The 105422-nt window shown below is 61.5% G+C and carries 100 protein-coding genes, 1 tRNA gene, 1 other RNA gene and 1 pseudogene; 43 read left to right on the top strand and 60 right to left on the bottom strand.

Features of this window, described 5'->3' with window-relative positions; genetic code table 11:
- A partial coding sequence (locus tag ACYQ3M_RS09390) for a type I restriction-modification system subunit M (protein WP_460035821.1) occupies positions 1-1488 on the bottom strand: 1488 nt, incomplete at its 3' end.
- A gap of 75 nt (positions 1489-1563) precedes the next feature.
- On the opposite strand from ACYQ3M_RS09390, the gene ACYQ3M_RS09385 reads away from it, so the two are divergent.
- Positions 1564-2214, top strand: coding sequence for a dienelactone hydrolase family protein (locus tag ACYQ3M_RS09385; protein WP_460035820.1), 651 nt, complete (start codon positions 1564-1566; stop codon positions 2212-2214).
- On the opposite strand, the gene lon is transcribed toward ACYQ3M_RS09385, so the two are convergent.
- From lon to rplM, 17 genes are all read right to left on the bottom strand, one after another.
- The gene (lon, locus tag ACYQ3M_RS09380; RefSeq protein WP_460035819.1) at positions 2190-4592 is read right to left on the bottom strand and encodes an endopeptidase La; all 2403 of its coding nucleotides are present in this window, start codon (positions 4590-4592) and stop codon (positions 2190-2192) included. The two genes, ACYQ3M_RS09385 and lon, sit on opposite strands and share 25 nt — an antisense overlap.
- Before the next feature lie 18 nt (positions 4593-4610).
- Positions 4611-5018: an Hsp20/alpha crystallin family protein gene (locus tag ACYQ3M_RS09375; RefSeq protein ID WP_460035818.1), complete on the bottom strand. Its 408-nt coding sequence runs from the start codon at positions 5016-5018 to the stop codon at positions 4611-4613.
- 11 nt (positions 5019-5029) lie between these two features.
- Positions 5030-6010 carry an alpha/beta hydrolase gene (locus ACYQ3M_RS09370; protein WP_460035817.1) on the bottom strand — a complete coding sequence of 327 codons (981 nt, stop codon included), beginning with the start codon at positions 6008-6010 and terminating at the stop codon, positions 5030-5032.
- A complete protein-coding gene (locus ACYQ3M_RS09365) occupies positions 5986-6582 on the bottom strand; it encodes an IMPACT family protein (RefSeq protein WP_460035816.1) in 597 nt (198 codons plus the stop codon). The genes ACYQ3M_RS09370 and ACYQ3M_RS09365 overlap by 25 nt, the downstream gene beginning before the upstream one ends.
- Positions 6579-7913 carry a nicotinate phosphoribosyltransferase gene (locus ACYQ3M_RS09360; protein WP_460035815.1) on the bottom strand — a complete coding sequence of 445 codons (1335 nt, stop codon included), beginning with the start codon at positions 7911-7913 and terminating at the stop codon, positions 6579-6581. The genes ACYQ3M_RS09365 and ACYQ3M_RS09360 overlap by 4 nt, the downstream gene beginning before the upstream one ends.
- On the bottom strand, positions 7910-8488 hold the full coding sequence (locus tag ACYQ3M_RS09355; RefSeq protein ID WP_460035814.1) for a nicotinamidase: 579 nt from the start codon (positions 8486-8488) through the stop codon (positions 7910-7912). Before ACYQ3M_RS09355 ends, ACYQ3M_RS09360 begins: the two co-directional genes overlap by 4 nt.
- A complete protein-coding gene (gene ccmI / locus ACYQ3M_RS09350; protein ID WP_460035813.1) occupies positions 8485-9660 on the bottom strand; it encodes a c-type cytochrome biogenesis protein CcmI in 1176 nt (391 codons plus the stop codon). Before ccmI ends, ACYQ3M_RS09355 begins: the two co-directional genes overlap by 4 nt.
- Positions 9657-10100: a cytochrome c-type biogenesis protein gene (locus ACYQ3M_RS09345; protein ID WP_460035812.1), complete on the bottom strand. Its 444-nt coding sequence runs from the start codon at positions 10098-10100 to the stop codon at positions 9657-9659. The genes ccmI and ACYQ3M_RS09345 overlap by 4 nt, the downstream gene beginning before the upstream one ends.
- On the bottom strand, positions 10097-10627 hold the full coding sequence (locus ACYQ3M_RS09340) for a DsbE family thiol:disulfide interchange protein (protein ID WP_460035811.1): 531 nt from the start codon (positions 10625-10627) through the stop codon (positions 10097-10099). Before ACYQ3M_RS09340 ends, ACYQ3M_RS09345 begins: the two co-directional genes overlap by 4 nt.
- Positions 10627-12600, bottom strand: a complete 1974-nt coding sequence (locus ACYQ3M_RS09335; RefSeq protein ID WP_460035810.1) for a heme lyase CcmF/NrfE family subunit — start codon at positions 12598-12600, stop codon at positions 10627-10629. Before ACYQ3M_RS09335 ends, ACYQ3M_RS09340 begins: the two co-directional genes overlap by 1 nt.
- Positions 12597-13061, bottom strand: coding sequence for a cytochrome c maturation protein CcmE (ccmE, locus tag ACYQ3M_RS09330; protein WP_460035809.1), 465 nt, complete (start codon positions 13059-13061; stop codon positions 12597-12599). Before ccmE ends, ACYQ3M_RS09335 begins: the two co-directional genes overlap by 4 nt.
- Positions 13058-13225, bottom strand: a complete 168-nt coding sequence (gene ccmD / locus ACYQ3M_RS09325) for a heme exporter protein CcmD (RefSeq protein ID WP_460035808.1) — start codon at positions 13223-13225, stop codon at positions 13058-13060. The genes ccmE and ccmD overlap by 4 nt, the downstream gene beginning before the upstream one ends.
- Positions 13222-13998, bottom strand: a complete 777-nt coding sequence (locus ACYQ3M_RS09320) for a heme ABC transporter permease (protein WP_460035807.1) — start codon at positions 13996-13998, stop codon at positions 13222-13224. Before ACYQ3M_RS09320 ends, ccmD begins: the two co-directional genes overlap by 4 nt.
- Positions 13999-14047: 49 nt before the next feature.
- Positions 14048-14728, bottom strand: a complete 681-nt coding sequence (ccmB, locus tag ACYQ3M_RS09315) for a heme exporter protein CcmB (protein ID WP_460035806.1) — start codon at positions 14726-14728, stop codon at positions 14048-14050.
- A 40-nt stretch (positions 14729-14768) separates the two neighbouring features.
- A tRNA-Gln gene (locus ACYQ3M_RS09310) sits at positions 14769-14842 on the bottom strand.
- Between the two features lie 11 nt (positions 14843-14853).
- Complete coding sequence (rpsI, locus tag ACYQ3M_RS09305) at positions 14854-15249, bottom strand: 30S ribosomal protein S9 (protein WP_460035805.1); 396 nt, start codon at positions 15247-15249, stop codon at positions 14854-14856.
- A gap of 9 nt (positions 15250-15258) precedes the next feature.
- A complete protein-coding gene (rplM, locus tag ACYQ3M_RS09300; RefSeq protein ID WP_460035804.1) occupies positions 15259-15687 on the bottom strand; it encodes a 50S ribosomal protein L13 in 429 nt (142 codons plus the stop codon).
- An 82-nt stretch (positions 15688-15769) separates the two neighbouring features.
- On the opposite strand from rplM, the gene ACYQ3M_RS09295 reads away from it, so the two are divergent.
- The gene (locus tag ACYQ3M_RS09295) at positions 15770-17128 is read left to right on the top strand and encodes a KamA family radical SAM protein (protein ID WP_460035803.1); all 1359 of its coding nucleotides are present in this window, start codon (positions 15770-15772) and stop codon (positions 17126-17128) included.
- A gap of 133 nt (positions 17129-17261) precedes the next feature.
- On the opposite strand, the gene ACYQ3M_RS09290 is transcribed toward ACYQ3M_RS09295, so the two are convergent.
- From ACYQ3M_RS09290 to ACYQ3M_RS09265, 6 genes are read right to left on the bottom strand one after another with little or no spacing between them, the layout of a single operon-like run.
- Positions 17262-17681 (bottom strand): acyl-CoA thioesterase, encoded by a 420-nt coding sequence (locus tag ACYQ3M_RS09290; protein WP_460035802.1) that lies wholly within the window; start codon positions 17679-17681, stop codon positions 17262-17264.
- A gap of 3 nt (positions 17682-17684) precedes the next feature.
- Positions 17685-23324, bottom strand: a complete 5640-nt coding sequence (locus tag ACYQ3M_RS09285; protein WP_460035801.1) for a type I polyketide synthase — start codon at positions 23322-23324, stop codon at positions 17685-17687.
- Positions 23321-24259, bottom strand: coding sequence for an enediyne biosynthesis protein UnbU (locus ACYQ3M_RS09280; RefSeq protein WP_460035800.1), 939 nt, complete (start codon positions 24257-24259; stop codon positions 23321-23323). The genes ACYQ3M_RS09285 and ACYQ3M_RS09280 overlap by 4 nt, the downstream gene beginning before the upstream one ends.
- A complete protein-coding gene (locus ACYQ3M_RS09275) occupies positions 24246-26198 on the bottom strand; it encodes a CRTAC1 family protein (protein ID WP_460035799.1) in 1953 nt (650 codons plus the stop codon). The genes ACYQ3M_RS09280 and ACYQ3M_RS09275 overlap by 14 nt, the downstream gene beginning before the upstream one ends.
- On the bottom strand, positions 26185-27129 hold the full coding sequence (locus ACYQ3M_RS09270; protein ID WP_460035798.1) for a DUF1702 family protein: 945 nt from the start codon (positions 27127-27129) through the stop codon (positions 26185-26187). Before ACYQ3M_RS09270 ends, ACYQ3M_RS09275 begins: the two co-directional genes overlap by 14 nt.
- 55 nt (positions 27130-27184) lie before the next feature.
- The gene (locus tag ACYQ3M_RS09265) at positions 27185-27883 is read right to left on the bottom strand and encodes a PEP-CTERM sorting domain-containing protein (protein ID WP_460035797.1); all 699 of its coding nucleotides are present in this window, start codon (positions 27881-27883) and stop codon (positions 27185-27187) included.
- A 374-nt stretch (positions 27884-28257) separates the two neighbouring features.
- Here ACYQ3M_RS09265 and ACYQ3M_RS09260 point away from each other — a divergent pair, with 374 nt between their 5' ends.
- Entirely contained in the window at positions 28258-28752 is a 495-nt protein-coding gene (locus ACYQ3M_RS09260; protein ID WP_460035796.1) for a helix-turn-helix domain-containing protein, read from the top strand.
- 23 nt (positions 28753-28775) lie between these two features.
- On the opposite strand, the gene ACYQ3M_RS09255 is transcribed toward ACYQ3M_RS09260, so the two are convergent.
- The gene (locus ACYQ3M_RS09255) at positions 28776-29612 is read right to left on the bottom strand and encodes a formate dehydrogenase accessory sulfurtransferase FdhD (protein WP_460035795.1); all 837 of its coding nucleotides are present in this window, start codon (positions 29610-29612) and stop codon (positions 28776-28778) included.
- The gene (mobA, locus tag ACYQ3M_RS09250) at positions 29609-30220 is read right to left on the bottom strand and encodes a molybdenum cofactor guanylyltransferase MobA (RefSeq protein WP_460035794.1); all 612 of its coding nucleotides are present in this window, start codon (positions 30218-30220) and stop codon (positions 29609-29611) included. Before mobA ends, ACYQ3M_RS09255 begins: the two co-directional genes overlap by 4 nt.
- A gap of 127 nt (positions 30221-30347) precedes the next feature.
- Here mobA and ACYQ3M_RS09245 point away from each other — a divergent pair, with 127 nt between their 5' ends.
- The 4 genes from ACYQ3M_RS09245 to ACYQ3M_RS09230 all read left to right on the top strand — a co-directional run bounded on the left by ACYQ3M_RS09245 (position 30348) and on the right by ACYQ3M_RS09230 (position 33938).
- Positions 30348-30446 carry a 30S ribosomal protein THX gene (locus ACYQ3M_RS09245; RefSeq protein WP_460035793.1) on the top strand — a complete coding sequence of 33 codons (99 nt, stop codon included), beginning with the start codon at positions 30348-30350 and terminating at the stop codon, positions 30444-30446.
- Positions 30447-30462: 16 nt separating this feature from the next.
- Positions 30463-31296 carry a pyrroline-5-carboxylate reductase gene (gene proC / locus ACYQ3M_RS09240; protein WP_460035792.1) on the top strand — a complete coding sequence of 278 codons (834 nt, stop codon included), beginning with the start codon at positions 30463-30465 and terminating at the stop codon, positions 31294-31296.
- Entirely contained in the window at positions 31293-31871 is a 579-nt protein-coding gene (locus ACYQ3M_RS09235; protein WP_460035791.1) for a YggT family protein, read from the top strand. Before proC ends, ACYQ3M_RS09235 begins: the two co-directional genes overlap by 4 nt.
- Before the next feature lie 108 nt (positions 31872-31979).
- Complete coding sequence (locus ACYQ3M_RS09230) at positions 31980-33938, top strand: dynamin family protein (RefSeq protein ID WP_460035790.1); 1959 nt, start codon at positions 31980-31982, stop codon at positions 33936-33938.
- On the opposite strand, the gene trmB is transcribed toward ACYQ3M_RS09230, so the two are convergent.
- Positions 33899-34609, bottom strand: a complete 711-nt coding sequence (gene trmB, locus ACYQ3M_RS09225) for a tRNA (guanosine(46)-N7)-methyltransferase TrmB (RefSeq protein WP_460035789.1) — start codon at positions 34607-34609, stop codon at positions 33899-33901. The two genes, ACYQ3M_RS09230 and trmB, sit on opposite strands and share 40 nt — an antisense overlap.
- 77 nt (positions 34610-34686) lie before the next feature.
- Here trmB and rpmE point away from each other — a divergent pair, with 77 nt between their 5' ends.
- Positions 34687-34899, top strand: coding sequence for a 50S ribosomal protein L31 (rpmE, locus tag ACYQ3M_RS09220; RefSeq protein WP_460035788.1), 213 nt, complete (start codon positions 34687-34689; stop codon positions 34897-34899).
- Here the strand turns inward: rpmE and ACYQ3M_RS09215 are convergent.
- Positions 34896-35492 (bottom strand): hypothetical protein, encoded by a 597-nt coding sequence (locus ACYQ3M_RS09215; RefSeq protein ID WP_460035787.1) that lies wholly within the window; start codon positions 35490-35492, stop codon positions 34896-34898. The genes rpmE and ACYQ3M_RS09215 overlap by 4 nt on opposite strands.
- Positions 35493-35499: 7 nt before the next feature.
- On the bottom strand, positions 35500-37821 hold the full coding sequence (locus ACYQ3M_RS09210; RefSeq protein WP_460035786.1) for a penicillin-binding protein 1A: 2322 nt from the start codon (positions 37819-37821) through the stop codon (positions 35500-35502).
- 177 nt (positions 37822-37998) lie between these two features.
- On the opposite strand from ACYQ3M_RS09210, the gene ACYQ3M_RS09205 reads away from it, so the two are divergent.
- The 13 genes from ACYQ3M_RS09205 (at position 37999) to ACYQ3M_RS09145 (ending at position 52436) form a co-directional block, all read left to right on the top strand.
- Positions 37999-39057 (top strand): pilus assembly protein PilM, encoded by a 1059-nt coding sequence (locus tag ACYQ3M_RS09205; RefSeq protein ID WP_460035785.1) that lies wholly within the window; start codon positions 37999-38001, stop codon positions 39055-39057.
- A gap of 1 nt (position 39058) precedes the next feature.
- On the top strand, positions 39059-39619 hold the full coding sequence (locus ACYQ3M_RS09200) for a PilN domain-containing protein (protein WP_460035784.1): 561 nt from the start codon (positions 39059-39061) through the stop codon (positions 39617-39619).
- Complete coding sequence (locus ACYQ3M_RS09195; protein ID WP_460035783.1) at positions 39616-40218, top strand: type IV pilus inner membrane component PilO; 603 nt, start codon at positions 39616-39618, stop codon at positions 40216-40218. The genes ACYQ3M_RS09200 and ACYQ3M_RS09195 overlap by 4 nt, the downstream gene beginning before the upstream one ends.
- A gap of 11 nt (positions 40219-40229) precedes the next feature.
- Positions 40230-40739: a pilus assembly protein PilP gene (locus tag ACYQ3M_RS09190; protein ID WP_460035782.1), complete on the top strand. Its 510-nt coding sequence runs from the start codon at positions 40230-40232 to the stop codon at positions 40737-40739.
- 93 nt (positions 40740-40832) lie between these two features.
- Positions 40833-42932 carry a type IV pilus secretin PilQ gene (locus tag ACYQ3M_RS09185; RefSeq protein ID WP_460035781.1) on the top strand — a complete coding sequence of 700 codons (2100 nt, stop codon included), beginning with the start codon at positions 40833-40835 and terminating at the stop codon, positions 42930-42932.
- Positions 42933-42976: 44 nt separating this feature from the next.
- Positions 42977-45271 (top strand): PPC domain-containing protein, encoded by a 2295-nt coding sequence (locus ACYQ3M_RS09180; RefSeq protein WP_460035780.1) that lies wholly within the window; start codon positions 42977-42979, stop codon positions 45269-45271.
- A gap of 63 nt (positions 45272-45334) precedes the next feature.
- The gene (gene aroK / locus ACYQ3M_RS09175) at positions 45335-45859 is read left to right on the top strand and encodes a shikimate kinase AroK (protein ID WP_460035779.1); all 525 of its coding nucleotides are present in this window, start codon (positions 45335-45337) and stop codon (positions 45857-45859) included.
- Positions 45840-46925 (top strand): 3-dehydroquinate synthase, encoded by a 1086-nt coding sequence (aroB, locus tag ACYQ3M_RS09170; RefSeq protein WP_460035778.1) that lies wholly within the window; start codon positions 45840-45842, stop codon positions 46923-46925. Before aroK ends, aroB begins: the two co-directional genes overlap by 20 nt.
- The gene (locus tag ACYQ3M_RS09165) at positions 46900-48411 is read left to right on the top strand and encodes an SPOR domain-containing protein (protein WP_460035777.1); all 1512 of its coding nucleotides are present in this window, start codon (positions 46900-46902) and stop codon (positions 48409-48411) included. The genes aroB and ACYQ3M_RS09165 overlap by 26 nt, the downstream gene beginning before the upstream one ends.
- A 10-nt stretch (positions 48412-48421) precedes the next feature.
- On the top strand, positions 48422-49471 hold the full coding sequence (gene hemE, locus ACYQ3M_RS09160; RefSeq protein WP_460035776.1) for a uroporphyrinogen decarboxylase: 1050 nt from the start codon (positions 48422-48424) through the stop codon (positions 49469-49471).
- A gap of 90 nt (positions 49472-49561) precedes the next feature.
- Positions 49562-50071, top strand: coding sequence for a septal ring lytic transglycosylase RlpA family protein (locus ACYQ3M_RS09155; RefSeq protein WP_460035775.1), 510 nt, complete (start codon positions 49562-49564; stop codon positions 50069-50071).
- Positions 50068-51243: a CapA family protein gene (locus ACYQ3M_RS09150; RefSeq protein WP_460035774.1), complete on the top strand. Its 1176-nt coding sequence runs from the start codon at positions 50068-50070 to the stop codon at positions 51241-51243. The genes ACYQ3M_RS09155 and ACYQ3M_RS09150 overlap by 4 nt, the downstream gene beginning before the upstream one ends.
- Before the next feature lie 20 nt (positions 51244-51263).
- Entirely contained in the window at positions 51264-52436 is a 1173-nt protein-coding gene (locus tag ACYQ3M_RS09145) for a glycoside hydrolase family 57 (protein WP_460035773.1), read from the top strand.
- Positions 52437-52485: 49 nt separating this feature from the next.
- Here the strand turns inward: ACYQ3M_RS09145 and ACYQ3M_RS09140 are convergent, their stop codons facing one another.
- Positions 52486-52896, bottom strand: coding sequence for a hypothetical protein (locus ACYQ3M_RS09140; protein WP_460035772.1), 411 nt, complete (start codon positions 52894-52896; stop codon positions 52486-52488).
- 107 nt (positions 52897-53003) lie between these two features.
- Between ACYQ3M_RS09140 and ACYQ3M_RS09135 the strand changes: the two genes are divergently transcribed.
- A complete protein-coding gene (locus tag ACYQ3M_RS09135; RefSeq protein WP_460035771.1) occupies positions 53004-53858 on the top strand; it encodes a ThiF family adenylyltransferase in 855 nt (284 codons plus the stop codon).
- Positions 53859-53907: 49 nt separating this feature from the next.
- On the opposite strand, the gene ACYQ3M_RS09130 is transcribed toward ACYQ3M_RS09135, so the two are convergent.
- The 7 genes from ACYQ3M_RS09130 to ACYQ3M_RS09100 form a co-directional block, all read right to left on the bottom strand.
- The gene (locus ACYQ3M_RS09130; protein ID WP_460035770.1) at positions 53908-54912 is read right to left on the bottom strand and encodes a PEP-CTERM sorting domain-containing protein; all 1005 of its coding nucleotides are present in this window, start codon (positions 54910-54912) and stop codon (positions 53908-53910) included.
- 80 nt (positions 54913-54992) lie between these two features.
- A complete protein-coding gene (locus ACYQ3M_RS09125) occupies positions 54993-55550 on the bottom strand; it encodes a hypothetical protein (RefSeq protein ID WP_460035769.1) in 558 nt (185 codons plus the stop codon).
- A complete protein-coding gene (locus tag ACYQ3M_RS09120; protein WP_460035768.1) occupies positions 55551-56093 on the bottom strand; it encodes a coiled-coil domain-containing protein in 543 nt (180 codons plus the stop codon).
- A 139-nt stretch (positions 56094-56232) separates the two neighbouring features.
- Positions 56233-57885, bottom strand: a complete 1653-nt coding sequence (locus ACYQ3M_RS09115; RefSeq protein ID WP_460035767.1) for a hypothetical protein — start codon at positions 57883-57885, stop codon at positions 56233-56235.
- 56 nt (positions 57886-57941) lie between these two features.
- Positions 57942-58279, bottom strand: an RNA gene (gene rnpB / locus ACYQ3M_RS09110) — RNase P RNA component class A.
- A gap of 22 nt (positions 58280-58301) precedes the next feature.
- Complete coding sequence (rsmI, locus tag ACYQ3M_RS09105) at positions 58302-59171, bottom strand: 16S rRNA (cytidine(1402)-2'-O)-methyltransferase (RefSeq protein WP_460035766.1); 870 nt, start codon at positions 59169-59171, stop codon at positions 58302-58304.
- 7 nt (positions 59172-59178) lie between these two features.
- On the bottom strand, positions 59179-59319 hold the full coding sequence (locus ACYQ3M_RS09100; RefSeq protein ID WP_460035765.1) for a hypothetical protein: 141 nt from the start codon (positions 59317-59319) through the stop codon (positions 59179-59181).
- Between the two features lie 277 nt (positions 59320-59596).
- On the opposite strand from ACYQ3M_RS09100, the gene pgi reads away from it, so the two are divergent.
- Both pgi and ACYQ3M_RS09090 read left to right on the top strand, forming a co-directional pair.
- Entirely contained in the window at positions 59597-61240 is a 1644-nt protein-coding gene (gene pgi / locus ACYQ3M_RS09095; RefSeq protein WP_460035764.1) for a glucose-6-phosphate isomerase, read from the top strand.
- Positions 61241-61359: 119 nt separating this feature from the next.
- On the top strand, positions 61360-63180 hold the full coding sequence (locus tag ACYQ3M_RS09090; protein ID WP_460035763.1) for a multicopper oxidase family protein: 1821 nt from the start codon (positions 61360-61362) through the stop codon (positions 63178-63180).
- Here ACYQ3M_RS09090 and cfa read toward each other — a convergent pair.
- The 5 genes from cfa to ACYQ3M_RS09065 all read right to left on the bottom strand — a co-directional run bounded on the left by cfa (position 63177) and on the right by ACYQ3M_RS09065 (position 70318).
- Positions 63177-64325, bottom strand: a complete 1149-nt coding sequence (gene cfa, locus ACYQ3M_RS09085) for a cyclopropane fatty acyl phospholipid synthase (protein WP_460035762.1) — start codon at positions 64323-64325, stop codon at positions 63177-63179. The genes ACYQ3M_RS09090 and cfa overlap by 4 nt on opposite strands.
- A gap of 60 nt (positions 64326-64385) precedes the next feature.
- Positions 64386-68270, bottom strand: a complete 3885-nt coding sequence (purL, locus tag ACYQ3M_RS09080) for a phosphoribosylformylglycinamidine synthase (RefSeq protein ID WP_460035761.1) — start codon at positions 68268-68270, stop codon at positions 64386-64388.
- On the bottom strand, positions 68267-68830 hold the full coding sequence (gene bamC, locus ACYQ3M_RS09075) for an NlpB/DapX family lipoprotein (RefSeq protein WP_460035760.1): 564 nt from the start codon (positions 68828-68830) through the stop codon (positions 68267-68269). The genes purL and bamC overlap by 4 nt, the downstream gene beginning before the upstream one ends.
- 7 nt (positions 68831-68837) lie before the next feature.
- Positions 68838-69713, bottom strand: coding sequence for a 4-hydroxy-tetrahydrodipicolinate synthase (dapA, locus tag ACYQ3M_RS09070; protein WP_460035759.1), 876 nt, complete (start codon positions 69711-69713; stop codon positions 68838-68840).
- Between the two features lie 80 nt (positions 69714-69793).
- Positions 69794-70318: a DUF1269 domain-containing protein gene (locus ACYQ3M_RS09065; RefSeq protein ID WP_460035758.1), complete on the bottom strand. Its 525-nt coding sequence runs from the start codon at positions 70316-70318 to the stop codon at positions 69794-69796.
- A gap of 181 nt (positions 70319-70499) precedes the next feature.
- Between ACYQ3M_RS09065 and ACYQ3M_RS09060 the strand changes: the two genes are divergently transcribed.
- The 4 genes from ACYQ3M_RS09060 to purH are packed head-to-tail and all read left to right on the top strand — an operon-like array spanning position 70500 to position 73564.
- Positions 70500-70925 (top strand): OsmC family protein, encoded by a 426-nt coding sequence (locus ACYQ3M_RS09060; RefSeq protein WP_460035757.1) that lies wholly within the window; start codon positions 70500-70502, stop codon positions 70923-70925.
- A 29-nt stretch (positions 70926-70954) separates the two neighbouring features.
- Positions 70955-71731 (top strand): adenosylmethionine decarboxylase, encoded by a 777-nt coding sequence (speD, locus tag ACYQ3M_RS09055; RefSeq protein ID WP_460035756.1) that lies wholly within the window; start codon positions 70955-70957, stop codon positions 71729-71731.
- 32 nt (positions 71732-71763) lie between these two features.
- Positions 71764-72009, top strand: a complete 246-nt coding sequence (gene fis, locus ACYQ3M_RS09050; RefSeq protein ID WP_460035755.1) for a DNA-binding transcriptional regulator Fis — start codon at positions 71764-71766, stop codon at positions 72007-72009.
- Between the two features lies 1 nt (position 72010).
- Positions 72011-73564 carry a bifunctional phosphoribosylaminoimidazolecarboxamide formyltransferase/IMP cyclohydrolase gene (purH, locus tag ACYQ3M_RS09045; RefSeq protein WP_460035754.1) on the top strand — a complete coding sequence of 518 codons (1554 nt, stop codon included), beginning with the start codon at positions 72011-72013 and terminating at the stop codon, positions 73562-73564.
- Here purH and ACYQ3M_RS09040 read toward each other — a convergent pair whose 3' ends face one another.
- From ACYQ3M_RS09040 to ACYQ3M_RS09025, 4 genes are read right to left on the bottom strand one after another with little or no spacing between them, the layout of a single operon-like run.
- Positions 73565-73912 (bottom strand): HIT domain-containing protein, encoded by a 348-nt coding sequence (locus ACYQ3M_RS09040; protein ID WP_460035753.1) that lies wholly within the window; start codon positions 73910-73912, stop codon positions 73565-73567.
- 11 nt (positions 73913-73923) lie between these two features.
- Positions 73924-74916, bottom strand: a complete 993-nt coding sequence (msrA, locus tag ACYQ3M_RS09035) for a peptide-methionine (S)-S-oxide reductase MsrA (protein ID WP_460035752.1) — start codon at positions 74914-74916, stop codon at positions 73924-73926.
- 43 nt (positions 74917-74959) lie between these two features.
- Positions 74960-75802 (bottom strand): RNase adapter RapZ, encoded by an 843-nt coding sequence (gene rapZ, locus ACYQ3M_RS09030; RefSeq protein WP_460035751.1) that lies wholly within the window; start codon positions 75800-75802, stop codon positions 74960-74962.
- Complete coding sequence (locus ACYQ3M_RS09025; RefSeq protein ID WP_460035750.1) at positions 75802-77232, bottom strand: RNA polymerase factor sigma-54; 1431 nt, start codon at positions 77230-77232, stop codon at positions 75802-75804. The genes rapZ and ACYQ3M_RS09025 overlap by 1 nt, the downstream gene beginning before the upstream one ends.
- Positions 77233-77403: 171 nt before the next feature.
- On the opposite strand from ACYQ3M_RS09025, the gene ACYQ3M_RS09020 reads away from it, so the two are divergent.
- The 9 genes from ACYQ3M_RS09020 to ACYQ3M_RS08980 all read left to right on the top strand — a co-directional run bounded on the left by ACYQ3M_RS09020 (position 77404) and on the right by ACYQ3M_RS08980 (position 83454).
- On the top strand, positions 77404-77757 hold the full coding sequence (locus ACYQ3M_RS09020; RefSeq protein ID WP_460035749.1) for a hypothetical protein: 354 nt from the start codon (positions 77404-77406) through the stop codon (positions 77755-77757).
- 99 nt (positions 77758-77856) lie between these two features.
- Positions 77857-78249, top strand: a complete 393-nt coding sequence (gcvH, locus tag ACYQ3M_RS09015) for a glycine cleavage system protein GcvH (RefSeq protein WP_460035748.1) — start codon at positions 77857-77859, stop codon at positions 78247-78249.
- A 9-nt stretch (positions 78250-78258) separates the two neighbouring features.
- The gene (locus tag ACYQ3M_RS09010) at positions 78259-78981 is read left to right on the top strand and encodes an SOS response-associated peptidase (protein WP_460035747.1); all 723 of its coding nucleotides are present in this window, start codon (positions 78259-78261) and stop codon (positions 78979-78981) included.
- 39 nt (positions 78982-79020) lie between these two features.
- On the top strand, positions 79021-79341 hold the full coding sequence (locus tag ACYQ3M_RS09005) for a hypothetical protein (RefSeq protein WP_460035746.1): 321 nt from the start codon (positions 79021-79023) through the stop codon (positions 79339-79341).
- Between the two features lie 12 nt (positions 79342-79353).
- On the top strand, positions 79354-79860 hold the full coding sequence (locus ACYQ3M_RS09000) for a BCAM0308 family protein (protein WP_460035745.1): 507 nt from the start codon (positions 79354-79356) through the stop codon (positions 79858-79860).
- 24 nt (positions 79861-79884) lie between these two features.
- Positions 79885-80997 carry a PQQ-dependent sugar dehydrogenase gene (locus tag ACYQ3M_RS08995; protein ID WP_460035744.1) on the top strand — a complete coding sequence of 371 codons (1113 nt, stop codon included), beginning with the start codon at positions 79885-79887 and terminating at the stop codon, positions 80995-80997.
- A gap of 5 nt (positions 80998-81002) precedes the next feature.
- Positions 81003-82094: a calcium/sodium antiporter gene (locus ACYQ3M_RS08990; RefSeq protein WP_460035822.1), complete on the top strand. Its 1092-nt coding sequence runs from the start codon at positions 81003-81005 to the stop codon at positions 82092-82094.
- A complete protein-coding gene (corA, locus tag ACYQ3M_RS08985) occupies positions 82091-83143 on the top strand; it encodes a magnesium/cobalt transporter CorA (protein ID WP_460035743.1) in 1053 nt (350 codons plus the stop codon). Before ACYQ3M_RS08990 ends, corA begins: the two co-directional genes overlap by 4 nt.
- Complete coding sequence (locus ACYQ3M_RS08980; protein ID WP_460035742.1) at positions 83140-83454, top strand: hypothetical protein; 315 nt, start codon at positions 83140-83142, stop codon at positions 83452-83454. Before corA ends, ACYQ3M_RS08980 begins: the two co-directional genes overlap by 4 nt.
- Positions 83455-83521: 67 nt before the next feature.
- Here the strand turns inward: ACYQ3M_RS08980 and ACYQ3M_RS08975 are convergent, their stop codons facing one another.
- Genes ACYQ3M_RS08975 through ACYQ3M_RS08965 form a run of 3 tightly spaced genes read right to left on the bottom strand, consistent with a single transcriptional unit; the run spans position 83522 to position 86515 of the window.
- The gene (locus ACYQ3M_RS08975; RefSeq protein ID WP_460035741.1) at positions 83522-84991 is read right to left on the bottom strand and encodes a RimK family ATP-grasp domain-containing protein; all 1470 of its coding nucleotides are present in this window, start codon (positions 84989-84991) and stop codon (positions 83522-83524) included.
- Between the two features lie 7 nt (positions 84992-84998).
- Positions 84999-86162: a ribosomal protein S18-alanine N-acetyltransferase gene (gene rimI, locus ACYQ3M_RS08970; RefSeq protein WP_460035740.1), complete on the bottom strand. Its 1164-nt coding sequence runs from the start codon at positions 86160-86162 to the stop codon at positions 84999-85001.
- A gap of 5 nt (positions 86163-86167) precedes the next feature.
- Positions 86168-86515, bottom strand: coding sequence for a hypothetical protein (locus ACYQ3M_RS08965; protein ID WP_460035739.1), 348 nt, complete (start codon positions 86513-86515; stop codon positions 86168-86170).
- A gap of 156 nt (positions 86516-86671) precedes the next feature.
- Between ACYQ3M_RS08965 and ACYQ3M_RS08960 the strand changes: the two genes are divergently transcribed.
- The 3 genes from ACYQ3M_RS08960 to ACYQ3M_RS08950 all read left to right on the top strand — a co-directional run bounded on the left by ACYQ3M_RS08960 (position 86672) and on the right by ACYQ3M_RS08950 (position 90192).
- Positions 86672-88045 (top strand): TrkH family potassium uptake protein, encoded by a 1374-nt coding sequence (locus tag ACYQ3M_RS08960; protein WP_460035738.1) that lies wholly within the window; start codon positions 86672-86674, stop codon positions 88043-88045.
- On the top strand, positions 88042-88689 hold the full coding sequence (locus tag ACYQ3M_RS08955) for a potassium channel family protein (protein ID WP_460035737.1): 648 nt from the start codon (positions 88042-88044) through the stop codon (positions 88687-88689). The genes ACYQ3M_RS08960 and ACYQ3M_RS08955 overlap by 4 nt, the downstream gene beginning before the upstream one ends.
- A 141-nt stretch (positions 88690-88830) precedes the next feature.
- Entirely contained in the window at positions 88831-90192 is a 1362-nt protein-coding gene (locus tag ACYQ3M_RS08950; protein ID WP_460035736.1) for an MFS transporter, read from the top strand.
- Here ACYQ3M_RS08950 and nirK read toward each other — a convergent pair.
- Complete coding sequence (gene nirK, locus ACYQ3M_RS08945; RefSeq protein WP_460035735.1) at positions 90189-91319, bottom strand: copper-containing nitrite reductase; 1131 nt, start codon at positions 91317-91319, stop codon at positions 90189-90191. The two genes, ACYQ3M_RS08950 and nirK, sit on opposite strands and share 4 nt — an antisense overlap.
- Positions 91320-91359: 40 nt before the next feature.
- Positions 91360-92133: a ZIP family metal transporter gene (locus ACYQ3M_RS08940; protein WP_460035734.1), complete on the bottom strand. Its 774-nt coding sequence runs from the start codon at positions 92131-92133 to the stop codon at positions 91360-91362.
- Between the two features lie 103 nt (positions 92134-92236).
- Here ACYQ3M_RS08940 and ACYQ3M_RS08935 point away from each other — a divergent pair, with 103 nt between their 5' ends.
- Positions 92237-93211 carry an LOG family protein gene (locus ACYQ3M_RS08935; RefSeq protein ID WP_460035733.1) on the top strand — a complete coding sequence of 325 codons (975 nt, stop codon included), beginning with the start codon at positions 92237-92239 and terminating at the stop codon, positions 93209-93211.
- On the top strand, positions 93202-94131 hold the full coding sequence (locus ACYQ3M_RS08930; protein WP_460035732.1) for a 1-phosphofructokinase family hexose kinase: 930 nt from the start codon (positions 93202-93204) through the stop codon (positions 94129-94131). The genes ACYQ3M_RS08935 and ACYQ3M_RS08930 overlap by 10 nt, the downstream gene beginning before the upstream one ends.
- Here the strand turns inward: ACYQ3M_RS08930 and ACYQ3M_RS08925 are convergent.
- Both ACYQ3M_RS08925 and ACYQ3M_RS08920 read right to left on the bottom strand, forming a co-directional pair.
- The gene (locus tag ACYQ3M_RS08925) at positions 94113-95270 is read right to left on the bottom strand and encodes an MFS transporter (protein ID WP_460035731.1); all 1158 of its coding nucleotides are present in this window, start codon (positions 95268-95270) and stop codon (positions 94113-94115) included. The two genes, ACYQ3M_RS08930 and ACYQ3M_RS08925, sit on opposite strands and share 19 nt — an antisense overlap.
- A complete protein-coding gene (locus ACYQ3M_RS08920; protein WP_460035730.1) occupies positions 95270-96691 on the bottom strand; it encodes an amino acid permease in 1422 nt (473 codons plus the stop codon). The genes ACYQ3M_RS08925 and ACYQ3M_RS08920 overlap by 1 nt, the downstream gene beginning before the upstream one ends.
- 106 nt (positions 96692-96797) lie before the next feature.
- On the opposite strand from ACYQ3M_RS08920, the gene ppsA reads away from it, so the two are divergent.
- Positions 96798-99236 carry a phosphoenolpyruvate synthase gene (gene ppsA / locus ACYQ3M_RS08915; RefSeq protein ID WP_460035729.1) on the top strand — a complete coding sequence of 813 codons (2439 nt, stop codon included), beginning with the start codon at positions 96798-96800 and terminating at the stop codon, positions 99234-99236.
- Here ppsA and ACYQ3M_RS08910 read toward each other — a convergent pair.
- The 7 genes and pseudogenes from ACYQ3M_RS08910 to ACYQ3M_RS08880 form a co-directional block, all read right to left on the bottom strand.
- Positions 99183-99869, bottom strand: a complete 687-nt coding sequence (locus ACYQ3M_RS08910; RefSeq protein ID WP_460035728.1) for a hypothetical protein — start codon at positions 99867-99869, stop codon at positions 99183-99185. The two genes, ppsA and ACYQ3M_RS08910, sit on opposite strands and share 54 nt — an antisense overlap.
- Positions 99870-99981: 112 nt before the next feature.
- A complete protein-coding gene (locus ACYQ3M_RS08905) occupies positions 99982-100518 on the bottom strand; it encodes a DUF3782 domain-containing protein (protein ID WP_460035727.1) in 537 nt (178 codons plus the stop codon).
- A 228-nt stretch (positions 100519-100746) separates the two neighbouring features.
- On the bottom strand, positions 100747-102282 hold the full coding sequence (locus tag ACYQ3M_RS08900) for a class I SAM-dependent methyltransferase (RefSeq protein ID WP_460035726.1): 1536 nt from the start codon (positions 102280-102282) through the stop codon (positions 100747-100749).
- Between the two features lie 69 nt (positions 102283-102351).
- The gene (locus ACYQ3M_RS08895; RefSeq protein WP_460035725.1) at positions 102352-102519 is read right to left on the bottom strand and encodes a hypothetical protein; all 168 of its coding nucleotides are present in this window, start codon (positions 102517-102519) and stop codon (positions 102352-102354) included.
- Positions 102520-102776: 257 nt separating this feature from the next.
- Positions 102777-103216: pseudogene (locus ACYQ3M_RS08890) on the bottom strand (IS5 family transposase); the annotation flags it as partial.
- A 33-nt stretch (positions 103217-103249) separates the two neighbouring features.
- Complete coding sequence (locus ACYQ3M_RS08885; protein WP_460035724.1) at positions 103250-103441, bottom strand: hypothetical protein; 192 nt, start codon at positions 103439-103441, stop codon at positions 103250-103252.
- Positions 103442-103591: 150 nt separating this feature from the next.
- On the bottom strand, positions 103592-105422 hold a 1831-nt coding region (locus ACYQ3M_RS08880), incomplete at its 5' end, for a beta strand repeat-containing protein (protein ID WP_460035723.1).

Genomic DNA, 105422 nt, shown 5'->3' with positions numbered 1-105422 from the left:
AAGCGGCAGTGTCTCCTCCTTCTGGTTGGCGCTAGGGGGGGGGGGGGGAGAGGGGTTGGGGTGGTGGGGGGTTTCCTCTGTGGGGGGGGGGGGGGGGGGGAGGGGCGCAGCCCCTTGGGGGAACATGGCGCCCCGTCCCCCTACAGCACCCCACGTGTGATAAACGCCGGCGATCGTCTCGATATGCTCCTCGGTCAGGTAGTTCTTGGGCCGCCCTTTGGCGAAGAGCGTGCTGGCGTTGATGAGCAGCATCTCCCCTGCATGGCGCTTGCGGCGGTTGATCACCAGGATCACCCCCGGCGCGGGGGTGTTGTAGAAGAGGTTCTCCGGCAGCAGGATCACCGCCTCGATGAGATCGGCTTCCACGAAGGCCTTGCGGATGTCGCGCTCGCGGTTGGAGCCTTGATTGCCGCTGCCGCGGCTGACCGCGCCGGTATCCAGCACCACCGCCATGCGGCCACCCTCCTTCAGGGAAGCCAGCATGTGCTGCAGCCAGCCCCAATCGGCGGAAGAAGAGGGCGGCGCGCCGTGACGGAAGCGCTCGAAGGGATCGTTCTCGTACAAGTCGGCCGCGAACTTCTGATTCCACATCGGGTTGGCGGTCACCAGGTCGAAGGTCTGCAGCCGCCCGCTTGCGTCGCGGAAGGCCGGCTGGCGCATGGTATCGCCGATGCGGATATCCGCCTCCAGGTCGTGGATGACGGCGTTCATGCGCGCCATGGCAAAGGTGGAGGGGTTGATCTCCTGGCCGTAGAGGTGCAGCGGGGCGTATTGGGCCGGCAAACGCAGATGGCCGTTCTCCCGCACGCCGTACTTTTCCAGCAGCCGCAGATGGCACTTGATCAGCAACCCGCCCGAACCGCAGGCCGGGTCATAGACCGTCATGCCCGGCTCCGGCTCCAGCAGGCGCGCCATGAGCACGCCGACCTCGCGCGGGGTGTAGAACTCGCCGGCGCTCTGCCCCTGTCCCTCGGCGAATTTGCGCAGCAGGTACTCATAGGCACGGCCGAGGATATCCGGCTCCACATCGTTCAGGCCGAGACGATGCCGCGAGAGCACCCCGATCAGCTCCGCCAGGTGTTTGTCCGAGATGATGCGCTGGCCGGCGGCGGTGGCGTTGAAATCCACCATGTCAATCACGCCGGAAAGGCGCGGATTTTCGCGGGCGACGGCGCGCACCGCGTCGGTCAGGAATTGACCCAGGTCCGCCCGCTGGCGACGGATGGATTCCCAGCGCGCCTCCTCTGGGATATAGAAACGCACCAGCGAGACCGGCCCCCGCGCCCGTTCCTGCTCCAGCAGGGTGTGCACCGTCTCCTCGCTGCCGAACTGGGCGGCCCGGCGCGCCAGTTCATCCTCGAACACATCCGAAAGGCGCTTGAGAAAGACCAGCGGCAGGATGTAATCCTTGAATTTGGGGGCGTCCAGCGGGCCGCGGATCACGCACGCCGCGTCCCACAGCCAGGTTTCGAGGGTTTGGATGTCCATACGACTTTGACTGGGTTGGGTTATGGGTTAAGATCAAACGGTTCGTAAATTGTAAAGCGGCAGGCGAAGTCGAAGGTGCAAGAAGTAATAGTACAGACGCCCACCGTTGGGTTGCCGGGAGAGCTTACTTTCTCTGACGGCGCTAAAGGCTTAGTTTTATTTGCCCACGGCTCAGGCAGCAGCCGCTTCAGCCCGCGCAACCAGTTCGTGGCCAAGGCGCTTAACGCGCGCGGGCTGGCGACGCTGCTGTTCGATCTTTTGACTAAGGAGGAAAGCGCAATCGATGAGCAGACGGCCGAGTATCGCTTCGACATCGAGCTTTTGGCGGAACGCCTGATCGCGGCGGTGGACTGGGTGAATCGTCAGAGCCAGCTCAAAGCCCTGCCGATCGGGTTGTTCGGCGCCAGCACCGGGGCGGCAGCGGCCCTGATCGCCGCGGCGCGCCGGCCGGACTTGGTCAAAGCGGTGGTCTCGCGCGGCGGGCGGCCGGATCTGGCCGGCGAGGCGCTGGCGCACGTTCACGCACCGACCCTGCTCATCGTCGGCGGAGCCGATCCGGTGGTGCTCGAGCTCAACCGCGAGGCCGCCCGCAGGCTCAAAGCGCCGTGGCGCCTTGAAATCGTCGAAGGCGCAAGCCACCTGTTCGAGGAGCCAGGAAAGCTGGAACAGGTGGCGCAGTTGGCAGGCGATTGGTTCTGCCGCTACTTAGCGATCCCTTCCGCTTGAGCTTCTTCAGGCGAAGGCGTGGCTGCAGCCTTGAGCGCCTCTTCGATCGCTTGATCGACGTTTTCTAGCCACACAAAGCGCAGCTTCTCCCGCGCTTCCTGCGGGATTTCCTCCCACTCCTTTTGATTTCTGGCAGGAAGCATGACGGTGTGGATCCCAGCTTGCAGCGCCGCCAGGACTTTCTCTTTGATCCCGCCGACCGGAAGAACCAAGCCGCGCAGGGAAATCTCGCCGGTCATGGCCACGTCCGGACGCACCGGCTGGTCGGTGAGCAGCGACACCAGCGCGACGAAGATCGCCACTCCCGCGCTCGGGCCGTCTTTGGGGGTGGCGCCGGCTGGGACGTGGACGTGGATATCCGATTCGGCGAAGAGCTTTGGGTCTATCCCTAATTTGTCGCACCTGGCCTTGACCAAGGTCAGGGCGGCTTGAGCGCTTTCTTTCATCACGTCCCCTAAGTGGCCGGTCAGGATCAGCTTGCCGCTGCCCGGGGTGCGGGTGGCTTCGATGAACAGGATGTCGCCGCCCACCGGCGTCCAGGCAAGGCCTGTGGCCACGCCGGGGAGGCTGGTGCGCATCGCGCCTTCGCTCTCAAAGCGCGGAGGACCTAAGATTTTGCGCACGTCCTCCACGTCCAGGGAGAGTTTCTCCGCCTGGCCTTCGGCGATCTGCACTGCCGCCCAGCGGAACACCGCCCCGATCTCGCGCTCCAAGTTGCGCACCCCCGCCTCGCGGGTGTACCGGCGGACGATGGTAAGTAAAGCGGCGTCGGAGATCCGGCACTGGTCTTCGCTCAAACCGCACGCTTTAAGCTGGCGCTCGACCAGATAACGGCGCGCGATCTGGAGCTTTTCGGTTTCGGTGTAGCCGGGGATGTCGATGATCTCCATCCGGTCGCGCAAGGGGCCGGGGATGGTATCCAAGACGTTGGCGGTGCCGATGAACATCACTTTGCTCAGGTCGAACGCCACCCCCAGGTAGTTGTCGACGAAATGGGCGTTTTGCTCCGGGTCTAAGACTTCGAGCAAGGCGGCGGCCGGATCGCCGTGAAACGCTCCCACTCCGAGCTTGTCGATCTCGTCCAGCATCATTACGCAGTTTTTGGCGCCGGCCTTGCGAATCGCCTGGATGATCTTGCCGGGCATGGCGCCGATGTAAGTGCGCCGGTGCCCGCGGATCTCGGCTTCGTCGTGCAGGCCGCCTAAGGCCACGCGCACGAACTTGCGCCCAGTGGCTTTGGCGATGGATTGACCTAAGGAGGTCTTGCCCACCCCGGGCGGGCCGACGAAACACAGAATCGGCCCTTTGCCGGTGGGATTGAGCTTGCGCACCGCGAGGTACTCTAAAATCCGGCGTTTGACCTTGTCCAGATCGTAGTGGTCTTCGTCCAAGATCTTGCGCGCCTCGGCGATGTCCAGCTTTTCTTCGGTCTCCTTGGCCCAGGGAAGTTCCACCAGCCATTCCAGATAGGTGCGCAGCATGCTGTATTCGGCCTGGGATTCAGGCATCCGCTCCAGGCGCTTGAGCTCTTTCAGGGCATGCTGCTTGACCTCTTCGCTCATGCCGGCTCCGTCTATGGCTTTGCGCAGCTCCTCGATTTCCTCGATGCGCTCCTCGCCCTCGCCCAGCTCTTTTTGGATCGTCTTGAGCTGCTCGCGCAGCAAAAACTCGCGCTGGCGCTCGTCCATGCTCTTTTTGGTCCGTTCGCTGATCTCCTTGGACAGGCGCAGTACTTCGAGCCGGTGGATGAGATAGTCGATAAGCCGGTCGAGGCGCGCGTTCACCTCGATGGTTTCTAGGAGTTTTTGTTTTTCCTCCGGCGGGATGTCGATAAAGGCCGCGATCATGTCCGCAAGCGTCGCCGGCGAGGAGATCTGCTGCACCGCGTTGACCAGCTCCGAAGGCGCCTGCGGCATCAGCTCCAACAGTTCGCCGATGAGTTTTTTCAGTTCCAACACCCGGGCTTCGGTCTCGGCGCTTACCGTTTCTTGCTCCGGGATCGGCTCGATGCGCGCGACTAGGAAAGGGTAGCCTTCGAGGTATTGAGCGACGCGGAAGCGCTGTTCTCCTTGGCACACGATGTGGTGGGTGCCGTCTGGTCCGGTCACGTAGCGCAAGATGGTGGCGGTGGTGCCAACGGTGTAAAGATCGCTGGGCATCGGGTGGTCTATGCTCGGGTCCTTTTGTAGGATCAACCCCACCGGTTGCTCGGCTTTAAGGGCCTGCTGGGCGGCGGCGATGGAGCGGTCCCGGCCGATGCTCAAGGGAATGATCACGCCCGGAAACAGGACGACGTTGCGGACCGGGATGATCGGGATGGCGTTTTGCGGCAATTCCACGAGATTCGGGTCGGTGGTTTGATTTTGGGTTTCAGTCATAGCGTTAGCAACTTTGGTTTAGGTTCGTTTGCGCAAGCGCAGCTCCAGGCAGCCGCACCGGTGTCTGGATTCGAGCAACTCGTACCGCCCGGGCGGTAGATGGATGCGGCGCTCGAAGCGGCCGTAAGGGATTTCCAGACGGTGGATCTGGGTCGTGCCGGGCGTCAGCGGCGGCGGCCGGTCGCCTGCGATTCGGAGCATTCCGCCCTCGAGCGTGACTTCCACGTGCTCCGGAGCGACCCCTGGGACCACGGCGGTGATCTTAAGGCCTTCGAGGCCTTCGACGATGTCTATGGGAGGCTCCCACACCGGCAGGCGGCTGCGCGAGCGTTGGATGGCAAACAACAGCCGGCTCATGCGCTCAGCGCGCTCGAGCATTTCGAGGGCCTGAAGCCACATCCTTTCGAGCGGATCGGGGTAGTGCATGGGTCTTTCTCTTAGTTTAATTGCGTATCCTGCCGACTGGCCTCGGCGCGGCGGTCGGCGCCGGACGGCAGAGGCAGGTTAGGATCGGTAATCCAAGTCAAAATATCGCGCCAGTACTGCTTTGCATGCAAGTCCCGCAGCAACAGATGATAACCCTGTTCGTACCAGACCGGCTTCACTGCGGCGGAATCGGCAAGCCGTAAGAAACGGCGGGTGGGATCGGGCGGTATGACCTGATCCTTGGCGCCGTATAAATACAAGGTCGGAAGATGCAGCTTGGGCGCTGCCTCCATCGCCTGATCCATCAGGTCGGCCAGTCCGGCGAGGGCATCGATCCGGGTTGCCTTGATGACCAGAGGGTCGCGACTCAAGGCGCGCAGCATTTCCAGGTTGTCCGACGCCAGGATGCCCAGCCCGTCGCCGCTCAGCTTGACCCAGGGCACCAGGCGGCTCGCCAGCCACAGGAGACTGCGCTGATACCAAGGCATCAGCTGCCGCGCCCACACCGCCGGCGCGGCCAGAATCAAACCGTCGGCGTACAGGGCAAGGCCTTGAGTGGCGGCAACGATGGCCACCGCCCCGCCCATGCTCTCGCCCAGAACGTACAACGGGGTTTGAGGATAACGCCGATAGATCTGTTCGGCAAGCTCGATGAGATCGCCAACGTAGGCCGTCGTTCCCGCCCACCTGCCGCGTTCTGAGTCGGCGCCGAATCCCCGCTGATCGTAGGCATATACCGCGATCCCTTGGGCCTTAAAGTATCTGGCCGGCTGCTCGATAAAGCGGCTGTAGTCGTTGAAACCGTGCACGGCCAGAATCACCGCGCGCGGCTTGTGCTCAGGCAGCCAGGCGCGCAAGGGCAGGCGGTGGCCATCGGAGGCGATGAAAGCCTCCCCGGCGATTTCGGGCGCGCGCTCGGGTAAGGCCGAGCGGGTGCTGCTGCAGGCGACCAAGAGGAAAAGCGCCGCTAAGGACCAAGGGACAAATCGCATCGGTAAGCTTTGAGCAATTGTTTTGCCGCCTCGACCTTGGCCTCGGGGAGGCGCACGGTGGCTTTCACGCGCGGCCCGTATTCGACGGTCACCAGGCTTGCCTCTAAGGCGGTTAGGCGTTGGTTTAAAAGGTGAAAGCCGGCGTAATCGACGTTTACCTCCAAAGTTTGATAAACGATATGCGGCTTGAGTTTGGCGCTTTCAAGCACTTGCTGCGCCGCCTGCCCGTAAGCGCGGGCCAGTCCTCCGGCGCCGAGCTTGATGCCGCCGAAATAGCGCACCACCGCAAGGCAAGCGTTGATCACCTGCTTGCCCTGCAGGTGCTTGAGAATCGGTCGGCCGGCGGTGCCGGAGGGTTCGCCGGCGTCGTATCCGCGCTCGCGCAAGCCTTCCGGGGTGAGGATGCGGAAGGCGTAGGTGATGTGAGTCGCCTGCGGATGCTCGCCTGCCAGCCGCTCAAGCAAAGCGGACAAGGCGCTTAAGTCCGGACAAGGGCTTAAGCTCGCGACAAAGCGCGAGCGTTTGATTAAATATTCGCTTGTTACCCGATCCTCGACAGTAAACTGGCTCACGCTAACCCGAATCTGCGGTCGGTTTCGGCGGTCAAGCGGGTAAGCGCGGGGGAGATTTCTACCGGGTAAGGGGCGGCCGTTTCTAAAGTTTTGAGCGCTTCCGGGAGCGCCTTGAGCTGGGCGGCGCAGCGCGCGCGGATCGCCGCCAGCGGCTCGGGTTGGGAAATGCGCCTGCCCGCCCGCATGACCGGAAGGAGCTGAGGCTCGCCATTCAAAAGGTCGTCGGAGGTGGTCAGAACATCCTTTAGAAAGGTGCCGTCCGGGTTCAGAGAGCGATACACCTGCTTGCGTCCCGGCCAAGTCTGTTTGCCGGCAGAGATCTTGCGCCGGGGGATGCCGGCGTATTCCTGGAGCTTGTAGGCGCTGTTGAGGTAAGGGGCGTCGCTGGAGGTGGTGAGCTTGGTGCCCACGCCGAAACCGTCGATAGGGGCGCGGCGATCCAGGAGGCGCTGTAAGGAATATTCATCCAGGTCGCCGCTGGCGAAGAGGCCGATCCCCGTAAGTCCCGCCGCATTCAGCTTTTCGCGCACGTAGCGGGCCTGCTCTTCCAGGTCCCCGCTGTCGAGGCGCACCGCCTTGATCTGGATGCCTTCTTTGGCAAGCTGCCGGCTCAAGGCGATGACTTTGTCCACCGCTTTTAGGGTGTCGTAGGTATCGATCAACAAAACCACGTTGTGAGGCTGGGATCGGGCAAATTGCAAAAACGCGCTCGCTTCGTCGTCGTGGGCCATGATGTAGGAGTGGGCCATGGTGCCGAAGATCGGGATCCCAAAGCGCATCCCGGCCAAAACGTTGGAGGTGCCGGCAAAGCCGGCCAGGTAGGCGGCCCGGGCGGCGAGCAAACCGGCCTCAAAACCGTGCGCGCGGCGCAAGCCGAAATCCACCAGGAGTTTGCCAGGAGCGGCGAGTACGCAGCGCGCCGCCTTGGAGGCGATCAAGGTTTGAAATTGCAGCAGGTTGATCAGCCGGGTCTCCACCAGCTGCGCCTGGGGCAAGGGGGCGGTGACGCGCAGGATCGGTTCGTTGGGGAAAAACACCGTGCCCTCTGGCATCGCGTCCACATCCCCGGTGAATCGAAATTCCCGTAAGGTATGGAGAAATTCCTTGCGGAAAAAACCGCTGCTTTCTAGAAAAGCGATTTCGGCGTCGCTAAAGTGCAAGCTTTCCAAATAGTCGAGCGCCTGCTCGAGTCCGGCGGCGATTAAAAAATTGCGCCTTTCAGGCAGCTTGCGCACAAACAGTTCAAACACCGCCGTCTCTTCCATCCGCTCGTACCAGTACGCCTGGAGCATGGTGAGTTGATACAGGTCGGTGAGGAGGGCGGAGTTCATGCCAAGTCCGACAGGGTGATGAAATGCGCCCCTTGGCGCCGCATCTCGTCTAAGGCGCGTTGTTCGTCGCCAGGGTGGGCGTTGACGGCGCGTATTGCATCGATCAGTAAAAAGACCGCAAAGCCTGATTTTAAGGCGTCCTTGACGGTATTGAGCACGCAGTAGTCGGTCGCCAGCCCTCCGACGAACAGGCGCTTTATGCCTTGCTGCTTGAGAAGGTCTTTAAGATCGGTGCCGTCAAAACCAGAATAGGCTTCGCGCTCGGGCTCGGTCGCTTTGGAGACGATCTGTACGCCTTCCGGCAGCTTGAGTTCCGGCGCAAACTCCGCTCCCCAAGTGCCGGCGATGCAGTGCGGCGGCCACGGTCCACCCTGGGGGCGGAACGAGCAGTGGTTGGGCGGATGCCAGTCGCGGGTGGCAAAGACGGGCAACGCCTTGGCGGCAAAGCGCTCGATGTAAGCGTTGAGGACTGGGACGACCTGGTCTCCGCCGGGAACGGCCAAAGCGCCGCCCGGCAGAAAATCGTTTTGCACGTCGACGAGGATCAAGGCATCGGTTGCATGCAGCTCGATCATGAACGCACCCGGTCGATAACGACGGTAGGAAGCGTATCTTTACCGATCGAAATCGCCTCTGTCCACCCCTCCAAATCCCCAGGCGCCCCTTGGGCGTTGCCGGATTTAGCCACCCGCGCTCCCAGGACGATGCGTTTGAACTTGGACAGCTTAAGCTGCGGCAACATCGCCATGGTGTCGTCCAGAGTGACCGTCAAGGGGAGGTCTTTGACCTGTTTGCGAACGATGGCCAAAGGCATGGGCGGACCCTCGGCGGCGCGGGCGAAAATGTACACCGGATCCTCGGGGCGGGCTTGGGAGGCCAAATTGGGCGAAAGCTGGACTTTGACCTGGATGTGCGCTGCGGTCTGAACGGGAGGCTCGATCGTAAGCCCCGCTTTGGCCAGCCAGGCGCGCAGTTGGTTTGCCGCCTCGCTGTCCGGAGGGAGCTGCGCGAGCAGCGTTTGCCAGGCTTTAAGCGCCTGGGCGCGGTCGCCGCGGTGGAGCGCCGCCAGGCCGGACAGCCACAAGGCGTAAGGGTGATCGGGAGCGGCTTTGAGGATCTCTTGCAGCAGCGCGGTCGGTTTGCCGCGGAAGTCCCCGCCTTGCAGTTGCGCCAGCAGCTCGGCGTAGCGGGCTTTCAGATCCAGGTCATCGGGGGCTAGGGCGAGCGCTTGTTCGTAGGCGGCTTTGGCCTGTTCGGGTTGGTTTAGCGCCTGATAGCTGCGCGCCAACAGCAGCCAGCCATCCAGGTCGTTGGGATGGTCCTGCAGGCGGGCTTTGAGTCGCTCCACCCCCGCCTCCAGAGAATCGGGAAGCGCTTTGGGTTGGGCGCCGAGCAAGTCGGGGCGCCCGAGGCCAAAGTACAGCGCCAGAGCGATCAGAGGGAGCACCCCCAGAGCGGCGACGACCGCACTCAGGCCTTTAAAACCTGCATTGTAGTCCGCCGAGTTGGGGGAGGGGAGGTCGAGCAGCTCCCGCTCGAGCTCGACGATTAGCGCATCAAACTGGGTCGGGGAAATTTTGCCTTCTTTAAGTTCGCGCTCCCATTCCAACCGGCGCCTTCGGTGAACGTCCAGGTTGGCGAGAAGCTGCGCCTTTTCATCGACCTGGAGAGGGCGGCGCAGGCTCCAGCCGAACAAAGCGTAAATCAAGAGCATAAGGCCTGCGGCGAGCAGCCAAAAGAGCGTCATGGCTCGTCTTGCCAGAGAGAGTTTAAGCGGCGGCGCTCCTCCTCGCTCAAGGGGGCAGGCGAGGCGAGGCGGCGGCGGGTAAAGCGCCAAAAGGCGACCCCTCCTAAAGCCAAACCGGCAAATGGGCCAAACCACAAAAAAAACGTCGCCGGCTTGAGCGGCGGGCGATAGAGGACGAAGTCGCCGTAGCGGTCGACCAGAAAGTCAATGATCTCGCGGTCGCTCTTGCCGGCCAGCAGCAGGTTATAAACCTCGCCGCGCAGGTCTTCCGCCAGGTCGGCGTTGGAATCGGCCAGAGATTGGTTCTGGCAGACCAGGCAGCGCAGCTCCTCGATCAGGCGTAGATACCGCGCTTCCAGTTCAGGGTTGGGAAACTGGCGCACTTCGATCCCAAACGCCTGGAAGGCCAAGAGTAAGGCCAAAAGCGAAACGAGTCTCACGGTTGTTTCTCCAAGTAACGCACCAGGGGGGCGAGTTTCTGCTCCCAATCTTCGGGTGTGAGGACGCCGATGTGTTTGTAGCGGATGACGCCGTGCTTGTCGATCACAAAAGTCTCCGGCACCCCGTACACCCCCCAGTCGATCGCCACCTTGCCGTCGGCGTCGAAAGCGTTGTCCTGGTAAGGATTGCCTGCTTGTTCCAGAACCGCCAAAGCCGCGTTCCGGTCGTCTTTGTAATTGAGCCCTACGATGGCGACTTCGCCGCGGCGCGCCAGCTCCAAAAGCCACGGGTGTTCCTGACGGCAGGCTACGCACCAAGAAGCCCAGACGTTGAACAAGGTGACTCGGCCCTGGAAAATCCGGTCGGAGAGGGTCTGGCTCGGATCGTCCAGCCGCGGCAGCTCAAAGCTTGGAGCCGGCTTGCCGATCAAGGGCGAGGGCACCTCGCGCGGATTGAGGGTAAGCCCAATACCCAAGAGGATGAGCAGCGCGCTCAAGAGAGCGAAAGGCAAGAGGTACTTGAGCATCATCCCACCGATGCGGGAACGGAGTCGGAAGCCAGTACTTCTTGGCGGTGCGCGGCGATCCGGTAGCGGCGGTCGGCGGCGGCTAAAAAGCCGCCCAGAGCGATCAACAGCCCGCCGAGCCAAATCCAGCGGATCGCGGGTTTGACGTACAAGCGCACGCTCCAGGCATCGCCTTCCAGCGCCTCCCCCAGCGCCACGTACAGATCGCGGCGCAGGCCCCAGTCTATGGCGGCTTCGGTCATGACGTTGCGCTGGATCCGATAGAACCTTTTTTCCGGGGTGAGCACCGCGACTTGCTTGCCTTGCCGCTGCACCTCAAACACTCCCTGCTCGGCTTGGTAATTGGGGCCGGGAACCTCGCGCAGGCCCTTGAAGATAAAGGTGTAGCCGGCAAGCTGCACGGATTCGCCAGGTTTAAGGCGCACGGTCTTCTCGACGCTGTAATGATTGGAGAGCACCACCCCGATCAAGAAAACCCCAAGCCCCAGATGAGCCAAGGTCATGCCGTAAAACCCGCGCGGTTGCTTGAAGCCGGAAAATCCGCGGCGCTTGCGCACTCTCTCCCCCAGCGGCAAAAGGGAGGTGGTCAGGAGCCAAAAGGCCCCGCTCAGACCGGCTAGGGTCTTAAGATGCTTAAGGTCAAAAAAGATCAGGCCTAGCAAAACCGCAGCGAGGGGGCTGGTTAAGAGAAGCCAGCGCACCTGGCGCCACAGACGCGGGAATTCTCCGCATCGCCAAGCGACTAGCGGGCCGATTCCGGCGAGGACGAAGATCGGTGCGACCAGCGGGGTAAAGACGCGGCTAAAGTAAGGGGGGCCTACCGAGATCTTGCCCAAGCCCAAGGCGTCGAGCACCAAGGGATACAGGGTGCCGAGCAGGACGGAGGCGCAGGCGACTGCCAACAAGACGTTGTTGAGCAGCAGCAGGGATTCTTTGGAAAAGAGGTGGAAATGAGCGTGATCTTTTACCTTGGGGGCGCGCAGAGCGTACAGGAGCAGCGAGGCGCCGATCACCAGCCCCAAGAACCCCAGGATGAACAGGCCGCGTTCGGGATCGTTGGCAAAAGCGTGGACCGAAACCAACACCCCGGAACGGACCAGGAAAGTGCCGAGCAGGCTCAAGGAAAAACCAAAGATCGCCAGCAGCACCGTCCAAGCCTTGAAGGCGCCGCGTTTTTCCGTCACCGCCAACGAGTGGATCAGCGCGGTGGCGATCAACCAGGGCATGAACGAGGCGTTCTCCACCGGGTCCCAGAACCACCAACCGCCCCAGCCCAGTTCGTAATAGGCCCACCAGGATCCTAAGGTGATACCTACGGTCAGAAACGCCCAGGCGACCAGCGTCCAAGGGCGCGACCAGCGCGCCCACGCTGCGTCTAGCGAACCAGAAAGCAGCGCGGCGATGCCTAAGCTAAACGGGACGGCCATGCCCACGTAACCCATGTACAGCATCGGCGGATGGAGCGCGAGGCCCACGTCTTGCAGCAAGGGATTGAGGTCCTGCCCGTCTACAGGCGCCGGGACGAGTCGTTGAAAAGGATTGGAAGTGAACAGGATAAACAGCAAGATCCCCAGGCTAATCAGGCCGAGCACCCCGAGTACCCGGGCCAAAAAGGGCTCGGCGAGGCCGCGGTTGAGGAAACTCACCGCCGCCGTCCACAGCCCCAGGATCAGCGCCCAAAGCAGCATCGACCCTTCGTGCGCGCTCCAGACCGCGCTGATCCGGTAAAACAGCGGCAGGGCCGAATTGGAGTGTTCGGCGACGTAGAGCAAGGAAAAGTCGTTGCCTACGAACCCTCCCACCAAACTGCCAAAAGCCACCGCCAGCAGCAGGCACTGGGCGCGCGCGGCAGGGCGCCCCACGGCCATCCACAGCGGCCATCCTAACGATGCCCCGGCCAAGGGGAAGAATCCTTGCACCGCGGCCATCAGTAGGGCCAGGATCAAAGCCAATTGACCGATTTCTGCCGTCATCGGCTTGCCTTTAGGAAATCGTCCACCGGCGGCAGCTGGCCGTTTGCTTTGAGCGCTTCGGCGACCTCCGGCGGCATGTAGTTTTCGTCGTGCTTGGCGAGCACTTGCTCGGCTCGGAATATTCCATCGGGGGCCAATTGGCCGATGGCGATGATTCCCTGGCCTTCCCGGAATAGGTCGGGCAAGATGCCCTCGTAGAACACCGTCACTTTGGCGGCACCGTCGGTAAGAACAAAGCGCACCGCCAAACTGTTAGGGTCGCGCTGGACGCTGCCCTTTTCCACCAGCCCACCGACGCGGAAGGTGTATCCGTCCGGGATCTCGCCCGCCTGGATTTGGGAAGGGGTGTAAAAATACAAGAGGTTCTTTTGAAACGCGGTTAAGGCGAGAAAGGCGGCGGCGCTCACGCCAACCACGATAGCGCCGACGAGCATCATGCGCCGTCTACGAGGAGTCATCAAAGCAAGTCCTCCTGCCGATAAAGCCGCTTCAGATTGCGCAGAATTTGCCGCCGCTTGCGCTGCGCGGCGATCAGGTTCCAAATCAACACCAGTGCGACCAGGCCGTAGGCGCTCCACACGTACGCGCCGTAGCCGCCCATGGCGAAGAATTCCGACCCGCTCATGAGGCTGCCTCCTTGCGGTTTGAAACCAAAGAGCCCTGCAAGTTCCCGAGCACCTCCTGCACCCAGCGGCTGCGCCGCTCGCGCCAGATAAGCTCGGCCCGGGCGCGCATCAAGAGGACGGTGAAAAAGTACAGCTGAAACGCCAAAGCCATCAGCAACAGCGGCCACAGCATGCTGGGGTGGATGGCGGGTTGGCCGAGGCGGGTGACGGTCGGGCCCTGGTGCAGAGTGTTCCACCATTCCACCGAATAGTGGATGATGGGAATGTTGACGCTGCCGACGATGGCTAAAATCGCCCCGGCGCGGGACGCGGTGCGCGGGTCTTCGATGGCGCCGGTCAAGGCGATGTAGCCTAGGTACAAAAACAATAAGATCAGCTCGGAAGTGAGGCGCGCGTCCCAGACCCAATACGTCCCCCACATGGGTTTGCCCCAGATCGCGCCGGTGGCTAAGGCCACAAAGGTAAACCAGGCCCCAAGGGGAGCCGAGCTCGTGGCTAAAACCTCGGCCAGCTTGACGTTCCAGATTAGCCCAATTCCCCCGGCGACGGCCAGGAACACGTAGATGAACAATGACATCCACGCGGCCGGGACGTGAACGTAGATGATCCTATAGGCTTCTCCCTGCTGGTAATCGGGCGGGGCGACCCACAGCCCCAAGTACAAACCGGCGAGCAGCAACGCCAAAGTCGCACCGCCCAGCCAGGGAATCCAGGCGCCGGTGATGCGGTAGAAGTGTTTAGGCGAAGCCAGTTGGTGCAGGAACGTCCACATAGGCTTTAAGTTGAATTTGAGCAAGCCATAATAGCAAAAATGACTTCGATTAGCCCAGACTAATGCGCACCGCTGCAGCCAGGGTAGGAGGAACCAAAGTCAGACCTAAGACCAAAAGCGCGGCAAGAAAATACAGTTGGCCGGCGATCGGCATCCCCGCGACCGCCGCCACCACCGCTTGGGTGGCGAAAATCAGAACCGGGATATACAAAGGCAGCACCAAGAGGGTAAGCAGGATTCCGCCGCGCCTTAAGCCTACGGTCAAGGCCGTGCCGATGGCGCCGATCAAGCTAAGAAGCGGGGTTCCCAGAGCCAGGGTCGCGAGCAGTGCCCAAAGACCTCGAGCCGGTAGGTTGAGCAGCACGCCGACCACCGGCGCCAAGAGCAGCAGCGGCAAGCCACTGACCAACCAATGGGCTAGGACCTTGGCAGAAATGAGCAAAGGGAGCGGGTGGGGGCTTAGCAAGAGCTGCTCTAAGGTGCCGTCGTGAAAGTCGCTGCGAAACAGGTTTTCTAACGACAGCAGCGCGGCGAGCAGCGCGGCGATCCATACCGCCCCAGGCGCGATGGTGCGCAGGATTTCCGGTTGCGGGCCAATGCCTAAGGGGTACAAGCTGACGATCAAAAGGAAAAACAGCATAGGATTGGCCAACTCCGCGCGATGGCGGAAGGCCAAGGTGAGGTCGCGGTGCAGAACCGCCCAGAAAGCCAGCAACCCCGATCTTAACATGCTAAGAAAAAGCCGCCCTGCGCGGCGGCTTCTTGCCAGATGGCTGGGGGACGAGGATTCGAACCTCGGTTAACGGAGTCAGAGTCCGCTGTCCTGCCGCTAGACGATCCCCCAGGAGCCGAAAATCAGCGTTTGGAGTACTGCGGCCGCTTGCGCGCCTTGTGCAGACCGACCTTTTTGCGTTCCACTTCCCGGGCGTCGCGGGTGAGGTAGCCGGCCTGGCGCAGCGCTGGGCGAAGGCTCTCGTCGTAATCGACCAAAGCTCTGGCCAAGCCGTGGCGAATGGCGCCCGCCTGGCCGGTAGGGCCGCCTCCCTTGACTGTGACCATGACGTCCACTTTGTCGGCCATGGCAACGCATTCGAGCGGTTGGCGCACGAGCATAGAGTCGGTCTTGCGCCCGAAATACTCGTCTAAGGGCCTCTGATTGACCAAAATCCGACCGGAACCCGGTTTGATAAAAACCCTCGCGACCGCGCTTTTGCGCCGCCCGGTGCCGTAATTGTATTGCAACTGTGCCATAGTGAGTACTTAGAGCTCCAAAACTTTGGGTTGTTGGGCTTGGTGGTTGTGCTGTGGCCCCGCGTATACTTTGAGTTTGCGCAGCATGGCGCGTCCTAGCGGATTCTTCGGCAGCATTCCCCGCACCGCAGTCTGGATGATCCGCTCTGGATGCTGAGCGCGTTGCTTGGCCAGAGTGATGGCTTTGAGCCCACCAGGGTAGCCGCTGTGACGGTAGTATACTTTCTGCTGTTCTTTGCGACCGGTCACTTTGACCTTTTCCGCGTTGATGACGACGATGTAATCGCCGGTATCCACGTGCGGAGTGTATTCCGGTTTGTGTTTGCCCCTAAGGCGCTTGGCGATCTCGCTGGCGAGGCGCCCTAACGTTTTGCCGGTGGCGTCGACAACGTACCAGTCGCGTTTGACTTCGTTGGGCTTGGCGCTAAAGGTCTTCATTGCCTTCCTTTTTCTAGGAGTTCTAGGCTAACTAAAATACGAAATCTTAGAAGGTTCAACAAATCAATGCAAGAAGAAATTCATGCCCCTTTCCCGAAAGGATCCCCATTTTAAAGTTTACACTTTCGGCGATCTGGTGCGAGGCACTATCCCTGGCTTGGCAAAGCTCTCTAAAGAGACGCGCTTTGCCATGCAGGCAGTGGCTCGGGTGTTGCCGTTTCGGGTAAACGCTTACGTGGTCGAAGAACTAATCGATTGGGACAGCGTCCCGGAAGACCCCATCTTTCAGCTCACTTTCCCGCAACCCGGGATGTTGGCGCTTAAAGATTTTGCCGCCCTCGCCGAGCTTTTGGCGAGCGGCGCCTCCGAGGCGGAAATTGTAGCCAAAGTGCAGGCGATTCGGCAGGATCTCAATCCGCATCCGGCAGGGCAGCTTGAGCTCAATGTTGCGCGCGACGCTCGGGGCGATCCCATCCCTAGCTTGCAGCACAAGTACCGGCGCACGGTCTTGTTTTTCCCCAGTCAAGGGCAGACCTGCCACAGTTACTGCAGCTTCTGTTTTCGCTGGCCTCAATTCGTCGGGGATCGTAAGCTGCGCATCGCCAGCCGCGAGGCGGAAGGCTTTTATCATTATCTTCGTGACCACCCTGAGGTTACCGACGTGCTGATCACCGGTGGGGACCCGCTGGTGATGCAAGCCGAGCAGCTGGCCAAGTATTTGCTGCCGCTTTTGGCGCCGCAGTTCGAGCACGTGCAAAGCCTCCGCATCGGTACTAAATCCTTGAGCTTTTGGCCTTACCGTTATTTAAGCGATAAAGACGCCGACGATCTGCTCAGGATTTTTGAAAAGCTGGTCCAGGGAGGAAAGCACCTTGCGCTGATGGCCCATTACAACCATCCCCGGGAACTGGAGACCGAACCGGCCAGGCGCGCGATCGCCCGCGTGCGCGCGACAGGGGCGGTGATCCGCGCTCAGGGGCCTTTGCTCGCCCACGTCAACGACGATCCTAAGGTATGGGCGACGATGTGGCAGACGCAGGTCAAGCTGGGCATCGTCCCCTATTATTTGTTCGTGGGCCGCGATACCGGCGCCTGGCGTTATTTTCAGGTGCCCTTGGCGCGCTGCTGGGAGGTTTATCGCGCGGCCGTGCAGGAAATTTCCGGCCTGGGCCGAACGGTGCGCGGTCCGGTCATGAGCGTGGCCGCCGGCAAGGTGGAAATCCAAGGCGTGACCGCGATCGGCGGCGAGAAAGTATTCGTCTTGCGCTTTCTGCAGGCGCGCGATCCTGCCCTCGAACTTAAGCCGTTTTTCGCCCGCTTTGACCCCCAAGCCGTCTGGCTGGACCAGCTGCGTCCGGCTTTGGGCGAGGAGCGGTTTTTCTTCGAAGTCTTTAGCGAGCCTGAAAGAATACGGGTGGGTCGCGGTGAAAAGCGCGCGTAGAAGTCTATCGTCGCGGTGAGGCAGGCCTTGATGAGGTGGAAATCTTCGGTCCGGCAGACGAAGCCGGCGCTTGGCAGGCGCTGGGCGTCAGGACGCCGCTTTTTGAGGTCTATGCCGGGGTGCTCGCTCTTTCTTAGCGATAAGCCGCCAGCGCGTGCCTGAGCGATTCGGGCAGGGGAGTGGGGATCAGGCGTTCTCCTTCGCGTCGCATGCAGGCGATTTCTTGCTCGCCGCGCGCCACCACTTCTTCGCCTTTTGGACCTAGGCGCAGATAGTCAAAGCGCATAAGGAGGCGGTTTTGGGTCATCTTGTCGGCAGTCATGCGGATCAGCACCTCGTCGAAGGCAAAGAGTTCCGCGTAATATTCACACGCGACCCGGACGGTGGCTAAGACTAAGTCTTTTCGCAAATCTTCTAGGATTTGCGGGACATGCTCTTTAAGGAACAGCTCGCGCACCCGCCCTTGCCAGCGCAAAGGGTTAAGGTAATACACGTTGCCGACCAGGTTGGTTTCTTCAAAGCCGACGATGTGGCGGTATTCGTAGGCGCGCATAGCTTAAAAAGCCTTAAGGCTCAAGATCGAAAGCGCCATTTTAGCCCCTTCCACTTCCCCGCACCAACTGGCGATGGCGCCGGCTCCAGCGCTAAGAACCGCCCAGCGCTCGGCAGCGGCTTTGCAGAGTATCGGTGTGTCCCAGGCCAGCCCCAGCTTTTTCAGGCACTCTTGCGCAGTCCAGACGCGCGTGGCCGCCGAATCGAAGTCCTCTTCGAGCTGGCGCGCGATCAGCTCCGCCAGCGCATAGCGTTCCCCCAACAACTCGCGCCACGGGCGTGGTGCGATGCGTTCCAGATCGCACGCCACCGGATTGGCGCTTGTAACCGTCAGAGTCCAGCCTCCGCAGTGGGCTACAGAAATCGCTTCGGCGCTCAAGGTCACCGGCTTGCCGTCCGGGCGGCGGAAGACCTGACGTAAACTGGGCGAGTCTTCGCCTAAGGTCATAAGGTGAACGCTGGCGCCGATTCGGTCGCGGACTTGGCGCTGCACGTGCGGAACGAGCAATCCCCTGGGCCAATGGGTTTGCGCGCTGGCCTGCATCCGGCGCAGCTGCAGACCCTCAAAGCGCTCGCGCAAGACGCCGTTTGCACCGTAAACCTCCAGGTCGTAGCAAAACACCTCGCCTTCCTGCGCGCGTTCTTGGGCCCGGACGATCCAAGGGCCGGGAGCGCGTAAGTCGCCTGGCCGCCAGCGCGTCAGCCCAACGGGCAAGAGCAAAGCGTCGGGGATGCAGGCTTGTACGGCGTGGACGGCGGCATCGCGCGAACCCGGGTCGCCCAAGCGCAGTTCTTGCGGCAGATACGGAGAAAACCAAGCGCTCTCGGCTTGGGTGAGCTCGGCCTGGCAGCCAAAAGCCGCCAGCTGGTAATAGCCGGCGAGGCGCTTGAACCGCCCGCGCTGAAATAGGAGGCGGCCGTAAAGGTCGCGGTCGGGGTCGAGCGCCAGCTTGCAGGGTCGCCTGTCCGGCGGCGCCCTCTCTTCCAAGGGAGCCAAATCAAACCGGCAGAGAGCACGGAAGTGATCGCACTGGAAAGCGGTCTGGCTGCTGCGCAACGCGACTTCGACCGTGCCGGGGTGGCGGACCAAGGCGGCGATGCGCAGCGTGATCCCCTCTTCGCCGACGGCAATGGGCCGCAAAAATTTGACCTCCTCAAAGCTTGGAACCTTGGTTTCACCCGTCACTGCCTGGGCTGCCTGGGCCATTGCTTCCAATCCCATCACCGCCGGCAGCAACCGTTCGCCCTGCAGGACGTGATCGTCCAGATAAGGGTCCTGGGTTGGAGAGAGCTCCGCCTCGGCCACCAATTCGATTCCCGGATAGAACAGGCGCGGGTTCTCCAGGAACCTAAGAAAAGGCAGCCCGGTTTCCGGCACGATGGGAAGCGCCGGCTTGCTCCCTAGGCGGCCGCTGACCACGACCCGGACCGGGGTAGTGGCTTTGAGCAAGCGGCGCAGCCACGAGATCCCCGCCTCCGGCGAAATCGGGCTGATGCCTTGGCCGAGCAGCGCGTCCACCCTTCCCAGGCGCTCGCCCATCCCAACCCCGGACCAGATCGACCATTCCACGGCTAGGCAGCGGCAGTGCGGATGGTCGCGGTGAAAATCTTCAAGCCTCCGGCTCAAAGCCGCGTTGGCCAAAGCGTAATGAGCCTCGCCGTGGAAGCCGATGCGGCCGATGATAGAGCTGAAAGCGATCAGGAGGCGGAGCCGCTGCTCATCGACCGCAGCCAAGAGATGGGCAAGCCCGGCGAGCTTGGGCGCAATCGCCTCGGTGAGCGCGGCTTGGTCCAGACGGCGCACCGGGCACGGCCGATTGACCCCCGCCCCGTGCAAGATCGCCGTCACCGGACCGAGTTCGGCGGTGCCTGCGACGAGCGCGCGGCGCACTGCGGCCGCGTCGGTCACATCGGCCGCGTGGTAGCGAAAGACGACGCCCAACGCCGCAAAGCGTTTTAGATTGGCCGCCAACGCCGGGTCTTTCTCAGGTCGGGAGCGCCCCAAGAGCAAGAGCTTGGCTCCGCTTTCCTGGGCCAGCGCCAGGCCGCACTCGGCGGCAATCCCCTTACCGCCCCCGCTGATCAAAAGCACGTCTTGGGGACCGAGCGGGAGCGGCCCGTCTTCGGCCAGGGCGAGTAGGCGCAACGCCGGTTCCCAGCGTTGTCCTTGGGCATCGTAATAGACCTCGCGATAACCTTCGGCCGCTTGCGTTTCGGCTACTACCCAATCGCCCGCGGCTGGCGTGGGCGGCACGTCCACCACGCACACGGTCAGCGTTTGGGCTTCTAAATATAGGCTGCGGGCAAAAGAGGCGGCGATTCCGCGGTGTTGGACTAAAACGAACCGTCCTTGCTCTAGCTTGAGCGCGGCGTGGGCGGCGGCAAGCAACAGGCCGAAGTCTTCGGCTTCCGGGGAAAGGCAGACCAAGACCCCCTGGCCGCCTAAGGCCTGCAAGCGTTTGGCCAGAAGGGGAGCGAGCGGGTGCCCCGCGGGCGCAAACACCTGCCAGTTGGGAGGGGAAAGCTTGCGCTTTGCTGGCTTGGGCAACGGTCTGGTAAGGTACTCTCCGGCCAAGGCGTGCACCCAAGCGTCCACGCCCAAAGGTACGGCCTCGCTTAAGCGGCCGACCGCGCGTGTGCGCGATTCCTCCAAAGCTTGGGCGGCCTGGGCTAAGGTTGCCCCGGCGTATTCGGTAGGCGCCAGCGGCGGCGCAAGGCCCAAACGCTTGGCCGCTTCGGCGATGATCTGGCTGATGGTGATGGAATTTAGGTGCAGATCGCGCAACAAGTGGTGGTGATCTTGAATTGCGGTAGCCGGAAGTTCGGCTCGTTGGGCCACCAACTCGCGGAGCAAAGGCAGGGCGGCGGTTTGAGGCTCTACAGGATTCTCCAAGACGGGTGCAGCGGCGTGGTTTTCCGCCGCGACGGCCTGGTTGGCAAAGCGGGGCGCACGCTCGCAAGGGTTAGATAAAAACCGAAGCTCCCGGTCGGGATCAAAGGGGCGATAAAAGCGGTCGGCGAACAAGCGCTTGAGCTCAATTCTGGCGCCTAGCGCGTAAGCTGCCCCAAGGGCGCACAGCAAACCGCGCAGGGAGTTGCCGGCACAATCCAAAGCGATCATCGGCACAGACGCTGTTGCCCGCACCAGCCCACTCAATACTTGCCCCGGCCCTACCTCGAGCCAGAGGTCGGCCTCAGGCAACGCCAAGGTCAGGGCCTGGCGGAACCGGACCGGAGAAGTCAGTTGCCTGCGCAGCAGCGCCCTCAAATCTTCCTCCGGCTTTAGCCAAGTGCCGGTGACGGTGGACAGGACGCGGCGGCTTACAGGGTAAAAGCGTTTCCGGTTAAGGTGCGGGGTGAGGCGTTCGGCTGCAGGCGCCATCAGTGGGGAGTGAAACGCGTGGGAGACTGCAAGCCTTATCGCGGCAATCTTAAGGGTCTGAGCTTTGGCGACGATCTGCGTGACGGCTTGGGTGGGGCCGGAAATCACGGTCTGTTGAGGAGAATTGTAGCCGGCGATTACGACGGCCGTTTGGCCGGCCAAGAGGGTTTGCACCTGCTCGGCAGGAGCCGCCAGGCTCGCCATCGCCCCCGATCCGGGAGCCGCCGCCATCGCCTGGGCGCGGGCTTGGACGAGCTCCAGTAGGCTCTCCTCCCCCATCGCCCCGGCCCAGTGGAGGGCGATGAGCTCTCCTAGGCTGTGGCCTATGACCAGATCCGCCTCCAGCTTGAAAGACTTTAGCACTTTGATCCCGGCCAGTTCAGCAAGCGCGATGGCTGGCTGGGCGAGGGCGGTTGAGATGGGTTCTGCAGGACAACTGTCGTTCGTCTTGGGATACAGGCTTCTAATTTCGGCGAAGCGCTCCTGCCAGATCCCCCCGCTAAAACGCACCGGCGAGGCTTGGCCGGGAAACAGGAAGGCGATGCGCGGCGAGGTCGCCCTAGCGCTTAAGAAGACCCCGGCTTGAGCATCCAAGCGCTCGCGGGTTCCAGCGTCCAGCCAAGCTTGCAAGCTGGCTAGGCGTTCTTCCAGCTCTGTGGGGGTGGCGGCGACTAAGGCGGCCCGCCACGGTTTCCCCGCGATGCCTTGGGCCAAGCAAGCGGCCAGGTCGGTCAGTTCGGCGTAAGACAGTCTGGCCACCAAGCCGCGCAGGCGCTGGACTTGCGCGCTCAGGTCAGACGGGTCTCGGGCTTCCAGCACAAACAGCTCCGCGTCTTGGGCGCTTGCCAGATGGAAAGGAGCCAGCCGATGAGGATTGCAGTTTTGAGGGTGACCTTCGCCTTCCAGCGTCACGTGCACGTTGATTCCGCCGAAGCCAAACGCGCTCACCCCGGCGCGCCGCGGCCTGTTTTCAGGCCAGGGTCGGGCTTGCTCCGGCGCGTAGAGCGGGCCTTGGGTCAAAAGCGCATGGGGGGTTTCCACGCCGGTGGCAGGCGGCAGGATTTGCTGGTAAACGGCTAGCGTCGCTTTGATCAGGCCGGCGATTCCAGCGGCGGCCTTGGTGTGGCCAATGTTGGCCTTGATCGAGCCGAGCGCGATCTTCCACTTCGCCCTGGCCAGCATCTGGCTTAAGGTGGCAAGCTCGACCTCATCGCCCACCTGGGTGCCGGTGCCGTGCCCCTCGATCAAACTCACGCTGGTGATCGGGTAGCCGGCGCGCCGGTAGGCGCGTTCCAAAGCCAGGCGTTGGCCTAGACTCTCCGGCCGGGTGATGCCCCCGCCGCCGTCGGAAGAAATACCTAAGCCGCAGATCGAGGCGTAAATCCTAAGCCCCAAGGCGCGGGCGTCTTGTTCGCGCAAGAGGACCGCAAAACCGCAGCCTTCTCCGGGCAGAAAGCCGTTGGACGCGCGGTCGTAGACGCGCATTTTGTCTTTGGCCAAAGCGCCGGCCTTGGCAAAGCCGACCAGTTCGAAGGGGTCCAAGCTCAGATCCACCCCTCCGACCAGAGCCGCATCCAGTTCCCCAGATTCCAAGGCCAGGCACGCCTGCGCCACGGCCAGCAAGGAGGAGCTGCATGCCCCGTCCACGGTGTAACCGCCGCCGTGCAGGCCGAAGTGGTTGCAGATCCTCCCGGCGATGGTGTTGGACAGGCTGCCGGCCAAGGTCTCCTCCCCCACCGGTTCAAAGGCGGCCTTGTAGCGCTCCTCCAGCGCTTTAAGAAACCGCTGCCGTTGGGGCACGCTCCAGCCTTCGGCGACCAGGCGCTCCTCTACTACCCGCCGCACGTACGGCCAGCGCAGGCGCAATACTTGGGCGCGCGAAAATTCGCCGGTCAAGGTATTGCCGACCAGTACGCCGGCAGTGTCCTTGGGCAAGCCTTCGCCTTCGGGAAAACCCGCATCGGCCAAAGCTTGGCCGGCCACTTCCAGCGCCAGCCAGTGGCTAAGGTCAACGCTGCGGAAGGTGGAACCGGAGATGCGGAAGCGGACCCGGTCGAACGCATAGCCTTCGAGGACCGCCGCCTCTTGGGCGTAGATGGCGTCGGGTACGGCCGGATCGGGCGCAAAGTAATCGTCTAGGTTCAGGCGTTCGGGCGGCAGGCGGCGGAAAGCGCGCCTTTTGGCCAGGACGTTTTCCCACAGTTGAACGGGATTTTTGGCGTCCGGATAAATGCAGGCCAGGCCGACGATCGCGATTCTCATTTGGCTCCTACCTCCGCCGCTTTCAAGTTCGTCCAACGCTGATAGTAAAAGCGCACGTACAGCCCCGCCCCGCGCAGCGCACAGACCAAAAACAAGGCGATGAACAGCCCAAACACCACGTGCAGCGCTTGCAGCAGGCCATACACGGCCGCCACCGCTAAGCCAAACCAGACCTGGCGATAGGGGTTAAGAGGCGTGGTGGCCGGATCCGGGATCATGTACAAGGTAAACAGGATGAACGCCGCGCTGGTCATGGGGACGAGCGGCACTTGCCACGGGATGTCGAAAAGCGCGCAGCGTATCGCGGCTTGCAGCAAAAATCCTCCCAGCCACGCCAGGCACAGCGGGAGCCTGCCGGTGCATAAGGCGTGCAGGAAAATCCCGCTGGCCAAGATTGCTCCGGGGATCGCCCAGTCCCAGACGCCACTGACGTTTTCGGTGAAGTGGTAAGGCGGAGCCAGGCCGATCCAAGGAAACAGGAGCAGAGTCGTAGTGATGCCGAAGTTGGAGGGGTTGAAAACGTGTTGGCTGGCCCCGTGGATGGGCGCGCGGAACAACACTTTGGAAGCAATGGAAAGCGAAGCCGCAAAAGCGATAGGCCACAGCCGCTCGTTGGGGTAAAGCAGCATCGCCACCGCCAGCCCCGGGATCCAGGCCGGCAGCAGGAAATTGACCAAGGGCCAAAATCCCCCGCGGTAGCGTGGAGGGCGCTGCTTGCTCCAGGCATCGACCCATTCCAAAAGCCACTGGGCAAAGCAGGCGCTGACCACGCCCACCACCGGCTGGGCAAAGGATTGCTCGAATCCCAGCACGGTGTGGCCCAGGAAGGTCCAGGCGGTGATCAGCAAGGCAAAATACCCTAGGGCAAACAGCCTAAAATAGGGGTTGCCGTCGGGGTAAAAATAGCGGCTGGTGACCGTCTCAAAGGCTTTCATCGGCTTTCTCCAAAGCGCCAAGCTGGATCGTGTACCAGCCCGGGGTGAGGTTGAGCGTCTTTTGGTGCGGCTGGCCGTCCGGTCCACGCCAACTCAGCTCGACGTTTACTGCCTGGCGGTGGGATCCCAGGCCGAAGTGCAGATCGGGGCTGCGCTTTCCCGAATGGCCGTTGCCGCCGTCGACCTGGGCGATGAGGGTGCGCCCTTGAGACAAAAACACGCGCGCCTGGGCGCCTATCGCCGGACAGTCGATGACGTCTGGGCCGGGGTGGCCAGGGCGAACGCGGACCGCGTCGGAAGCCCCGCCTAGGCGCAAGTGCAAGCCTAAGAACGCCCCGCAGCGCGGGCAGTCGTTGCGGTAGAAGAGCGAGGGCTCCCACTGGTTGGCCACGACAAAATCCAAGTCGCCGTCCCCGTCCACGTCGGCGGTGGCGATGCCGCGGCTGACCATGGGCTGAAACCCCAGTTCTCGGGCGAGGTCGTAGTAGCGGCCGTCGCCGGCGCGCGCGAAGAAGGCGTTGGCTTCGTGGCCGCTTAGGTCGGTACCGGGTTGGAACCTGGGCCAGTGGCGCGGGTCGCTGAGCATCTGGTCGTTGCCGGTGCCGAGCGATTGCAGCTCCGGCCAGCGGTTGACCTCGCCTTTGATGAACCCGGTCGCCTGCACCGCTTCCAACACGCCGTCGTTGTCAAAGTCCGCCAGCCGCGCTTCCCATCCCCAGCCGCTGCGCGACAGCCCCAACCGTTCGCTGCCCTGAATGTAAGGCGCCAGACCGCGGCGTAAGGCTGCGCTGGAACCGGCGCTGAGCCAGACCAGATGGCTTTCCTGCAGCGCGAACGGGCTGGTGATGTTGCTGACGTAAATGTCGAGCGCGCCGTCGCCGTTTAAATCGCCGAAATCGGCCCCCATCCCTTTGAAGGAGTCCTCGCCCAGCACAAAGGACTTCGGGGTGGTGAAAGCACGCCGGCCCTTGACTTCGGCGAAGGCGAGCTCCCCAGGGCGGGAGCGGTTGTGGAACAGGCGGTCGGGGCCGAAGTCGTGGCTGAAGTAGAGTTCCGGCAACAGGTCGCCGTCCAGGTCGGCGGCCCCGACCGCCAAGGTCCAGCCCCGTTCGCCCGCGCCGGCGATGCCTGTCACTTCCCGGAACCGCACCGCAGGCTGCTCGCCGGAGCTGGCTTGGGTCCAGAGCAGGAAGTGTTTGCGCCCGCCGTTGGCAGACCGCGCCATGGTGTCGTGCATCCGCTCGATCCCGCTCCCTTGAGCGTCGAGGATGCGGGCACCGTCGGGAAAATAATTGCCGACGACCAAATCGAGGTGGCCGTCGCCGTCGAGATCGGCCAGGGTGGCGGCGTTGGTAAACCAGCGCTCGCTCCCGGGGGCGATCGCTTGGGGCGCGTAGCTTGCCGGGCGCAAGGTAGTTTCAAAAGGAGCGCGGCGCAAGAAGGCGATGGGAGTGCGCCCCCAGTAATAGACCAACAGATCGGCGTGGCCGTCCTCGTTGAGATCGCCACTTAAACATCCCATCGGCGCCATGGTCGAATCCACCGCCAAAGGCTGAGGGTCCAAGGCAAACGGCTGGTAGCGCTCGCCGGTGCCGGGGACGGGCGCGATCATGACCTGGTCGATGCGCGGATCGACTAGGCACAGGTCGTTGGGTAACCCGTCGCCATCGAGGTCGGCCAGCGCCACCGCGGCCCCGACCGAGGAGATCCAGGCCGAGATCCGCTCCAGGCTGGGATGCACCTGGCGCACCATCTTTGGGTGATAACCTGGAAGCTCCGGCAAAGGCAAGGGGGTAAAGTGAAAGCGCGCCGCCAGCTCCTGGCGCGCGCTCGGGGAAAGTTCCGGCAAGCGCATAAAAGCATACAGAAATGCCACCAGCGCCAAGGCGACCAGTTGAGTGGCGTGGCGGCGCAAAAAACCCGTTTCAAACCAAGTCATATTTATACTCCGGTTCGGCAAACCTGGCCTGGATGAGTCTGCGCCAGCGCTCGTAGGCCAAAGGTTCAGAAGGAGAAATCATAGCCAGCGCCTGGTCGGTGAGCGCAGCCGCCGCTTGAGCCGAAAGATCGCCCAACACCCGACAGGCAAGTTCGGTATGCGCGGCTAGGTTGCCCGCACGCTGCCTGGCTTTGGCGGCAAACGCCGCGCCTTGGGCGAGCTGCGGCAGGTAGCGGCCCGCGCGTTCGCGCAGCAGGTTAAGCGCGGCCTCATCGGCGCCGCCGGCGTAGGCGCACGCCAAGCCCACCCCGCTCCACAGATCGTAACGGCGCGGTTCGGCAAAGGCGGCAATCGCGGCGGCGATGCGCTCGGGGTCGGCGCCTTGCACGAACCACAAGCTTCTCCCCAAACCCTGGTCGAAGGCGCAGCGCGCATAACCCCAAAGCTTTGGGGGTTCCTGCCGGTCGATAAACCGCCGCCCGTGGAAATACCCTTGGTGGAAGCCGTAGCCGTCGATCGCCAGCCACCCCAGCAACGGGTCGAGCCTGACCAGCCGGCGCTCGATGGCGACCGGCAACCTGGCGAAAGCCCAGCCCAAACCTACGTGCATCATATAGCGGTGGGGATCCCCAGGGCCTTGGAGAAAGGCCGACCAACGCCGCTGCCAAGGGGTAAAAAAATCCGACAGGGCCAATCCCATCGCTGCTCCCTCGTAGGCAAAGCCCACGAGTTCGGCCTCGGTCTGCGCCAAGCGTTCGGCCAGCCGCAACGGTTCGTCCACGAGCAGGGCCGCGTGGTAGCCGTGTAAAAACGCCGCACCGATCTGCTCGATGCGTTCGCGCGCTCTCGGGTCTTGGACCTGGAACCCACGCCGATCGACGCGCACCTCTTCCAAATCGATCCGAAACCAAGCGTGTTTAAGCCTGCCCATCGCGTGTAAAAAATTCTGACAGACGGGGCGCAAGCGCGCTTGCGCCCCTTAAGGCTTACGCCCTCCTCCAGCGCCAGCCAAGCAGCCCAAGCCCTAGGCCGAATAAAGCCAAGCTGGCCGGTTCGGGCACTTGCCCGGGCAGAACCCCATGCCTTGCCAGAGCGGCTGTTTCTGGAGTTAATACTTTTTGGCCTCCCAGCGGACTTAGATTATTGGGGTCTACCCCAGGATAAAACGCTCCTGCCGGATAGGTGGAAGTGTGCGGGTCATCCAATCTTGCGTTATGCGACCATACGCCCGACGCCGAAAAATGATCGCTGAACGTTTGCGTTCCCAAAACATCAGCCGGATTGTTGGGGTCGCCTCCAGGGGTGGTAAGGATCAATTCGGCAAAAACGTCAAAAAACGAGTTGAATGTACCCCCGTTTGCATACTCGTGGTTAACGGTCATCTTGCCCGTTGAGGCTGACAAGCTGGGGGTAGGGAGCCCGGGAATCGTCCGGCAGGTCTCGCCGGCATCGCAGACGCCGTCGTCATTTCCGCCTGGGGCTCCTATATCCTCCGTCGGCTTGTTGATGACTACGTGTAAATCGGCTGCGGAAGGACCGCCTATAGGCGTAAAATCCACCACGGAAGTGCTCATCAGATGAAGCGCCACCAGTTCGATGTCGACAGCATTTAGATCGCCAAAGTCGTTGTTAGGGTCTAAATCACCGTCGTTTAGGCCATTTTTGCGTAAAACGATGGTATCCACGTCGTGGCTTATCCGGCCTGGAGGCAAGGGAATAGCGAGAGGTACGCCCCGTAAGGATATTTGGCCAAACCCTAAGTCTACAAAAGTAGCTCCTGGGTCGGTATGAAAAAGGTCAAATCCAGGAAAAATGGGACTGGCGAACACTTGGCCTGCCCCCAACAAGACTAAAGCCAGCGCCCACTTTAAAGATCGATTCAATCGCTTTGCAAACATCACTTTTCCTCCCAAAAAGGTCTTCGATACAAACTGCCCTGGACTGCATTCGCAGTCGTTTTTTATCAAGCAATCGAGGTGCCAATTTCTTAAGCGACATAAGAAAAGCCCTATGCGCTGGCGTCTCTGACCGCGTATGATTTTGATTTGGAGGGAGGGCGATGCGCAGGCTGGAAATTCCCGACCCGAAAGCGCTGGTTTCGGCTTTGTTGGAGGCGAGTCGGGCTTCCAGGGAAAGCTTACTGGTCCATAAGCTGCACTGCTTGTTTCTGCTCGCGCTGGGCTTTTCCTGCCGGAAGGTGGCGGCCTGGTTCGACAAAGACCCCAAGACCTTACAGCGCTGGGCGCACCGGTATATAGGCGGGGGAGAAGAAAAGCTGCAATCTTGCAGGAAAGGGCGCCGGCCCGGTTTGGATCAAGCGCAGCTGGCCAAATTGGCCGGTGAGCTGGGTGGCTCGCCCAAGGCCTTCGGGTACCCGGCGGAGCGCTGGAGCGGGCGTCTCTTAGCCGACCACCTCGAACGGCGCTATAAGATCTCCTTTAGCCGGCGCCAGTGCCAGCGCCTGCTCCAGCGCCTTACCCGAGGATGCGGCAAAATTGTGGCGCGGGCAGGAAGTGAGGAAGCTGCGGACGGGGAAGACGGCGGCGGTTTGTAAAAAATTCTGACACGCAAATGCTTTTAGAGCGTGGGCGGCGGGGCGTCGTAGATCAGGTTTTCCCGGCCGTTGTAGACCAGAAAATGCCTACCGGTGGCCCGCGCGATCAGGGTGATCCCGGCCTGGCGGGCCAGATCTAGACCCATCTGGGTGATTCCAGAACGCGACAGCAGCACCGGAATCTCCATCTGCGCGGCCTTGATCACCATCTCCGAGGTCAGCCGGCCGGTGGTGTAAAAAATTTTGTCGCGCCCGGCGATGGCGTTGAGCCACATGTGGCCGGCGATGGCGTCGACGGCGTTGTGGCGGCCCACGTCCTCGCAGAAGAACAAGATTTCCCCCGCGCCGCTGCACAAAGCGCAGCCGTGGACCGCGCCGGCGCGCTTGTAGACCTCGTTGTACTGGCGTAGGTTTTCTAACAGCTTGTACAAGGTGGACTGGCGCACCGTGACCTTGGGCACGCGGATTTGCTCGAGCTTTTGTTTGAGCTGCCCAAACACCGTGCCCTGGCCGCAGCCGGTGGTGACCGTGCGCTGCGCCAGCTTTTCCCGCAGGTGCTCGGTGCGCCGCGCGCAGGTGGTGACCGCGGCGGCCTCTACTTCCCAATCCACCTGAATGGATTCGATGTCTTCCAGGCGCTCCACCAACCCCTGGTTGCGCAGGTACCCCAAGACCAAAAGTTCCGGATGGCTGCCCAAGGTCATGAGGGTGACGATTTCGTATTTGTCCAGATACACGGTCAAGGCCCGCTCGGCGGCGATTTCCTTAAGGCAAGGCTGGCCTTGCTCGTCGTAGGCGGTGACCGACGCGGTAACCGCAAGACCTTCATTGCTCATCTTGATTTTAGGCGCGACGTTCATGGCGGCTGCAGCAGGGTGCGTTCCAAAGCCGCAAGTTCTTCAGGGGTATTGATGTTGGCGAACTGCCAAGGGCAGTCGCTGCAGTCGACGGCGATCCACGAATGGCGCCTCGCCCAGCGGTCGATCTTGCGCTCCCCGGAGGCAAGATAAGCGGCCAGGTCCTCGGCCAGCTCGGTGCGCAGGGCGAGGACCACCGGATGCAGGCGCTGGCCGTCGTGGGCGAGGGCGAGCTTGGCGTCGGTCTTAAGCAGCGCCTGCAAAAGCTTTTTTAGGGTAGCCGGCTGCAGGCGCGGGCTGTCGCAGGGGACGGCGAGCAAATAAGGGGTATGGGCAGTTTGCAAGGCGGTGAGGAGGCCGGCCAAGGGCCCGGCAAATCCCGGTACTTGATCGGTGATCACCGGCAGGCCAAATGCCCTATAACTTGCCAGCGAGCGGTTGGCGTTGAGGAGCAGCCGCCCGCACAAGGGCTTGAGGAGTTCGATGGCGTAGGCGACCAGCGGGCGCCCCGCGCAAAGCAAAAGCCCTTTGTCCTGGCCGTGCATACGCCGCGCCTGGCCTCCGGCCAGAATCAGGCCGGTCACCTCAGCGGGGGAAGGCAAGGTGAGCATACGGTTTGGGGCAAAGATTTTATTTTTAGACCCGTCCGGGCCGAATGGGTGCGCGAGGGACCGCGCTTTTTTTGTGGCCCACATTAAATTAGAATACCAAAGGCTTGAGTAGAACGCAGGAGGATCGATGGGAAAAGGAGACTTGCGTACCCGGCGGGGCAAGATCGCCCGCGGCACCTATGGCAAGTGCCGGCCTCGGAAGAAAAAGCCAAAAGCCAAGCGCTAAATTCTGGCCCGAGAAAATGGACAGGGAACAGCGGCGGATTGGGTTTGTCGGTGCCGGCAATATGGCCGGCAGCCTGATCGGTGGGCTTCTCGCCGATGGCTTTCCCGCCGATGCCATCTGGGCGGCGGACATCGACCGCGACAAGCTTGAATCTTTGGCCCAACGCACGGGTATCCACGCGGCGGGTACCGCTCAGGAAGTGGCCGCCTGCTGCGACCTGGTGGTTTTGGCGGTCAAGCCGCAAGCGATTCGCGAGGTCGCTACAGAAATCGCCGCGCCGGTGCAAGCGCGCAAACCCTTGATCGTCTCGATTGCCGCCGGAATCCGGGAGCGGGATTTGGAGCGCTGGTTGGGCGGGGAGGTAGCCATCGTGCGCGCCATGCCCAACACCCCGGCGCTGGTCCAGGCCGGCGCCACCGGGTTGCACGCCAACGTTTACGTCAGCCCGGAGCAGAGAAATCGCGCCGAGTCCTTGCTGCGCGCGGTAGGGCTTACGGTATGGGTCGAAGAGGAGGCGCTGTTGGACGCGGTGACGGCGGTCTCGGGCAGCGGACCGGCCTATTTTTTCCTGCTGATGGAGGCCCTGGAAAAAGCGGGCATGAACTTGGGGTTAGCGCCGGCTACCGCGAGGCTTTTGGTCGCGCAGACCGCGCTGGGGGCGGCCAAGCTGGCTTTGGAGGCGGAAGTGGGCCCACAAGAGCTGCGCCGGCGGGTGATTTCCCCCGGCGGGACCACCGAACGGGCCTTGGCGGTTTTGCAAGCGGGGGAGTTTGAGGCCTTGATCAAAAGAGCGGTGGATGCAGCTTGGGCGCGTTCGGTGGAATTGTCTGCCCAGTTGGGGGAAGAATGAGCGGGTATCTGACCAACCCTTTGGTGTTTGTCGTCAACACTGCCTTTGAGCTGTACATTTTGGCGGTGCTGCTGCGGTTTCTGCTGCCGCTCGTCCGAGCCGAATTCCACAATCCGATCTGCCAGTTCATCGTCAAGATCACCCATCCGCCCTTGCGCTTGCTGCGCCGTTTTATCCCGGCCATCGGCCGGGTGGATACGTCCGCCTTGGTGTTGCTGCTGGCGCTCAAGATGCTCGGCGATTACGTGGTTTTCTTGCTCCAGGGCGGGGGCGCGGTGGCGGTGGGGGCGCTCCTTGGGTCGGCGTTGGTCGACTTGGTCGACCTGGCTTTCAACGTGTTCATTTACGCCGTCCTTCTGCAGGCGATTCTGAGTTGGATCCGTCCCGACCCTTACCATCCTTTGTATGCCTTATTGACCGATTTGGTCGATCCTCTGTTGCGCCCTTGTCGGCGCTTGATCCCGCCGCTCGGCGGCTTGGATCTTTCCCCCTTGGTCGCGCTGATCGCGCTCCAAGTCTTGAAAATGCTGATCGTTCCGCCCTTGCAGCAGCTGGCATTGCTGCTCGCGTTTTGAACCAGGCTGTAGCTAACTCGTTTTTCCGGCTTTTTGAACTACACTTCAGGTAAGTCGGCCTGAGGCGCCGACGGCAACCTAAAGTCGTTCTTGCCGGAGATGAGTACGATGCACCTTCAGCAACAGCTTAAAGCCTTCGGGCAATGGAAAAGCCGGCTAATCGAGGCGATCGAGCAATACCATGCCTGGCTCAAAAAATACGAGCTCAGTACCGCTGAGGTGGCGGAGGCGCTTTTGGGCATGCGCCGAAATCTAGAAGCGGAGCGGATCACGCTCGCGTTCGTGGCCGAATTTTCCCGCGGCAAGACCGAGTTGATCAACGCTTTATTTTTCTCCGAGACCGGCCTTAGGCTGTTGCCTTCGACTCCTGGGCGCACCACGATGTGTCCTACCGAGATTTTTTATGACCCCGAAGGCGGCAGCTACATTCGCCTGCTGGCGATCGAGACCCGCCTGGATCAGGCGACGTTGAGCGAATTCAAAGATCGGCCCGAATCTTGGCTGCAAATCGAGTTGAATCCCGCCTCGCCGATTCAGATGCAGGAGGTGTTTCAGGAGTTGGTCGCGGTCAAGCGGGTCAGCCTAGAAGAGGCCAAACGCTTAGGGCTCTATCACGAGGACGCAAAGGCCGGCTTCGACATCCCGCCGGAGAGCGTGGAAATCCCGTGCTGGCGCCATGCCTTGATCAGCTTCCCCCACCCCCTCCTCAAGGAGGGTCTGGTAATTCTGGACACCCCTGGGCTCAACGCCTTAGGTTCGGAGCCGGAGCTGACCCTGAGCATGTTGCCTAGCGCGCAGGCGATTTTGTTCGTCCTAGCGGCCGATACCGGAGTCACCAAGAGCGACATGGAGATGTGGCTGCATCACGTACGGGGCTCAGAGGGTAAAAACCAGCGTCACCTAGCCGTAGTGATGAACAAAATCGATACGCTCTGGGACGACATCCAGAGCGAGACCAGCATCGAACGCTCGATCCAGGCGCAGGTGAAAGAGATCGCTAGGATTTTGGGAATTCAGGAAGGGTTGGTTTTCCCGGTGTCGGCCAAGCAAGGACTGCTTGCCAAGGTCAAGGGCGACGCCAAGCTTTTGGAGAAAAGCCGCTTGGAACGGCTTGAGGATTATCTGGCCCAGGATGTCTTAGACGGCCGGCGTGAGTTCATGCGCCAGGCAGTGATCGCCGGGATTGGCCAGCGCGTAGCGGAATCGCTGACCGGGGTGGTCGCGGAGATTGCGCAGCTGCAGGGCAGATTGGACGAACTGCGCAGCTTAGATATCAATAACGAAGGTATGACTCGGCGGCTGCTGGAGGAGACGCGCCAGCAGCAGAGCTTGTACTTGAGGAGCGTAGATGGCTTCCAGGCCAGTCGTCCAGTGTTTGCCGCGCAGGTCAAGAGGATGCTGCAGGTGCTCGCGCCCACGCGCGTGGATCAGATCATCAAAAACCATACCCGAGCTATGGAAGCAAGCTTTACCACGTATGGGATGAAACAGGCCATGAAGGCGGTGTTCGACGATCTGGCCGTGGTCTTGCACGAAGGCGTCCAGGCGGTGGAAGAGACGCAGGCGCTGGTCAACGCGATCTATCGCAAGTTTGCCGAAGTGCCAGGCTATGGGGAGCTCAAACCGCCTTCTTTTTCCATCCGCGATTACCAGGTGGCGCTCGAAGACCTGTTCAACGAAGGCGAGGCGTTTCGGACCAGCCTGTCTTCCACTTTGCTGGAACAGCATCTGGTCATCCAGAAACTGTATGCCACGGTTCTCTCCAAGGCGCGCAAGTTGCTCCATCAAGTTCACCGCGAGACCGCCGGCTGGAGCGCGCTCGCCTTGTCGCCTTTGGTGCAGTGGATCAAGGGGTATAAGAAGCTGATCGAGCAGCGCTTGGGCGTGCTGCGCAAAGTCAACGAATCCAAAGAGTCGTTGGAGGCGGAGATCCAAAAACTGGAACAAGCCTTGGCGCCGCTGCTCGTCCAGCAGCGGGAGCTTAAGGCGATCGCAGCGCTGATCGAAGGCAAGGAAGCCAACGCCGCCTACAACGCAGAGGCGCCTTTGCTTGAATCTTTGCGATAGGCCAAGTCTTGAATCGGATGGCCCAAGCGCCGGCCGCGTTGTTCGTATTTGGTCAAAGGTCGGGGAGGGATTAAAGCCTGGGGATCGATGGCTTGCAGCGCCGGATACTGGCTCAAGATGCACTGGATGTGGTGGGCGTAGTCGGGCCAATCGGTCGCCACGTGGAGGATTCCCCCAGGTTGCAGCCTGCTTGCCAGAAGCGCCACGAACGGCGGTTGGATGAGCCGGCGCTTGTGATGGCGCTTCTTGGGCCACGGGTCGGGGAAGAAAATGTTGATCCGCTGACACGTTTCTGCCGCCAGGTCGCTTAAGAAATCGACCGCATCGGCGCAGCTAACCCGCACGTTTTCTAGCCCAAGTTGGGCCAGCCGCAGCAATAAGTGCCCAACGCCTGGGCGGTGGACTTCAACGCCTAGGTAGTTGAACTCGGGGAATCGGCTGGCCATCTCCACCAGGCTCTCTCCGTTGCCAAAGCCGATCTCCAAGATCAGCGGCGCCGGTCTAGGAAAGAATGCGCCCGGGTCGAGGGGGCGGTCAGTGGGGAGGCCATAACGCGGCCACAAGGTTTGCAACGCGCGCTCCTGCGCGGAGGTAAGCCGTCCCTCGCGGCGAACGAAGCTGCGGATCCGGCGGACGGGTAAAGTCGAATTGAATCTGGGCGGCTCGGTCATGGGTTTGGAGGCGCGTTGCGAGTTGTAAAAAATCAAAGGGTTTTTTATTATAGAAAAATTCAACTTGCGAGGCGCTCATGAAATCCGGAATTCATCCTGAATACCAACCCGTCACGATCACCTGTAGCTGCGGCAACGTCATTCAAACCCGTTCCACCCTTGGCCGCGACATCCACGTTGAAGTCTGCTCGGTGTGTCATCCTTTCTACACCGGAAAGCAAAAGATCGTCGATACCGCAGGCCGGGTGGACAAGTTCCGGCGCAAGTACGGAGGAGGGAATCCGGCTTAACGGCTTGCGCCGGGTTCCGCTTCGAGCAAGCGGCGCAAGGCCTTGATCGAGGCGCGGCACACTCCGCGCTTGGGGGTCGTGCGCAAGGCTTTGGGAGGATACAGCAAGGTTTCGGTCAAAAAGCCTTTAAAGTAAAAGCTTAAGACCGGAATCTTTGCCTCGTGGTTTCCCAGCTCGGCCGCGGTAACGTGCGGCTCTTCACGGTAAGGCAGCTTGGCCTCTATGAGCTTCCAGATCACCGCCTCGGGGGTGTCCGGAAACAGATGCAAAATAATGGGGCTGTACTCGCCGGCGGTGCCGTCGAGCACCCCGCCCACCAGGCGGGGGGAGAATTCGGCCAGAAATTCCATCGCTTCTAAGGCGATTTGACGCAAGCTGCGGATAAAGTCGGGCTGCTGCTGAAAGCGGAAAATCCTGTGGTATTCGTGCAAAGCCGCCTCGATGGCCTGATCGTCGGGCATTTCTTCCCAGCCTAGCCGCAAGCGTTGGGCGGCTTTGCGCTTGGCGGCGGAATAGTCGCGCACGCCTTCTTCTAAGATGATCCGCGCGCTCAGTTGGGCGATGCGGATGCGGTTGCGGTTGTGCGGTTCCATGGCGGCTTTAAAACAGCGAGTTCAAGATCGAATCCTGGGAGTTGCCCGGCTCGGGTGAGTTCGTCGCCGGCGCGTAAGCAGGCAAGTTGTCTTTGAGAAAAAATTCTACGATACCCTCCGGGCCGGTGCGCCGGCCGGTGGCCGGGTCGATGAACGCCGTCACCACTCCTTCCGGCATGGGAAAGGGATGCTCGGCTTGTCCGTCCAAAGCGGTTTGCATGTACTCGATCCACATCGGGAGCGCGGCCTTGGCGCCGGTCTCATCGGAACCAAGCGGCTCGGAAGAGTCAAAGCCCACCCAGCTGACGGTGACCCAAGGGGAAGCGTAGCCGTTGAACCAAGCGTCGCGCTGGTCGTTGGTGGTTCCAGTTTTGCCGGCCAAATCGGTGCGTTTGAGCTGCATCGCCTTGGCCGCCGTGCCTTGGCGCACGACGTCCTGCAACAGGGTATGCATCAGATAATGGATCTCCGGCGTCAGCACCCGAGGCGCAGCCTCAAGACAGTCCCTGCACGCTAGACGCGGACGAGTTTGGGCTACGACTTGCCCGTGATTGAGTTCGATACGGTCGATCAAAAAAGGTTCAACCCGAAATCCGCCGTTGGCGAATACCGCGTACATTTTTGCCATATCGAGCGGGGAGGCCGACCCACTGCCTAGGGCAAGGCTTGGCGTTCTAGGCAGTTGCTCGGGTTGAAAGCCAAACCGCAAAGCGGTTTGGATGACCCGTTCCAAGCCAATGGCTTGGAATAGGCGAATGGTCGCCAGATTGCGCGAATCGCGTAAAGCCACGCGCAAGCGGGTAGGGCCGTGGAATTTGCGGTGGTAGTTCTGCGGCCGCCATTCGGTTTTGCCGATGCGCAGCACCAAAGGCGCGTCGTTGATCACGCTGGCGGGAGTAAAACCGGCTTCCAGGGCCGCCGTGTAGATCACCGGTTTAAAACCCGATCCCGGCTGGCGCTGGGACTGGACGGCGCGGTTGAATTTGCTCAAGTCAAAATCGTAGCCCCCCACCAGCGCGAGGATGGCGCCGGTGCGGCTGTCTAGGGAGACCAAGGCGCCTTGAACCTTGGGAATCTGCGCCAGCCGCCAGCGGCCTTCGCGATCCCGGCGGACGCGGATCAGATCTCCTGGTTTGAGCACGTCGGCAATCGCGCGCGGATAAGGCCCGAGGCGATTGCCGCCCCATGCCGGCCGCGCCCAACGAATTCCCTCCCAATCCAAAGCGACGATCTGGCCGGAGAGCAGTTGCACGCTTGCTCGTTGGGTTTGGTTGTCTATAGCCTGAACCAGACCGGGCAAAGTCGCGCCGGCCGGCTTAAGTTGCGCCAGAGCTTGACGCTTTTCGACTTCGCTAAGGCGCGCTCCGAGATGGCCTTCTACCCCCCGGTAACCGTGCCGCTCGTCATAAGCGTGGAGCGCGTTTTGCACCGCCGCCTCGGCCGCTGCCTGCAGCCGGCTGTCGAGTGTGGTCGTGACGCGATACCCGCGGGTATAGAGGTCCTCGCCGTAGCGTTCGTAGAGCAAGGTACGCACCCATTCGACCGCATAAGGCGCCTGCGGTTTGGGTTGATCTACAGAAACGGCGACCGGGCTCAAAAGCGCTTTTTGGTATTGCTCCTCGCCGATAAAGCCCAGTTCCAGCATGCGTTTTAAAACGTAGTCCCGGCGGGCTTTGGCGCGCTCGGGGTCGGCAGCGGGATTGAAACGCGAAGGGGCCTTGGGGATCCCTGCAAGCATCGCGCTTTCGGCAAGATTCAATTCAGCTAAGGATTTACCGTAATAAATCTGCGCGGCGGCAGCGACCCCGTAGGCGTGTTGACCAAGGTAAATCTTGTTCAGATAGAGCTCGAGGATTTCTTCTTTGCTCAGTGCCTTTTCGATTTTGCGCGCCAATAAAATCTCCTTGAGCTTGCGCAGATAGGTTTTCTCCGGACTCAAAAAGAAATTGCGCGCCACCTGCATGGTGATGGTGCTGCCTCCCTGACGCTTACGACCGGTGCGCAGAAGTTCCCAAGCCGCGCGCAGCAACCCTTGCAGGTCGACCCCCGAATGCTCATAAAAACGCGCGTCCTCGGCGGCTAAAAAGGCTTGAATGAGGGGTTTTGGAATCTCCTCGATCTTGACCGGGATGCGCTTTTTTTCCCCAAACCGGGCAAGCAATTTGCCGTCGCGGCTGTAGATCTCTAGCGGAGTTTGGTATTCCACAGCTTTGAGGCGGCTGGGGTCGGGAAGCTGGGGGGCGAGGTGGAAATAGGCGGCGGCCAAGCCAGCGAGCAGTAAACCTGCCGTTGCCGTAAGCCAGGCCAAGCCCTTGCAGAGTGCACGCATGGAGTTAAATCCGAAAAGTCTTGAAGGGTGCGGTTTTTTTAACCGGTCACAATTTGGTCGCCTGGCACCCAGTCGATTTTTGATTTTTAACTATACTACAAACTGTGACCGGCACCTGAAGCGTTCTGAAATCGCGGAAGATTCAAAAGTTTTGTTGCCGAAGGAAACATAACGGCTATGTTGTTCAAACGCAAACGCCCCCCTTTGCTTGGCATCGACATCAGTTCCGCCGCGGTCAAATTGCTCGAACTGAGCAAGCAAGGAGCTCGCCTCCGGGTCGAGAGCTTTGCCGTTGAGCCTCTGCCGGCGGACGCGGTGGTGGATAAAAACATCGCTAGCGTGGAAGCGGTCGGCAAGGTGATCAAATCGGTGGTCAAGAAATCCGGCACCCGCTTAAAACACGCGGCGGTGGCGGTGGCCGGGTCGGCGGTGATCACCAAAGTCATCACCATGCCGGCTTCCTTGTCTGAGCGCGAGCTCGAAGACCAAATTGCATTAGAGGCCGATCAATATATTCCCTACCCATTAGAAGAGATCAATCTCGACTTTGAAGTTTTGGGCCCAAACGCCAAAAATCCCGAACTCAACGACGTGCTTTTGGCGGCATCGCGGCGCGAAAACGTAGACAACCGGGTGGCGGCGTTGGAGTTGGCCGGACTTAAGGCGGCGGTCGTGGACGTGGAAGTGTATGCGCTAGAGAACGCGTTTGCTTTGCTCAAGCGACAGTTGCCACCGCTGCCGGCGGATCGCGCGGTCGCCGTCGCTGACGTGGGGGCGATGATGACCACGTTCAACGTCCTTCATCAAGGCCGGATCATCTACACCCGCGAGCAAGGATTTGGCGGCAAGCAATTGACCGAAGAGATTCAGCGCCGGTACGGCCTGTCCTACGAAGAAGCCGGCTTGGCGAAAAAGCAGGGGGGCTTGCCGGACAGTTATACGAGCGAGGTGCTGGAGCCGTTCAAGCACGCCATGGTGCAACAGATCGGGCGGTCGCTGCAGTTTTTCCTGTCTTCCAATTCCCACCGCGAGGTCGGGGCTTTGGTGCTGGCCGGAGGCTGCGCCTCGATCGGCGGGATGGACAAGCTGGTGGAACAGAAATTGGGTCTGCCGACGTCGGTCGCCAACCCGTTCGTAGAAATGACCTTAGCCCCGCGGGTGAACGCGCAGGCGCTCAGGTTGGAGGCTCCGGCCATGATGATCGCCTGCGGTTTAGCGATGAGGAGTTTTGACTGATATGGCGCGCATCAATTTACTGCCCTGGCGCGAGGAGCTGCGCCGGCTTGAACAGCGGGATTTCCTTGCAGCCTTGAGTTTAGGCCTTTGCTTGACGGCGTTGGGGATGGTGGCGGTGCACTGGGCGATCGCCGACCGCATCGAGTATCAACAGCAACGCAACCGCTATCTTTCCGAGCAGATCGCTATTTTGGACCGCAAGATCAAAGAGATTCAGGACCTGGAGAAACAGCGCGAAATGCTGGTCTCCCGCATGGAAATCATCCAGCAGCTTCAGATCAGCCGCCCGGAGATCGTGCATTTGTTCGACGCGCTCGCTCGGACGCTGCCGGAAGGGGTGCATCTGACTAAATTTATCCAGGTCGGGGACAACCTGGAAGTGCATGGGATCGCCCAATCCAACGCCCGGGTTTCAGCCTACATGCGCAATCTCGAGGACTCGCCGTGGCTGGAAGACCCCAGGCTGCAGATCATCGAGTCCAAAAGCGCCGCTAAGGAGCGCCAAGGGGTTTTTGCCTTGAAGTTCAAACAGGAACACGCCAAATCCGGGGATAAGTCATGAATCTTGCCGAAATCAATTGGGACCTCGAGGAGGTCGGCTCCTGGCCGACGCCGGTCAAGATCGCCGTGATCGTCGTGCTTTGTTTGGCCGTCGGCGGAGTGTGGTTTTACCTCGACACCCAGGACCAGTTGGCCGAACTAGAACAGGTCCGCGCCCAAGAGCAAGGGCTTAAGGACGCTTTCGCCGCCAAGCAGAAAAAAGCCGCCAATCTGGAAGAGTACAAACAACTCCTCAAGGAGATGGAAAGGGTCTTTGGCGACATGCTGCGTCAGTTGCCGAACAAGGCCGAAGTTCCCGAACTGCTCGTGGACGTATCGCAAACCGGGCTGGCGGCCGGTCTTGAGTTCGAGCTGTTCCAGCCGCAGGAGGAGATCAAAAAAGAGTTCTACGCCGAGCTGCCGATCAAGGTCCGGGTAACCGGCAAGTACGATCAGTTGGGAACCTTCGTCAGCGGTCTGGCCGCCCTGCCCCGGATTGTGACGGTGCACGATGTGGCCATAGAGCCCAAGGACGGCAAGTTAGTCATGAGCGCGGTGCTCAAGACCTATCGCTACTTAGACGAGGAAGAAATCGCCGAAGCTAAACCTCCAAAGCGGTGATCGAGATGAGAATGCGCGTATTTATCTGCTTGGGATGCGCGTTGCTGGTTGGCTGTAGCGAGCGGGATTTGTCCGATCTGGAAGCGTACGTGGCGGAGGTAAAGGGAAGGCCCAAAGGCGCGATCGAGCCGATGCCGGAGATCAAGCCGGCGGAAACGTTTGTGTTTGATCCGGAAGGATTGCGCGATCCGTTCGTTCCTGAAAAACCCACCCCGCCGCCCCAGGTGGCGGTGGCCGGCAGCGGCATCCGGCCGGATCCGACCCGCCCGAAAGAGGAGCTCGAAGCCTATGCCTTGGATAGCCTGAGGATGATGGGCACGATCAAGAAGGACGGCGTCCTGTGGGGGCTCGTGCAAACGTCCGAAGGCACGATCTACCGGGTCAAGCCGGGAAATTATATGGGCCAGAACCACGGCCGCATTACCCAGATCGCCGACGACCGGATCGAGTTGGTGGAAATCGTGCCCGACGCCCCTGGCACCTGGCGAGAGCGACAGGCGAGCCTAGCCTTGGCGCAGTAGAAATTGGTTAGCGTGGGAGAGGGAAAAGTCATGGGTTATCGAAAGTTCGCAAATGCGGGAGGAAAAGTTGTTCTAGCCTGGTGGGTTGGCTGGTTGTGGCTTGTATCCTGTCAGGTGGCGGCAGTCGAGCTGCAAGACATTCAGTTTGCCACCCTCGCGGGAGACAACGTGCAGCTAAGGTTTGTGCTCGACGGTCCGGCCGAAACCCCAAAGGTATTTCATACCGACAACCCCGCCCGCCTGGTGCTCGACTTTGCGGGCGTGAAAAGCGCTTTGGGGAAGAAGACCGTTCCGGTCAACACCGGCGTGCTGACCGAGGTCAACGTCGTCGAGGGAGACGGCCGCACCCGCTTGGTGGCCAACCTGGTGTCTTTGGTGCCGTATGAACTCAGCGCCGAAGGCAACGAAGTCCGCTTGCTGCTCAAGAACGCCGGAGCGGTGGCTACCACGGCGCAATTTGCCCCGCCTTCGGGCCTTCCCACGCAGAGGATAGAAAAAATCGACTTTCGCCGCGGACCCCAAGGGGAAGGGCGGGTGCTGGTGTATCTGAAGGATCCCAATGCCCTGGTGAACTTGCGTCAGGAGGGCGGAAAGGTGGTGGCCGAGTTTTTGGATACCGAGCTGCCCAAGCAGCTGGCCAAGCAGCTGGACGTGCTCGATTTTGCCACCCCAGTCAAGACCATCGAAGCCTTCTCCGACGGCCGCAAGACCCGCCTGGTCATGACCCCGGCCACCGCCGATTTCGACTATTCCTCGTATCAGACCGACAAGCTCTTGACGATCGAGTTTAGGCCTTTGACCCGCGCCGAAAAGGAAGAGCTCGAGAAGAAAAAGTTCCCTTACGTCGGCGAGCGCCTCTCGCTCAACTTCCAGGACATCCCGGTGCGTTCGGTGCTGCAGATCCTGGCCGATTTCACCGGCCTCAACATCATCGCCGCCGACTCGGTCCAGGGCAACGTGACTTTACGCCTCAACAACGTGCCCTGGGACCAGGCTTTGGACTTGGTGCTCAAAGCCAAGGGATTGGGGCAGCGCCGGGAAGGGGAGGTGATCTGGGTGGCGCCTTTGGATGAAATCATCGCCCTGGAAAAGAAGGAACTCGAGCACGTCTCGTTCCGCGAGGAAAAAGAGCCGCTAAAGACCGAGATCATCCAGCTCAACTACGCCAAGGCGGCCGATATCTTGAAAGTGCTCAAAGGGATGCAGCAGCAGGCCCAGCAACCGCAGGCGCCTCAGGCATCGAATGCGCCGCAGTTTGCCCCCCAGTACGCGACCACCTTCGAGGAGCCCAGAATTGGCGAAGAAGCGGTCGCCGGCGGCAGCATTCTGTCTCCGCGCGGGGAGGTCAACGCGGACGAGCGCACCAACATCTTGATCGTCAAGGATACCCCCTATCACCTGGAAGCGATCCGCAAGCTGGTAAGCACTCTGGACCGCCCGGTCCGGCAGGTGCTGATCGAGTCGCGGGTGGTGATCGCCAACGACGACTTCAGCCGCGACCTGGGGGTGAGGCTCAACGCCGCGCGCAACACCGGCAGCCCCGGCAAGACCCAGACCCTGCTCGGGGGGATTTTGGGCAACAACAACGGCATCGTCGATTTACCGGCAGCGATCGGCCCGGGGGCCGGAGGGGGCTTGGGGATCGCAGTGTTCAAGCTCAACCAGTTTTTGATGCAGTTGGAACTGTCGGCCCTGCAAGACGAAAACCGCGGCGATGTGATCTCCATGCCCAAGGTGGTGACCCAAGACCAGACCACCGCCCGGATCGAGCAAGGCGAAGAGATCCCCTACCAAGTTGTAGGGACTGCCGGTGGGGGATTGGCCGTCCCGCAAACCCAATTCAAGAGAGCGATGTTGAAGCTCGAGGTCACGCCCCACATCACCCCCGACGACAACGTCATCATGGACATCCTGGTGACTAAGGATTCGCGTGGAACCCAAACCGTGAACGGCCAACCGCCGATCGACAAGCGTGAGATCGAAACCACCGTCCAGGTGGCCAGCGGCGAGACGGTGGTTTTGGGCGGCATCTACGAGACCACGCGCAACAAGACCGCCAACAAGGTGCCGTTCTTCGGCGATCTGCCGGGCTTTGGCTTTCTGTTCCGGCGCGACCGGAATATCGACAACAAGCGCGAACTGCTCATCTTCATCACGCCGCGGATCCTGAAGGAAGCCATGGCGATGCAGTAAGGGGGAACAGAATGGCGAGTAAGTCAAGCGATAGGAAAAAGGTCATGAAGCTAAAAGCGATCACGATAGCGGTGGGATTGGCGTTGGGGGTGAGTAATTTCGTCCACGCCGACCTGCTGGACCAATTGCGCACTCAGACCGGCGGTGTCTTCAGCGGCGGAACCGGCGGGGGCGGAACCGGCGGGGGCGGAACCGGCGGGGGTGGAACCGGCGGGGCGGTCACGCCGCTTTCCGAGGTCGAGCCCAACGACACGCCGCAGACTGCAACCCCGCTGATTCCCGGCCAACCCCAAAGCGGGGCGTTTCAGGCAAGCGGCGACCAGGACTGGTACCGGTTCCGCGTCACTCAGGCCGGCACTGCGGCCACGCTCGAACTCCCACCGCAGCGCCGCGGCTTGCAGCTGAGCTTACAAAGCGCCAGCGGCCAGGTGCTCGCGCGCTTTCAAAGCAGCGATAAAGACACCCGTAAATTCGCGTTGGCGTTGCCGCAACTTGGCGATGTCTTCCTGGTGGCCGAATCGCTGGGAGCCTCAAGCTATGTTTTTACCCTTTCTGGAGACGGCATCGGCCCGCCGCTCACCGGTCCCGGCGGCCTGCCGGAGGGGGCGCTGATTGAGGTCGAACCCAACGACCGCCCCGAGACAGCCACGGCTTTAAAACCCGGCACCTTTCACGGCGGGCAAGTGGCTTCCAATGATCCCGATTTCTTCCGCCTCCAGGCGACGGCGGCAGGCTCTGTCGAGGTGTTTCTGCCTGGCTCGGGCGGGGAGTTTAGCTTGACGATCCTGGATGCTTTTGGCCGAATCCTGGCCAGTCAGAAAAGCGCTGGGTTCGATCAGACCTTCACCGTGGTGGTGAGCGCGCCGGGGGATTATTTCGTGCAATTGTCCTCGCCGGCGGCCGCGCCCGTCCCTTATCTGTTCAAGCTGAGCGGCGATACGCTCCAATTGCCGCTGGATCGCCGCAACGAGTTTCTGCGCCAGGCCCAGCGCGAGGTCGAACCCAACGACAGCTTGGTCGCGGCCAATCCCATCGTGCCCGGCCAGCCGGTGGCCGGGCAACTGCGCGTCAAGGAAGACGAAGATTGGTTTGCCTTGCGCACGGTCCAGGCCAACACGGTGATCAACGTAGAGATGCCCAAAGGACCGGCCAAGTGGAAGATTTCGCTCTTCGATGCCGCCGGCAACCTGCTCGATCAAAGAGAAAGCCTGACCGACGGCGACCTGGTGTTCTCGGCCACCATCGAGCGCGTGGGCAAGTTTTATCTGGCCATCGCCGGGGTCGACGACACCCGCGCCGATTACGTCTTCAACGTCACCGGCTCTGGCCTGCAGAACCCGAGCGACCGCAACCCCAACGCCAACTTCCACAACGTCGAACTCGAACCCAACGACGCCGTCAAAGACGCCAACCCCTTGACCTCGGCGGTGCGCCTCGTTGGCCAGTTGCGCAACGGCTCGGACGTCGATCTGTTCAAGATCGACAGCCCCGGCAACGAGATCCTCTCCGTCGAGCTGTGTCCGGGCAGCGCCGCCTGCGCCGCGCAGATTTCCCAAAATTCCGGGCCGTGGGTGGTGTACGTGTTCAACGCTAAGCTGACCCAAAGCCTGCTCGATCAGACGGTGCCGTTGACCGTTTGCGTGGGGGATGAGCCGGTCACTTCGTCGGTAAAACATCTGTATTTGTCCTTGAATAAGGGATTATTGGATTCAGCGCTGATGGGCGTGATCGACCCGGCTTTCGGCGCCAGCCGCAAACTCGAGATCGGGCTCAAAGAGCCGGGGACCTACTACTTGGCGGTCTCGGCATCGCTGAAGCGGCAGCAAGACGGTAGCGTGGTGCAGACTGCAAAGAATGTGGCGTGCGGGAAGATCCCCGATCCTAACGATCCTACCAAGTTGATAGACAGGAAGATTACAGAAGAAAAAATTGTGGTTGAACCCTTCAGCGACGACCAATACGATCTTCAAGTCGTCCAGACCGGCCTGACCCCCGCCCTGGCCGGAAGCAGCGCGCAGAGCCAGCTTCTGGCCGAGGACCGGGTGCAGGTGCCGGTGGTGGAAATCAACGGCGTCGAATACGGCGCCGAGCTCAGGCTGATCCGCGAAGGCGGCAAGCCGTTTTTAGAGCTGATCCGCATCGAGCCGCTCGGCACCGCGGTGGCGGGGAACGATGTCGACTCCCTGCGGCGCCAGGCCTTGCGGGCGACGCTTACAGGCGACATCGTCCACGTTCCCTTGGCCTTCTACAACGGCCATTATTACGCCGGCACGCTGCGCCTGCTTGAAGACCAGGGCCGCTTGCTGCTTGAGGTGCTTTCGGCCACCGAGCTGGATTGAGCGTTTGCGAAACGGCGCTTTCAAGGCCAGGCATAGACCTGGCCTTTTTGTTATCCTGTTACGATGAAACGCGGGGGCAATATTTTTTTGATCGGCCCGATGGGGTCGGGCAAGACCACCATCGGCCGCCTGTTGGCCAAAGCCATGGGCCTTAAGTTCTACGACAGCGATCGGGAGATCGAGCGCCGCACTGGGGTAAGCATCCCCCTGATCTTCGAGTACGAGGGAGAAGAAGGGTTTCGGCGGCGCGAGCACGAGGCGCTTGTCGATCTGGTCAGGCGCTTTAACATCGTGCTGGCCACCGGCGGCGGGGCAGTGCTCCGCGAGGACAATCGCGAGCTGTTGCGCCGGCACGGGTTTGTCGTATATTTAAAATGCCCGGTGGACAAGCAATGGGAACGCACGGCGAAAGACGATCAACGGCCGCTGCTCAAGACCCCCGATCCCAAAAAGCGCTTGGCCGAACTGATGATCGTGCGGGCGCCGCTGTACGAGGCGATCGCCGATCTTATCGTCGATACGGGGTCCTGTTCCAGCCGGCAGGCGGCCAAAAAAATCCAGCAAGCTTATGCAGACCTTGATCGTTGAGCTGGCCGAACGCAGTTATCCGATTTATATCGGCGCGGGATTGCTCGCGCGGCCCGAGCTGTTCAATCGCCATTTGGCCGGCCAGCAAGTCTTGGTCGTGACCAACACAGTGGTCGGGCCGTGGTATCTAGAAAAAGTCATGGACGCGATCGAGGCGCCGAGCAAAGCCGAGCTTGTGCTTCCGGATGGAGAAAGCTACAAGACTTTGGCCACGGTCGAGCGGATTTTCGATCGCCTTTTGGAAAAGCGCTTTAGCCGCAACGCCACGCTGGTCGCTTTGGGCGGCGGGGTGATCGGCGATCTGGTCGGTTTTGCCGCCGCCTGCTATCAACGCGGGATCGCTTTCATCCAGGTGCCGACCACGCTGCTCGCCCAGGTCGATTCCTCGGTCGGCGGCAAGACCGGAGTGAACCACCCGCTGGGCAAGAACATGATCGGGGCGTTTTATCAGCCCCGATGCGTGATCGCCGACACCCAGGCGCTCGATACCTTGCCGGATCGAGAACTGCGCGCCGGCCTCGCCGAGGTGATCAAATACGGTCTGATTGCTGATGCGGCCTTTTTTGCCTGGTTGGAAGAAAATATGGCTAAGCTCTTAAACCGCGACGCGCAGGCTCTGGCGTACGCCATCGAGCGTTCCTGCCGGATCAAGGCGGAAGTCGTGGGGGCCGACGAGCGCGAATCCGGTCTTCGGGCGATCTTGAACTTCGGCCATACTTTTGGCCACGCCATTGAGGCCGCCACCGGTTACGGGCGCTATCTGCACGGCGAGGCGGTGGCGATCGGAATGTGCCTGGCGGCGGAGTTGTCGCGGCGGCTGGGACTCATCGGCTTGGCGCAGGTCGAGCGCATCGTGGCTCTGATCGAGCGTGCGGGGCTGCCGATCTTGCCGCCTGCCTTGGACAGCGAGCAGTGGTTGGCGTGGATGGCCGTGGACAAGAAGAACCTCGACGGCAAGCTGCGCCTGATCCTGTTAGAAACGCTCGGACGGGCCGCCTTGCCGCAGCCGGTCCCAGGAGAAATTCTCAAAGCGACCTTAGATGAGTACCGCAGAACTTTTTGTTGACGTGGATAGTGCAAAGGCTTCCCACGCCGCGGGGGGATACGATTTTCTCTCCCCCGAGCGCCAGCAAAAATACGACTTGCTCGTGCATCTTCTGGGCAATCTGGAGCAGCCGGTGTTTTTGTCCGGACCGGAAGGAATCGGCAAATCCGCGTTTCTTGCCCGGTTGCGCGACCATCCTCCGCCGAAGTGGCGGGTTTTTTCGCTTACCGCCTCCCCGCAGACGACCTTAGAGCAGGTGCAAAAAGCGCTCGCTGAAGCTTTGGCGGCCAAGGGCCAACGCGAGGTCGTGGTGCTGGCGTTGGACGACGCCGGTCGCCTGGCTCCGGGCGTGCTCGATGCGATCTGCCGCTTTGCCGTCCAAACCGCCGATTTAGGTCTGCTCGCCGCCTTGCGCCCCGATGAGCTGCATCTTAAGGCGGTCAGCGATCCGTGGGCGGTGGGCGAGGCGCAGGTGATCGAATTGCCCCCTTTGAGCGAGCAGCAGTGCGCCGATTACTTCGAACGCTTGTGGCTGCAGCGCGGTCGGAGCGGGGAGCCCGACCCGGAGCTGGTGCAGGAAATCTATAGGCGCACCCACGGAGTGCCAGGCTGGATTCAGCACGAGGTGGTGGAATTGTTCGGCAGACCGCCGCTGCGCTGGCATTTGGCCTTGGCCAAACCGGTTTATCTGGCGCTCGGGGTAGTAGGGATCGCCGTTGTTGCGGTGACCTATTGGCAGTCGAGGCAGCACGCGAGCGAGTCGGTCTTGCCGCTTTCTCCCGCGCCAAGCGCCGATCCGATGGCGGCGTCTGCCCCGCCGGGGGTTGCTGCCCCCCCATCCCCTTTGGCGCCGAAGCCGCCTGAGAAAGCTCAAGGTGAAATCACCGAGCCGGTGGCGGTGGTCGTTCAGGCGCCTGCAGCTGAGGTCGCGGCGGGCGAGGAAGCCCAAAAGGAAGCAAAAGATGAATCTGCGCCACAGAGCGAATTGCCGCCGCCCAATCCGGCGTTGCCGGTAGAGAAAGCTCCATCCGTTTCTTCCAAGCCGCAGGCGACGGAGGTCCGAAAGCCGGCGGCGGAAGCGGTCAAAGCGAAGGAGGGGCGGCCGGTGGTGGAGAAATCGCCGCCTGCGCCTCCGAAATCACCGCCGGCGGCGGAAGCTCAAAAGCCGGTAGGCGAACCTCCTAAAACCCAAGACGCGGCGTCGGAAGTCGCCAAAACCGCCGGAATCCAGCCGCGGGAGTGGGTGCTCAAGCAGCCCTCTTCCCGTTTTGCGCTGCAGATCGGCTTTTTCCGCGACCCCAAAGCGTTGGCCGAATTTGCCCGGCGCCACCCCAAACTCCGCCCGCTGGCTTATTATCCCAAGGGCAACGGGTATGTCCTGTTGTACGGAGCGTTTTCCAGTATAGACGAGGTGCAGCAGGCCACCCGCAAGCTGCCGCCGGAGATCGGCCAAGCCTCGATCTGGCGGTTTAAATCGATTCAAGGCGCAGCCCGTACCAATCCATGAGGGAGCTTTTGTGACGATTTTGCTCGACGCTTTGCTTCGCCGCCCCGTGCCGCGTACTCCCGTCTGGTTCATGCGCCAGGCGGGCCGCTATCTTCCCGAATACCGCAGAGTGCGTGCCCAAGCCGGGAGTTTTATGAATCTTTGCACCCACCCAGAACTGGCTTGCGAGGTCACTTTGCAGCCCCTGCGCCGATTTCGTTTGGACGCGGCGATCTTGTTCTCCGATATTCTCACCATCCCGGCGGCGATGGGGTTGGGCCTGGGCTTTACCGAAGGCGAGGGGCCAAAGTTTGAGCGGCCGATCCGCAGCGAACAAGACATCGCCCGCCTGCCGCAGATCGACCCGGAGGTCGAGCTCGGCTACGTCCTGGAGGCCGTGCGGCTGATCCGAAAGGAGCTTGACCGCAAAGTGCCGCTGATCGGCTTTGCCGGGAGCCCTTGGACGCTCGCGACGTACATGGTGGAAGGCGGCAGCAGCCGCGATTTCAAGCGCGTCAAAACCTTGCTCTACGACCGCCCCGAACTGATGCGCTGCCTGCTGGCCAAGCTGGCGGTGGCCGTGGCCGATTATCTGAACGCGCAGATCGCCGCCGGCGTAGATGTAGTGATGCTGTTTGACACCTGGGGCGGAGTGCTGGCCAGCCAGGACTATTTTGAGTTTGCCTTAGCTTCGGCGCGGCAGGTGCGCGAGCGGCTCACTTTAAATCCCGGCGGCAAGGCGATCCCGGCCATCTTGTTCACCAAAGGCGGGGGATTGTGGCTGGAGGCGATGGCGGAGGCCGGGTTTGACGCCTTGGGGCTGGACTGGACCTGTGACCTTGGAGAAGCTAGGCGGCGCGTCGGGGATAAAGTGGCGCTGCAGGGCAATCTCGATCCCATCGTCTTGTACGCGAGCCCTAAGACGATCCGAGCTAGGGTGGCGCAGATTTTGGATCGTTTCGGCCCGGGTACCGGCCACGTCTTCAACCTCGGGCACGGAATCTTGGCAGACACCGATCCTGGCCACGTGGAAGCGATGGTCGAGGCGGTGCACGAACTGAGCCCAGCCTATCACCGCTAGTTTCTTGCAAGTCCTTTTAAACCCAAGGGTTGACAAAACCCGCTAGGTGATTATGGTTAGGCTGGAGCCACCGCAGCAAGGGAGGTATCCATGAAAGGCAATGTTGATCAACTTTTTAGAAGGCCGACAGGCTGGGGCTTGAAATCGGGACTGGGGGTCGCCATTTTGCTGCTGAGCGGCTGTACCACTCTGGATCACGGCAGGATCGCGAAAAAACCGGTACTTTACGGCGATCCTGGCCATCGCCCTTTAGCGGCCTACAACCGCCCCTACCGCGTCGGCGGCCGCACCTATTATCCTCTCAAGAGCGCGCGCGGCTACCGCGAGCGCGGGCTCGCTTCCTGGTACGGCTGGGAATCCGGCGACCGTACTGCGATGGGCACGCGCTTCAACCCTAGGGCCTTGACCGCCGCCCATCGCACGCTGCCTTTACCGACCAAGGTGAAGGTCACCAACCTTAAAAACAAGCGTTCCGTGATCGTTACCGTCAACGACCGCGGACCCTTTGTCAAAGGTCGCCTGATCGACCTTTCCTATGGCGCGGCCAAGGCTTTGCGGTTGAACGGCGTGGCTCCGGTCGTGGTCGAAGCGCTCAATTGAATCGGCGCCAGTTTTTGGCGGCCGTGACCGGACTCGCTTTGGCAGGAATACGCAAGGATCAGGCCGCCGCGCCTTTGACTCTGTTTTTGTGCGGCGACGTGATGACCGGGCGCGGGATCGACCAGATCCTGCCCCATCCCAGCCGGCCGCAGCTGTTTGAACCCTACATGCGCTCCGCGCTTGGCTACGTCGAGCTGGCCGAACAGGTCTCAGGCCCTATTCCCAAACCGGTAGATTACGCCTATGTTTGGGGCGAGGCGCTTGCGGAGCTGGCGAAGATCCGGCCGGATCTGCGCATCGTTAACCTAGAAACCGCGGTCACCACCTCGGACGAGGCCTGGCCGGGCAAGGGCATCCACTACCGCATGCATCCTGAAAACGTCCAGGTGCTTAAGGCGTTTGGCATCGACTGCGGCGTGCTCGCCAACAACCACGTGCTCGACTGGGGAAGATTAGGGCTGCTTGAAACCCTAGCCACCTTACACCGCGTCGGTATCGCCACCGCCGGCGCCGGCCGCGATGCCGAGGAAGCGGGGGCGCCGGCTATCCTGGAGACGGGCAAGGCCAGGGTGCTGGTGTTCGCTTATGGCACCAAAGACAGCGGCGTGCCCTCGGAATGGGCGGCAGGGCCTGGACGCGCGGGGGTGAACGTGCTGGAGGATCTGTCCGCAGCCGACCTGGCGGGCGTTTCCCAAAGGGTGCGCGCCTACAAACGTCCGGGAGACGTGGCGGTGGTCTCCCTGCACTGGGGAGGCAACTTTGGCTTTGCGATTCCAAACGCCCAGCGCCGGTTCGCCCATGGGTTGATCGATGAGGCCGAAGTGGACCTGGTGCACGGCCATTCCTCCCATCACGTCAAAGGCATCGAGGTCTACCGCGGCAAACTGATCCTCTACGGCTGCGGGGACTTTTTGAACGATTACGAGGGCATAGGCGGCTACGAGGAATACCGCAGCGACCTGGGCCTGATGTATTTTCCCACCCTCGAGGTCAAAAGCGGCAGGCTGCTTAGCCTACGCATGGTTCCGACGCAAGTGCGTAAGTTTCAGATTCACCGCGCCCCCGAGGAAGGGGTAAGATGGCTGGTTGAGACTTTGAACCGCGAGGGGGAGCGCCTTGGCACCGCAGTGAAACTTGAGCCGGACGGCAGCCTGGCTTTAGTTTGGGCGTAATTTGCGCAAAGGAGAGAACTATGGGACCGATCTTGCACGCCTTAGGGCTACACATGCACCAGCCGCCGGGGAACTTAAAGCTTTTGCTCGACAGCAACCCCTGGGAGGCCGAGCAGATCATCCGCTGCTACGAGCGCGCGGTGCGCTATGCTTGGCAATACCGCGACGTGGCGCGCCTGCACGTGGGGTTTTCCGGCGTCCTGCTCGAGCAGTTTCAAGACCCGGAAATCATCGCCCGCTGCTCGAAGTTTGTGGACCTCCCCAAGATGCTGGAACGCTACGCCCAGGCCGACACGATCGAGTTGATCGGGATGGGCTATTACCACCCCATTTTCCCCTTGATCCCGCAGACCGATTGGGAAGACCAGCTTCTGGCCGGGCGCCGGATTGTGGAACAGGTTTTCGGGCGCGCCCCCAGAGGCTTCTGGCCGCCGGAGATGGCGTTCTGCATGGAGATGATCCCGGCTCTGGTCAAGGCCGGCTACGAATACGTGGTGGTGGACGGCGTCCACGTTCAACCCCAAAGCGGGGCAGTCGATATTTACCAGCCTTACCGGGCGAGCTACGGCGGGGCGACCATCACTGTCGTCCCGCGCGACCGCGACCTCTCCAACGCTCAGGAGTCGGGGTTGGATCCCAACTGGTTCTTCAACGAGGTAACCCACAAGCTCAGCCACTCGCCGCACCCTAACGCCCCGCGCCTGGTAACCACCTGGTCGGACGGCGAAAACGGCGGCTGGTTCCGGCAGATGCACGAGGAATCGGGGTTTTTCGGCCGTTTCTTCGCCCCCTACATGGAGACGGTGCGCGCCGGCCGCTCCCCCATTCGCCCCGTGACTATCGGTGAGTACCTGCGCGAGCATCCGCCGATCGAGACGGCCGCCGTGCGCACCGGCGCTTGGAACGTGGGGGCGACCTCCGGGATGGACTTCTCGCAGTGGGCGGGGACGGACAGCCAAAAGCGGGCGGTGGAGAAAATCTGCCAGACGAGCGCCCGCTACTGGCGGCTCAAGGCGCAGGAAAATCGGCTGTCCGCGCGCGGCAAGGAGGCGCTGGCCAAAGCCAGAAAGCTGATCCTGGAAGGGGAGACCAGTTGTTTTCTGTTCTGGGGCGAGGCGTGGGTGCCGGAACTTTACAAGCGCACCGAGCCGGCAGCCAGGTACCTGGACGAAGCCGAGGCGGAGCTTCGCTGAGCTGATTTTTGCAGCTGGGTGGCAAGTCGGGTTGGATGGGCCGTGGCGATCAAAGCAGCTTGACCAGCGCCGCGACCACGCCCACCGCGACCACCAGCAAACTGCCGAGCTTGATCACCATCCGGTACTCTAAGTCTTTAAGATCGCGCCTGAGCTCGGCGATGTCGTGTTTGAGCTCGGCGCGCACTTCCTCGATGCGTCGGTGCGTCTCGGCGATATCGCGCTTGAGCTCAGCGCGCACTTCCTCGATGCGCCGGTGCACCTCGGCGAGGTCGCGCTTGAGTTCAGCGCGGGTGTCTTCGATTTGGCGCTCAAGATTTAAGATGTCCTGCTTGCTGGCCAGGTGCGCCTCAAACAGCTCGGCCTCGGCCTCGGCCAAAGCTTCCGCCTGCTGCTCGCTGAAGCCGGCTTCCTTCAGCCGCTTGGCGAACTTTAAGGTGTCAAACGCGACCGCGCTCATGACTTGACCCAAATCCAATCTTCTTTTTTTTAATTTTACCCTAACTTCATCTATCAGTCGGCCGGATTGGGCTATACTGCAAACGATGGTTGGATTATTGCGCAAACATGACGGCTTTCGACTATACCACCGCTTTTTCGCGCAACTTGGGGTTTTTGAGCGCCGAGGAACAAGCGCGCCTTAGAAAGGCCCGCGCGGCGATCGCAGGTCTCGGCGGCACCGGCGGCGCCCAGGCCCAGGCGTTGGCGCGTTTAGGGATAGGCCGCTTCACCCTCGCCGACCCGGATACCTTTGAACTTGCCAACTTCAACCGCCAGGCCGGGGCCTTCATGCACACGATCGGGCGCAACAAAGCCGAGGTCACCGCCGAGATCATTCAGGCGATCAACCCCGAGGCCGAGATCCGCCGCTTGGACGAGGGCATTGGTGTTAAAAATATTGACAGCTTTCTCGACGGAGCGGACGTGGTCATCGACTCGCTCGATTTTTACTGTTTCGAGGAGCGCTTCCTGCTCTATTCCAAAGCACGTGAGAGAGGGCTTTGGGTGCTGACCGCCCCGCCTTTGGGATTTGGGTTTACCATGCTGTGCTTTGATCCCAAGGGAATGAGTTTTGAGGAGTATTTTGATTTTCATCCCGGCCTGAGCGAGTGCGAGCGCCTGATCGCCTGGATCGCCGGGCTTTGTCCTAAGCTTTATCCTCTGCGCTATCTGAACCGCGAGCAAATCAGCCTGGCAGGAGGCCGGCTGCCTTCGGTGGGGGCGGCGCCGTTTCTGATCGCCGGAGCGATCGCCGCCGAGGTCGCCAACCTCTTGACCGGCAAATTCCCCCCGCTTGCGGTCCCTGCCGTCTATCAGTTCGACCCTAGGCTGAGGAAATTTTCTTTGCGGACTTACCCCTGGGGGATGAAAAGCCCCTTGCAGAGGCTGCGCCGAAGAATGCTTGCCAAGCGGCTTTTCTAAAAAAACAGCCCCCACAACGGGGGCTGTCTTAAAGCCAAATAACTTTCGCTCAGGCCAAACGCCGCCGCAGCCCAAGGCCTAAGAGGCCGGCGCCAAACAGGGCCAAGGTGGCCGGCTCGGGGACGTATTTTTGCATATTGATCGTGGTGGAGTGCGCAAAAGCCCCGTTGTCATTGAGGCCTTGCCCACCCGTTACGTTGGAGTTGCCCGTGAGGTTTACACACCCATCGGCTCCCCCTGTGCACAATAGGCTTGGCCTGCCGGTTAAAATGTTATGTAAAATCACTGGTTCAACTGCGTTATAAATGGTGCTTAAGCCGAAGGCAACGCTAACGATGGGGAGGTTATTGTTCAGCCCCAAAGCAGTTTTGATGTTTCTAGCACCAGATACAAGGATAGTGGCGGTCCAAAACTCGTCCGGATCGCCCAAGAAGCCGTCTACCTGTAGGAGAGTCCCCTTGCTTGCTTCGTCGATGCAGTCTGCCAGCGAGGAGCAGTTGGTGGCGCCAGCCAGCTTGCTTCTATCCAAAATGAGATCCCGATCCTCGCCGGTATCGTTTCCGTCTCCTACCACGTCGCTAGGATCGCCGTTGTTGATGAACAAGGCTGCGATCGCTCCTTCCCCTGCATTCCCTTGGGGCACGGTAGGATCCGGACCGTCCCCCAACGCCAGGATGGCGTTCAGCCCGCCGCTGTAAGGCACAAAGTTCCAACTGTTTGAAGCAGGATCGCTGTTTAGCTGAATCGCAGCGATTCCAGTGACTTCCTTGCCGGAAGGAATCCCGTTCTGCGCCGGCCCAATAGGATTGCCAAGTGGATCAACAGGGGTTTTGGTAAACGTGTTGAATGTGAAAACGGAGATGAGGACGTCGTTTTGTTGGATATCGCAAGCGGTACCAGAGCAAGTATTTGGATTAATCAGACCGGTACCGGGACGATACAAGAAGTCTATGTCATCGTCTTGGAAGGACCATAATTGCAGGCTGTTGGCGGGCCCGGCCACCGTAAGCCCCATGCTCAGTCCCAAAGCGGCTGTTAGTTTTTTGAGATTCATAGCTGTTACCTCTGTTTAGGGGTTTTATACCGTGCGAAAAATCTTCGCAATTTTAATTTAGCAGTATTCATGCCAATAATTTAATCTCTTGATTCATAAGGAGAGTTTTGCCTTTTGCAGCGCACCGCAAAAAGCGAGGGGCGATTTTGTAAAAAACTCTGACACCCGTTTTCCCCCGACCCCAGATCGAGCAATTCGCTAGCGCCCACGCTTTGGGCGAAGCGGCAGACGATAGGGGCGATATGGCGATAGGGCTGCCAGAGCCGGTGGATGGCGTTGAGGCAGTCCATGAAGCCTTCGCGGATCGGCCCGGGAAGCCAGGGTTGGTCGCAGAACTCAAAGGCCTGCACGCGCGGCAGGAACGAAGTTGCCGGTGTAAAATTTTCTGACACGTTAACGTCCTCCCTAAACGCGCCCCCAGGCGGCGAGTACCGCCCCGAGGCCGGTTGCATCCGGGCCAAAAGCCGGCTAAGCGCTTTTCCAGCGGCGCAAAGCCTCAAGTCCATTCGCAAAGCTCGATCGCCACCGGCGGCCTGCCTTGAGATAACTTCCGCCGGCCCTTCGGCTCGATGCGCTTTGATAAATTCGGTGGTCTTCTGGCGCCGGCATGAAATTCCCGCTGTAAAAATTGCTGACATTCAAAGCAGCTTGACCAGCGCCGCGACCACGCCCACCGCGACCACCAGCATCGCGCCCAGCTTGATCACCATGCGGTATTCCAGATCCTGAAGATCGTGCTTGAGCTCGGCGCGCACTTCCTCGATGCGCCGGTGCACCTCGGCGATGTCGTGTTTAAGTTCAGTCCGCACGGCTTCGATCTCGCGCTTGAGCTCGGCGCGGACTTCCTCGATCTCACGCTTGAGCTCGGCGCGGACTTCCTCAATCTCACGCTTGAGCTCGGCGCGGATCTCTTCGATCCGGCGCTGGGTCTCGGCGATATCGTGTTTGAGCTCGGCCTGGACTTCCTCGATGCGCCGGTGCACCTCGGCGAGGTCGCGCTTGAGTTCAGCGCGGGTGTCCTCGATTTGGCGCTCAAGATTTAAGATGTCCTGCTTGCTGGCCAGGTGCGCCTCAAACAGCTCGGCCTCGGCCTCGGCTAAAGCTTCCGCCTGCTGCTCGCTGAAGCCGGCCTCTTTCAACCGTTTGGCGAACTTTAAGGTGTCAAACGCGACCGCGCTCATGGGTTTGCTGAACCTCCCGTTGGGCTGGATTGGATGCTGCCCTCGGTGTAAAAAATTCTGACATTTTGTGCTTTGACTTTATCCGTCCCGGCGCCGCAGATTGTAGTCCGAAGCTTCGGCGATCGGCAATGCGCAAGCCTTAGCCGCCGATGTTTTCCAACGCGAACAGCTCGTAAGCGGGGGTTGCGTCGAGGCGCTGCTTTAGGTTGTAGGTTTGCTTGTTTACCCGACTGCGATAGATTTCCACCCATTGGCCGCTCCGCCAACGGCAGGCCGGGGCGAGCAGGCAAGCGGGGCGGTCGATGGCGGGCTGGGCCGGAAGGAGCAGCCCCCATTCCCGCCGAGGGGGCGCTAAGTCCATAGGCAGGCTGACCACGACCAAGCTGGCGGCAAAACTTAACAGTTCCACCCCGACGGCGATTTCTCCCTGGGGTTCCTGGCGCAACCATCGGATCGCGCCGACTTCGATTTCTCCCTGGGTGTGGTTGATCCCCAGGATTTCGCCTATCTTAAGCTGGGTGCAAGCGCGATCCAGCCAGATCAAGCAGTAGCCTTGGGCGCAAACGTCGGCGAACCGGCCTGGGAAACGGATTTTGCCGTGGCCTGGGATGGGGTTTAAAGACCGCGTCCAAAGGGCCTGGGCGTCGCTTTGGGCGGATTCTGCAAGTTGCTGGAAAGCGCTCGCCTCCGAGCGCAGGTCATTGCGTTGGGCCGGCTCGCTTTCCAGCGGCAAGAGCTTGAAATCGGCTGAAAATTCAGCATCGGCTGCGGCGGGCGGCGACTTGGGCAGCAAGGTGATTAGTTCCTGATTGGCCTGTCCCTCTTTAAGCAGCGCCGCGATCAATTCCGCAAGCCCTACGAGCAAAAGGCACTCTCTTTGCTCAGGCATCCTACGCCACTTGCGCTGTCTCGGGGCGCCCAGAACGTGCGCAAGGCGCAGCGCCAGTTTTTGCTCTCGGGGCGCTTGCCCATCGTTGGGGGTAGAGACCGACTCCAGCAGCCGCTGGACGACCGGGTGCGGATAGAGAAAGCGCAAGCCGGGGCGGGATCGGTTCTCCGACGGCAGGAGCTTGAGCGCGCGCGGCGGGGCAGAAGCTTCGCAGTCGAAGAAAAAACGCGCTTTTTGGTCGGGTACGGCGGGCCGGCGGTGGATTTCCGCATATCCGGCAAAGCGCGCCAAAAGTTGGTCGATGCGCTGCAACTCCCGCGGTCTAAAACGTCCCGGGCCGCAGCTTGCAAACAGCAGAACCCGCAGCAGTTGGGCGCGAAAGGGCGAGATCTCTCCGGAACCGGGCGCAGGCGGCAGGAGGGCGTGGGTTTCCAACAGCCGATAAACCCGATAAACCGTCTTCCAAAAGCCTTCCCCAGGCGGGTGGTAGACTTGGGCGCGGTGGCGCGCCAGGCGCGCGAGCCAGTCCAGCGCGTGTGCGAGGGTGAGCGAAGGTTTAAGTTTGGACGCCGGCGCGTCGAGGAACCCCGGCGCGAGGACCGCTTGAAGGTAGTTGATGGTCATTTGCCGGCTCAGCTCCAAAAGCTTATGGGCGGTCTTTCGATCCGGGTCGGACAAAGGCAGGGCGGAGTCGAGCAGGCGGCTTTCCAGCGCCTCGCTGAGCTGGATTGCCAAGGGTTGATGGAGTTTGAGCAGCCGCTCGCGTTGCGGCAGGGGAAGTTGCGCCTTGCCAAGCGCCTGCAGTCGGGCGATGAGTTGGGTGGCGGTCGGGTCGAGGTCGAGCTTGGCGAGTCCATTCAGCCAGGCTTGAACGCGCTCGGGATCGGTCAGATGGGCAGACACGCTGAAATTCTCTTGGAAAAAGTCGTTCTTCCCGCCTTAGTTTAGCCTAAAGGGGAAGCGAGAGCCGGCCTGTAAGCCGGGTTCTGTCGAGGGCAATCATTCCTCTAAGCGATCCACCCGGGAGCGCCGTGCGGGCCACACGCGGGAAAACTCCCAGCTCCCTGCTTGATCTTGCTCCAGGTGGGGTTTGCCGTGCCGCGGACTGTTGCCAGCCGCGCGGTGCGCTCTTACCGCACCGTTTCACCCTTGCCTGTGCCAAAAAGGCCATCGGCGGTCTGTTCTCTGTGGCACTTTCCATCGCCTCGCGGCGTCCAGGCGTTACCTGGCACCCTGCCCTGTGGAGCCCGGACTTTCCTCCCCTGCGCAAGGCAGGAGCGATTGCCCGGCCGACTCTCTATTAATATTAAACCAGAAACCTAAGGCAAAGTTTCAGGTTTGTGCGCTTTGTCTTGCCAGGCCAAGGCGGCGCGATAAAGCGCCTTGCGCGGCGCGCCAGTGATCTTTTCGGCCAGGGAGACGGCGGTGCGCAAAGGGCATTCTTGAAGCAATAGCCTAAGAACGCGAAGCGGGTCTGCGGTCAATTCCTCGCGGGAAGGCGAAGGCGCGCCCTCCAGCACCAGCACGAACTCGCCCTTTTGCCATTCCGGTTGCTGCTGGAAAAGCGCCGGGGCTTCGGCGACGGTGGTGGAGATCAGCCGCTCGTTGAGCTTGGTGAGCTCCTTGGCGATCACCAGCCGGCGCTCGGGCGGGAAGACTAAGGCCAGATCGGCGAGAAACGCCTCCAGGCGATGGCTGGACTCGTAGAACACGAGGGTGCGGGGTTCATCGCGCAGCGGTTCTAAATAGGCGCGGCGGGCGCTGGAAGCGCGAGGTGGAAAACCCTCGAACGCAAACCGGTCGGTGGGAAGCCCCGCCACCGACAGGGCGGCGACGGCGGCGCAGGGGCCGGGGATAGGAATCACCGGGATGCCGGCGCGCTGCGCTGCGACCACCAGCGGGAAGCCCGGGTCGTGGATGAGCGGGGTGCCGGCGTCGGAGACCAGGGCGATGCTCGATCCGCTTTGGAGCTTCTCGATCAGCGCTAAGGTCTTGGCCTGCTCGTTATGAGCGTGCAGCGAGCAGGTGGGCTTGGAAATCCCGTAATGGGCGAGCAGGCGCCGCACGCGGCGAGTATCTTCGGCCGCGATCAAATCCACCTCGCGCAAGGTTTGCAACGCCCGCAAAGTGATGTCGCCCAAGTTGCCGATCGGCGTGGCGACGACGTACAAGCTGCCCGGAGCCGGCATCTGGCATCTATGGGGTGGTCACCGTTCCCCGGCTCCCCAGCCGCTGGGTCAGCTTACGGTAACTTACATAACACCATTGGCGCATTACCAGCCAGTAGATTCCCAACAGGAGTTTGCCTATCGTCCAATAACCTGAGAGAGATTTCATCGAACCGCCTCGTTTGTCTTAAGATGCCTGGGATAAAGCTTGCAGGTTTTGCGCCAAGATAAAATTTTCTTTGTATTTCAATAAGATAAATTTCAAAGCCCGCTTGCGTGTAAGAAAATTTGACAAAATCGATAGCAAATTGTCCCCGATCGCTCTGCAAACCGTCAATCGAATCGGCGTTCATGACCCAAGCGATGAAACGCCTGCCCCCGTTTTCCTTAAAGACGGCGTTGGTTTACCATGGTTGCGGTTTTATTTTCGATGGGGGTTAAAGCCGATGACGACGCCGACTGCTCTGCCTGCCTGGAAGTCCCTGGCCGAACATCGCCGGGAAATCGAGGGCCAACACCTGCGCGACTGGTTCGCCCGCGATCCGGATCGCTTTCAGCGTTTTTCCCTAAGCCTAGGAGAAATTCTATTTGACTTCTCCAAGAACCTAATTACCGACAAGACGCTGGGGTTGCTCGTGCAACTGGCCGAGCAGTGTGGCTTGGCGGCGCGTATCGAGGCGATGTTTGGCGGCGACAAAATCAACCGCACCGAGGACCGCGCAGTGCTGCACGTGGCGCTGCGCAACCGCTCTAGCCGGCCCATCCTCGTGGACGGCCGCGATGTGATGCCCAAGGTGCGGCAAGTATTGGACAAGATGCGCCGCTTCACCGAGCAGGTGCGCAGCGGCCAGTGGCGCGGTTTCAGCGGCAAGCCGATCACCGACGTGGTCAATCTCGGCATCGGCGGTTCCGACCTGGGGCCTAGGATGGCCACTTGCGCTTTGACCCCTTATCACAAGCAGGATCTCAAAGTCCACTTCGTCGCCAACGTGGACGAATCGGATCTGTTGGAAGTTCTCAAGGGCCTGAATCAGGAAACCACCTTGTTCCTGGTGGTCTCCAAGACTTTTACCACCCAGGAGACCATGACCAACGCCCATTCGGCCCGGCAGTGGCTGCTCACCGGGGCGGGGAGCGAAGACGCCATCGCCAAGCACTTCGTGGCTATTTCCACCAACCGCCCCGCGGTCCAGGCCTTCGGCATCGATCCGGAAAACATGTTCGAGTTTTGGGATTGGGTCGGCGGGCGGTATTCCTTGTGGTCGGCGGTGGGTTTGTCGATCGCTTTGGCCGTCGGGATGGACCGCTTCGAGGAACTCTTGCAAGGGGCGTTTGAGGTCGACGAGCATTTTCGCACCGCGCCTTTCTCGCGCAATATCCCCGTGCTCATGGGGCTGTTGGGCATTTGGTATATCAATTTTTGGGGCGCGAGATCCCATGCGGTTTTACCTTACGACCACTATTTGCGCTATTTGCCCGAGCACCTGCAACAGCTGGAGATGGAAAGCAACGGCAAGAGCGTAAATCTCCAGGGCAAGCCCGTCGATTATTCGACCGCGCCGGTGATTTGGGGGCAGCCCGGGACCAACGGCCAGCACTCCTTTTTCCAATTGCTCCACCAGGGCACCCAGCTCATCCCGTGCGATTTTCTGGTCGCCGCCGAAAGCCATCATGAACTGGGCGAGCATCACGCGATCCTGCTCGCCAACTGCCTGGCCCAGGCCGAGGCCTTGATGCAAGGCAAGAGCTTGGATGAGGCGCGAGCCGAGCTTGCTTCCTTAGATCTGCCGGCGGACGAGCTCGAGCTTTTGGCCGCCGCCAAGACGTTCCCGGGCAACCGTCCATCGACCCTGTTTTTGTTCCGCAAGCTGACGCCCAAGACCTTGGGGCACTTGATCGCCCTGTACGAGCACAAGGTCTTCGTCCAAGGCGCGATCTGGAACATCAATTCCTTCGATCAAATGGGGGTAGAATTGGGCAAGCAGCTGGCCAAGGCGATCCTGCCTGAGCTGGAGGGGGGCAAGATCGGCGCCCACGACGCTTCCACCCGCGCCTTGATCGAGACCTGTAGGCGCTGGCGGGGTAAATAATTTTGCCTGGCGCAAGGTCTAAGCTAAAAAAGCTTGCGTTACCGAACGCTTGGCTGGTAGAGTGCATTAGCATATCCTAATTGTCAGGTTGAATCCGAAGGTTGAAGAGGAGATCGAGCATGAGCGACAAGATCGATTGGAAGCGGCGGCGGCTTTTGCAAGCGCTTGGCGTGGGCGCCGCCTTCGCGGCGGCCCCGGCTTTTCCCATCGTGCTCAAAAAAGAAGCCTTCGAAAAAGCGGGTCCTCCGTGCGGAAAATTTTCCCCCGACGTAGAGCTCGAGCTCGTGGCCAAGGTCGATCAGGTGCCCATTCTGCCTGGGGCGCCGACTCGGGTTTGGCGCTATGAAGCCAAGGTTCTCAAAGGCTACCCTCAAGCGGTGATCCCGCTCAAGGAGAATTATTTAGGCCCTATCCTCAAGTTCCGCACGGGGCAAAAGGTCCGAATTCGTTTTTATAACCGGTTGCCGCAAAACCACATCGTACACTGGCACGGCGTGCATACGCCTTCGGAGATGGACGCCCATCCCATCTACGAAGTCGGCCCGGGAGAAAGTTATCTTTACGAATTCGAAGTCAAAAACCGCGCCAGCACGAACTGGTTTCACCCCCACTCCCATCACGCCACCGCCGCGCAAGCTTACGCAGGTTTGGCCGGGCTGTTCATCGTCGAGGACGAAGAGGAGCTGGCTTTGCCTCTGCCGCGCGGCGACTACGACTTGCCGCTCATCATTCAGGACCGGACCTTTACTGCCGACAACCAGCTTTGGTACGACAACCGCGGGCCGATCGGCATCATCGGCTTTCTGGGCGAGCGCATCCTGGTCAACGGCAGGCCGGATTTCGCCATGGAGGTGGAAAACCGCGCTTATCGCTTCCGTCTCCTCAACGGTTCCAATTCTAGGGTTTATAAGCTCGCCTGGAGCGACGGCGAACCCATCACCGTGATCGGCACCGACGGCGGTCTTTTGGAGAGGCCCGTGACCCGGCCGTATCTTGTGATCTCGCCGGGCGAGCGCTATGAAATCTGGCGCGATTTCCAGAACGCCAAAGGCCGCGAGGTGATTCTGGAAAGCCTGGAATATTCCGGGGTCATGCCCGCCATGTACGAGCAGCACATGCGGATGATGGCCGGGCACGGTCGTGGGATGGGTGGCATGATGCGAGGGATGGGCGGGATGATGCAAGAAATGGGGGCGATGGCGATGTTCATGCGCCATATCCCCGCCGGCAGCCGCTTTGCGATCGCGCGCTTTGCGGTCACCCGCACCGCGCCGAGCAACCTGGAACTCCCGGACCGGCTGCGGAGCGTGCCGCGCTACCGGATCGAGGATACGGCCAATCCCGATCGCCCCAGGCCGGTCGCGATCGGCATGCGCGGGCGCCGCTTCACCTTGAACGGCAGGAGCTTCGAGCTGACCGAAGCTTTGCCGATCGAAACCATCCCCTTGGGGACCTTCCAGTTAATCGAGATTTTCCACTTCCACGGCGAAGGCATGGCCCACGGGCAAGCCGGGACGATGGAGCCCGGCGCAGCAGAAGGTCCTCACGCGATGGCGGAGGGAGGGCAGATGGATCACCGCGGCATGGGGCGGATGGAAATGGATCACGGCCAGATGGGGGGAATGGGCATGGGCGGCATGGACGCGATGCAAATGGCGCAGATGCTCGACATGGCCCACCCCATGCACTTTCACGGCGAGTACTTCCAGATCGTCGAGCGCGTTGCGCCTACCGGGCATGGGGTCCACAGCGGCGCCGGGTACGAAACGGTTAAAGAAGGCTTGGTCAACGAAGGCTATCAAGACACCGTGTTGGTGATGCCGGGCGAGCGCGTGCGCTTGATCATGCCGTTTCGCGACTACAAGGGGCTGTTCGTCTATCACTGCCACAACCTGGAGCACGAAGACGGCGACATGATGCGCAACTTCAAGGTGGTCTAGCGCGGCGCGTCGTAGCGCCGCGGGCGCCCGCGGGGGCTTAAGACGATCTGCCAAAGCTGCAGGTGCCTGGCGCGGAAGGCGCCGGCAAAGCTCAAGAGATAAAAACGCCACATGCGGAAGAAGCGCTCGTCGTATTTGGCCTGCAAACGCGGCCAGGCGCGCTCGAAATTGGCGTGCCAGGCAAGCAAGGTGCGCTCGTAGTCGGGGCCGAAGTTCTGCAGGTCCTCGACGATGCAGCGTCCCTCGATGGCGCGTCCGATCTGGGCGAGCGAAGGAAGCATGGAGTTGGGGAAGATATAGCGCGTCACCCACGGGTTGCCGTGGTCGGAAGACACGTTGGCGCCGATGGTGTGGAGCACGAACAGCCCTTCCTCGGGCAAGCACCTGCGGACCACGTCGAAATAAGCCGCGTAGTTCTTGACCCCGACGTGTTCGAACATGCCGATGGAAAAGCCGCAGTCGAACTTGCCTTGGATGGCGCGGTAGTCTTTAAGCTCAATGGTGACCGGCAAGCCCTGGCACAGCGTTTGTGCGTAGGCGGCCTGCTGCTTGGAGACGGTCACCCCGTACACCTCCACGCCGTAGCGCTCGGCCAGAAACTTGGCCGCCCCTCCCCAGCCGCAGCCTATGTCCAAAACCCGCATTCCGGGTTTGAGCCCGAGCTTGTGGCAGACCAGGTCGAGCTTGGCTTCCTGGGCGGCGTCCAGATCGTCGGCCGCCTTCCAGTAGGCGCAGCTGTAGATCAGGCGGCGGTCCAACATCGCCTGATAGAGGTCTAGGCTTAAGTCGTAATGGCGCTCGCCGACCTGAAACGCGCGCCGGGGATGTTGCAAGTTGAGCAGCTTGGCTTTGAGCGCGGTCCACGCGTCTTGCCAAGAGCGCACTCTCCCTAACAGGCCACGGCGCAGGATGCGGCAGACCAACTCGTCCAACTGCCGGCAATCCCACCAGCCGTCCATATAGGCTTCGCCGAAGCCCAGCGAGGTCTCGGCCAGTACCCGCTGGAAGAAGCGCTCGTCGTGCACCTGGATGTCCCAAGGCCGGCTCCCGCCGATCCGAATATCGGCCTCGGCCAGCAGCGATTCGACTTGCCGCCGGTATCCGGTGCGTGAGCCAAACCGCGGTAACAGCGCACCGCTCGCCATGACAGCCACCCCTCTCGCGTTGTTTTATGTTTACAACGAAAGGCGGCGGCGGGTCAAGAATCAACCGACCCAGCGGCGCGCGTTGCGAAACAGCCTCAGCCAGGGGCTGTCCTCGCCCCAATCTTCAGGATGCCAGGAGTACTGCACGGTGCGGAAACAGCGCTCGGGATGCGGCATCAGGATGGTGAAGCGGCCGTCGGTTGTGGTCAAGCCGCAGATCCCGAGCGGCGAGCCGTTGGGGTTGTAAGGGTAACGCTCGGTGGGGCGGCCGTAATGGTCTACGTAGCGAATGCACGCCAGACCGCTAGCCACGAGTGGCTGCGGATCGCCGGAGAATTCCGCCCGGCCTTCGCCGTGGGCGACTGCCACCGGTAGGATGGAACCAGCCATGCCGGCCAGCAGTACCGAAGGGGAGGGGAGGACTTCCGTCTGCACCAGGCGCGCTTCGAATTGGTCGGACAGGTTGCGGACAAACTGCGGCCAGTGCTCGGCGCCGGGGATCAGCTCTTTGAGCTGGGCCAGCATCTGGCAGCCGTTGCACACCCCAAGGCCAAAAGTATCCGGGCGTTGGAAGAACGCTTGAAACTCGTCGCGAGCGCGGGAGTTGAACAAGATGGCCGCGGCCCAGCCGCGGCCGGCCCCGAGCACGTCGCCGTAAGAAAACCCGCCGCAGGCTGCCAGGCCCTTAAATCCGTCCAATCCGTAGCGTCCCTCCAAAATGTCGGACAAATGCACGTCCACGGCTTCAAACCCGGCGCGGTCGAAAGCCGCCGCCATCTCGACGTGGCCGTTCACCCCCTGTTCGCGCAGGATCGCGACGCGCGGCCGGGCGGTAGCGATAAAAGGCGCGCCGACGTCTTCCTGCGGGTCAAAGCTAAGGACCGCGTGCAGGCCGGGATCGGCGTCGTCGGCGATGGCTTCAAACTCCTCGCGGGCGCAATCTGGGTTATCGCGCAGCGCCTGCATCCTAAAGCTCACCTCAGCCCACAGCTGCTGCAAGCGGGCGCGCGGGGCAGAAAACAGCGTTTTGCCCCGGTGGTGGAAGCGCACTTGGTGCTCGGCAGCGGGCGCGCCGAGCACGTGGCTGAGGTGGCCTAGTCCTGCCTGCGCCAACTGGGCTTGGACTTGCGGCAAATCGTCCAGGCGGACCTGGATCACCGCCCCCAGTTCCTCGCAGAACAAGGCGGCGAGCGGGTTATCCCCTAACGGAGTAAGATCGATCTCCAGACCGCAACGGCCGGCAAACGCCATCTCGCACAAGCAGGCCAAGAGCCCGCCGTCGGAGCGGTCGTGGTAGGCCAAAACCAAACCTTGCCGGTTGAGCTCCTGAATGGTCTCGAAGAAGGCTTTGAATCGCTTGGGGTCGTCCAGATCGGGGACGGCGTTTTGGCCTTTGATCTCCAGGCCGCCGTAGACTTGCGCGAGCACCGAGCCGCCTAGGCGATTTTGGCCTTGACCCAAGTCGATGAGGAGGAGCACGGTAGCGGCGTCGCGGCGAAGCTGTGGAGTTAAGGTGCGGCGCACGTCGCTCACCCGCGCGAACGCCGAGACGATCAGCGAAACCGGGGCGGTCACCGTTTTTTCGCCTTGGGCGTCGCGCCAGATGGTCTGCATGGAGAGGGAGTCCTTACCCACCGGGATCGCCAGCCCCAGCGCCGGGCAGAGCTCGAGCGCCACCGCGCGCACGGTGTCGAACAAGGCCGCATCCTCCCCGGGATGCCCGCAGGCCGCCATCCAGTTGGCCGACAGCTTGACCTCACGGAGCGCGCCGACGTAGGCCGCCGCCAGGTTGGTGAGCGCCTCTCCCACCGCCAGCCGGCCTGAGGCCGGCGCGTCCAGAACCGCCACCGGGGTGCGTTCGCCTACCGCCATCGCCTCGCCGGTGAAGCTCAAAAACCCGGTAGCCGTGACCGCGCAGTCGGCGACCGGCACCTGCCAGGGGCCGACCATCGGGTCGCGGGCGACCAGACCGGTCACCGAACGGTCGCCGATGGTGATGAGAAAGCCCTTGGAGGCCACCGTCGGGAAGCTCAGCACGCGCTCGATCGCCTCTTCCAGGCGGATTTCGGCCGGATCGAAACTCAAGGCGCGGCTTGGCCGGCGGACCGCGACCTGGTGCCTCGGCGGCGGGTTGCCGAACAACAGCGCCAGCGGCACGTCCACCGGGTAATTGTCGAACCAGCGGTCGTGAACGCGCAGGATTTGTTTAGCTGTGGCGCAGCCGATGACCGCAAAGGGGCAGCGCTCGCGCCGGCAGACGCGCTCAAACCAGGATAAAGAGTCCGGGCGAATGGCCAGGACGTAGCGCTCCTGGGACTCGTTGCACCAGATCTGCATGGGCGACAGGCCGGGGTCGGCGCTGGGAATCTGACGCAGCTCGAATTTGCCGCCGCGCGAGGCTTGGTGGAGGATTTCCGGAACCGCGTTCGCGAGCCCGCCGGCGCCTACGTCGTGGATCGCCAGGATCGGGTTGGCCTCGCCCAGCGCCAGGCAGTGTTCGATGACCTCTTGGCAGCGGCGCTGCATTTCTGGGTTGGCGCGCTGCACCGAGGCAAAATCCAGCTCCGCGCTGGCCTGACCGGAAGCCAAGGAGGAAGCCGCGCCACCGCCGAGGCCGATGAGCATGGCAGGCCCTCCCAGGACGACGATGAGCGCGCCGGGCGGAACCGCGCGCTTGTGCAGGTGCGTTTCGCGGATGTTGCCGAGGCCGCCGGCGAGCATGATGGGCTTGTGGTAGCCGCGCCAGTGGCGGTTTTGCGTGTCGGGCACGGCCTGCTCGAAGGTGCGGAAAAAGCCGCAGAGGTTGGGGCGGCCGAACTCGTTGTTGAACGCTGCGGCTCCGATCGGCCCTTCGAGCATGATTTCCAAAGCCGAGGCTTGGCGCTCGGGTTTGCCCGGGTCGTTGTTCTCCCACGGCCTTAAAAAGCCGGGGATGCGCAGATGCGAGACGGCAAACCCGGTCAGCCCCGCCTTGGGCGTGCCACCTAAGCCGGTGGCGCCTTCGTCGCGGATCTCCCCCCCGGCGCCGGTCGCCGCCCCCGGATTGGGGGAAATGGCGGTCGGGTGGTTGTGGGTTTCCACCTTCATCAAGATATGAACCGGTTCCTGCACGTAGCGGTAGCGGTGCTGCTCGTCGCGCAACAAGCGCGCCGCAACGGACCCTTCGATGATCGCCGCGTTGTCGCGGTAAGCCGATAAGATTCCGCCAGGGTGGGCTTGAGAGGTCGAGCGGATCATGGCAAACAGAGACAGCGCCTGGGGCTTGCCGTCGATGGTCCAGCGGGCGTTGAAGATCTTGTGGCGGCAGTGCTCGGAGTTGGCCTGCGCGAACATCATCAGCTCGGCGTCGGTCGGGTCGCGCCCGAGCTCGCGAAAGCAGGCGAGCAGGTAATCGATTTCCTCGTCCGCAAGGGCCAATCCCAGTTCTCGGTTGGCTCGTTCTAGCGCCACGCGGCCCTGAGCGAGCACGGGGATGGTGGCCAGCGGGGCCGACGGCGGGTGGCCGAACAAGTGGATCTCTTCGCCCTCGGCCAGGAGCACTTCGGTCATCCGGTCGTAGAGGGGCAGAAGGCGGTGCTTGAGGTTCTTGAGCGGGATCCTGGAGGCGATGCGGTATTCGACCCCGCGCTCGATCCGTTCCACCGCTTCAAGGCCGGTGATGTGGAGGATATCGGTGGCCTTGCTCGACCACGGGGAGAGGGTGCCGGGGCGCGGTACGGCCCAGAAGGACTCGCCGTCAAAGTCGGCTTTGGGAGCCGGGCCGTAGGCGAGCAAGCGCTGCAGAACTTGGGTTTCTTCTGGCGTCAGCTCGCGCTTGAGTTCCAGGAAATGCACAAAACGCGCCGCCAGCGCTTCAACTTCGGGAAGCTGGGTCTGCAGCGCGGCCAAGAGTTTACTCAGACGCCGTGGGGAAAAAGCGCACGGGCCGGGAAGCAGCAGGGTCATGGTTTTACAGTCGCTACGGTTTGTTTGATCCGTTCGAGCAGGTGCAAAGTGCTTGGATCGGTGCGCGGTCGGCCTTCGGGGTCCAGGAGGTAAAGGCGGGTTCTATCGTCTATGGGTTCGAGCAGTAAAAGGTATTTCTCCTCGCGCATTGCCTTGCCGGTGACGAAGTAGAGCAAGTCCTCCCACAAGCCGCGGTCCTCGGCGAGGTTTTGCTTCTCTTGGGTATAGATTAGCTCCAGGTGGCCTGCCTTGAGATCGCGCCCGACCGGCTCGAGCTTGAGCAAGTTAAGAGCCTTGAGGGTTCTGGCCCAGGCGGAGGCGAAAGGCAGATCGAGTTCGATGTAAGGGGCGTTGGCCGGCGCAGAGAGCGCGGCGGATGGAGGTTGCTCGGGCAGGGCAGCAGGCGGCTGGACGGTCAAGGCCGGGCTCGTATCGAGCTCGGCCGGAAGCTTTAGCGCCGGTAAGGGACGCACCTTGCGGTATTCCTGTTCCCGGTCGGGGACCAGCCAGGCACAGCTTCCAAGCACAGCCGGCAGGAGGAGCAGCCCGCATCGTTTCATCTATTCGTCAAAGCACGCCGGCGTGCGTCATGGCTTGGCGCACGGCGTCCTGGTAGCGCGGCGCCAGCCAGGTGAGGGGGAGGCGGATGCCTTCTGGAATCAAGCCCAGGGCCTTGAGCGCCCACTTCACCGGGATTGGGTTGGATTCCAGGAACAAGGCCTGGTGCAGACCGGCCAGCTTTGCATCCAAGGCGGCCGCCGTGGCAGCGTCTCCGGACAAGGCCGCCGCGATCATCTGGTGCATCAGGCGCGGGGCGACGTTGGCGGTGACCGAGATCACCCCGGCGCCGCCTTCCAGGCACAGTTGACGGGCGGAGGCGTCGTCGCCGGAATAGATCGGGAATTCCGGGCAAGAAAGCCGGATCGCGCGCGCGCGCGCGACCGGATCGGCGGAAGCTTCCTTAATGCCGACGATGTTGGGCAAAGGGGCCAGGCGCGCCACGGTCTCGGGCAACAGGTCGCAACCGCAACGGCTGGGGACGTTGTATAGGATCTGCGGGATCGCCACCGCCTCGGCGACCGCTTTGAAGTGCAGATACAGTCCTTCCTGGGTCGGCTTGTTGTAGTACGGGGTGACCAGCAGGCACGCATCCGCCCCCAGATCCTTGGCTTTCTGGGTGAGCTCGATCGCCTCGCGGGTGCAGTTGGAGCCGGTGCCGGCGATGACCGGCAGGCGCCCTCTGGCCTGTTCCACCACGCAGCGGATCACCTGGCAGTGCTCCTCGTAGTCCAAGGTCGCCGCTTCGCCGGTGGTACCTACGGCAACGATGGCGTCCGTGCCTTGGTCGATGTGAAATTCGACCAAATCCCGTAAAGCGGCCTCGTTCAAGCCGCCGTCGGGGTTCATGGGCGTGACCAGGGCGACGATGCTGCCTTTGATCATGAGGTCTGAAGAATTGGAAAATAATTATGCTACCGGAGTCGACTTGGAAACACAAGGCAGCGCCTACTCAGAAACTGGGATTATTCATCCGGCATTTCCGGCAGCGGCGGCGGAATGTATTCGACTTCCTTGATCTCCGCTTTGGGGTGGTGTTTCAGGATCAGCTCGACGATTTCCTGGGCGCGGGGTTTGGGCACGTCCACCAGCATCAACAGCTCGCCGCGTTCGATGGCTTCTTCGTATTTACGCACCTCTGGGCCAGGAATCGAAATCCCGATTAGGCTGGAAGCCAAAGCCCCCACCGCGGCTCCGGTCAGGGTCGCAGCCAGGATCACCGCCCCGCCGGCGGCCACGATCCCACCCGGCAAGAGCACCGCCACCAATCCGGCCAGAAGCCCTACGGCCGAACCGGCGGCCAGCCCGCGCTTGAGCGCGGGGACAAGATCGGTCTTTTCCTTGAGGCCAGCCTCCGGCAAGTCTTCCAGTGGTACCCCTTCTCTGGCGATGATGTGGATTTCCTCTTCCTTAACCCGCGCGAGTAGCAAGTCGTCGACGATGTTGCGGGTGGTGAGTAAGTCGGGGACGAGCAACACCAGCCTTTGCATCTTAGCCTCCTTAAAGAGGGTTTAACTGAGCAAAATATGCGCTTTTACCGGGGCGTTTGCAAGGTTTTCTCGGTACCCATAATCTTGAGCTTAAAGAGATGGAATTTCAGTTGATCGATATAGTCTCTTTGGATTTTTAATGGTATTTTTACATCCTTTTTCAGACCGAGGAAACGCGGCGATGAGAGCACGGATCAAGTGGGTAGAAGATACTTTGTTCGTGGGAGAGTCCGGCAGCGGCCATGGGATCGTCATCGACGGGCCACCGGAACACGGAGGGCGCAACTTAGGAGTGCGGCCGATGGAGCTGTTGCTGCTCGGGGTGGGCAGCTGCTCGGCGTTCGACGTGGTGCATATCCTGCGCAAAGGGCGCCATCCGGTCGCCGACTGCCAGGTAGAGGTCCGCGCCGAACGGGCCGAAACCGACCCAAAGGTGTTCACCTGGATTCACCTGCATTTTCTCGTCAAAGGGAAGGGCTTAAGCGAGGCCGCGGTGGAGCGCGCGGTCAAGCTCTCGGCGGAGAAATATTGCTCGGCTTCGATCATGCTCGGCAAGGCGGCGGAAATCCGCCACAGCTTTGAGGTCGTCGACCCTGGCGATTCTTAGGTCATTGATTCAGCGAGGTTAGACAATCGATGGAAAAATTGAAACTGCACGGTTTCAACAATCTGACCAAGAGCTTGAGCTTCAACATCTATGACATCTGTTACACCAGTCCGGCCAACCAGCAGCGCTACATCGAGTACATCGACGAGGCCTACAACGCCGAACGGCTGACTCAGATCTTGACCGACGTGGCCGACATCATCGGCGCTCACATCTTGAGCGTCTCTCGCCAAGATTACGACCCCCAGGGAGCGAGCGTGACCATGCTGATCTCCGAGGGCCCTATCGGCCAGGGGCTAAGCGCCAGCGCCCCGCTTCCCGAGACGGTGCTGGCCCACCTGGACAAGAGCCACATCACCGTCCACACTTATCCCGAGAGCCACCCGCATTTTGGCATCAGCACCTTCCGCGCCGACATCGACGTTTCCACCTGCGGCCGGATCTCGCCGCTCAAGGCGCTCAATTACCTGATCCAGAGCTTTGAATCCGATATCGTCATCATAGACTACCGGGTGCGCGGTTTCACCCGCGACATCAGCGGCGCCAAGCTGTTCATCGACCACGACATCACCTCGATCCAGAATTACATCGCCCAGGATACCAAAGAGCGCTATCAGATGATCGACGTCAACGTCTATCAGGAAAACATCTTTCACACCAAGATGATGCTCAAGGAATTCAACCTGGACAATTATCTGTTCGCCCCCGACGACGTGCTGCTCAACGACGAAGAGCGCGAGGAAGTGCAGGAGAAAGTCTTTAGGGAAATGGCGGAAATCTTCTATGGCCGCAATTACGCCGTTTAGAGCCGGTGCGGGATTTTGAGCGGGGGGTAAGCGTGGGAAAGCAAGGGCAGGGAATCGTCCTGAAAGAGCAAGTCCGAATCGCGCTGGAGCGGTATTTTGCCGAGCTCGATGGAGAGCAGGTGACCGATCTTTATGCGATGGTGATCGCGGAGGTGGAGAAACCCTTGTTCAAGACCGTTTTGGATTACACCGGCGGCAACCAGAGCAAGGCCGCCCAAGTCTTGGGCCTAAGCCGCAGCACCTTGCGCAAAAAACTCAAACAATACGGGATAGAGTGACATGCAGCGAGTAAGACGCGCGCTGGTTTCTGTCGCCGACAAGTCCGGCCTGGTCGAATTTTGCCGGAGCCTGAGGGAGTTAGGGATAGAGATTTTGTCTACCGGCGGCACCGCCAAGCGGCTCTGCGAGTCCGGCATCGCGGTGAAGGAGGTCGCCGACTACACCGGATTTCCGGAGATCTTAGGCGGTCGGGTCAAGACTTTGCACCCCAAGATTCACGGCGGGATCTTGGGACGGCGCGGGATGGACGAGGAAACCATGGCCGCTTACGGCATCTTGCCCATCGATCTGGTGGTGGTCAACCTGTATCCGTTCGTCCAGGTAACTTCCGATCCTCAATGCGATTTTACGACGGCGGTCGAAAACATCGACGTCGGCGGCCCGGCCATGCTGCGCGCAGCGGCCAAAAACCACGCCGCGGTGGGGGTGGTCGTGGACCCGGCCGATTACCCTCGGGTGCTCGAGGCGCTGCGCCTTAACGGGGAGCTTCCGGAAGCCTTGCGCTTGGAGTTGGCCGCCAAAGCGTTTTGCCACACCGCCGGCTACGATGGCGCCATCGCCGCGTATTTGGAACGCAAGCTCCACCCCGATACCGTCTTGCCGTCCATCCTCACCGTGTGCGCGGACAAGGTCCAAACGCTGCGCTACGGGGAAAACCCCCATCAGCAGGCCGCCCTGTACCGTATCGGTAAGCCGCCTGCCGGGAGTTTGGGCGCCGCCCGCCAAGTGCAGGGCAGCCCTCTGTCTTACAACAATCTGGCCGATGCGGATACCGCCCTAGAGTGCGTGCGCTCTTTGGGCGAGGCGCCGGCCTGCGTGATCGTCAAGCACGCCAATCCCTGCGGGGTGGCTCAGGCCAAGACCTTGCTTGAGGCTTACGAATTGGCTTATGCGGCCGATCCGACCTCCGCCTTCGGCGGGATCCTCGCGTTTAACCGGATGTTGGACGGCGCCACCGCCGAGGCCATCGTCGGGCGCCAATTCGTGGAGGTGATCCTGGCGCCTGAGGTGAGCGAGGAAGCCAAGGCCGTGTTGGCGCGAAAGCCCAAGGTGCGCGTTTTAGCCTGCGGGGATGGGCAGATGGAACCTGAGCTCGAGTGCAAATCGATCTCGGGCGGGTTGCTCGTGCAGACTAAAGACACCGCCTCGCTTGCGGCAAAAGACCTCAAGATAGTTACCCAACGCCCGCCCAGCTTGGAAGAGCTGGAAGATTTGCGGTTTGCCTGGCGGGTGGTCAAATACGTCAAATCCAACGCCATCGTTTACGCGCGCGGGAAGCGCACCTTAGGCATAGGCGCAGGACAAATGAGCCGGGTATGGTCGGCCAGGATCGGCCTCGAGAAGGCGAAGGAAGCTGGGCTTTCGGTGGCCGGCGCGGTGATGGCCTCAGACGCCTTTTTCCCGTTCCGCGACAGCGTGGATTTTGCCGCCGCCGCCGGGATAACGGCGATCATCCAGCCGGGCGGCTCGATCCGCGACGAGGAAGTGATCGCCGCCGCCGACGAGGCCGGCATCGCGATGGTGTTCACCGGCGTGCGCCACTTCCGCCACTGATCAGGTGCGCACCACCATCGGCCCCAGAGGCCTCCCGCCGATCAGGTGCAGGTGAAGGTGGAAGACCTCCTGGCCGCCGTGGCGGTTGCAGTTGATGATCAGCCGGTAGCCGTCTTGGGCGATTCCCTCTTTTTCCGCCAGCAGTTTGGCGACGTAGAGCATGTGGCCGAGCAGCGGCTCGTCCTCGGGTCGGACGTCGTTCACGGTCGGGATGACCCGGTTGGGAACGATTAAAATGTGGGTCGGAGCGGCCGGGCGGATGTCGCGAAAAGCGGTTACTTGCTCGTCGCGGTAGACGATGTCGGCAGGCAGTTCGCCGCGGATGATCTTCTCAAAGATGGTCGCCATTTTGCCTCCTTTTAGTTTTTGGCCGGGCGTTCGAACAAACGCAGATACTGGCCGTAGCCTGCTTTTTCCAGGTCTTCCTTGGGAATAAAGCGCAACGCCGCCGAGTTGATGCAGTAGCGCAGGCCGGTTGGGGGCGGGCCGTCGGTGAACACGTGTCCCAGATGGGAGTCGGCCTGGCGGCTGCGCACTTCAATGCGGCGCATGAAGAAACTGGTGTCTTCGCGCTCGACGAGGTTGCCGGGCTCTAAGGGCTGGGTAAAACTCGGCCAGCCGGTGCCCGAATCGAACTTGTCCAGCGAGCTGAACAAAGGCTCGCCGGAGACGATGTCCACGTAGATCCCCTCGCGCTGGTTGTTCCAGTATTCGTTGCGGAACGGGGGTTCGGTGCCGTTTTCTTGGGTGACGTGGTACTGGAGTGGGGTCAGCCTCTGGCGCAGAGTTTCCGGGTCAGGCCGGCCGGTGGATTTGGCGTTCTGCCAGACCGAGTGCAGAAACCGATCGCGTCCTGAGCCGAGCCGGTAGAGACGGTAGCGCAAGGGGTGTTTTTTGAAGTAATCCTGATGGTATTCTTCCGCCGGATAAAATTTCTTCAGCGGCAGGATTTGGGTGACGATCGGCCGGTCGAACCGGCCCGATTGTTCCAAGGCCAGTTTGGACGCTTCCGCCAGGCGCTTTTGCTCTTCGTTATGGTAAAAGATCGCAGGGCGGTACTGGGGTCCGCGGTCGACGAACTGCCCGCCGGGATCGGTAGGATCGATGTGGCGCCAGAACACTTCCAGCAGTTCCTGATATCCGATCTTGTCCGGATCGAAGCGGACCTGCACCGCTTCCAGGTGGCCGGTGGTGCCGCTTGAGACCTGTTCGTAGCTTGGATTTTCCACCTCGCCGCCGGTGTAACCGGAAATCACTTCCACCACGCCCTCGATCTTTTCGAAATCGGCCTCCAGGCACCAGAAGCAACCGCCGGCGAAAGTGGCAAGTTCCGTTCGGGTTGGAACGCTCATAGCCGCCTCCCCAGAAAGCAATAAAAGACCCAGTCAAAACATCCTAGCTCAACTCGCGGTGGCGCACGATCACCGAATAAAGACCGGCAAACCTCTGGCCGAGTTTCTCGGCCAGATACACCGAGCGGTGGCGACCGCCGGTGCAGCCGATGGCGATGGTCAAATAACTGCGGTTCTGGGCGCCAAAGCGCGGCAGCCAGGTGTTTAAAAAGGCTTCGATTTGCTTTAAAAGCATTGCGGTTTCGGGCAGGCTTTGCAAGTAGTCGGCGACTTCAGGGTCGCGCCCGGTAAAAGGGCGAAGCGCAGGTTCCCAATGGGGGTTGGGCAGGCAGCGCGCGTCGAAGACAAAGTCGGCGTCCAAGGGCAGGCCGTGCTTGAAACCGAAAGAGAGGAAACACAAAACCAATTGGCGCTTGTCTTCTCCTAAGCGCTGGAGGACCGATTCGCGCAGTTGGTGGATATTGGTGTGCGTGGTGTCGAGGATCAAGTCGGCGCGCGCCGCGATTGGCTCCAATAATTTACGTTCGCGTTCGATGGCCTCGGCGAGCGGGAGGCCTTGGGTGTGACTTAGAGGGTGTTTGCGCCGGGTTTCGCTGTAGCGCTTGATAAGGGTATCGGAGGCGGCAATCAAGAACAGGATGCGATAAGGAATGGCGAATTGCCCTAACACGGTCAAAATCTCCTCGAAGGAGTTGGCGTCGCCTGTCAGGTTGCGGCAGTCGATGCTGATTGCGGTTTTGCCCAAATTCTGTCCCGTTTCGCGCACGAACGCTTCGATCAGGCGCACCGGCAGGTTGTCTATGCAGTAGTAACCGCAGTCCTCCAGGGTGCTTAAGGCAACGCTCTTGCCGGACCCGGACAGTCCACTGACGATGACCAGCTGCATCACAAAAGCCGCCTGCGCTCGTTGGAGGGAGGAATGTGCAGCGCCTCGCGGTACTTGGCCACCGTGCGGCGGGCGACGTTGATGCCCTTGGCCTGGAGGATCTCGGCGATCTTGAGGTCGCTCAAGGGGCGGGTGGGATTTTCGTGCTCGATCAGTTCCTTGATCAGCGCTTTGATCGCAGTGGCCGAACAGCAACCTCCGGCCTGGGTGGCGACGTGGCTGGAGAAGAAATATTTGAATTCGTAAATACCGCGCGGAGTGTGCATGTATTTGTTGGCAGTCACCCGCGAGACCGTGGATTCGTGCATGTCTAATTCTTCCGCCACGTCCTTGAGGGTCATCGGCTTCATCGCGATCTCGCCGTGCTCGAAGAAGGCCTGTTGTTTCTTGACAATGCACTGGGCTACTTTCAGGAGGGTCTCGTTGCGGCTCCTTAGGCTGCGCAGGAACCAGCGCGCCTCTTGCAGGTGCGCTTTCATGTTGAGGTTTTCTTCGCTCTTGTCGGCGCGCTTGACCAGGCTCGAATAAAAAGGATTAATGCGCAGCTTAGGCGCGATTTCCGGGTTGAGGGAAACCTCGAACCGGCCGTTTTTTTTGGTCACGAAGACGTCTGGGATGATGTATTCGGTTTGCGTACGGTCGAAAGCCGTCCCGGGACGGGGATTTAAGCGGCGGATGAGTTCCATCACCTGTTCGAGGCCGTGGTCGTCCAGACTTAAAGCGGTCTTGAGCGCCGCGACGTCCTGCCGGCGCAAAGCGTCCAAGTGTTGGCTGACCACGCCCAGCGCTTCTTTCCGCCACGGAGTAGTTTCAGGCAACTGGCGCAGTTGGATCGCCAGGCATTCCCCCAAGTCGCTCGCCGCTACCCCTGGAGGATCGAAGTTTTGGATCTGATGCAAAACCGCTTTAACTTCATCGAGCTCAAGATCGCCCAACTGTTGGCTTAAATCCTGATACAACTCGTCTACCGGAACCTCCAGATAGCCGTCCGGGCCGATGGCGTCGATGATCGCCGCGGCGATGAGCGCATCCCGCTCGCTAAAGTGGGACAGTTCCAGTTGCCATTTCAAGTGCTCGTGCAAGTCCTCTGGGGCGCTGCGGGAAAGGAGGAAATCGCTGTCGGCTTCGTCTGAACTTAAGAAGGAGTAAACGTCGTCGTAGACGTCTTCCCAATCCGCGTCCAGGGAAAGCTCCTCAGGGATTGTAGGGTCGGTAGGGACCTCGTCTTGCGCGTGCACAGGCGAGGAAGGCTCCGTGGTTTGGACGGATTGCCCTTCATCGGCCAGCTCGAGCATGAAGTTGGACTCCAACGCTTCCTGGATTTCTTGCTTGAGCTCGATCGAGGACAACTGCAGCAAACGGATCGCCTGCTGCAATTGCGGCGTCATGGTAAGGTGTTGGCCTAGGCGTAACTGAAGGCTTTGCTTCATGGGCGTTAGGGAGTCGTCCGCTGGGCGAAAATCGCAGCTTAGTTAACTTTATAAAGCTAACATAATTCTACGCAATTAAAGAGCCTTTTAGTTTAGGTAAAGTCATGCGCTGAGAGCGCTATGCCGGTTGCGGTGACATTGGACGCGAGCGCGGAGTATGGATCGAAAGCAGTGAACCGAACTCAGCTAAAATGCTTGCTGGTCATGATCGTATTGGCCCTGATCGGCTTTGGGCCGCTTTCGCTGACCTGCCTGATCGGTCTGTTTGTCGTAATCGCAAGACCGCGTTGGTTTTTCGAGCTCGTGCAAGACCTTTATCGCAACGGCGGCAACAAGGTCCCGTTTGCGCCTCCTGCTCGCTCTGCGGCGGCGAATGTGGCCCGGTGCAAAGCGTTTGTCTGCCTTATTGGGCTTTTGCTGCTGGATATCGCCCCAGTGCCGGTGGCCGGAAGCTTAGGGTTATACCTCGTCATCGCGCGCCCCAAGTGGTTCAAAGCCTTTGTGGAAACCCTCTATTTCGGTTAGACCGGGCGTTGGTGTACCATCTGCGCTGCAAGCCGAGCGGGTATTTCAGAGAGCTCTGCGCGTCGTGATGGCGTCGGCTTAATTTTTAGGGGAGGAACGGTGCAACCTGAAGAACTCAAATACACAGATACCCACGAGTGGGTCTATCTCGACCGGTCCACGGGCGAGCCGATTGCGATTATTGGCCTGACGGAGCAGGCGGTTACCCAACTTACAGACTTGGTCTATATTGATCTGCCCAAAGTCGGCGATCTAATCCATGCGGGCAAAGAGTTCGGCACGGTCGAATCGGTCAAAGCGGTCAGCTCGTTGCATAGCCCGGTAAGCGGCGAGGTCGTCGCGGTCAACTCGGCCCTCTCCCAAGACCTGGATCTTCTCTCCCGCGACCCTTACGGCGTGGGTTGGCTGATCAAGGTGAAAGTCCGCGATGAATCTGAACTTGCGCGCTTGCTGGATTATGCCGCCTATCGCCGGCGCTGCGTCGGGGAGTAAACGGGAGTCGTGTGCGGACGCTATACCCTACGCGCATCGCGCGCTAAGCTGCTTTTGTGGTTCCGCATCGACCGCGATCGGGCACCGGAAAGTGTGCTTGGGCGCTATAACATCGCCCCAACGCAAGAGGTGGCGGCGGTGCGGGTCGCCGCCGACGGCAAGCGCGAGTTGGTCCCCTTGCGTTGGGGGCTGATTCCGCATTGGGCCAAAGAAGCTAAAACCGACTACAGTACCATCAACGCGCGTGCCGAGACGGTCGCCGAAAAACCGGCGTTCCGCTTTGCGTTCCGGCATCGGCGCTGCCTGATTCCGGCCGACGGTTTCTACGAGTGGCAGGTGCAGCCGGGGTCCAAGCGCAAGCAGCCCTGGTACATCCAGCGCCGGGACGGGGAGGTATTCGCTTTTGCCGGCCTGTGGGAGCGCTGGGAGCCGCGCGCCGGGACGGAAGGCGAGCCGGTCGAGTCGTGCACCATCCTCGTGACCGACGCCAACGAGCTTTTGCGCCCCATTCACGACCGCATGCCGGTGATCTTGGACCCTGCCGACTACGAGGTCTGGCTCGACCCCGCCCAGCGCGATCTCGAGCGGCTTAAAAGCTTGCTCAAACCTTATCCGGCCGCCTCCATGACGGCTTGGAAAGTCAGCGCTCAGGTCAACAACCCACGCCACGACGACCCAAGCTGCCTTACGCCGCTGGCAACGGACGGAAAACTCAAACGGGATTTGCCGTAGTATACTGTTCAAGTCCAATCTGCAACCCAAGGAGAATCGATGACGTTTAGCGAGGAAATAATTCAGGCCGTATGGGAAAAGGGCCGTGCGCTGCCGGACTTGGACCCCACCGAATGGCGCCAGGACCAGTGCGGCGCCTGGATGCACCGGCAGCACTATAACCATCCCAACTCCGAGTTCGGCTGGAGAATCCTGCAAGTCGCCCCTGGCCACTGGGAGAATCCTGAAAACCTCCAGCCGTTTCACCACCAAAACACTTTCGACTTGGAACACCGGCGGCCTCTGTGCCACCTGACCGCCGATCGCAGCGGCGTGGCGCCTGGCCAAAGGGTCTTTCAGCCGCGTAATATTCCTGTGTAGTATGGAGAAGCTATGAGCCGCAAAGAATCCGATCCAGCCAAATTTCATGGCCGTCACGACCGTTTGCTCAAAGAGCGGGTGCACGATCCCTACATGACCCGCAGCAAACCCAAGGAACCCAGCGTCTGCCCCCAGTGCGGGGTGGTGTTCGACGAGGGCAGGTGGCAGTGGCTGCCCAGCCCTCCCGTTGGAGCGGCCGAGGAATTGTGCCCGGCGTGCCTTAGGATCCGCGACCAGGTGCCGGCGGGCATTTTGAGCTTGAGCGGCGAGTTCTTCCAGCAGCACCGCGAGGAAATCCTGCGCCTGGTTCACAACCGGGTGGAAGAGCAAAAAGCCCAACATCCTATGAAGCGCCTGATGGGGATCGAAGAGCAGGAGGACGGCAGCTGCGTGATCCGTTTTACCGAAATGCACCTGCCGCAGAGCGTGGGTGAGGCGATCGAGCACGCCTACAAAGGCGAGCTGGAAATCGACTACCCTGAAGAGGGCGGCATCGTGCGCGCCTCCTGGAAGCGCTGAAGGTAGCGGGTGGCCAAAGACGCGATGGGAAGGGTTTTATTGCTGGCCGTTGCCGTCTTTGCCGCCGTGCCGATTTGGGCGCGGACGATCGCTACCCAAACTGGACCGATTCAGGTCCAGACGGTGGTCAGCGGGCTCGAGCATCCTTGGGGGCTGGCGTTTTTGCCCGACGGGCGGATGCTGGTCACCGAACGGCCTGGCCGGCTTAAGATCGTCTCCCCGGGAGGATGGCTTGAGCCGCTTGCCGGGGTGCCTCAGGTCTTCGCCCAAGGTCAGGGCGGGCTGCTCGATGTGGCGCTGGATCCGGACTTTGCCTCCAACCGTCGAATTTACTTAGCTTATTCTGAACCTGGCGCAGGTGGCGCCGGGACCGCGGTGGCGCGCGCCAGGCTCGGCGAAAAGGGGCTCGAGGACCTTAAAGTGATCTTCCGCCAGCAGCCTAAAGCCTCCGGCGGCAATCATTTTGGCGCGCGGCTGGTGTTTGCCCCGGACGGCACGCTGTTTGTCACCCTGGGCGAGCGTTTTCAGTTCGATCCTGCCCAAGACCTGAGCAATCACCTCGGCAAGATCGTCCGCATCCGGCCGGACGGATCGGTGCCGGCCGACAACCCTTTTGTGGGCCGGCCAGGCGCTCGGCCGGAGATTTGGTCCTACGGCCACCGTAACGTCCAAGGAGCGGCGATCCACCCTGAAACGGGGGCGCTGTGGGCGAGCGAATTCGGACCGGCCGGCGGCGATGAGCTCAACTGGGTGGAGCCGGGTAAAAACTACGGCTGGCCGCTGGTGAGCTGGGGGAAGCACTACTTTGGCCTGGACATCCCCGATCCCCCGACGCGCCCGGATTTGGCCCCGCCCGTGTATTATTGGACCCCTTCGATCTCGCCTTCCGGGATGAGCTTTTACACCGGGGAGCTGTTTCCGGCCTGGCGCGGCAACTTGCTCATCGGCGGGCTTTCCTCGCAGGCGTTGGTGCGCCTGGTGCTTAAAGGGCGCGAGGTGATCGCGGAAGAGCGCATCCCGATGGGGGCGCGTATCCGCCACGTGCGCCAAGGTCCGGACGGGGCGGTTTACCTGCTGACCGATCAGGACAACGGCCAAATCCTGCGCCTCGTTCCCGCCTTAAAGAGAGGACGTTGATCGCCATGGAGTACCTCGCGCTGGGGAAGTTCGTTCTCGGATTGGTGTTGCTTACCTCGGGCGCTGAGGCGCTGGTGCGGGGGGCGGCGCGTCTTGCGGCGGCGCTGGGAGTCTCGCCTTTGATCGTGGGCTTGACCGTCGTCGCTTTTGGCACCAGTTCCCCTGAGCTTGCAGTCAGCGTCATTGCCTCCCTGAACGGGCAAGGAGATATTGCGGTCGGCAACGTGGTGGGAAGCAATATCTTCAACGTCTTGTTCATCCTCGGGCTTTCGGCGGCGGTCGCGCCGCTCACGGTGGCGCTGCAGATCATCCGCTGGGACGTGCCGCTTATGATCCTCGTGTCTTTGCTGATGTGGGTCTTTGGCTGGGACCGGGTGATTGCGCCTTGGGAAGGGGGCGTGCTGTTTGCCGGCATTTTGGCTTATGTCGCTTTCCTCGCCTATAAGGCGCGCAGGGAGCGCGACCAAGCGCAAGAATTTGAGCGCGAATTCGGGCCGCCGGCGGCGTTCGGGTTTGGAGCCGGGCTCTGGAACTTGGCGCTGGTCGGCGTTGGGCTGGCCATGCTGGGGGTCGGTTCGCGCGGTTTGGTGGAGGGGGCGGCTGCGATTGCCCGCAGCCTGGGGGTGAGCGAATTGGTGATCGGTTTGACCGTCGTCGCCGCCGGCACCTCCCTGCCGGAGCTTGCCACCTCGGTGGTGGCGAGCCTGCGCGGCGAGCGCGACATCTCCGTGGGCAACATCGTCGGCAGCAATATCTTTAACATTCTGGCGGTGCTCGGCGCATCCGCCCTAGTTTCAGCGCAGGGGCTTAAAGTGTCCGAGCAGGCTTTGCGCTTTGACATCCCGGTCATGCTCGCCAGCGCTTTTGCCTGTTGGCCGGTGTTTTACAAGGGGTTTGACATCTCGCGTTGGGAAGGGGTGGGGTTTGTTCTGTACTATTTCGCTTACGTGGGGTATTTGATCTTGGCGGCGGTCAGGCCCGACGCGATGCCGATGGCGAACCTTACGATCTTGTTCTTCGTACTGCCGCTCACCGCTTTGACTTTGCTGGTCGTGCTTTGGCAAGGAGTCCGCCAACAAGGCTGGCCCCATCGATGAGGCTGTTCCCCAAGCGTTATCACCCGCCGGGCACGCCGCCGGGCACCCTGGTGTCGGCGGCCAAGCCGGCCTATCCCGTAAGCTGCCAGTGGATCGCATGCGAGGAAGGCGCTTTGACCCTGCACGACGGCCTGGACCCCGAGGCGGTGCGCGCGCGGATGGCCGCCGGCGCGATGACTTGGGTGCGGGTTCAGGGCCGGCCCTCGGCCGAGTGGATGCGCGCTTACGGCGCTACGCTCGCCCTCCATCCCCTGGCCCAGGAAGATATTTTGAACGGCGGCCAGCGTCCCAAGCTCGAGCCCTACGACGGCCAGCTGTTTCTGGTCTTGAACGTTCCCAGGGAGGAAGACGGCCAGATCGTCCACGAACAGCTGTATCTGCTGCGCCAGCAAAACTTTTTGGTGACTTTTTTCGAGGGGGCGCGCGACCCCTTCGCCCCCTTGCTCGAACGCCTTAAGGAAAGCCGAATCCGGCTCCGGCGCGACGGTTTGGATTACTTGTTCTATGCGATCGTAGATACGGCGATCGACCACTCTTTTCCGGTGCTGGAAGCGCTGGGGGAAAGGATCGAGGACCTAGAAGAGTTTTTGGTCGAGCATCCCGAGCGCCAGGTGCTCGAAGAAATCTACGCGCTCAAGCGCGAGCTCATCCTCTTGCAGCGCGCCCTGTGGCCGCACCGGGAGGTGGTGGGAAGATTGCTGCGCAACGAGGGCGAGTGGTTCGGCGAAGGCGTGTTGGTGTATCTGCGCGACTGTTACGACCACACGTTCCAGATCCTGGGACTGCTGCGCTCCTACCGCGAGATGATCGCCGGGTTGCTCGAGATCTATCTGTCCGGGGCGCAGGTGCGGCTGAACGAAACGATGCGGGTGTTGACCGTGATCGCCACCGTCTTTATGCCGATCACCTTCGTGGTCGGCGTGTACGGCATGAACTTCCGCTACATGCCGGAGCTGGAGTGGCGCTACGGCTATCCGGCGGCAATGGCTTTGTGCGCCCTGATCGCTTTGGCGATGGTGCTCTGGTTCCGCCGCCGGGGATGGTTTTGAATTTTACGCTCGTGTTGGGCTGGCGGGAATGGGTGAGCCTGCCCGAATTAGGCTTGCCGGCAATCGAGGCCAAGGTCGACACCGGCGCGCACTTCCGCCCTGCACGCTTTTTATATGGAGCCTTACCGCGAAGGGGGCGCGCTGTGGGTGAGGGGCGTCGGGTCGTGGTGCGCGCCGCGCGTACCATCGGCCTGAACGTCGCCGGGGTGAACGTCTTGCGCTCCAAGTGCAGCCCCTTGGTGCTCGAAGTCAATTCCTCACCCGGCCTCCAGGGGATCGAGGCGGCTGCCGGCAGGGACATCGCCTCCTAGATCATCGAGTTCCTCGAACGCCGAGCTAGGAAAGACCAAAGCCTGTGGCAAGGGTTGATCGGAGCGTTTAGCGGCGTTCCTCGATCCGGCGGATAAAGTCGGCGAGGATCCGCCGGTACAGCTCCTCTCCCAGGACTTTGTCCTCAATCCCCGCGTCGATGTTGGGATTGTCGTTGATCTCGATGACGTAAAGTTTTCCGTCTTCGGTTTGCTTGAGATCCACCCCGTAAAGGCCGTCGCCGATCTTGTGGGCCAGATGCAGCGCGGCGTCCACCACCGCCTTGGGCGCCTGCTCCACGGCCAAGGTCTCAAATCCGCCCTCCACCACCCGGCCGGAGCGCTCGTATTTGACGATTTGCCAATGCCGGCGCGACATGAAGTAACGGCAGGCGTACAAGGGCTGGTAATTGAGGATGCCGATCCGCCAGTCAAACGGCGTATAGACGAATTCCTGGGCCAGGATCAGGTCGGATTCCTTGAACAGCTCCCCGAGAAGTTGCCGGTATTGATAAGGGTTGTCGGCCTTGAGGACGCCGCGCGAGAACGAGCCGTCCGGGATCTTGAGCACGACCGGAAAGCCTAAGGGGTTGTTCTGAGCTTTGGGATCCCCTTTTTGCAAGATCGCGGTCTTAGGGCAGGGCAGGCGTTCTTTGGCCAACAGCTCGGCCAGAAACACCTTGTTGGTGCAGCGGATGATGGAGGTAGGATCGTCGATCACCGGAATCCCCTCCAAGACCGCCTTGTGCGAGAAGCGATAGGTGTAATGGTTGATGGCGGTGGTCGCGCGGATGAACAGGGCGTCGAATTCCGAAAGCCGCCCGTAATCCTTGCGCTCGATCAGCTCCACCTCGATTCCCAGCTTCTTGCCGGTTTGAACGAACTTGCGCAACGCGCCAGGATTAGAGGGGGCTTTTTTTTCGTTTGGGTCGTGCAGGATGGCAAGATCGTAGCGGGCCGCGCGCTTAGGTTTGGGAAGCCGCCACGGTTTGCTCAGGTAAGCGCTCAAGGCGCGGGCAAAATCCTCCTGTTGGCTCGGGGTCAGCAGGTGCAGGGGCAAGGGATGAATGGCGGAAATTCCCCAGCGATGTTGGCGCCGGAACGTTACCTTCAGGATCGGGCAGGGGAAGAGGTCGAAAATCTGCCGCGCCAAGCCTTGCAGTCCGGGATCATCGGCCTGGCCGAAGTAGATCGCCAGCTCCAGCTCCTCGGAGGCCGCAGGCGGCTGGCGCTTGGTCAAGGTTTTCTGGATGCTCGGGTCCAGCTCCTCCACGTCCAGAGTGTAGAGGGATTTGCGGCTTAGGGCGGTGAGCGTGTTGACCGAGGGCAGCGCTTTGTGGTGGCGGGCGCCGGCCAGCAGGGAGCAATAATAACCGGTGCTCAGGTAGCGGTAACTGCGGCACAGGTTGATCAGGTGGATGCCGCGGTGTTCGAGCAGTTCCGGCTGGCCCAGGTATTCCCGCGCGGTGAGGGTGTGCACTTCGGGAAAGGAAGGCAGCCAGTCTTCTTTTCTTTCGATCAGGACGATGTGCGAGGACATGCAGGCTTTAGGTATAAGCCAGGGGCGCGATGGTGGCGATGGGGTTGGACAAGATCAGCACCGCCTTTTGGCCGGTCTTGCCGTAGCGCGCCATGCGCTCAAAATCGCGCTTTAGGATCGGCAGGTTGATGCAATCGGTTTGGGTCTTGCCGGCTTCTTCGTCCACGTAAGGATCGTGCAAGTAGATGAAGGATTCGTCGTGACCGGTCACGACCACCCAGTGGGGGAATTTTTCCTCGTAGATGCGGTAGGAGCTGATCAAGACCACCGGGATGCCGCCGCGGTCGAATTTGGCGGTCAGTTCATCGACGCCCAGGGCGCGGTATTCCAGATGGATGGGCAAGAGTTGCAGCTCTTCCAAAAAGTCTTCCTGGACCAGGCGCATGACCTCGCGCTTTTCCGGGTCGCGCACCGAGGTGATGAACAAGGCGCCCGGGTCGTTGACGAACACCTCGACTTGAAATCCGCGCCGCCAAGCCGACAGGGCAAGCCCATACGGGCCGCAACCGCCGTGCCCGGAGGTCATGAACACGGTGGTCGATTCGCGCCAGATCCTAAGCTCCAGTTTGCGATCTAAAGGGAGGGAGGGGTCCAAGGTCTTCATGGCCATCATCAAAGAGGCCGGGCCGCAGGTGAAATCTAAGGTTTGCTGGTAGTAGGGCACGCGCACCAGCGCAGGTTTAAGGTGCGGGGCCAAGAATTTCTCCATCCGCAAGGCGCCCATGTGGTCCTCGTAATAATCGGGAACCGTCTCCTGCGGTTTGTAGCCGTGCTGCCGGTAGAGGCGGATGGCGGCGGCGTTGTCCTGGCGCACCTCCAAGCGCAAAGTCACGCAGTCGTGGGCGAGCGCCAAGCGCTCGGCCGCCTCGAGCAGCTTGGAGCCTACTCCCAGGCTGCGGCAAGCCGGATCGACCGCGAGCGAATACAAGCGCGCTAAAAAGGTGCCGCGGTGAAACAGGACCATAGCGTAACCTGCGATCTTGCCGCCTGCCTCGGCGACTAGGGTGGCGGCGTTGGCGCGGGTGAGCAGGTAGCGGAAGGTGCGGCGCGAGAAGCGGTCGGTGGTGAACGAGAGGTTTTCGATCTCCACCAGACGGTCCAAATCCTCCAGCCGGGCCGGTCGAACGGTGATCGCCTGCCCTGGCGGGGAAAGCGCCAATGCCGTGGCCATGGCCGTTATTTTTCCGTATCCTCCAGGGGGAAAGTGCTGACCCCGGTGCCGGTGCGCGCCTGATAGTCCTGCTCGGCCTCTTCCATCAAGCGCTTGCCCTGCGCGATCAGCGCCTCCCCTTGGGCGCGTTTTTGCTTGCCTTGCTCGATCAGCCGCTCGCCGGCCTGGATGGCTTCTTCTCCTTCTTGGACTAAGGCTTTGCCGTGCGCCCACTTGTCGCGTAAAGCGGCCAGTTCTTGGCGTTCGCGCTCGAGCCGCTCGGCGAAGGTGAGCGAAGGTGGTTGAGGCGTAGGCGCACACGCAGCCAGCAAGAGCACAATTGCAAAGAGACTTGCAGCAGACGCGGAAGGCATCCAAACCTCGCTCGAAATCTTGGCTTTAAGCAAGATACCCGATTAGGCGCTCCGGCTCAATTTATTTATCATGTTGGATGACCTCAATTTTCCACTTTTGGTTCCGTGGCAGAGCCTGCCGTTGGCATCTTATCTCAACCGGCCCGACTTAAGGTTTTGGCCGGCCTTCTCGGTCGGGTGGGGTTGGTGCTCGCGGCCCTGACGGCGGTGCCGATGCTTGTTGCCCTGGCGGGCGGGTTTTGGTCCGCCGGTCTGAGGTATGGGTTGGTCATTGCCGCGCTTGTATCGGCCTGTTGGCCGCTGGCCCGCCTTCCCTTGCCCGCCGACCTCAGGAGCAACGAAGGGCTTGCGGTCACCGCTCTGGCGTTTCTGCTGGCCCCGCCGATCATGGCCTATCCTTTGAGCGCCGCCGGCATCGGGTATGCGGCGGCTCTGTTCGAGGCGGTGTCGGCAGTCACTACCTGCGGCTTGACCGTGCTGCCTACGGTGGCGGACAAGCCCTTCGACTTTCTCTTTGCCCGCGCCTGGATGCAGTGGTACGGCGGGTTGGGGTTCGTCGCCCTGCTGCCCTTGTGGCTGGAACCTGGGCCTTTGTCCAGGCAACTCCTGGGGCTGGAAGGCGAATCCGCTCCGCTCACCTCGGCTTGGATTTACACCCGCAGGATCGTCGCCGTCTATCTGTTCCTGACCGCGTTCGGCTTTCTTTGGCTTTGGCTGCTCGGCGGCGATCCCTTCGCCGCTTTGGTCCACGTCCTGGCGGCGGTCTCCACCGGCGGCTTTTCGTCTTTGGACGGCGGGCTTTTGGAATTGGGCAAACCGTTTGCCGGCGGCGTGATCGCGGTCAGCGTGCTGGGAGCGCTGCCGTTTGCGGCCTACCTGAGTAAGCCCTGGCGCGACCTGCAAGTACAAACTTTAATCGTCTTCGGTCTGGCGCTGGGGGGGGCGATCGCGGCCGTCCTGGTCTGGCAGCAGGGTTTGGACTTCGAGCAGGCGCTGTTTCACGGGCTTTTGACGGCGTTTTCCGCGCAGACCACCGCCGGTTTTTCTACCTTAGCCACGGATTCCTTGCCGCCGGTAGCCTTGGGTTTGCTGCTTGGAGCTATGCTTTGCGGCGGGGGGGTGGGATCGACCGCCGGCGGGGTCAAAATCCTCCGGGGGTTGCTCGTGTTTGCCGCTTTGCGGCGGCAGCTGCGCCGCTTGGCGTTGCCGCCTCACGCCTGGATGCCATGGCAGCTGGGAAAGCTTAGTCTCGACGAGGCCTTGGTCTGCCGCGCCCAGGTGCTGCTGTTTTTGTATTGGCTGACCGCGTTTGGCTCCTGGCTGCCGTTTCTCGCCTTGGGGTACGATCCTTTGCGTTCGCTGTTTGAGGTCGTCTCGGCGTTGGGAACGGTAGGGCTGTCCGCGGGGATTGCCCGCCCCGACCTGCCGGGGGGATTGCAGTTCGTTTTGGAGTTGGATATGTGGTTGGGCCGGGTGGAGGTTTTCGCCGCCTTGGCCTTGTTGCATCCTGCGACCTGGAGGGCCCGATGAGAGTGGTGTTCGTCGGCGCCAGCGCCACCAACGTGGCCTGCGCGCGGCTTTTGATCAAGCGCCGGCACGAGGTGATCGTGATCGAGCGCGATCCTAAGCGGATCGAGGAGCTCAGCCAAGAACTGGACTGCGGTTTTATTTTAGGCGACGGCACCCATCCCCACATTTTGGAAGAGACCTCGCCTGAGGCGGTGGACGCGATGGTTTGCACCACCGGGGTGGACCAGAACAACATCTTGGCCAGCCTGGTGGGCCAGACCTTGAAAGTCAAGCGGGTGTTTACCACCTTGGAAAATCCCGAATTCGAAAAGGTGGCCCTAGCGCTCGGGTTGACCGAGATCCTGGTGCCGGTGCGCACCATCGGCCGCTATCTGGCCGACGCCATCGAAGGCCGCGATGTTTTGCAGCTTGCCACCTTGCTCAAGGGCGATGCCTATCTGTTCTCGGTCGCGGTCCCGGCCAAGTGGGAAGGATCCGTCGCGCGCCTGCCGCTGCCGGCGAAAGACGCCCGCCTGGTGTGGGTGTATCGGGAGGAAAAGCTGTTGTTTGCCGATCCAGAACTCGAGCTCAAAGAGGGCGACGAATTGGTGATCCTGGCCCGCGACAGCCAAGTCGCCGATGCGATCCGGCACAGCCTGTTGTAACTGGTTGCCATGGTCTTGCCATCCGCATCGAAGATTTTGTTGGATTGCAAGACCTGACCCCTTTTAGAATTAGTACAAATCAAAAAATCTTGTACCGCCCTCGGCTAAACTTGAATTTAAGCTCAAATTCCAGATCATCGCATGGATACGCAAGAACTCGCCCCGACGCCGATTGCTACCCCGAGCCGGCAGCTCCGCATCCTTACTTTGAGCACGCTGGCTTTTACGGTCTGTTTTGCCGTCTGGACCCTCTTTTCCATCATCGGCCTGCCGATCAAGGCGAAATTGGGCTTAAGCGACAGCGAGTTTGCCCTGTTGATCGCCACGCCGGTTTTGACCGGCTCTTTAAGCCGGATTTTGCTCGGGATCTGGGCCGACCAGTATGGCGGCCGCCTCGTCTACACCTTGCTGATGCTCGCCACCTCAGTGGCGGTGTGGCTTTTGGCCTCGGTGGAGAGTTATCCCATGTTCCTGTTGGCCGCCCTGGGAGTGGGACTTGCTGGTGGCTCGTTCGCGGTCGGGGTCGCGTATGTGTCGCGCTGGTTCGAGTCCGCCCGCCAGGGGACAGCGCTCGGGATTTTCGGGATCGGCAACGTGGGGGCGGCCTGCACCAACTTCTTTGCCCCCTTCCTGGTGCTGGCCTTAGGGTGGGAGAGCACCGCCCGGGTCTATGCGGCCGCGCTACTGACCACCGCGGTGCTGTTTTGGTTGTTGACCGAAGACGACCCGGTCACCGCCGAGCGCAAGCGCCACCGGGAAAAGGCCCCGGCCGCGTTTCTCCAGCTGGAGCCGTTGAAGAGGCTCCAGGTGTGGCGGTTTGCGCTCTACTATTTCTTTGCCTTCGGGGGGTTTGTGGCGTTTTCCTTATGGCTTCCCCGCTATTACGTGGGGTTTTACGGGCTGGATCTGAAAGCCGCCGGGATGCTGGCCTCGGCTTACTCTTTCACCAGCCTGCTGCGGGCCGTCGGCGGGGTGCTTGCGGACAAATGGGGGGCGCGGCGGATCATGTACTTAAGCTTTATCGGCAGCGTGGCCTGCACCTTTTTCCTGTCCTATCCGGCCACCGACTACATCGTCCACGGCATCGAGGGGCCGATCCGCTTCACCCTGGCCATGCCGCTGTGGCTATTCACCCTGATGACCATGGCTTTGGGGCTGTTCATGACCCTGGGCACCGCGGCGGTGTACAAGCACATCCCGGTCTACTATCCCGGCCACGTCGGCGCGGTCGGCGGCCTGGTCGGGATGATCGGGGGGCTGGGCGGCTTCTTCCTGCCGATCTGCTTTGGGGTCATGAACGATCTGATCGGGGTCTGGACCAGCTGCTTCATGCTCATGTTCGCGTTGGTGGCCACCGCCCTGACCTGGATGCACCTGGCGATCCGGCGGATGGAGCAGGCCGCCTTGGCGGAGGAGCTGAAAAAACTGCCGGAACTGCCGGAGATGGCGGAGATCCACACCGAAGAGCACGTCCGGGCGATGGGAAAATATTTTACCCCTTAAGGCGAAATCAGTTTGATTCCGCCTGGAGCTTGTTTTTCCTTAACCGGCAGGCGGGAATAGAGTTCCTCATCGGCAGGCCCTTCCACCTGCAATACCCCCCAAGCGCCCCTATCCATCCTTCCCAGGGCATGGTCGACTAGGGTATAGCTTCCGGGAACCTCTAGTTTGAATTCGATCATCGCCGCGCCCCCCGCCGGGATGAGCGTAGTCTGGACGTTCTCGAACGGCTGGGCGGTGGAGGCTTCCGGCCAGACGCGGTCGAAGATCTCGCCGATGACATGGAAAGAGGAGATCTTGGCCACCCCAGCGTTGCCTATAAACAGGCGGATTTTCTCTCCTACCTGGGCGGTCAAGGGGTGGTCGACCAGCGCCCCAATCCGCCCATTGAAAACAATGTAGTCTGGCCTTTCTTCCAGCATCTTGGTCCTGGAGAAAGGCTGCAGTCCCTTTTCTCCCATTAGCCCCTGAGTATAGAACTCCCCTTGGACCAGGTAGAATTCGCGGTCCACTTCGGGCAGACCTCCCTCAGGCTCCACCAAGATCAGACCGTACATGCCGTTGGCGACGTGGACCGGGGGATCACCCGCCGCGCAGTGATAGACGTATAGACCGGGCTTGAGCGCCTTGAACCTGAAGCTTTTGCTCTCCCCCGGCTTGACCCGGGTAAGCGGTGCTCCGCCGCCCGGGCCGGTCACCGCATGCAGGTCGATGTCGTGCTCGTGGGTGCTGCTTAGGTCGTTGGTGAGCTTAAGCTCTACGATATCGCTCACCCTAACCCTAAGCATCGGTCCCGGGACGGTGTCGTTGAAAGTCCAGTAAGGGTAGCTGATTCCCGGTGCGATTTCGGCGATCACTTCCCTAGCGGTCAGCTCTACCTGGACGGTCGCTGGCCCGGTGCGCCTGACTGGAGGCGGGACGTCCTGCGGACGACGGCTGATGTCGGCGACCTGCTTGAAGGTTTCGGGATGAAGGGCTTTGTGTTCGTGAGAAGGACCAGAAGGTCCGAAGCTGACCGTTTCCAAAAGGGGCAGGGCGACTGCTTCAGGTTCTGTTCCTGAGTCTGCGACCACAGGCTCCATTGCCAGAACGCTCCCTAACACCCATCCCCCAAGCCAGATCTTGTGCATTTTTCGCCTCTTCAGGCCAGGAAGTCGGGTAAGTGTACCATCAGCTGTGCAATCCTGCCTCCAGACCTAGGGCCTGAACCAATATCCAGGCGGCGATGAGCAGGATCACGCCGAATCCGACTCGAAAAAACAAACGCATCCCAGCTTGTTCCCGGCGCACCCGCCCGAGCGCGTCCACCGCCGCCACATACAAAAAAGTGCCGCCGGAAAACAAAAGCCAAAGCCCGATCCACGCCGGCGCGAGGCCCTCTAGGAGCAAGAACGTGGTCAGCAGCCCCAGGGGGGTGGCGAGGCTGAAGCCAATTAGGGTGCGCAGGGGATGGGGGACCTCTTGAGGCCGCCGCCACAGAAACGCCCCCAGGCCGAAGGCGACCGGAATCCGGTGCGCCAGGACCGCCGCCAGGATCGGCAGGGTGAGGGCCAAGGACCCGGTCGCCAGGCTCGCCCCTAGGGCCAGGCCGTCGGTGAATTCGTGGATGCCAAGCCCCAGCGCTAAAGGATGGAGCCTGGGCTGCTCGTGGTCCATCCCGCCGGTCTCCAGGCCGAGCATGAACAAAAAGCCTGCCAGCACCGCCAGCCCCCCGGCCAGCTCCAAAGGCAGCTTGAATGGGTCGTCAGGGGAGTGAAGTACCAGTTCAAACCCCTCGGGCAGCACCACGGCCAACGCCGAAGCCAGCAGCAGCCCGGCGGCGATTGCCGGCAGGAGCTTGGTCAAACTCTTGCTGGGGGCGAGCAGGCGGGGCAAAAGACCGGCTAACAAAGCGCCTAGAAAAGTGATTAAAGCGATGACCGAGGCGGCGATCCATCCTGGCATTTAGTGTTTGAAGCGGGTGGTAAACGGCGGCGAGTATAGCATCCTGGGGCTTGCAGAAAAAATTTGCGCGCGCAAAATGAATCTTTTGGACAAAGTTTTAAAGATGAGCGAGCCAGACCGATTCCCCAAAGCCTGCAGGCTGCCCAAGCCGCCAGCGCCGGAAAGGCGCGAGCCTTTGCCGTGGCAGCTGCCCAAACCCCCGGAAGAAGACCCGGAAGGCTGGCGCCGGGTCCAGCAAATTCGCGCAAGCGCCAGCTTTAGGCCGGCGATTTCCGACCCCGAGTTCCTCAACCGCTACGAGACCCGCCCGGCCCGCTTGCAGCTCGATTATCTTAAGCCGGAGCTCGAACTCCAGCGAGCGGGGGTGAAAAACACCATCGTCGTTTTCGGCAGCACCCGTATCCCCGAGCCGAGCGTCGCCCGGCGCCGCCTCGCAGCGCTCAAGGCGGCGCTGGCCAAGCGCCCGGACGATGCGGAACTCAAGCAACGCGTGCAGGTCGCCGAGCGGATCGCGGCCAAGGCCAAGTACTACGAGGTCGCGCGCACCTTCGGGCAATTGGTCGGCAATTCCGGCCAGGGGCCGCTCGACTGCCGGCTGGTGATCATGACCGGCGGGGGACCTGGGATCATGGAGGCGGCCAACCGCGGGGCGTTCGAAGTGGGGGCCAAGAGCGTGGGGCTCAACATCACCTTGCCCCACGAGCAGTTCCCTAACCCCTACATCACCCCCGAGCTGTGCTTCCAGTTCCATTATTTCGCCATGCGCAAGCTGCATTTCCTGCTGCGCGCCAAGGCTTTGGTGGCGTTTCCAGGCGGGTTCGGCACTTTGGACGAGCTGTTTGAGACCTTGACCCTCATCCAGACCCGCAAGATCGCGCCGGTGCCGGTGGTGTTGGTGGGAGAGGCCTACTGGAAGCGGCTGATCGATTTTGAGTTTTTGGTCGAGGAGGGCGCCATCGACCCCGAAGATCGGGATCTTTTTTGGTACGCCGAGACCGCCGAAGAGATCTGGAACGGGATCGTGTGGTGGTACGAGAGCCAAGGCGCACGCTTAATCGAGGACGGACCGTGTCGGTAGCGACCTTGACTTTGAACCCGGCGCTGGATGTGACCTACGAGATCCACCGGTTGATCCGCAACCAGAAGGTGCGCGCTTTGGCCTCCCGCTTCGATCCCGGCGGCAACGGCGTCAACGTGGGGCGGGCCCTCAAGCGCTTAAAGGTCGCGGCGAGCAATTTTTGCGTCGTGGCCGGGGAGACCGGTCAGCTCTTGGAGCGCCTTTTGCGCCAACGCCTGGACGATCCGGTCTACGTTTGGGTGGCGGGGGAGACGCGCATCAACGCCACCGTCCTGGAGCACGAAACCGGCGCCCAGTACGAAGTTACCGGCCAGGGCCCCGAGCTGCCGCAGGCCACCCTAGAGACGCTGTGCGAACGCTTTGTCGCCCGGGTCGGAGAAGGCTTTGGAGTCGTGACCGGCTCGGTCCCGCCCGGGGTTCCCGAAGACGTCTATTTTGCCTTCGTCCGCCAAATCCAGGCCCGGGGCGGGCGGGCGGTGCTCGACGCCCCGGGCGTCTTGCTCAAGCACGGGATCGCGGCCAATCCCTTTCTGGTCAAGCCGAACCGTTACGAGCTGGAACAGCTTTGCGGCCGACCTTTGCCCGATTTGCCTGCGGTGCGGGCGCAAGCAAAGCGGCTGGTTGCCGGCGGAGTCGGTTACGTCTGCGTCTCCTTGGGCGCGGAGGGCGCGCTCCTGGTCGCTCCGGCCGGGGAGTGGCTGGCGACTCCGCCTAAGGTAAGCGTGCGCTCCAGCGTCGGCGCGGGCGATTCGCTGGTAGCGGGGCTGGTGGCCGGTTTCGTGCGCGGCCTGAGCCTGCCCGAGACCCTGCGCCTGGCGGTGGCGGCGAGCGCCGGGACGGTCCGCCAGCCCGGGACGGAGCTGTTTTTGCCCGAGGAGCTCCCCAAGCTCTTGGAGCAGGTTCAGGTGCAGGCCTTGTGAGCGCGCCCGGCGTAGGCTAGGAACACCGCCGCTGAGGCCGCGGTGCCCAGCGCCGACAGGGCAAAGGCGAGGGACGCCCCACCCCATTGCCACACGCTGCCGAAGATCACTCCGCCGGGCAGGGCCGCCAGTCCCACGGTCATGTGGTACAGGCCAAAAGCGCTCGCGCGCAAGGCTGGGGGCGCGCACGTCCCGACCAGCGCGCGCTCTGGCCCTTCGGTCAGAGCCAAGGAGGCGGCGTAGGCCAAAAACAACCCCCAGGTCACAAGCGCCCCGTCCTCGGCCAGCGCCAGGGCAAAAAGCGTCGCGATCCGGCCGCTCCAACCCAAGAGTAGCACTTTGAACCGGCCGATGCGGTCGGACCATTCCCCGCCGAGCATGGCAAGAGGCGTCTTCACCGCGCTGGCCGCGGCCCACAACAGCGGCGCCCAGGCGAGCTCGAGCCCGCGGTCGGTGGCCCACAGCACCAAAAACACCTCCGGAGCGGTGGTCAGCTGCAAGCCGCCGCTCGCTAGGATCAAGCCGCGCAGCGGCCGCTCCAGAGCGCGCCAGCGCAAAGGCGGCGGGGAGAGCTTGGGCGGCCGCTTGGGCTCCTGGATCCAGAGCAGCAAAAGCAGCACGCACGCCCCGGGAACGGCCGACCACAAAAACACCTCGGTCATGGGAAGTCCTTGCTGCAACAGCCAAAACCCGACGACGGGCCCGACGATGGCGCCGGCGTTGTCGAGCGCGCGGTGAAAGCCGAAGGCGCGGCCCAAGAGCTCGGGCGGGGTGGTGTGGGCGATGAGCGCGTCGCGCGGGGCGGTGCGCAGGCCCTTGCCGACCCGATCCAGGAACCTAAGCCCCAGCACCGCGCCCCAGGCCCCGGCCAAACCGATCAGCGGGCGGCACAGGTTGGACAGGGCGTAGCCAGAAAACACCAAAGGCTTGTGGCGCAGGCCGCGGTCGGCCAGGTAGCCCGATACGATCTTGAGCAGGCTGGCGGTGGCCTCGGCCACCCCCTCGACCAAGCCGACCGCCCAGGGTCCGGCCCCCAAGCGGGCGGTCAAAAACAACGGCAACAAAGGGGTAATAAGCTCGCTTGCGGCGTCGTTCAAGAAGGAGACCCAGCTCAAAAGGATAACGGTGCGCGGCAGCATCAGCGCAAACGCCGGACTTTGACCGGTTTGGGGGCGAGGTTGCTGTGGCGGTAGGAATAGGCAAAGTAAATGACCAGGCCCACCGCCACCCAAAGCAAAAAGCGATACCAGGTCAGCTTAGGCAAAAACGCCATCAGCGCGCCGCACGAGAGCGCTCCGAGCAGGGGAAACACGGGGTTTAAAGGGGTCTTGAACGGACGGTGGAGGTCCGGCTGGGTGATGCGCAGCACCACCACCCCGCCGCACACCAGGACGAAGGCGAACAACGTGCCGATGTTGACCAGTTCGGCGAGCTCCCCGAGCGGCACGAGGGAGGCGATGGTCGCCATGCTCAGGCCGCTCAACACGATCACCCGCACCGGGGTGCGGGTGCGCGCGTGGACGTGCGCAAACCACGGGGAAATCAACCCATCGCGGGACATGGCGAAGACGATGCGGGTCAAGCCGTAGTAGAGCACCAGCATCACCGTGGTGAGGCCGGCGATCACCCCGGCGGCGACCAGCGCCGAGGCCCAGTGGATGCCGAGAAGATGCAAGGCGTGGGCAACCGGCGAGGAGACGTTGAGCTCAGAGTAAGGCACCACCCCGGTCAAGAGCGCCGCCACCAGCATGTACACGAGGGTGCAGAAGCCCAGGGAAGCGACGATGCCGAGCGGCACGTCGCGTTTAGGATTAATGGCCTCCTCGGCGGCGGTCGAGACCGCATCGAAGCCGACGTAGGCGAAAAACACGATCGAGGCCCCGGCCAGCACCCCCACCGGTTTGCCTTCGGGAGTGTGGTCGAACCAGCCGAACGGCAAGAACGGCCGCCACAGCTCGGGATCGACGTGGAAGGCGGCCACCGCCACGAACACGGCGATGGTCAGGAGCTTGATCCCCACCATCGCGGCGTTCAGGCGCGCGCTCTCTTTGACGCCTAAGATCAAAAGCCCCATCAGGATCAAGATGATCAGGGCGGCGGGCAGGTTGACCACCCCGCCGGAAGCTGGGGCGTGGGTGAGGGCTTTAGGCAGCTCGATGCCGATCGCCGCTAGGGCGTCGCCGAAGTACCCCGCCCAGCCGTTGGCCACCGCCGCCACCGCGATCCCGTATTCCAAAATCAGGTTCCAGCCGACCAGCCACGCGATCAGCTCGCCGAACGCGGCGTAACTGTATCCGTAAGCGCTGCCGCAGCCGCCGATGGCCGAGGCCAGCTCGGCGTAGGCCAGGGCGGCGAAAGCGCAGGCGATGCCGGCAAGCACAAACGACAAGATCACCCCCGGGCCGGCCAAGGTCGCGGCCACGATCCCGGTCAGGACGAAGATGCCGGTGCCGATGATGGCCCCTATCCCCAGCAAGGTCAGGTCGAAGGCGCTCAGGCAGCGCTTCAATCCCCCTTCGGTAAAATCGTGGGCACTCAGTTTGGTGCGAAACAGTTGCATCCTCACGCCTCGCTCGTTTTTGCGCTTATTGTAAGCGGCTTTGGGCTCGCTTTCCTAACCCCGGAAGCGGCATAATAACTCGCAAACCACTTTGGAGGGGAACGCCGTGGCGTTTCGGTTTATCCGCTTTTTTGAGACTTTAAGCCTGGCCGATCTGCCTTTGGTCGGCGGCAAGAACGCCTCCTTGGGAGAGATGATCCAGGCCCTTGCCCCCAAGGGGGTCAAGATCCCCGACGGGTTTGCCATCACCGCGGAAGGCTACCGCTACGCCCTCGATGCCGCCGGCGCGTGGGAAAGATTGCGCCAGGCGCTTTCGGGCTTGGACCCCAGCGACGTTGCCGATCTTAAAGCGCGCGCCGCCAGGGCGCGGCGCATCGTGTATGAGGCCGGCCTGCCGGAGGACTTGCGCCAGGAGATCCTCGCCGCCTACCACCGGCTCGAGGAAAAGTACGGCCCGGACTTGAGCGTGGCGGTGCGCTCCTCGGCCACCGCCGAGGACCTGCCCACCGCCAGTTTCGCCGGCCAGCAGGAGAGCTATCTCAACGTGCACGGGGGCGAGGCGCTGCTCGAAGCGGTCAAGCGCTGCTTTGCCAGCCTGTTCACCGACCGCGCCATCCACTACCGCATCGACCAAGGGTTTGACCACTTTAGGGTGTTTCTCTCGGTCGGGGTGCAGAAGATGGTGCGCGCCGATCTGGCCGCCAGCGGGGTGATGTTCACCTTGGACACCGAGACCGGTTTTCGCGAGGTGGTGTTCATCGAGGGGAGCTACGGCCTGGGCGAGAACGTGGTCCAAGGGACGGTGGACCCGGACGAATTCTACGTGTTCAAACCCACCTTCCGCCAGGGCTACCGGGCGGTGCTCAGGCGTAAGCTGGGGGCCAAGAAAGTCAAGCTGATCTACGCCCAAGGCGGGCACGCGAGCACCCGCAACGTCCCCACCTCCAAGGCCGAGCGCGAGCGCTTTTGCCTGAGCGACGAGGAGGTGTTGACGCTGGCCGATTACGCCCTCAAGGTCGAGGAGCACTACCAAAGGCCCATGGACATGGAGTGGGCCAAGGACGGCCTGGACGGGCAGCTGTATCTGGTGCAGGCGCGCCCGGAGACGGTCGCTTCGCAGAAAAAAACCACGGTCCTGGAAGAATACCGCCTGAGCGCGCCCGGGAAGGTCTTGGTTCAAGGCCGCGCGGTGGGGACCAAGATCGCTACCGGCAAGGTGCGGGTGATCAAAGACCTAAGCCAACTTCCCGAGTTTCGTCCGGGTGAGGTGCTGGTGGCGGACATGACCACCCCCGACTGGGAGCCGGTGATGAAGACCGCCGCGGCGATCATCACCAACCGCGGCGGCAGGACCTGCCATTCGGCCATCGTCGCGCGCGAGCTGGGGGTGCCGGCGGTGGTGGGGACCGAAAACGCCACCGAAGTGCTCAAGGACGGCCAGACCGTGACCGTCTCCTGCGCCGAGGGCGACGTCGGGCGGGTGTACGAGGGGGAGGTGCCCTTTACCGTGGAGCGCATCGATCTTACTGCCCTGCCGCGGCCCAAAACCAAGCTCATGCTCAACCTGGGCAACCCCGAGATCGCTTTTGCGATCTCGCTCCTGCCAAGCGATGGGGTGGGGCTGGCGCGGATGGAGTTCATCATCGGCGAGGCGATCAAGGTCCATCCCATGGCGCTGGTGCATCCGGAAAAGGTCCAAGACCCCAAAGAACGTCAGGCCATCGCCGAACTGACCCGCGGCTACGCCGACCCCAAAGAGTACTTTATCCGCACCCTGGCCGAAGGGATAGCCACCCTCGCCGCAGCGTTTTACCCCAAGCCGGTGGTGGTGCGGATGTCGGACTTTAAGACCAACGAATACGCCGCCCTCTTGGGTGGGCGTTGGTTTGAACCGGTGGAATCCAACCCCATGCTGGGCTTTCGCGGCGCTTCGCGCTATGCCCATCCGGCGTACGCGGAAGGGTTTGCCCTAGAGTGCGCCGCCATCCGCCGGGTGCGCGAGCAGCTGGGGCTTGCTAACGTGATCGTGATGCTGCCGTTCGTGCGCCGCCTGGACGAGGCCGAACGGGTTTTGGCCAAAATGGCCGAGCTCGGCTTAAAGCGCGGGGAGAACGGCCTTAAGGTGTACTGCATGTGCGAGATTCCGAGCAACGTGATTTTATTGGCCGAGTTTGCCAAGCTGTTCGATGGCTTTTCCATCGGTTCCAACGATCTGACCCAGCTCACCTTGGGGGTGGACCGCGATTCGGAGCTGGTGGCCTTCGACTACGACGAGCGCGACCTGGCGGTCAAGGAAATGGTCAGGTTGGCCATCGAGGGCTGCCGCAAGCACGGGGTGCACTCGGGGTTTTGCGGCCAGGCCCCCTCGGACTATCCGGAGATGGCCGAATTTTTGGTCGAGTGCGGCATCGATTCGATCAGCCTCAACCCCGATACGCTCCTTAAAACCACCCGCCTGGTGCTGGAAGCGGAGGCGCGCCTTAAGAAGAGTTCAGACAAGCTTGAACAACACCGCGGTCAACAGCCCCAATTGCGCCAAGGCTAAACCCACCATCCACTTGATGAGCTCCGCTTTGGTTTCGGAAAGTTCTTGGCGCAAGGTGGCGGTGCGTACTTCCAATTCCTGGCGCAGCAGCACAAAGCGTTGATCGAGGTCGGCCAGGCGGCGTTCTAAGGAGACGAACCGGCCGTCGATGGCGGCAAAGCGCTCGTTGGCGGATTTTTCCAAGTCCGCAAAGCGTTGGTCGACCGATTTTTCTAGGGTGTCGAAGCGTTCATTAACGGACCTTTCCAAGTCCGCAAAGCGTTGATCGAGGTCGGCCAGGCGGCGTTCTAAGGAGACGAACCGGCCGTCGATGGCGGCGAAGCGCTCGTTGGCGGATTTTTCCACGTCCGCAAAGCGTTGGTCGACCGATTTTGCAAAAGCCACAAGGCGCTGATCGACGGACTTTTCCCAAGCCCCGAAGCGCTCGTCGACGGATTTTTCCAAAGCGTCAAAGCGCGCCTCTATCCCTCGTTGCAAGCGGGTAAGTTCCTCGCGCAGGTCGGCTTTGGTCACCAGGGCTTCGGCTTGCGCCTCTTTGAAGGCTTCCGCCAAAGCTTCCGCCTGGGCTTCGGGAAAGCCGGCCGCTTTCAGGCGTCTAGCAAATTGCAGGGTGTCGAAGGCAGGTGCTCCCATAGCCTTAAACTATGCCAAAGCGTAAGGCGGTTTGGCAATCGCAACGGCCCTACCTGGGGCGAGTCCGTCCGGCAACGGCGGCGCGGCCATCCGCCCTAAACGGAACGAACGCTCACCACGTGCGCGGGGAAAACCCCGGCTGGTTTCTGAGCACCCCGTCGTCGTCGGCCTGAACGAGCACATACAGCCCCGCTTTTTCAGCGTAGCGCACCACTTCCTCGGGCGCCCCCATCGCCGCCACCGCTCCATGCAAGAACTTGTCGGCGTATTCGGGAAAGACCGTTTTGAAGCGGGCCAGGCGCTCCAGATGCTCATCGACGTCGTCGGTGGTCAGGCGGCTCTTGCACTCCACGGCGATCGCATGATCGCCGTTGATCACCAACAGGTCGATCTCCATCACGGTTTGCCCCGCGTCGTCGCGCGCGCGGACGTTGGGCATCACCCGATGCACCGGGATGCCTTGCTCCTGAAAGAGGCGCACCACCGCGGGTTCGACCATATCCTGCACGAACTGACCCAAGCGGTTACCCAAACGCCCCAACTGCCGCTCAAGCGCGCGGATCCGACGGTCGGTTTCCCTGCCCTGTTCGGCAAGGCTATAGATCATCGCCTTGAGGTCGTCCCACGAGATTTCGTTAGCGGTTGTCATGGTGCCATTGCCTCTCTCACGAAACCCGACTCGAAGATTCTAGCACTGTGGCGTGCCTTAGCTGAGGACTTCCATCGGCGGCTCCTCTTCGCAAGTCAGCTAATGGTAGCGCGAAGATAGGGGGTGGGTCCGTTTTATTTGGCCAAAGTGGGACAAAAAATCGCGACCATTGACACAAAAAACCCCGCCCCTCGTGGGAAGGGCGGGGTTTCAATGGCTTTCAGCACATCAGGCGATCTGCAACGCTTTGAGGATCGGCAGCTGCTTTTCGGCAAAGGTCTGCGCCTGGGCGGTGAGTTCGGCGAGGTTCTTTTCAGCGGTTTCCAGTGGTTTTCCCTCTTTGGTCAGGCGCTGGCCTAGGGCCTGCAGGTGGTCCCAGACGAAGCGTGCCCACTCCTCTGGGGTTTTACGGCCCTGTTGGCGGGCAAGCAAAAAGAGCTGCTGGAAGCGATTCACCGGAATGCCGCCGCCGGTGACGGGGCTTGCGAGGTACGCCAGGTCGTTGCTTGCGCGGCTTTTCATCATCAGGTGCTGGTTGAGGCGGTCGCACGTTTTCTTGGCGCGGCTCACATTGGCCTCCTCTTGCGCAATCGCCACATCGCCCTTGCCCACCAGAATCAAGGCCGCTTGCAGGATCTGGGCGAAGGTGATGCCCTTGGGCGCGAGCTGCTGCTCGATTTGCCCGAGCGTCATCGGCTTCTGGCTGGCAAGTAGGTCCAAAATGGGCTGATAGACCCCCTCGTTGAGCGACGCTTTCCCACGGCTGCCGGTGACCTCGAGCGTCACCGCATCGCGCGGGGTGATGAGGATGAGGCGCTGGGCGCGCAACGCCTCCAGCCGCTCGAAAGCAGTGGGGTGGCGCACGCCCTTGATCCAGTAGTCGCGGCGAAACTGCGTGTTGCAACAAAAGTCACGCACCAATTGGCGGAAGTTCTCATCGGGGATGGTATCGAGCAGCGCTTGTTGCGCTTCAGAGAGGTTGATCGCATCGACATGGTCCAGATAGTGGGCAGATGCCGCAAAGCGCAGCTTCGCAGGCGCGAGCCATTCGGCCATTTTCGCCACCGACATCGGGTGCCAGTCGCGGTTGAAGTATTCGTGCGCCAGGTAGTGGCGGTTCTGCTCCTTCATCTTGGCGATGCGCTGTGGTACCTGCGGATTGGCCGCAGCAAAGGCGGGTTGGGTGGCTAGGAGCTTTTCGGCAAAATCGAGCGCCGCGTCGATGCGGCTGACGATCCCGTGACCCTTAGCGGCAAGGGCGTCGCTATGGGCGATCAAGAGTTCGCGCATCGGTACCATCGCCGCCCAACCGGGTTGGGTGTTGTAGCTGATGTAGAGCACGCCGCCCACTTTGAGCTTACGGCGGACGAAATCGACGATCACGGCGCGGTTTTCGTCCGAAATCCAGCTCCAGATGCCGTGCAGCCCGATGAAGTCGAACTCGGGCAAATCGGGGCGGTTACAGAATTCGGCAAACGCCTGATCGAAGAGCCGCGCCGATGCCCCCGATGCGGCGGCGAGCTCCTGGGCAAAGCCCGCCTGCGCCGGGTTGAAGTCGGTGCCCCACCACACCGAGGTGGACGCCGCGGCGTGGATATTGATGCTCATGCCCTGGCCAAAGCCGAGTTCGCACGCGGCTTCCACCTTGGGCGGCACGATACCAGCCGCAAGTAGCGGCAGCGCCAAGCGTTGCGGGTTGAGTTCGGCGTAGTAGCCATAGGTGTAACCGATGTCGGTGACGTAGCCAGCGCTCCAGTCGGTCATCTTGGATTCCTTCTTGGTGTGTTGCCAAACGATTGTAGCGCCGCTGCGGTGGTTGCGCGCACCGCGCGCTTAGCGGGCAACGAAAATATCGAGCGCCTTGAGCACTACGAGCACAATCCCCGCGCCACCGATGTACCACTTCATGGTGGTGATGATGGTTTCCTGCATCTTGACCTGCGCCTTTTCAAACTCGGCGATCATCTCGATGAGCATGTCATCGACGCGGGTTTTTTCCATCGGCGGCTCCATTTCGCAACTCGATCAATTGTAGCGCGAAAAGCGGTGCGGCTGACGGAGATAGAACTACAGACTGCGCGCGAGTGCAAGTGTCCCGATGCGTTGGGCGTGGCGGTCGAGGGGAACGGCAGTGTCAGCAGCGAGCGCGTTGGCGATGGCGATGCGCTCGCTGCGCAGCCTCGAACAGGCCAGAAACCGACTGCACGGCACGCCCAAAAGACGCAAAAAGTAGCCTATCGGATTTTTTCACCAGCACAATCGCCCGCCTGGCCCGGCGAAAGCGAGAAGGCTAACGCGCAGCGGGAATCCGCGGCAGCCATATGAATTTTGGTGGTCCAGCCTCCGCGGGAGCGGCCGATGGCCTGCGGGCCGTTTTTTTTCGTGCGCCGGTGCCGTCCGGGTGGACCTTGACGATCGTACTGTCCAGGCTGACCGCCTCCAGCCGCACCCGGACCAGCTGTTCGGCCTGCATGCGCTCGAAGACCCGATCCAGGACCCCGGCCTTGGCCCACCGGTTCATCCGCGTGTAGATCGTGTGCCAGTTGCCGAACCGCTTGGGCAGGGCCCGCCACTTGCAGCCATTTTCGGCCACGAACAGGATCGCGTTGAGCACTTGAAGGTTGTCCAGCGACACATTGCCCCGCTGCCGCGGCAGGCAATCCTCGATACGCGCGAATTGCGCAGGCGTAAGTTCCATGCGCAGTATGTTAGCACGTAGTGTTAACAGGCCCTAGGCCAGCACCCAGGCATCGCCCGCCAGCGGCTGCCACAGCGGCAGCCCGTCTGCCGCCGGGGCGACGGTGCCCACCAGCACCACCGCCACTGTCGAGGGGGCCAACGGTACAGGCACCGTCTCTTCGGCCAACGTAGCAGCCTCCAGCTGCGACAGCAGCTCGACAAGGTTGTGTTCGGACATTGGCATACAGCCACCTTGATGGAAAAGTAGGAGGGGTTTTTCGGAGGAAGCTGGTTTACCAACGTCCTCGGAAAAAACCCTCGGCTCGGAAGAGCCGAGGGTTAAGGCTTTCACCTCAAGCACCTACCCGAGGGCGGGTGCTTGTCTCCGGAGAGATTAGGCAATGATGTCCGCAGCCGTCAGCGAAGTCGCCCCTACGATCTGGATCACCCCATCAGCCAATGCACTGAAGGCTGGCGTGCTGTCGTTCAAGATCAGATAGTAGTTACCATCTGCGCTGCCGCCGCTGATCTTGACAAAATATGCCGTATCCGCCGCGTACGTTCCGCCTCCGAGCGTAGTGGCAAGATCCGTATTCCATGTCAGGGTTTGCACCGCCAAGGTGGTGTCGGTGGTGTTGCCATCGATAGTGGTGCCCACCTTGATCTTGTCGGTACCGCTGGTGAAATCCATGATCTTGTCTGCAACGCCGCTAACAAGTTTCGTATTGGCAAGCGTGGTCGCGTTGAAAGTGTCCGCCCCATCTCCGCCGGTCACCACGTCGGACTGGGCCCCAATCACATAGGTGTCATCACCCTTACCCATGTTGACCACGGTAGGCGAGGAGGTATTCCCACCACCGTAGATGGTGTCGCTGCCATCGCCCCCGACAATTTCGAGCATGGATGCACCAGCGGCAGCCATGATGAGTTTGCCGGTGAAGCCGGTGGCGTCGATCTTTTCCACACCCGAGGGGGCCGCGCTGAGGGTCAGATCCTTGTTGCCGCCGATCTTGACGGTATCTAGCGCCGTGGGAGAACCGCTCGTGGTGAGCGCGCCGGTAATCGTGTGATTGACGTTGGTGGAGTTGATGATGAGGGTCTCGAAACCGGTAAAGGTAACGGTACCACTCATAATCGTCCCGGTTTTGGACGTCAGGTTGAGGGTGGCCACATCGGCGTTGGAGGCCGTAGCGGCTACCGTGCTGTTCCCTGAGATCGTGAAGTTACCAAATGCAGCATCCGAATTCGCGTCCACCACGATGCCGCTGGCCGCGTCCGACACGGTGACTACGGTGTCGTCATTCAACACCACGCGGTCCACGCCCTTGTAGTTGGTCAAGGAGATAGCAGTGTCGGCGATTGCGGTGGCTGCAGACGTGTCACCAATTTGCAGGGTTAGCTGCCCCGTATGACCCGTCGCGTCGATTTTCTGGAACGCAGCAGTGCCCGAGAGCATATCATCCGCCGCCGCGATCAGGGTGAGGTCCTTGCTGCCGGTGATGACCGTGTTGCCAACAGCGCTCGTGTTGGTTCCATCAACCGCAACGGTCAGTGTGTTGGTCGCCCCGTCAGAGATGAGGTTGAGGGTTTCAAGAGTTCCGGTACCGGAATTATCTCCATCATTGATGGTCAGCCCGGCTTTGGCTCCGGTGCCGTTGAGTTTGACGGTGAGGCTGTCGCTGGTACCGGCATCCGTGGTTTGGGCCAGCGTCAGGGTCTTGGCGTAACCAGCGTCAAGCACAATGGTGGGGCCACCGCTGGTGGGCAGGGCTGAAACCTTGCCGTCGGCAGTCGAATCCCCTTTGAGCACAACGTTCTTGGTGCCGGTGATGTTGGTCATCTGCAGATCAGCCGAACTGTTGGTTACGGTGAGCTCGATGTTTTCGATATTCTGCACCAGCGGGGCAGCGGCCGCCGTGAGGATCACCTTGAGGGTGTCGTTGTCCGCGGTGCTCGCGTCCTTGATGACAACCGAGTTGCCAAGGTTGTTGAGCGCTTCAATGGTGTCATTCGCGGAGGTCAGCTTGCCAGCCGGCGACACACCGCTGCTGGTGACATCGGTGAGAACAGCCGTATTGGAAGTGAGCGTGAAGGTTTGCCCGCTAGGAACCGAGAGGATGGGATCGCCGGGATTGGCGATTTGGCTCTGGATGAACTCGGTCACCTGGCTTTGGGTCTTGACGGTGGTCGGGTCGGAGGTCACTTGAGCCAAGAAGGCGCGCGCT

This window comes from Methylothermus subterraneus (assembly GCF_054656915.1).
Note: the sequence above shows the minus strand (reverse complement) of the source record. Positions and strands in the feature narration are given on the sequence as shown.

What these genes read in the sequence shown, in the direction of transcription:
- lon (WP_460035819.1), bottom strand. Translation starts at nt 4,592, where the DNA reads ATGACTGAAACCCAAAATCAAACCACCGACCCGAATCTCGTGGAATTG.
- ACYQ3M_RS09375 (WP_460035818.1), bottom strand. Translation starts at nt 5,018, where the DNA reads ATGCACTACCCCGATCCGCTCGAAAGGATGTGGCTTCAGGCCCTCGAA.
- ACYQ3M_RS09370 (WP_460035817.1), bottom strand. Translation starts at nt 6,010, where the DNA reads ATGCGATTTGTCCCTTGGTCCTTAGCGGCGCTTTTCCTCTTGGTCGCC.
- ACYQ3M_RS09360 (WP_460035815.1), bottom strand. Translation starts at nt 7,913, where the DNA reads ATGAACTCCGCCCTCCTCACCGACCTGTATCAACTCACCATGCTCCAG.
- ACYQ3M_RS09355 (WP_460035814.1), bottom strand. Translation starts at nt 8,488, where the DNA reads ATGATCGAGCTGCATGCAACCGATGCCTTGATCCTCGTCGACGTGCAA.
- ccmI (WP_460035813.1), bottom strand. Translation starts at nt 9,660, where the DNA reads ATGACGCTCTTTTGGCTGCTCGCCGCAGGCCTTATGCTCTTGATTTAC.
- ACYQ3M_RS09340 (WP_460035811.1), bottom strand. Translation starts at nt 10,627, where the DNA reads ATGCTCAAGTACCTCTTGCCTTTCGCTCTCTTGAGCGCGCTGCTCATC.
- ACYQ3M_RS09335 (WP_460035810.1), bottom strand. Translation starts at nt 12,600, where the DNA reads ATGACGGCAGAAATCGGTCAATTGGCTTTGATCCTGGCCCTACTGATG.
- ccmD (WP_460035808.1), bottom strand. Translation starts at nt 13,225, where the DNA reads ATGAGCGGGTCGGAATTCTTCGCCATGGGCGGCTACGGCGCGTACGTG.
- ACYQ3M_RS09320 (WP_460035807.1), bottom strand. Translation starts at nt 13,998, where the DNA reads ATGTGGACGTTCCTGCACCAACTGGCTTCGCCTAAACACTTCTACCGC.
- ccmB (WP_460035806.1), bottom strand. Translation starts at nt 14,728, where the DNA reads ATGTTAAGATCGGGGTTGCTGGCTTTCTGGGCGGTTCTGCACCGCGAC.
- rpsI (WP_460035805.1), bottom strand. Translation starts at nt 15,249, where the DNA reads ATGGCACAGTTGCAATACAATTACGGCACCGGGCGGCGCAAAAGCGCG.
- rplM (WP_460035804.1), bottom strand. Translation starts at nt 15,687, where the DNA reads ATGAAGACCTTTAGCGCCAAGCCCAACGAAGTCAAACGCGACTGGTAC.
- ACYQ3M_RS09295 (WP_460035803.1), top strand. Translation starts at nt 15,770, where the DNA reads ATGCCCCTTTCCCGAAAGGATCCCCATTTTAAAGTTTACACTTTCGGC.
- ACYQ3M_RS09290 (WP_460035802.1), bottom strand. Translation starts at nt 17,681, where the DNA reads ATGCGCGCCTACGAATACCGCCACATCGTCGGCTTTGAAGAAACCAAC.
- ACYQ3M_RS09285 (WP_460035801.1), bottom strand. Translation starts at nt 23,324, where the DNA reads ATGAGAATCGCGATCGTCGGCCTGGCCTGCATTTATCCGGACGCCAAA.
- ACYQ3M_RS09280 (WP_460035800.1), bottom strand. Translation starts at nt 24,259, where the DNA reads ATGAAAGCCTTTGAGACGGTCACCAGCCGCTATTTTTACCCCGACGGC.
- ACYQ3M_RS09275 (WP_460035799.1), bottom strand. Translation starts at nt 26,198, where the DNA reads ATGACTTGGTTTGAAACGGGTTTTTTGCGCCGCCACGCCACTCAACTG.
- ACYQ3M_RS09270 (WP_460035798.1), bottom strand. Translation starts at nt 27,129, where the DNA reads ATGGGCAGGCTTAAACACGCTTGGTTTCGGATCGATTTGGAAGAGGTG.
- ACYQ3M_RS09260 (WP_460035796.1), top strand. Translation starts at nt 28,258, where the DNA reads ATGCGCAGGCTGGAAATTCCCGACCCGAAAGCGCTGGTTTCGGCTTTG.
- ACYQ3M_RS09255 (WP_460035795.1), bottom strand. Translation starts at nt 29,612, where the DNA reads ATGAACGTCGCGCCTAAAATCAAGATGAGCAATGAAGGTCTTGCGGTT.
- mobA (WP_460035794.1), bottom strand. Translation starts at nt 30,220, where the DNA reads ATGCTCACCTTGCCTTCCCCCGCTGAGGTGACCGGCCTGATTCTGGCC.
- ACYQ3M_RS09245 (WP_460035793.1), top strand. Translation starts at nt 30,348, where the DNA reads ATGGGAAAAGGAGACTTGCGTACCCGGCGGGGCAAGATCGCCCGCGGC.
- proC (WP_460035792.1), top strand. Translation starts at nt 30,463, where the DNA reads ATGGACAGGGAACAGCGGCGGATTGGGTTTGTCGGTGCCGGCAATATG.
- ACYQ3M_RS09235 (WP_460035791.1), top strand. Translation starts at nt 31,293, where the DNA reads ATGAGCGGGTATCTGACCAACCCTTTGGTGTTTGTCGTCAACACTGCC.
- ACYQ3M_RS09230 (WP_460035790.1), top strand. Translation starts at nt 31,980, where the DNA reads ATGCACCTTCAGCAACAGCTTAAAGCCTTCGGGCAATGGAAAAGCCGG.
- trmB (WP_460035789.1), bottom strand. Translation starts at nt 34,609, where the DNA reads ATGACCGAGCCGCCCAGATTCAATTCGACTTTACCCGTCCGCCGGATC.
- rpmE (WP_460035788.1), top strand. Translation starts at nt 34,687, where the DNA reads ATGAAATCCGGAATTCATCCTGAATACCAACCCGTCACGATCACCTGT.
- ACYQ3M_RS09215 (WP_460035787.1), bottom strand. Translation starts at nt 35,492, where the DNA reads ATGGAACCGCACAACCGCAACCGCATCCGCATCGCCCAACTGAGCGCG.
- ACYQ3M_RS09210 (WP_460035786.1), bottom strand. Translation starts at nt 37,821, where the DNA reads ATGCGTGCACTCTGCAAGGGCTTGGCCTGGCTTACGGCAACGGCAGGT.
- ACYQ3M_RS09205 (WP_460035785.1), top strand. Translation starts at nt 37,999, where the DNA reads ATGTTGTTCAAACGCAAACGCCCCCCTTTGCTTGGCATCGACATCAGT.
- ACYQ3M_RS09200 (WP_460035784.1), top strand. Translation starts at nt 39,059, where the DNA reads ATGGCGCGCATCAATTTACTGCCCTGGCGCGAGGAGCTGCGCCGGCTT.
- ACYQ3M_RS09195 (WP_460035783.1), top strand. Translation starts at nt 39,616, where the DNA reads ATGAATCTTGCCGAAATCAATTGGGACCTCGAGGAGGTCGGCTCCTGG.
- ACYQ3M_RS09190 (WP_460035782.1), top strand. Translation starts at nt 40,230, where the DNA reads ATGCGCGTATTTATCTGCTTGGGATGCGCGTTGCTGGTTGGCTGTAGC.
- ACYQ3M_RS09180 (WP_460035780.1), top strand. Translation starts at nt 42,977, where the DNA reads ATGAAGCTAAAAGCGATCACGATAGCGGTGGGATTGGCGTTGGGGGTG.
- aroK (WP_460035779.1), top strand. Translation starts at nt 45,335, where the DNA reads ATGAAACGCGGGGGCAATATTTTTTTGATCGGCCCGATGGGGTCGGGC.
- aroB (WP_460035778.1), top strand. Translation starts at nt 45,840, where the DNA reads ATGCAGACCTTGATCGTTGAGCTGGCCGAACGCAGTTATCCGATTTAT.
- ACYQ3M_RS09165 (WP_460035777.1), top strand. Translation starts at nt 46,900, where the DNA reads ATGAGTACCGCAGAACTTTTTGTTGACGTGGATAGTGCAAAGGCTTCC.
- ACYQ3M_RS09155 (WP_460035775.1), top strand. Translation starts at nt 49,562, where the DNA reads ATGAAAGGCAATGTTGATCAACTTTTTAGAAGGCCGACAGGCTGGGGC.
- ACYQ3M_RS09145 (WP_460035773.1), top strand. Translation starts at nt 51,264, where the DNA reads ATGGGACCGATCTTGCACGCCTTAGGGCTACACATGCACCAGCCGCCG.
- ACYQ3M_RS09140 (WP_460035772.1), bottom strand. Translation starts at nt 52,896, where the DNA reads ATGAGCGCGGTCGCGTTTGACACCTTAAAGTTCGCCAAGCGGCTGAAG.
- ACYQ3M_RS09135 (WP_460035771.1), top strand. Translation starts at nt 53,004, where the DNA reads ATGACGGCTTTCGACTATACCACCGCTTTTTCGCGCAACTTGGGGTTT.
- ACYQ3M_RS09130 (WP_460035770.1), bottom strand. Translation starts at nt 54,912, where the DNA reads ATGAATCTCAAAAAACTAACAGCCGCTTTGGGACTGAGCATGGGGCTT.
- ACYQ3M_RS09125 (WP_460035769.1), bottom strand. Translation starts at nt 55,550, where the DNA reads ATGTCAGCAATTTTTACAGCGGGAATTTCATGCCGGCGCCAGAAGACC.
- ACYQ3M_RS09120 (WP_460035768.1), bottom strand. Translation starts at nt 56,093, where the DNA reads ATGAGCGCGGTCGCGTTTGACACCTTAAAGTTCGCCAAACGGTTGAAA.
- rsmI (WP_460035766.1), bottom strand. Translation starts at nt 59,171, where the DNA reads ATGCCGGCTCCGGGCAGCTTGTACGTCGTCGCCACGCCGATCGGCAAC.
- ACYQ3M_RS09100 (WP_460035765.1), bottom strand. Translation starts at nt 59,319, where the DNA reads ATGAAATCTCTCTCAGGTTATTGGACGATAGGCAAACTCCTGTTGGGA.
- pgi (WP_460035764.1), top strand. Translation starts at nt 59,597, where the DNA reads ATGACGACGCCGACTGCTCTGCCTGCCTGGAAGTCCCTGGCCGAACAT.
- ACYQ3M_RS09090 (WP_460035763.1), top strand. Translation starts at nt 61,360, where the DNA reads ATGAGCGACAAGATCGATTGGAAGCGGCGGCGGCTTTTGCAAGCGCTT.
- cfa (WP_460035762.1), bottom strand. Translation starts at nt 64,325, where the DNA reads ATGGCGAGCGGTGCGCTGTTACCGCGGTTTGGCTCACGCACCGGATAC.
- purL (WP_460035761.1), bottom strand. Translation starts at nt 68,270, where the DNA reads ATGACCCTGCTGCTTCCCGGCCCGTGCGCTTTTTCCCCACGGCGTCTG.
- bamC (WP_460035760.1), bottom strand. Translation starts at nt 68,830, where the DNA reads ATGAAACGATGCGGGCTGCTCCTCCTGCCGGCTGTGCTTGGAAGCTGT.
- dapA (WP_460035759.1), bottom strand. Translation starts at nt 69,713, where the DNA reads ATGATCAAAGGCAGCATCGTCGCCCTGGTCACGCCCATGAACCCCGAC.
- ACYQ3M_RS09065 (WP_460035758.1), bottom strand. Translation starts at nt 70,318, where the DNA reads ATGCAAAGGCTGGTGTTGCTCGTCCCCGACTTACTCACCACCCGCAAC.
- ACYQ3M_RS09060 (WP_460035757.1), top strand. Translation starts at nt 70,500, where the DNA reads ATGAGAGCACGGATCAAGTGGGTAGAAGATACTTTGTTCGTGGGAGAG.
- speD (WP_460035756.1), top strand. Translation starts at nt 70,955, where the DNA reads ATGGAAAAATTGAAACTGCACGGTTTCAACAATCTGACCAAGAGCTTG.
- purH (WP_460035754.1), top strand. Translation starts at nt 72,011, where the DNA reads ATGCAGCGAGTAAGACGCGCGCTGGTTTCTGTCGCCGACAAGTCCGGC.
- ACYQ3M_RS09040 (WP_460035753.1), bottom strand. Translation starts at nt 73,912, where the DNA reads ATGGCGACCATCTTTGAGAAGATCATCCGCGGCGAACTGCCTGCCGAC.
- msrA (WP_460035752.1), bottom strand. Translation starts at nt 74,916, where the DNA reads ATGAGCGTTCCAACCCGAACGGAACTTGCCACTTTCGCCGGCGGTTGC.
- rapZ (WP_460035751.1), bottom strand. Translation starts at nt 75,802, where the DNA reads ATGCAGCTGGTCATCGTCAGTGGACTGTCCGGGTCCGGCAAGAGCGTT.
- ACYQ3M_RS09025 (WP_460035750.1), bottom strand. Translation starts at nt 77,232, where the DNA reads ATGAAGCAAAGCCTTCAGTTACGCCTAGGCCAACACCTTACCATGACG.
- ACYQ3M_RS09005 (WP_460035746.1), top strand. Translation starts at nt 79,021, where the DNA reads ATGACGTTTAGCGAGGAAATAATTCAGGCCGTATGGGAAAAGGGCCGT.
- ACYQ3M_RS09000 (WP_460035745.1), top strand. Translation starts at nt 79,354, where the DNA reads ATGAGCCGCAAAGAATCCGATCCAGCCAAATTTCATGGCCGTCACGAC.
- ACYQ3M_RS08995 (WP_460035744.1), top strand. Translation starts at nt 79,885, where the DNA reads ATGGGAAGGGTTTTATTGCTGGCCGTTGCCGTCTTTGCCGCCGTGCCG.
- ACYQ3M_RS08990 (WP_460035822.1), top strand. Translation starts at nt 81,003, where the DNA reads ATGGAGTACCTCGCGCTGGGGAAGTTCGTTCTCGGATTGGTGTTGCTT.
- corA (WP_460035743.1), top strand. Translation starts at nt 82,091, where the DNA reads ATGAGGCTGTTCCCCAAGCGTTATCACCCGCCGGGCACGCCGCCGGGC.
- ACYQ3M_RS08975 (WP_460035741.1), bottom strand. Translation starts at nt 84,991, where the DNA reads ATGTCCTCGCACATCGTCCTGATCGAAAGAAAAGAAGACTGGCTGCCT.
- rimI (WP_460035740.1), bottom strand. Translation starts at nt 86,162, where the DNA reads ATGGCCACGGCATTGGCGCTTTCCCCGCCAGGGCAGGCGATCACCGTT.
- ACYQ3M_RS08965 (WP_460035739.1), bottom strand. Translation starts at nt 86,515, where the DNA reads ATGCCTTCCGCGTCTGCTGCAAGTCTCTTTGCAATTGTGCTCTTGCTG.
- ACYQ3M_RS08955 (WP_460035737.1), top strand. Translation starts at nt 88,042, where the DNA reads ATGAGAGTGGTGTTCGTCGGCGCCAGCGCCACCAACGTGGCCTGCGCG.
- ACYQ3M_RS08950 (WP_460035736.1), top strand. Translation starts at nt 88,831, where the DNA reads ATGGATACGCAAGAACTCGCCCCGACGCCGATTGCTACCCCGAGCCGG.
- nirK (WP_460035735.1), bottom strand. Translation starts at nt 91,319, where the DNA reads ATGCACAAGATCTGGCTTGGGGGATGGGTGTTAGGGAGCGTTCTGGCA.
- ACYQ3M_RS08940 (WP_460035734.1), bottom strand. Translation starts at nt 92,133, where the DNA reads ATGCCAGGATGGATCGCCGCCTCGGTCATCGCTTTAATCACTTTTCTA.
- ACYQ3M_RS08935 (WP_460035733.1), top strand. Translation starts at nt 92,237, where the DNA reads ATGAGCGAGCCAGACCGATTCCCCAAAGCCTGCAGGCTGCCCAAGCCG.
- ACYQ3M_RS08925 (WP_460035731.1), bottom strand. Translation starts at nt 95,270, where the DNA reads ATGCTGCCGCGCACCGTTATCCTTTTGAGCTGGGTCTCCTTCTTGAAC.
- ACYQ3M_RS08920 (WP_460035730.1), bottom strand. Translation starts at nt 96,691, where the DNA reads ATGCAACTGTTTCGCACCAAACTGAGTGCCCACGATTTTACCGAAGGG.
- ACYQ3M_RS08910 (WP_460035728.1), bottom strand. Translation starts at nt 99,869, where the DNA reads ATGGGAGCACCTGCCTTCGACACCCTGCAATTTGCTAGACGCCTGAAA.
- ACYQ3M_RS08905 (WP_460035727.1), bottom strand. Translation starts at nt 100,518, where the DNA reads ATGACAACCGCTAACGAAATCTCGTGGGACGACCTCAAGGCGATGATC.
- ACYQ3M_RS08900 (WP_460035726.1), bottom strand. Translation starts at nt 102,282, where the DNA reads ATGACCGACTGGAGCGCTGGCTACGTCACCGACATCGGTTACACCTAT.
- ACYQ3M_RS08895 (WP_460035725.1), bottom strand. Translation starts at nt 102,519, where the DNA reads ATGGAAAAAACCCGCGTCGATGACATGCTCATCGAGATGATCGCCGAG.
- ACYQ3M_RS08885 (WP_460035724.1), bottom strand. Translation starts at nt 103,441, where the DNA reads ATGCCAATGTCCGAACACAACCTTGTCGAGCTGCTGTCGCAGCTGGAG.